The organism is Actinomadura rifamycini DSM 43936, assembly GCF_000425065.1.
GTDB lineage: Bacteria > Actinomycetota > Actinomycetes > Streptosporangiales > Streptosporangiaceae > Spirillospora > Spirillospora rifamycini.
Genome location: NZ_AULB01000023.1, coordinates 1 through 112,094 on the forward strand (window position 1 = coordinate 1; position 112,094 = coordinate 112,094).

The window sequence follows — 112,094 nt, forward strand, 5'->3', positions numbered from 1 at the left end:
CCGGCGGCGGCGCCGGTGACGAGGGCGTTCGACCCGCCGGCGGCGCCGAGCTGGAGGTTCACGCCGGACCAGGAGGTGGGTTGCGGGGTGCCGCGCTCGAACGCGCCGGACGTGGCGGTGTCGGTGCCGTCCGGGTCGACGGTCCAACCGCGGTCGGCTTCGAGGTCGTCGGCGAAGACGGCGCCGCCGGGCCCGCCCCCGCCGACCGTGAGCGTGAACGCGGCGGTGCGCTCGATCGACGCGCCCTGCCCGAGGACGGTGATGCGGTACGTCCCGTCCGGGGTGTTCGCGGGGATCGACACGGTCATGGTGGACGACTGCCCGGACGTCACCGCGGCCGGTGCGAACGTCGCGGTCGGGCCGGCGGGGGCGCTCGTCGCCGACAGCGCGACCCGCTGGGCGCTCCCGCCGGTGGTGGCGGTGGTGACGGTCGCGGTGACGGTGCCGCCGGGCTCGCCGCCGGCGCTGCCGGGGGCGACCGCCAGCGAGAAGTCGTTCTGCTGCGTGCCGCAGGACGCCTCACCGGACTGCTGCGGCACGTTCACCGCGCTCCACGCCGCCTTCACCGCGTTGCACTCGGTGGCGGAGCCGGGGAAGAGCTCCAGGGCGGCGTTGACGGTCTCGACCCGCGCGCGGGCGTGCGTCCACGAGAAGGTCTTGCGGTTGAGGCCGCCCATGAAGATCTGGCCGGCCTTCTCGATGCCGATCCCGGTGACGGACGAGCCGTTGCACGTCGGGCTGTTCGGTCCGTCCGAGGGGTTCGAGCCTTCGGCCAGCAGGTAGAACCAGTGGTTCTGCGGGCCCGCCGCCGCGTGCACCTCGGTGTTCGGGATGGACGACGAGTAGCAGTTCGGGTGCCCCTTGGCCTGCGGGTCGTACATGTTCCGGATGGGGCCGGACCCGACGAGGTCGACTTCCTCGCCGACGAGGTAGTCGGGCGGGTCGTAGGTCGCGGACTCGGCGGCGTAGTGCTCGGTCAGCGCGCCGAAGATGTCGCCCGCCGACTCGTTCATGCCGCCCTTCTCGTTGCCGCCGCCGCCGGAGCCGCCGGGCGTCTCCTGGAAGATCGCGTGCCCGAACTCGTGGGCGACGACGTCGAACGGGGTGGCCTGCCGGCTGCCGGACTGGTTGCGGCCGAAGTTGGTGTAGGAGCCGTTCCAGTAGGCGTTGGCCTGGTTGAGGCCGACCCGGATCGGGAATCCGCCGCCGGAGCCGTTGATGCCGTCGCGCCCGAGCCAGGAGCCGAGCATGTCCCATTCCTTCTGGACGGCGTACATGGCGTCGACGCACGCGGTCTCGAGGTCGGTGCCGCTCCCGTTGCCCCAGGCGCTGTCGGTGCCGGTGTAGGTGCCGCCGTTCTGCCCGCCGCACCGGATGCCGGGCCGCTGCGGGTCGGTCATCTGCTGCGCGGCGGTGGAGACGTCGACGGTGCCGTGGTAGTGGCTGCGGTCGTCGGCGGCGGCGCGGACGTCGTCCCACGAGCCCGCGACCTTCCCGGTGCGGGCGTCCACCAGCACGTGGAGCCGGGTGGGCGCGCCGCCGTCGTTGCCGGTGACGACGGTCTCGTAGACGAGCCGTCCCGTGCCGTCGGCGAGGACCAGCAGGCGCGGTTCGGACGTCTGCGCGGCGTCGTCCACGCGCGCCCGCGAGACGGCCGCGGCCCGCTCGGCGGGGACGTCCGGTTTCGTGGCGAGGTCGAGGCTCCGCTCCTGCCCGACGGACGTGCTGAGCACGCCGCCGGACCGGTTCGTGGTGACGACGAAGTCGCCGCCCAGGACGGGCAGGCCCTTGTAGACCCGCTCGTACGCGACGTGCTGCAGGCCGTTCTGCCCGGTCGTGATGCCGCGCCGGACGACGCGCTCGTCCGGCGACGTGCGGAACTCCGCGGGTTTCGCGGCGACGAGGCGGTCGGCGGACGCGGCGGCGAGCGCGCGGGGGTCGGGCTGCGGCGCCGCCGGCGCGGTGCGCGCGGCACCGGCGGCGGGGGCGGACATCGCCACGGCGAGGCCGGCGGCGAGCGCCGCCGCCCCGATCGCGGTCTGGTGTCTCACGGGTGCTCCTTCCAGGGGCCGTCGAGGAGTCGCCCGGTCCTTGTGGGACGGGCGGCGCCGCGGCGGCGAGGGGGATGGGGGTCTCATCCGGATGAGCTGTCCGAAGTGCACTCCGAAAGATGAAAGGTGTCAATGAATCCACATGTTGTTGGATTTCAATGTGTATCGAGTTCGACCATGAATGTCTGGAAAGCCGCTGGTCGATCGGCGCCGCGGAAGTGGCGGCGGGAAACCCCGTGCGTTCCGACCGTGCCGCGCGATAGAACGGTGAAGGCCGAATCCATCCCCGACCGAATGTGCGGCGCGAACCACGACGAAGGCGGTGCGGATGCGCGCGACCCTGCGCAGGGTGGCCCGGGACGTCCGGTGGCTGCGGCGGCTCGACGCGTACGCGATCTCGGCGCTCGCCCTGGTGCTGGCGGTGCTGACCGTGATCGGCGACGTCGTCTCCGACGACGTGCGGTGGGCGGTGGCGCTCGCCGCGCTGGCGGCGCTCGTCTACCGCGGCACGCTGCCCGACCCGTCCGAGAGCGCCGCCGACACGATGCTCGGCGACCGCGGCTCCCTGAGCGACCTGGACGTCGCGGGGCGGCTGCGGCGGGCCCGCACGGTGTGGCTGTACGCGCCGTCCGGCGTCAACTTCCTCACCCCCGAGCGCTGCGAGGCGCTCCGCACCGGGGTGCTCGCCCGCCGGGACGGACGGGTCCGCATCGTCGTGCTCGACCCCGAGCGGGCGGAGGCCGTCGCGATGGCCACCTGGCAGCTCGACGACTCGCGGTTCTTCCCGCTCCAGTACATGGGGCCGTCGCTGCGCGCCGTCCTCGACCGGCTGCGCGCCATGCGCGGCTGGAACGTCGCGGGCGCCTTCCGGTACCGGCTGCTGGCCTACAACCCCGGGTTCAGCCTGCTGATCATCGACCCGGAGGCCGGCGACGGCCTCGTCATCGCCGAGCTGCACGGCTTCGGCGGCGAGTCGACGGCGACCCGCATGCACGTCCGCATCACCCGCGACGAGTCCGAACGCTGGTTCACGTTCTGGGTCGACCAGTTCCGGTCCGTGTGGCGGGCGGCCCGCACCGAGACGCCCGAGGACGGCGCCCCCGGCGGCGGCGCGGAGCGCGCGGACGGCGCCGCCGGCGGCGGCTCCAGGGACGCGGACGGGCCGGGGGAAGCGGCCGGGGTCGGGGGCCCGGCCTCATGACCGGACGGGCCGGCAGGGGCCGAACGGGGCGGGGTCAGCCGCGGGAGGAGATGCGGCGTTCGAGGTCGTCGGCGGCGCCGCTCTGGTACGGGAGCAGGCCCGGATCGCTCACCCGGCGCGTCTCGCGCAGCAGCTCCAGGGCCTCCTCCGCGCGCGCCCGCAGCAGCTCGGTCTCGCCGCCGCGCAGGTACGTCCGCGCGTTGCGCGGGTTGGCCTCGATGGCGGCGCGCAGCTCATCGGCCGCCTCGTCGGTGCGGCCGAGCTGCGCCAGCGCCAGCGCCCGCGCGGACCGCAGGTCCTCCAGGCGGGCCGGATCGGGCCCGAGCGCGATGACCCGCTCCAGGTCGCTCATCGCCTCGCGCGGCTGCCGCAGCTCCGCCAGCAGCTCCCCGCGCGCCGCGAGCGCCGACACGTTGCCCGGGTCGTGCTGCAGGATCCGCTCGTAGGCGGTGCGGGCGTCGGAGAGGCGGCCGAGATGCCACAGCGCCCGGGCGTACCCCTCCAGCGAGTCGAGGTCGGACGGCTGCCGCCGCACCGCCTGCTCGTACTCGATGAACGCGTCCTCCACCCGGCCCCGGGCCAGCAGCACGTCGCCGAGGCCGGTCAGCACCCGGGCGACCGCCGCGCCGTCCCGCAGCGCCTCGTACACCCCGATCGCCGCGCCGAAGTGCGTCCGCGCCTCGTCCACGTCCCCGCGCAGCCCGGCGACCTGCCCGAGCAGGTACCGGCCCTCCGCCTCGGTGCGCCGGTCGGCGCTGCGCGCCGCGGCCTCGATCGTCTGCCGCGCCCAGTTCGCGGCGTCGCCGGTCGCGCCGACGACCAGCGCCCGGTGCGCGGCGCGCAGCCGCAGCCGCGCGTCCGGTTCCCGCTCCGCCGCGTCGGCGGGCTCGTCCGCCGCCCGCTCCGCCTGCCGGATCGCCGCGATCAGCCGGTCGTGCTGCAGCTCGTACCAGCGGGCGTTCAGCCGGTGCTCGGCGCGCAGCAGGTGCCGGGACGCCAGCGCCCGGACGACCTCGTTGCGCAGGCCCGCGGTCTCCCCGGCGCCCTCGCACACCATCCCCCGGGTGCCCATGTCGGTGATGAGGTTCCGCTCGATCCACCAGCGCAGCCCGTTCTCCGGCATGCCGTGCTCGGCGGCGACCTCCGCGACCGTCCGGGTGTAGAAGCGGGCGAGGGACCGGTCGGGGTCGCCGTGCGCGCGGACGTCCTCCGCGGTGATCGTCCGGACGGACTCGGGCAGCGCCGCCCACAGCGTCGAGCAGACGATCTGGAGCTGCACGGGCTCGACGAGCTCGTCCAGGGCCGCGGCGCCGTCGTGCCCGTCCGCGCCGGACCGGTCCGGCCCGTCGGGTCCGTCGGGGCCGCCGCCGGGGCCGGGGCGCCGCGCGGCGCGCAGGTCGTTCACGAGGTACTCGGCGGCGCCGGGCGCGAACGTCCGGGACGTCCGCCGCAGCGGCCCCGTGACGGCCTTCAGCGCCGCGTCGGCGGTGAGGGCGCGGACGGCGAGGCGGCGCCGCGGCGGCGGCGACAGCCGGCGCTCGAACGGCAGCAGCGCGGCGACCGCGTCCTCCCGGATGGAGACCAGCAGCCGCAGCTCGACCTGGTCGGCGAGCGCGGCGGACAGGTCGTCGACGAAGTGGTCGCGGTGCCGCCACAGCTGCGGCGGCGCCATGAACAGCTCCTCGAACTGGTCGATGGCGACGAGGAACGGCAGCGGGTCGTCGAACTGGTCGACGCGGCCCGCGCGGTCGCGGAAGAAGTCGCGGACCGTGAGGTCCCGCAGCGCCTCGGGGCTCGCGCTCGGGTTCCAGGACGACAGCAGCGTGAACGTGAACGGGTTCCCGCCGGCGGACGGCTCGGCGAACGGGGCGGGGAACACCCGCCCGACGGGCAGCCGGTCGACCTCGTCGCCGAGCCCGCCGAGCACCCCGGCGTTCAGCAGCGACGATTTCCCGACGCCGGACGGACCGAAAAGGATCGTCATCCGGTTCGCGAGCCACAGCGAGCGCAGATCGCGGATCTCGCGGTCGCGGCCGAAGAACAGCGGGCCGTCGGACTGGCCGAAGGCGCGGAGCCCCGGATAGGGCCCTTCGCCGGGGGGAAGGCGGTCGGCGGCGGGAGAAGTCACGGTGTACCTCCGGCCCGCCGATTGAGCTCGCGGAAAAAGTCTCTCGCGCTTCCCCAATATACGGACACCTTGAGGTCGGCGAAATAGCGGTCGAGATACTCCTCCGCGCTGCGCCGCTGGTCGTCGGTGGCGCCGTCGGGAAGGGGCAGCATCTGCACGCTGATGTGGGAGCGCCGGTGCGTGGTGGGCAGGCCCTTCACGAGCCCCTGCAGCAGCACCTGGAACGTCCAGTCGCGGAGGCTGTAGCCGACGAACAGCAGCGGCCGCCGCGCCAGCGCCTCCTGGACGGCCGGGGGGACGAGGCTGACCCGCGCGGAGGTGTCCTCCTCCTTGTTGCGGTCCTCGATGAGGGCCACGAGGAACTGGATGTAGTCGTCCTCGGTCAGGACGAGCGACTCGGGGTGGCCGTCGTGGCCGTGCAGGTGGTAGACGACCGGCTCGTCGGCCGGGGACCCGCCGGGCGGCGGGACGAAGGCGTCCGGGTCGTAGGGCGCCCCGTCGTACCAGGGGCACAGGACGCGGCGCGGGTCGCGGCCGGCGGCGCGGAGCGACCGCGTCAGCAGGTCGTCGTAGTTCGTGGTCAGGTAGAGGGGGAGCGGGAAGCGGGCCAGCGCGACGTGCGGGTCGTCGGGGTCGTTCGGGGCGGTGATGCCGGTGAAGTGCCGCCGCAGGAACTCGCCCTTGACGTAGGTGAGGTCGTCCTCGAGGACGGCGACGTACCGCATGACGCGCGCCAGGTCGAAGCGGTCCTCGAAGGGGTAGTCGTACTCGTCGGCCCACCGGCCGGCCAGCGCGCCGGCCATCTCGAGGGTGCCGTGGCAGGCGCCGGCGCCGAGGAACGGGGCGACCTGGCCGGCCCTGAGCTGCCGGATGAGCCGATCCCAGTCTCTGTCTTCCAAACGTGTCTCCGCTGGTCGGCCGTGGGGGACGGACGAGCCCGGCGGGGGCCCGCCCGGCCGCGGGACGTCCGGGTGGGGGGCGTCCGGCTGGATCGTTCTGCGCATCATGACAGAGCCTTCCGGGGCGTCCTAGTCGATGACCGCGTTGAACCCGGCGGCCGCGTCGTCCGGCGACGCGGCCTCGGCGGCGATCCGGTTCAGGCAGTCGTGCAGCACCGAGCCGGGCCGCGCGTCGAGCCGGTCGAGGGGGAGCCGGCTGAGGTCGGGCAGCCCGTGCAGCACGCCCCCGGCTTCGTGGTCGTCCGTCGTCGTCACTCGTCGTCACTTCCTCGTTCGCTCCGGCGCCGTCCGGCACGTCCCGTCGTCGTCGGGAGGGGGGAGGTCGGTCGGGTCCGCGGGCCCGGGCGGCGCGTCGGCGGGCGCGGCGGGGACGGCGTCCGGGGCGGCGGCCCGGCCGCGGCCCCGGCGGACGCGGGCCCGCAGCGCCGCCAGCGCGTCCGCCGCCCCGGGTTCGTCGCGTTCCCGCTGGCTGCGGTACAGGGTGTGGTCGCCGACGACCACGTACGCCAGCGACATGGCGAGGACGATGGGCAGCGCGAGCTCGGGGGTGCGGGTGCTCTCCAGCACCAGCACCGCGCAGCCGAACGGCGCGTGCACGATCGCGCCCAGGCAGACCGCCATGCCGACGACCACGAACGGGGCGGGCCCGCCGGTGGACGCGCCGAGGGACTCGGCGACGCGCCAGACCGCGGCGCCCGCCGCGCCGCCGATCACCAGGCCGGGGCCGAACACCCCGCCGGAGCCGCCGGTGCCGATGGACAGCGACGTCGCGGCGATCTTTAGCAGGGGCAGCAGCAGGACCAGCCAGAACGACATGCCGAGCAGCGCGCCGCCGTCCAGTTCGCGCTGGACGACGCCGTAGCCGGGGCCGAGCACGGCGGGCACGGCGAGCCCGAGGAGGCCGACGGCGAGGCCGCCGGCGGCGGGCGGCAGCCAGGCGGGCACCGCGCGGCGCCGCGCGCCGTCGGCGGGCGCGGTGAGGCGCCGGGTGACGGCGCCGACGCCGTGCAGGGAGTACGCGTAGCCGCGGCCGAGCGCGCCGCAGAGGACGCCGAGCACCGCGAACGCGACGACGTCGCGGGCGGCGAACCCGGTGGCGGGCGACACGTCGCCGAACATCGGCCCGTAGCCGAGGAAGATCCCGAAGACGCCGAACGCGACGAACGACGCGGGCAGCGCCGGCGGCAGCGCCCGCCACCCGAACCCGCGCAGGAACAGCAGTTCGGCGGCCAGCAGCGCCCCGGCGAGCGGGGCCTGGAAGATGGCGCCGACGCCGGCGCCGAGCCCGGTCATGACGAGGATGCGGGCCTGCACGCCGGTCAGGCCCGCGCGGCGCGACAGGATCGAGCCGAGCGCGCCGCCGATCTGCGCGATCGGGCCCTCCGTCCCGCCGGAGCCGCCGGAGCCGAGGGTGAGCCCCGCGGTGATCGTCTTGATGGCGGGGACCCGGCCGCGCATCCCGTTCGGGTCGAGGTGCGCGGCGTCGATCGCGGCGTCGGTGCCGTGCCCGGCGGTCTCGGGGGCGGTGCGGGCGACGATGAGGCTGGCGAGCAGCGCGCCGCCGCAGGTGATGAGCGGCAGCGCCCACGGGCGGTCGATCCCGGTCCAGCCGTGGACGTCGCCCTCGGTGACGGTGGTGGCGGGCTCGAAGCCGGCGAGGCCGCCGAGCAGCCCGTGCGTCAGCAGCCGGAGCAGCGCGACGAAGACCGCGGCCGCCAGCCCGGCCGCGCACCCGGTGGCCACCGCGAGGACGAGCCAGCGCAGCGCGGCGCGGGCGCGGCGGGCGCGCCGGCCGCGCGGGTCGGACGTCCGGGCGGGCGGCGGGGGCGCCGCGGGAGCCCCCGGCTCCGGCGTGGCGGGTTCGGTCAACGTTCCTCCGCACGGACGGGCGACGGAGCGCGGACGCTCGCGCCGTCGTTCGGCGGCCCGGGTCGGGAGCGGCGGAAACCCGCGGGCGAGCCCCCGGCCGTACGGTCCGCCGACCGGACCGCCCCCGCGGCGGGGCCGACTCCGTTTCCGTCGATGTCGAGTTGTGTCGCTCGTGCTGTCGTCGTCGACGTGGTCGAAGCCAAAATAACCGTCCTGTCCGGACCGGTGCCATATCTCTGGCGGACACCGGCCACTGCCTTGCGGAGCCGCGGTTTCATGACGAAAATGACAGGATCGCGGTAGGGGGCACGGCAATTACGGACATGCCATTAGTGCCCGTTATGCTCCCCGCCGTTCGCCGATCATGATCCGATCATAGTCGGGCGCGGAGATCATTGGCGCGGCACGGTCGATGGAACGTTCCTTCGCCCGATTCGTTCCCCTAATGTCGCTCACCGGACAGAAGCTCGGTGTCACCGGACACAGAAAATTTACGCAGCGGAAGATAGGCTGGACAAGAAAAGCAATGCTCACCGCCCTTTCGTTTCCGTCTCCCCGGAGGCCACATGTCTGCGACAGGCGGGCAGCCTGAGATCTGGGGATCCGTCCCCATGCGCAACCCCCACTTCACGGGGCGCGAGAGCACGCTCGACCGGCTGCACCGGGAGTTGTCCGGCTCCCCGGACGGGACGTTCGTCCTGCAGGCCCTCCAGGGGCTGGGCGGCATCGGCAAGACCCAGCTCGCCACCGAGTACGCCCACCGCTTCGCACCCGACTACGACGTCGTGTGGTGGGTGCCCGCCGAGAGCGAGCTCGTCGCCCGCGCGTCGCTGGCCGCGCTCGCCGAGGAGCTGGGCGTCGGCGGCGCCGACAGCGCCGTCGCGGTCCGCAACGTCCTCGACAGCCTGCGGCTCGGCCGCCCGTACCCGCGCTGGCTGCTGATCTACGACAACGCCGTCGGCCCGGACGAGATCGCCGACTTCCTGCCGTCCGGCGGCGGGCACGTCCTCATCACCTCCCGCAGCACCCAGTGGCGGCACGGGGCCCGCAACCTCGACGTCGACGTGTTCGACCGCGCCGAGAGCACCGCGTTCCTCACCCAGCGGGTCGCCGGGCTGGACGCGGGCGACGCCGACCAGATCGCCGAGGCGCTCGGCGACCTCCCGCTCGCCCTCGAACAGGCCGCCGCGTTCCAGGCGGAGACCGGCATCTCCGCCGAGACCCTGCTGCGCGAGCTGCGCGAGCGGGCGCGGGAGCTGTTCGACGTCTTCAACGAGAACCCGCCCGTCGGCTACCCGCTCACCCTCGCGACCGTCTGGGCGACGTCCGTCGTGCGGCTGCGCCGGCAGAGCCCGGACGCCATGGCGCTGCTCGACCGGCTGGCCCTGTTCGGCCCCGAGCCGATCCCGCTCGACACGTTCGCCGAGGCCCGGCACGTCCTCGGCGGCGACTTCGGCGCGATCCTCACCGACACGCTCCGCCTCCAGCGCGCGCTGCGCCACCTCGGCCGGTACTCGCTGGCCCGCGTCGACACCGTCCGCAACACCATCCAGGTGCACCGCCTCATCCAGGCCGTCACCCGCGCGGAACTCGGGGGCGAGGCGTGCGACGCGGCCCGGCTCGACGTGCACGTCCTGCTCAGCGCCCGCGCGCCGGTCGACGTCGACGACCCCGACAACTGGTCCCTCTACGAGGGGCTGCTCGGGCACGTCCTGGAGTCCCGGGTCGTCGAGTGCGCGCAGCCGGAGGTCCGCCGGTTCTGCGTGCGCTTCGCCCGGTACCTGTACGTCCGCGGCGACTACGAGGGCTCCCGCGCGTTCGCCGAGAGCGCCATCGGGCACTGGACGCGCCACCCGGCGCCCGGCGCGGGGCCCGACACCGACGAGCACGTCCTGTCGATGCGCATGGTCCTCGGCGTGGACCTGCGGCTGCTCGGCGAGCTGCGGGCCGCCTACGAGCTGGACGAGGCGACCCTCGCGCGGATGACCGAGGTGTTCGGGCCCGAGCACGAGGAGACGCTCCGGCTGATGAACAGCTACGCGGGCGACCTGCGGTCCCTCGGCCGGTTCGGGGAGGCCACCGAGTACGACGAGCGGTCGCTGGAGCTGCACCGCCGCGTGTTCGGCGGCGACGACCCGTGGACCCTGATGGCGGAGAACAACCTCGCCATCGACCACCGGCTGTCCGGCCGGTACGACCGCGCCCTCGAACTCGACGAGGACACGCTGGAGCGCCGGCTCCGCGTGTACGGCCGCCCGACCAACCACTGGGTGCTGTTCACCCGCAACCAGATCAGCCGCGACCTGCGCGAGCTCGGCGAGTACGAGCGGTCGGTGCGGCGGCAGCGGGAGGTCGTGGCCGACTACGAGCAGGCGCTCGGCCCCGAGCACCCGAACCTGCTGCGCGCCCGCAAGAACCTGTCGGTGTCGCTGCGCAAGTCGGGCCGGTTCGCCGAGGCCCGCGAGCTGGCCGAGCAGGTGAGCGAGCACTACGAGCGGCGGTTCAGCCCCACCCACCTCGACACGCTCGCCGCCCGCTGCAACCTCGTCAACGACCTGCGCGTGACGGGCGAGCTGGAGGAGGCCCGCACGCTGGGCGAGGAGACCCGCAAGCGGTTCGCGGAGACGCTCGGCGCCGACCACCCGTTCACGCACGGCTGCGCGGTCAACCTCGCGGTCGTCCTGCGCCGGCTGGGCCGGCACACCGAGGCCGCCGAGCTGAACGAGCGGGCGTGGCGGACGCTGGCGGACGCGATCGGCGCCGAGAACGACTACACGCTCGCGGCGCTGGCGAACCTCGCGAGCGACCGCGCCGCCGCGGGCGACTTCGCGGGCGCCGCCGAGCTGGGCGGCCGGGCCCTCGCGGGGTTCCTCGCCGCGTTCGGGCCCGACCACCCGCTGACGCTCCAGTGCGCGGTCAACCTGGCCGCCGACACCGCCGCCGCCGGCCGGACCGGGGACGGCGACGCGGCGTCGCGGGCGCCGGTCCTGGACGGCGACCCGGTGCGGCGGCTCGCGGAGCGCCTCGGCGCCGACCACCCGGTCGCGCAGGCCGCCGCCCGCGGCGACCGCCTCGACTTCGACTTCGAACCCCCGCCCGTCTGACCCCCGCCCGTCCGACCGGGGCGCGGCGGGCCGGGGCGGGGGCCGGGGCGCGGGTCAGGGGGCGATGCGCCGGGCGAGCCAGGCGAGGGCCATCGGGTAGCGGTAGTCGATGCCGCCGTGCGCGGCGTCGAACAGCTCGAAGCGGACGGCGTCGTCGGCGACGCCCGCGTCCCGCAGCGCCGCCCGGAAAGCCTCGGCGCCGACGTCGAGGTACCACTCGTCGCGGGTGCCGCCGTCGATCCAGATGGCGCGCTGCGCGCGCAGCGCGTCCGCGTGGGCGGGGGCCATCCGCACCGGGTCCCAGGCGAGCCACCGCTCCCACACGTCCTGCCGGATCACGCCGGTGACCGGGTCGAACGGCAGCTCGGGGGTGCCGTCCTCGCGGGCGGAGTAGCAGACCGCCATGCCGAGGACGTTGAGCAGCGCCATGTCCTCGGGCTCGGTGAACGCGACCCGGGAGTTGAAGGCGTCCCACCAGCGCATGATGTCGCCGCCGTACTTGCGCAGGTGCCGGACGCACTTGGGGAACTCGGTGAGGTAGCAGTATTCGAACAGCGCGTCGCCCGCGTGGGTGGCGAGGGCGCCGAACAGGTCGGGCCGCAGCATCGGGGTGACCATCGCGCCGTAGCCGCCGCTCGACTTGCCGCTGATGGCGCGGTGCCCGGGCGCGTCGAGCGTCCGGTAGCGCGCGTCGACCCACGGGACGATCTCGTCGCAGATGTACGAGTGGTAGCGGCCGGTGCCGGGGGAGTCGATGAACTGGCTGCCGCCGTGCGCCGTCCAGGCGTCCACGAAGACGACGATGGCGGGCGGGGCCTCGCCGCCCGCGAACACCGCGTCGGCCGCCTCGGGGAACGTCCGCCGGTACGGGGTGCGGTTCCGCCAGATCCCGACGTGCCCGGTGAACCCGGTGATCACGTAGACGGACGGGTAGCGGCGTTCGGGCTCGTCGTCGTACCCGGGCGGGAGGTACACCAGGACGGGGCGTTCGTGCGGGTCCTTCAGCGGGTTGCCGCGCAGCAGCTCGCTGCTGACGACGTGCTCTTCCAGGCGTCCGGCGAGTTCCGCCGACCACGGCAGCATGCGCACTCCCTCGTGCAGACTGATGATCGTTCCCGAGGGTACGCGCCGGATGTCACAGATCACGGGGCCGCATCGTCCTACTTCGGACGATCACCCGCGGACCAGGGGGAGGACCTGATGACCGACACGGCGAACGGCAGTGCGAACGGCGAGGCGAAAAACAGGGCGGCGCGGCTGCGCGACCTGCACCGGCCGGGCGACCCGCTCGTCCTGCCGAACGTGTGGGACGCCGCGAGCGCGCGCGTCGTCCAGGAGGCGGGGTTCCCGGCGCTCGCCACGGCCAGCGCGGCGGTCGCCGCGATGCTCGGCCACCCGGACGGGGAGGGCGGGCCGGTGGACGAGATGCTCGCGGCGGCCGCACGGGTGGTGCGGGTCGCGGAGGTGCCGGTGACGGTGGACGCCGAGGCCGGGTACGGGCTGCCGCCCGCGGAGCTGGTGGAGCGGCTGCTGGCGATGGGCGCGGCGGGCTGCAACCTGGAGGACAGCCGCGGCGGGGCGCTGACGGACCCGGACGAGCAGGCCGCGTACCTCGCCGCGGTGCGGGACGCGGCCGGGGACGCGCTCGTCGTCAACGCGCGGGTCGACACGTTCATCCGGCAGGCGCCGGACCCGCTGGACGGCGCCCTGGACCGCGGCCGCCGCTACCTGGCGGCGGGCGCGGACTGCGTCTACCCGATCATGGCGCCGGCGGACGCGGTGCGGGCGCTGGCCGAGGGGCTGCCGGGGCCGGTCAACGTGAACCAGTTCCCGGGGACGGCGCTGCGCGAGCTGGCCGAGGCGGGCGCCGCCCGCGTCTCGTACGGGCCGTTCCCGCACCACCACGCGATGGAGGCGCTGAAAGGGTTCGCCGAGCGGCTCCGCGCGGGCGAGGACCCGGCCTAGGGGCGGCGGGGACGGCGGGGGCGGCCGGGACGCCCGCGGCGCGCGGGCGTCCCGGGGCTTGCAAGTGACCACTTACTGAGGCACAGTGGTACGCGCAACGCACTTTCGTTTCCCCCCGGGAAGTGAGGCCCCCCGAATGACCGTGACGCCGGAGCAGGCGCCGCCCAAGGTCGTCACCGACGCCATCAGCGGCCTGGCCCTCGCCGCCGCGGCCGCGAACGTCGTCATGCAGCTCGCCCGCCTCCCCGTGGGACACGGTGTCGCCAACAGCACGGTCGAGAGCGGCCGGATCGACAAGCACCCGATCAAGCGCGCCCGCACCACCCTCAGCTACATCTCCGTGGCCATGCTCGGCTCCGAGAAGGAGCGGGCCGCGATGCGCGACGAGGTCAACCGCTCCCACCGGCACGTCAACGCCCGGGAGCCCGTCAAGTACAACGCCTTCGACCGGGATCTCCAGCTCTGGGTCGCCGCGTGCCTCTACATGGGCACCGAGGACATCTACCGGATCCTCTACGGGGAGCCGACCGGCGAGCAGCGCGAGATCCTCTACCGGTACGGCGCCCGCTTCGGCACCACCCTGCAGATGACCGAGGACATGTGGCCCGCCGACCGCGAGGCGTTCCAGAAGTACTGGGACGCCTCGGTGGCCGAGATCGAGATGGACGACCTCACCCGCGGCTACCTGCGCGACCTCGCGGAACTGAAGTTCCTGCCCGCGCCGTTCCCGCAGCTGCTCGGCGCCTTCAACCGCTTCCAGACGGTCGGGTTCCTGCCGCAGCCGTTCCGCGACGAGCTCGGCTACCGCTGGACGGCCCGCGACCAGGCCCGCTTCGACCGCCTCATGCGCGTCCTCGGCCGGATCAACCGCGCCCTGCCGCGCCCCGCCCGCGAGTTCCCGTTCAACGTCTACCTGTGGGACGTGCGCCGCCGCATCCGGCGCGGCCTCGCGATCGTCTGACGCTCCCGCCCCGAGCCGAGGACCCGCGGCGTCCGGCATCCGCGCCCGCCGGACGCCGCGGGTCCTCTTCTTCACGCGCGCGTCAGCGCAGGGACGCGAAGAACGCGCGGACGTCGTCGACGAGCGCGTCCGGCTCCTCCATCGCGAGGAAGTGCCCGCCCTTCCCCAGCTCGGTCCAGCGGACGACGCGGTGGTCGCGCTCCGCCCACGGCCGGACCGTCACGTCGTGGGCCGAGACGAGCACGCCGGTCGGCACCGTCCCCCGCTCGGGCGCCCAGCCGCCGGACGCCCCGTCGCCCCCGCCGTCCGCACCGCCCCAGCCGCCCGCGTCCCCGTCCCCGTCCCCGTTCGAACCGGCGCCCCAGTCGCCGTCCGCGCCGCCGTCCGTCCACGCGTTGGCGGTCATCTCCTCGTAGTACACCTGCGCCGCCGACGCCGCCGTGCCCGTCAGCCAGTACAGCGACACGGTGGTCAGGACGCGGTCGAGGCCGAGCACGTCCTCGGGGAGCTTGTCCTCGGGCTCGGTCAGCTCCTTGAACTTCTCCACGATCCACGCGAGCTGCCCGGACGGCGAGTCGTGCAGGCCGTACGCGACCGTCTGCGGGCGCTTCGCGTTGCACCGCAGGTAGCCGTCGTTGAAGTCCTGCATCCGCCGCCACCGGTCGCGCTCGGCGTCCGACAGCCCGTCCATCTCGCCCTCGACCCCCGCCGGGAACGTGATCATCGCGTTGACGTGGACGCCGACCACCCGGTCGGGCGCCGCCTTGCCCAGCTCCGGCGCGACCCACGAGCCGGTGTCGTAGCCGTGGACGCCGTACCGTCCGTACCCGAGCCGGTCCATCAGCTCCGCGAGCACCGCGGCCATCCGCGCGGCGCCCATGCCGGGCCCGGCCAGCGGCGTCGAGAACCCGAAGCCCGGCAGCGACGGGATCACCAGGTGGAACGCGGCGGACGGGTCGCCGCCGTGCGCCCGCGGGTCCGACAGCGGCCCGATGACGTCGAGGAAGTCGGTGAACGCGCCCGGCCAGCCGTGCAGGAGCAGCAGCGGGACGGCGTCCGGCTCGGGCGACCGGACGTGCAGGAAGTGCACCTTCTGGCCGTCCACGACGGTCTCGAAGTTCGGCAGCGCGTTGAGCGCCGCCTCGTGGGCGCGCCAGTCGTAGCGGGTCCGCCAGTGCTCGGCCAGCTCCCGCAGGTACCCGGCGGGGACGCCGCGGCTCCAGCCGACGCCGGGCAGCTCGTCCGGCCAGCGGGTGCGCGCGAGCCGGTCGGCGAGGTCGTCCAGTGCCGCCCCGTCGATGTCGATGGCGAAGGGGCGGATCTCGTGTTCGGTCGTCATGCGGAGCACGCTAGGAACGGGTTAGGTCGGGAACGGTCCTAACCGTCCGGCAGACTCGGTGGCGTGCCGACGACCTCCTCCGCGCGGCTGCTGAGACTGCTGTCGCTGCTCCAGACCCACCGCGACCGGTCGGGCGCCGAACTCGCCGGGCGCCTGGGCGTGACGCCCCGCACCGTCCGCCGGGACGTCGACCGGCTGCGGGACCTCGGCTACCCGGTGCACGCGGCGCGCGGCACCGCCGGGTACCGGCTCGGCGCGGGCTCGTCCCTGCCGCCGCTGCTGCTCGACGACGACGAGGCCGTCGCCGTCGCCGTCGGGCTCCGCACGGCCGGCACGGTCGCCGGGATCGAGGAGACGGCGCTGCGGGCGCTCGCCAAGCTCGAACGGGTGCTGCCCGCGCGGCTGCGGTACCGGGTCGGCGCGCTGAACGCGGCGACCGTCCGGACCGGCGCCGCGCCCGGCCCCGCCGTCGACCCCGGCGCCCTCGTCGCGATCGCCGACGCCTGCCGCCGCCACGAGAGCCTCCGCATCGACTACCGCAGCCCGCGCGGCGGCGAGACCCGCCGGACCGTCGAGCCGCACCGCCTCGTCAGCTTCGGCCGCCACTGGTACCTCGTCGCGTGGGATCCGGGGCGCGACGGCTGGCGCACGTTCCGCGTCGACCGGCTCACCCCGCGCACCCCGCCGGGGCCCCGGTTCGTCCCGCGGCCCCCGCCGGACGGCGACGCCGCCGCGTACCTGGAGCGCACGCTGTCGTCCCGGGCCTGGCCGGTGCGGGCGACGGTCGTCCTGCACGTCCCGGCGGACGACGCCGCCGAGCGCGTCTGGCCCGGCATGGGCACCGTCGAACCCGTCGACGACCGCAGCTGCCGCCTGCACGTCGGCGCCGACACCCCCGCCGACCTCGTGTGGATGATCACCTCGGTGGGCGTCGGCTTCACCCTCGCCGACGGCCCGCCGGAGCTCGCCGACGCCCTGCGCGTCCAGGCCCGCCGCTGCCTGGACGCGCTCGGCTGACCGTCAGGACTTGCGGACGTCCGGGTCGGGCCGGTCCGCGGTGTACTCCTCCTCGGGGAACGCCTTCTTGGTGATGCCGCCCTCGGTGTCGTCCCCGTTGCCGGACGGGCGGAGCGCCAGCTCGAAGTCGCCCTGGTGCTCCCGGACGCCCGTGACGACCGCGTCCTCCAGCACCTCGACGCCCTTGCGCTGGCGCCGCATCATCGGGTCGTTCCGCAGGTCCTTCGCGAGGGCGGCGCACAGGACGATCAGCACGATCGTGAACGGCAGCGACCCGATGAACGTGATGTTCTGGATGCCGTTCAGCGCCTCGTCACCGCCGATCACCAGCATGATCGCCGCGACGGCGCCGGTCACCGCGCCCCAGAAGATCACGATCCAGCGGGCGGGGTGCACCGAGCCCCGCTGCGACAGCGTCCCCATGACGATGGACGACACGTCCGCGCCGGAGACGAAGAAGATCGCCACCAGGATCATCACCACGACGGCGGTGATGCCGGACCACGGCAGGTCGCCCAGCACGTTGAACGTGATCGCCTCCGGCGAGCCGTCGCCGTACGGGTCGTTGCCGTTCTGCTGGTCGCGGATCGCGGCCCCGCCGAACACGGAGAACCAGAGGAGGCTGACCACGCTCGGGACGACGATGACCCCGGCGACGAACTGCCGGATCGTCCGGCCGCGGCTGATGCGGGCCAGGAACATCCCGACGAACGGCGCCCACGAGATCCACCACGCCCAGTAGAAGATCGTCCAGTTGGAGAGGAAGTCCTCCATGTCGTCCCCGCCGGTGGCGCCCGACCGCGACGCCATCTGCCCGAAGTCCTGGATGTACACGCCGACGGACGTGGGGATCATCTGGAGCATGAAGACGGTCGGGCCGACGACGAAGATGAACAGCGCCAGGACGATGGCCAGCACCATGTTGATGTTGGACAGCCACTGGACGCCCCGGGCGACGCCCGACACCGCCGACAGGATGAAGCAGATCGTCAGCACGACGATGATGAGCACGAGCACGGACGTGCCGAGCGTCTCGATCCAGCCCGCCTCCTGCATGCCGGTGCGGATCTGCAGCGCGCCGATGCCCAGCGAGGCCGCGGAGCCGAACAGCGTCGCGAACAGCGCGAGGATGTCGATGATCTTGCCCGCCGGCCCCTCGCCGCGCCCCCTCGGGAACAGCGGCGCGAACGCCGAGCTGATCAGCTGCCTGCGCCCCCGCCGGTAGTGGCCGTACCCGATCGCGAGCCCCAGCACCGCGTAGATCGACCACGGGTGCAGCGTCCAGTGGAACAGGGTGGTCGCCATGGACGTCTCGACCGCCGCCTCGCTCTGCGGCGGGTCGGTGCGCGGCGGCGGGTTGACGAAGTGCTCCAGCGGCTCGGCCATGCCGAAGAACATCAGGCCGATCCCCATGCCCGCGCTGAACATCATCGCGATCCAGGAGACGGTGCGGAACTCCGGTTCGTCGCCCTCCTTGCCGAGCGGGATCCGGCCGTACTTGCTGACCGCGAGCCAGAGGGAGAACACCACGAACCCGGTGGCCGCGAGCACGAACATCCAGCCGACGTTCGTCAGCAGCCAGTCGAGCGTGCTCTGCGCGACCGAGCTGAGGTTGTCGGTCCAGAACGACCCCCAGACGATCAGCGCGAGGGCCAGCACCGCACTGATCCCGTAGACGATCCAGTCGGTGCGCGGGCGCCCCCTGGAGCCCGGCGGCGCGCCGTGGCCCGGCTCTCGGTCGGTCCCGTGATCGGTGATCCCCATGACCCAGGCTTTTCCCGAGAATCTACGTTCTCACTTGAACGCGTTGGTAAAACGTTCCCGGCCGCCGGGTCAGCCCGTTCCGGCCGCGCCGCTGCGCCGCTCCAGCAGCACCACGTCGCGCCACCGCCCGTGGTGCCGTCCGATCCGCTCTCGCACCCCCACGGTGCGGAAACCCACGCCGCGGTGCAGCCGCAGGCTCGCGGCGTTCTCGGGGAAGACGCCCGCCTGGAGCGTCCAGATCCCGGCCCGCTCGGCCGCGCCGACGAACGCGTCCAGCAGCACTGTGCCGACGCCGCGCCCGGCCGCGTCCGGCGCCACGTACAGGCTGTGCTCGACGACCCCCGCGTACACCGGCCGCGCGGACACCCGCGAGCCCGCCGCCCAGCCGAGCACCGCGCCGTCCGCGGCGTCCACGGCGACGAGCCGGGGCTCCTCCAGCTTCGCCGCGTCGAACTCCGCCCACGAGGGCGCCGCCACCTCGAAGCTCGCCTGCCCGGTGTCGAGCCCCGCCTGGTAGATCTCCAGCACCCGGGCGGCGTCCGCCCGCCGCATCTCCCGAACCGCGACCCGTCCCGCCTCCATGCGGCACGTATACCGCACCGCCGCCCCGGGCGGGACCGGCAGGATGGGGGGCGTGGTCGAGGTCGCGGTGCTGATCGGGTTGCAGGCGTCCGGGAAGACGACGTTCTACCGGGCGCGGCTCGCGGCGACGCACGTCCACGTGAGCAAGGACCTGTTTCCCAGGGCGCGGCGGAAGCAGGCGCGGCAGATGCGGCTCGTCGCGGCGGCGCTGGAGGCCGGGCGGGACGTCGCCGTCGACAACACGAACCCGTCGCCGGACGAGTGGGCGCCGCTGATCGGGGCCGCGCGCCGGTTCGGGGCGCGGGCCGTCGGCTACTGGTTCCCGCCGGACGTCGCCCTGTCGATGCGCCGCAACGCGCTGCGCCCGCCGGAAATCCGAGTGCCGGACGTCGGCGTCTATGCGACGCTCAAGCGGCTGCGCCGCCCGGGGCCCGGGGACGGGTTCGACGAGCTGTGGACGGTGCGGCCGGACGGGCGCGGGGTCGAGAAGCTGGTGTCGCTGTCGGCGGGCATCGCGTCGGCCGCGTTCACGCAGGCCGCCGGGGAGTACGCCGTGTTCGACTCCCGCGTCTGGACGGGGACGGGCCCGGACGACGTCGTCGACTACCTCTCGTGGCGGCAGGCGGACGCGGCGCGGTGCGCGCTCAACGGCTGGTCCTACTGGACGCTGCGGAAGGAGGGGCGCAGCCCGCGGCAGGCGTCGCGGGAGCTGTTCCGCGCGTCGGTGTCCGACAAGAACGAGCTGCTGTTCGCCCGCGGGATCAACTTCAACGACGTCCCCGCCTGGCAGCGCCGCGGGGTCGGGCTGTGGTGGGAGACGTTCGAGAAGGCCGGGCGCGACCCGGTCGCGGACGTCGCGGTCACGGCGACGCGGCGGCGGGTGCGCGTCGAGCGCGAACTGCCGATGCGGGACGAGTACCGCGCGTTCGTCCGGGACCTGCTGTCGCGGTGACGCGGGCCTGGCGGGACCGGCGCGGGTGCTCCAGGATGATCGACCATGGTGTTCGTTCGGCGTGACGTCCGGCTCTCCGCACTCCCCGACGGGCTGCCGGACGAGGTCGCGGGGCCCGTCCTGGACGCGGTGGAGGCGCTCGCGATCGGCGGCGACGGCCTCCACGCGGGCGGCGGCGTGGTCGCGGCGGCCCGGCTCGTCCAGGGGAGGCACCTCGCCGCCGGGTCCCGGTACGCGGTCGAGCTCCCGGACGGCGGCGCCGCGGAGATCACCGTCCGCTCGTGGGACCGGGCGCGGCGGATCCGGCTGGACGGGACGTTCGCGTGGGACGGGCACGAGGTGACGGCGGCCCTGGACGTCGGCCTGACCGCCCGCCGGATCCGGACGGTGCGGCTCACCGGCGGGTACCGGGCGACGCGGGGGCGGTTGCGCTCCCTGCGCCGCGCGGACTGGACGGGCGAGGCGCGGCTCGGGGACGGGACGGCGGCGCCGGAGCTCGCGCTCCGCGTCGCGCACCGGTTCGGCGCCGCGACCGCGCGGGTCGAGCCGAAGGGGGCGCGGCGCGGGGAGTGGCGCGTCCGGGTCGCCGCGGGCGGGCGCGGCCGGGGCGTCCTGCGCCCGTTCGCCGCGCTGGGCCTGCTCGTCGCCCGGCGGCGGATCCGCGCGGGGTTCGCCGAGGCCGTCGACGGGTTCGCGGACCGGTGGAACGCGGCCGTCCCGGGGCTCGCGCAACGCAACCTGGACGCGCCCGTCACGCTGCGGCACACGGTGACCGCGCGGGCGGTGCCCCGGGAGTGGGCCGGGGAGTTCGTCGCGGGCCTGCGCGCGGCGGTGGAGGGGCTCGACTTCCGGCGCGGCCGCCTGGTGCGCGGCGGCGGCACGACGGACGACGTCCGGCTCGACGGGAAGCACCTCGCGCGCGGCGCCCGCTACCGGCTGGCCGCCGTCCACCGGCACCCGGCCGAGGCGACCGTGGCCGCGTGGGACGACGACCGGGTCCGCGTCGAGTTCCGGACGGACGACGGCGCGACGACCGGCGCGTTCGAGGTCCGGACGGCCGGCCGTCCCGGCGCGGTGCACGCGGAGTGGCGCGGCGGGCGGCCGGGCCCGTGGGCGGCGCTCGACACGGCCACCGGCCGGATCGACGCGGACCTGGACGGCTGGTGGACGTCCGGCGCGCCGATCGTCCGCACGAGCGTCCACGTGCTCGGGACGGAGACTTTGGCGGTGGCGTGCGCCCCGGCCGGGGACGGGTGGGCGGTGACCTTCACGGAGACGCAGGAGCCGCGGGAGTGGGCGCGCCCGCTGGTCTCCGTCGTCGCCGCGCTCGCCCCGGCGGAGGACGCGTTCCGCGACCTGGCCGAGGGCGCCGCCGAACGCTGGAACGACGCCCTCGCCCGGGCGGGCGACGACCCGCGCGCGGCCGCGGCCGCGCTCGTGGACGCCGTCCTGGCGGGCGGCCTACTTGAGGACCTCCGCCTCGCGCGACCCGCCGGGGTGGACGACCAGGAGGTGCCGCCGGGCGGGGAGCGGCCATGAGTCGGGCTCGCCGCGTAGAGGACACCTACGACATGTCGTTCAGGGGGGCGGAGTGGCGCTCGGCATCGAGTTCGCGAACGTGGTCGGGCGGGTCGCGGAATGCGACCGCGCCGTTCCCGGCGGGCTGGACGGGTTCGCGGAGGCCCGGCACAACTACACCGAGGACGCGCACCTGTTCCGCGTCGGGTTCATGAGCACCGGGGAGGCTCGCGCCCTCGCCGCCGGGCTGCCCGGCGGCGCCGCCGCCGTCGTGGCGTCCGACGGCCCGCTGCCCGGCTGGCTGCGGCGCGGCGAGGTCGGCGGGTCGCGGGCGGTCTGGCTCGCCGGGCACGCGCCGGGGCCCGTCGTCCCGCCCCTGCAGGGCGTCCTCCTGCAAGGGCCGCCGGGCCTGCGGGACGCGCTCGCCCGGGACGGCGCCGCGACCGTCCGGCGGCGGGCGTCCGGCGGTGACGGGGAGTACGAGGTCGTCCGGGGCGGCGGGCTCGTGGACCTCGACGTCATCGGCGTCCCGGGCGGCGCGTGCGTCTACCGGGCGGCGCGGCGGCGGGAGCGGAACCGCCGCTGCGGGCCCGACATCGCGCTGCTGCGGTGGCTCGACGCGGCCCTGCGGGACGCGGGCGCCCGCGGGTGAGGACGGGGCGGCGGCTTACGAGGCCAGCCGCGCGCCCGGGCCGGGGCCCGAGCCCGCGAGTCCGGCGTCGCCGTCGGAGCGGTTGATCTCCGCCCACACCGCGTCGAGGGAGAGGCCGAGGACGGCGGCGACGGCGGCGATGGTCGGGAAGGCGGGGGTGGCCACGCGGCCGGACTCGATCTTCCGGAGGGTCTCCGGCGAGACGCCCGCGTCCAGCGCGGTGCGGAGCATCGACCTCTCCCCCCGGGCGCGCCGCAGGAGGGCGCCGAGGCGCTGCCCGCGTTCGATCTCTTCGGAAGTGAGCGGCAACCTGACCATGCCGCCGATTCTAGTACCGGGATAGTATGGCCGGGATAGTTATTGGCAAAGCCGAGGAAGGCGCCGGATGATCGAGATCCTGACCCCCACCGAACTGCCGCGCGCGCGGGCCGCGGGCGCGCTCGTCGCCGACATCCTGCAGGCGATGCGGAGCCGCAGCGAGGTCGGCACGAACCTCCTGGACATCGACCGGTGGACCCGGGAAATGATCGTCGAGGCCGGGGCGGAGTCCTGCTACGTCGACTACGAGCCGTCCTTCGGGCGCGGGCCGTTCGGCCACTACATCTGCACGTCGGTGAACGACGCCGTGCTGCACGGGAAGCCGCACGACTACGAGCTCGCCGACGGCGACCTGCTGTCGCTCGACCTGGCGGTGTCCCTGGACGGCGTCGTCGCGGACTCCGCCGTCAGCTTCATCGTGGGCGGCGCGCGGTCCGCGGAGAGCACCGCGATGATCGGCGCGACGGAACGCGCGCTGAGCGCGGGGATCGCCGCGGCCGGGCCGGGCGCCCGCATCGGCGACATCTCCCACGCCATCGGCTCGGTCCTCGCCGAGGCGGGCTACCCGATCTGCACCGAGTTCGGCGGGCACGGCGTCGGCTCGACCATGCACCAGGACCCGCACGTCCCGAACCAGGGGCGGCCCGGCCGCGGCTACAAGCTGCGCCCCGGCCTGCTGCTGGCCCTGGAGCCGTGGATCATGGCGGACACCGCCGAGCTCGTCACCGACGCCGACGGCTGGACGCTGCGGAGCGCGACGGGCTGCCGGACGGCGCACAGCGAGCACACGATCGCCATCACCGAGGACGGCGCCGAGATCCTCACCGTGCCGACGCGGCGCTGACGGCGGTCAGCCCGCGGGGGCCGCGTACAGGGCGGCGATGGAGCGTTCGACGCCGGCGCGCGCCGCGTCCGGGGCGGTGATGCCGATCAGGACGTAGTACGCGAGGCCCTCGGCGTGCGCGACCAGGCCGACGGCGGCGGCGTCGGGGTCGGTCCCGGCGGGCAGGGCGGCCGGGTCGCGGCGCAGCAGGTCGGCGACCCGCCCGTGGAACCGGGCGTACTCGTCGCGCATCCGGGCGGCGATGGCCTCGTCGGCGAGGGCCAGCGCGGTGAACGACTGGCGGACGCGCAGGTGCGCGCGGGTCTCGGCGTCGTGGGCGATCAGTTCGGTGAGGACGACCGTGAGGACGTCCCGGGGCGCGGCGTCGGCGAGTTCCCGGCCGACCTTCGCGCGGATGCGGGCGGCGCTCAGCGCGTTGCCGCGGTCGAACGCCGCCTCGATCAGCCGCTGCTTGGCGGGGAAGTAGTGCTGGACGCGTCCGGGCGAGACGCCCGCGCGCGCCGCGACCTCGGTCAGCGAGACCGCCGCCAGGCCCCGCTCGGCGACGATCGCGAGGACCGCGTCCGCGATCTCGTTCCGCCGCTCCTCGTGCCGGGCCCCGGGCCCGCGCGTCCGCCGCTCCATGCACTCTTTCCAATGTGACCGCATCGGATTGACCGCTCCCAGTGTAGCCGCCTAGCCTGCGAGGCAAAGCGATGCGATCACATCGATCCGGGGGTGCCGATGGCGCGGACCGTCCTCGCGCTCGCGTGCGCGGCGCAGTTCATGGTGGTCCTGGACGTCTCGGTGGTGAACGTCGCGCTGCCCGCCGTGCAGGACGACCTCGGCTTCACCGACGCCGGCCTGCCGTGGGTCGCGGGCGCCTACACCCTCGCGTTCGCCGGGTTCCTCCTGCTCGGCGGGCGGCTCGCCGACCTCGCGGGAGCCGGGCGGGTCCTCCTGCTCGGCCTCCTGCTGTTCTGCCTGCCCAGCCTCGTCGGCGGCCTCGCCGCGACGCCCGGCCTGCTGGTCGCCGCCCGCGCCGCGCAGGGGATCGGCGCCGCCGTGCTCGCCCCCGCCACCCTGACGGCCATCACCACGACGATCCCCGAGGGGCCCCGCCGGACCCGCGCCCTCGCCGTCTGGACGGCCGTCGGCCTGGTCGGCGGGGCGTCGGGCAACCTCGTCGGCGGGCTGCTCACCGAGGCGCTGTCGTGGCGGTGGATCCTGCTGGTCAACGTGCCGGTCGGGCTCGCCGCCGCCGTCCTGGCCCGGCGCGTCCCGGACGGGCGCCGCGCCCGCGCCCGCCGCCTCGACGTCCCGGGCGCGGCCGTCGCGACGGCCGGGCTGACGCTCCTCGCGTTCGGCATCATGCAAGCCGAGACCCGGGGCTGGACGGACGCCCGCACGGCCGGGGCGCTCGCCGCCGCGGCCGTCCTGCTGGCGGTGCTCGCCCGCGTCGAGGCGCGCGCCGCCGACCCGCTCGTCCCGCCGCGCCTGCTCCGGTCCCGCGCGATCGGGCTCGGCAACGTCCTGATGCTGCTCGCCGGGGCCTGCTTCGCGGTGCCGATGTGGTACTTCCTCACCCTCTACATGCAGGACGTCCTCGGCTTCTCCGCGCTGGAGACCGGGCTCGGCTTCCTCCCGCACACCCTGCTGACGATGCTCGTGGGGCTGCGCGTGACGCCGCGGCTGATGCGGCGCCTGGACGACCGGGTGCTCGTCGCCGCCGGTGCCGCGGCCGCCGCCGCGGGCTTCCTCTGGCAGGCCGCCGCGGCGGGCGGCGACCCCTCGTACGTCCGCGGCGTGCTCGGCCCGGCCGTCCTCGTCTCCGTCGGCGGCGGGCTGCTGAACACGCCGCTGACCGCGACGGTCACGGCGGGCGCCGCCGGGGGCGACGCGGGTGCCGCGTCCGGGCTGATGAACACCGCCAAGCAGGTCGGCGGCGCGGTCGGCCTCGCCGCGCTCGCCGCCGCGACCACCACGTACGGCGCGGCGTTCCTGGCCATGGCCGCGATGCTCGCGGTCGTCGCGGTCGCGTCGCTCGCCCTCCCCGCCCGCCGCGACACCCCGGCCGCCCCGGCGCCCGCCACCGTCCACCGCGAGACCCGGCGGTGAAGGAAGGACCGGGAGGCCGGAGTGCGACGCATCCTTCCGGGCCGTCGTCGGCGGGGACGTCGATACGTAGCGAGGTGCCGCACACGGCATCACGCATTGATCGGCGCCGGGGTGCTTCCGGGGCCGGAAACGCGGACGGGCCCCGGGTGGGTACCCGGGGCCCGTCGCGAGGTCGTGCGTCAGCCGATGGTGATGTTCTCGGCCTGCAGGCCCTTCTGGCCCTGGGTGACGTCGAAGGTCACCTTCTGGCCCTCCTGCAGCTCGCGGAAGCCCTGCGCCGCGATGTTGCTGTAGTGCGCGAACACGTCGGCGCCGCCGTCGTCCTGCGCGATGAAGCCGAAGCCCTTTTCGGCGTTGAACCACTTCACGGTACCGGTAGCCATGATCGTCTCCTTCATGGTTCTCTCCCGGCCCGCACCTTGCGGGCTCGGGTCGCCGCGTCGAACCCATCCGGAGAATCCAGATCAACAAAAAATGCGCCCGAGGTGGAAACCCTCAGGCGCATGCAAGAGTCTATGGGAACCGCAACTTTGAGTCAGCCTACCACACGCCTCCCGAGTGGTGGGTCAACACGCGTGTCACCCGGCGCGGCGGCGGAGATCCGCGGAGCCGACGCCGCCGCGAGGCCGCCGTGCGCGGCGCCCTACGTATCCTGGCGGGCAGTATGTACGAATTGTTCGCTGAGACCGTGGTCAGCCCCGGGCTCGGCGACCGTGCCTTCGCCCGCGACGCCTCCACCGCGTTCTTTCTGGCCGCGACCTGCCCCTCGCCACCGAAAGCCGTCGGGTCGCCGCGTGCGGCCCGCCCGGCCGCCCCCTCCGAGGAGACGCCATGACCACCACCGACCCGTTCACCCCGGACGTCGTCGCCGCCATCGCCCGCCACATGAACGACGACCACGCCGCCGACTCGGTGCTGATCGTCCGGACGCTCGGCGGCGAGCCCGACGCCGAGTCCGCCGCGATGACCGGGCTGGACGCCGACGGCGCCGACTTCGCCGTCCGGGCGGGCGGGCGCGACGTCGCCGTCCGGATCCCGTGGAGCCGCCGCCTCACCGAGCGCGCCGAGGTCCGCGCGGAGGTCGTCCGGATGTACCAGGAGGCGCGCCGCACCGCCGAGCCGTTCTCGGTCCGGCTGCGCACCGCGACCCGCGCCGACCACGGCGACACCGAGAGCACCCCCTACATGACGGCGCTCCTCGACGGCCGCCTCACCCCCGACCAGTACGGCGCCCTCATCGGGCAGCTCCACTTCGTCTACGACGTCCTGGAGCGGGCCGCCGACCACCTGCGGGACGACCCGGTCGCGGCGCGGTTCGACCTCGCTGGGCTCCGCCGCCTCCCCGGGCTCGAAGCCGACCTCGTCCACTTCCACGGCCCGGACTGGGCGTCCCGGATCGAGCCCGGCGACGCCACCGCCGCCTACTGCGCGCGGCTCCGCGAGGTCTGCTTCGACTGGCCGGGCGGTTTCGTCGCGCACCACTACACCCGCTACCTCGGCGACCTGTCCGGCGGCCAGGCCATCGGCGCCCGCGTCGCCCGCGCCTACGGCCTCGACCGCGACGGCGTCCGGTTCTACCACTTCGACGAGAAGCCGAAGGTGCTGAAGGAGCGCTACCGCGCCCTCCTGGACGCCGCGCCGTGGAGCCCCGCCGAGCAGGACCGCGTCATCGGCGAGGTCCGCACCGCGTACCGGCTGAACGCCGACCTGGCCGCCGCGCTCGACGCGACCCTGGGGTGACCGGGACCGGGCGCCCGCTTCGGGCGCCCGGTCCTCCGCCCGTCCCCCGTTCAGGCGTGCACCGCGACCGCGGGCGCGTCCTCGGGGGCGTCCTCCCGGCGGGGGCGCGGCGCGTTCATCAGCAGGCCGACGGCCAGCGCCCCGGCCAGCATGATCCCGGCGGCCCACGCGCCCGCCACCTGGAAGCCCTCGACCACGGCCTGCCCGGCGGCGGCCGGGCCGTGCTCGGCCAGGTGGTCGGCGGTCGCGCCGGTCGCGATGGTGTTGAGCAGCGCCGTGCCGATCGACGCGCCGATCTGCTGCGCGGTGTTGACCCCGGCCGACGCCACGCCGGTGTCGTCCGGGTGCACGCCGCGGGTGGCGTAGTTGAGGGCCGTCGGCAGGATCATCCCCGCCCCGAAGCCGAACAGCAGCAGCGACACCAGCACCCCGCCCGCGTAGCCGCCGCCGACCTCCAGCCTGAGCATCCACAGCATGCCGCAGGAGCCGATGAGCATGCCCGGCACGACCAGCGCCCGCGGCGGGACCCGCGGCAGCAGCCGGGTGGTCAGCCCGCCGGCCGACACCAGCACCGCCGTCACCATCGGCAGGAACGCGACGCCCGTCCGGACCGGCGAGTACCCCATGACGCCCTGCATGTAGTAGGTCAGGAACAGGAACGCCGCGAACATCCCGACCACGCTCAGGCCGACGGCCAGGTAGGCGGCGCCCCGCGTGCGGTCGGCGACGAGGCGCGGCGGCAGCAGCGGGTGCGGGACCCGACGCTCCACCAGTGCGAACACCGCCAGCAGCAGCGCCCCGCCCGCCAGCAGGCCGGTGACCGTCGGCGAACCCCATCCGCTGGACTCGGCGCGCCCCGCCGCGTACACGATCGCGACGAGCCCGCCGGTGACCAGCAGGACGCCCGGCACGTCGAACCGGGCCCCGCCCGCGCGCCGCGACTCCGCCAGGACCCCGATCCCGCCGACCGCCGCGACCAGCGCGAGCGGGACGTTGATGTACATGCACCAGCGCCAGTCCAGGTACTGGGTCAGCGCCCCGCCGGCCAGCAGCCCCACCGCGCCGCCCGCCGCGGAGATCGCGCCCCAGATGCCGAACGCCTTGGCGCGCTCGTCCGGCCGGGTGAACGTCACCGTCAGCAGCGACAGCGCGGACGGCCCGAGCAGCGCCCCGAACGTCCCTTGCAGGACGCGCGCGACCAGCAGCGTCTCGAACCCGGACGCCGCGCCGCCCAGCATCGACGCGCCCGCGAACCCGACCAGCGCGACCAGGAAGGTCCGCCGCCGGCCGACGTGGTCGGCGATCCGGCCGCCGAGCAGCAGCAGCCCGCCGAACGCGAGGGTGTACCCGGTGACGATCCACTGCCGGTCCCCGTCGGAGACCTCCAGGTCCCGCTGGATGGACGGCAGCGCGATGTTCACGACCGTGGCGTCCAGCACGATCATGAGTTGGGCCAGCCCGATGCAGAACAGCGCGGCCCAGCGGCGCGTGTCGCCCGCCGGTGCCTGCGCCTTCGTGGTTGCCATGACCTCGTCCTCGCTCGTGGTCCCGTGCGCCGCCCCCCGCCGGCGGCGCTCCGACGCACACGAGACGCCGCCGCCCCGCACCCTGTGACGAACCCCCTCTGTGACCTGCGCCACCCCGCCGCCGGGACCGGACGCGCGGGCGGGCGGGTCAGCCGGCGCGGCGGATCCGGGCGAGCGCCAGCCCGCCGAGGGCCGTCGCCGCCAGGCCGACCAGCAGCGCCACGTAGGCGCCGCCGAGGCCGTTGCCGGTGCCGACGCCGCCGTCGGCGGTCGCGGCGACCACCGCGCCGGCGGCCATGCAGGACGGTCCCGCGACGAGCGCCGCGAGGGCGCCGCGCCGCGGGTTCCCGGTTCCGGGGCGGCGGACCGCGCGAGCGAGGGCGAGCCCGCCGAGCACCGCGCCGGCGAGCCCGACGAGCCCCGCGACGCTGGACGCGAGCCGCCCGGCGGACAGGGTGTAGGCGTCGGCGGCGGCGGGCTGCGCCAGGACGCGCGCGAGCGGCGACGCGGTGAGAACGGTCAGGAGCGACATGGCTGCTTCCTCTCCCTCGAATGGACGTGTGCCGATCGTCCCCGCCGGGACGTGCGCCCGTCGTCCGGCGAGCGCGGACAATCCGGGCTGCCGTCCGTGCCGCATCCGGCTACCGCGCAGGGCGCGGAAGCCGCGCGGGTACCGCGGGCGCGGTAGCCGGACGATCGTCCCGGCGCAGGAGTCGCCCGCGCGGGGCGGCCGGTTAGTGTTCGCGCATGAGCGGGAGGCGGATCGGGGTCACCGACGGGGCGATCGCCGCGGGCACGGCCGCGATCCTGCTGGTGACCGGACTGGCGGAGCGGCCCGGCACGGGCCTCGACGCGCTCGGCGGCGCGCTGCTGGTCGCCGCCGGCGCGCTGCTCGCGGCGCGGCGGCGCCACCCGGTGCCGGTGCTGGCCCTCACCGGGCTGTGCTCGGCGGGGTACCAGGCGGCCGGTTTCGACGTGCCCGCCGTCGCGTTCCTCGTCGCGGTGTACGCGGCCGTCCGGGCCGGGCACCGCGCCGCCACGGCGGCGGCGAGCCTCGCGATGATGGCGGCGCTCCCCCTCGCGGCCCTGGCCTCCGGCCCGCCCGACGCGGCGGAGGTGCTCGCGCGGGCGCGCGGCGCGCTGGAGCTGGCCTGGCTGATCGCCGCGGCGGCCGCGGGGGAGGCGCTGCGGCAGGCCGAGCGGCGCGCCGACGAGGCGGAACGCACCCGCGAGGAGGTCGCGCGGCACCGCGCCGCCGACGAGCGGCTGCACATCGCCCGCGAGCTGCACGACTCGCTCACCCACCAGATCTCGATCGTCAAGGTGCAGGCCGAGGTCGCCGTGCATGTGGCCCGCAAGCGCGGCGAGCACGTGCCGGAGGCCCTGCTGGCGATCCAGGAGGCCGCCCGCGAGGCCACCCGGGAGCTGCGCGCGACGCTGGAGGCGCTGCGCGACGACGACACCGCCCCGCCGCGCGGGCTCGACCACGTCCCCGACCTGGTGGAGCGGGCCCGCGCCATCGGCCTGGACGCGACGCTGACGATCGAGGGGCGGCGCCGCGACGTGCCCGCCGCGGTGGAGCGCACCGTCTACCGGATCGTCCAGGAGTCGCTCACCAACGTCGCCCGGCACGCGGGCGCCGCCGCGGCGTCCGTCCGGATCGACTGCCGCCCGGACGGCCTCGCGGTGCGCGTCGCCGACGACGGCACCGCGGCGCCGGGCACGGTCGCGGCGCCCGGCATCGGGCTGCTGGGCATGCGGGAGCGGGTCGCCGCCCTCGGCGGTCGGCTGAGCGCGGGACCGCGGGGCGAGGGAGGATTCGTCGTGCACGCCGAACTGCCGGTGGACCCGTCGTGATCCGCGTCCTGCTGGTCGACGACCAGCCGCTGATCCGCAGCGGGTTCCGCGCGCTCCTCGACCTGGAGGACGACATCGCCGTGGTGGCCGAGGGCGGCGACGGCGCCGAGGGGCTCGCGCTGGCCCGGGAGCACCGGCCGGACGTCGCGCTCGTCGACGTCCGGATGCCGGTCGTCGACGGCATCGAGGCGACCCGGCGCATCGCCGCGGACCCGTCCCTCGCGGGGGTGCACGTCGTCATCCTGACCAACTACGGCATGGACGAGTACGTCTTCGACGCGCTGCGCGCCGGGGCCGCCGGGTTCCTCGTCAAGGACATCGTGCCGGAGGACCTGCTGCACGCCGTGCGGGTCGCCGCGCGCGGCGACGCGCTGCTCGCCCCGTCGATCACCCGCAAGCTCATCGACCGGTACGTCGCCCACCCGCTCGACGGCGGCACCGGCGCGGGCCTGGACGGGCTGACGGCGCGCGAGCGCGAGGCCGTCGCCCTGGTCGCGCGCGGCCTGTCGAACGACCAGATCGCCGAACGCATGGTGATCAGTCCGATGACCGCCAAGACGCACGTCAACCGGGCCATGAGCAAGCTGCACGCGCGCGACCGCGCGCAGCTCGTCATCCTCGCCTACGAGTCGGGACTGGTGACCCCGCGCGACCGCTGACGCCCGTCCGGCCGGCGCATTCGGGAAAAGGGGCGGGGCGGGGCGGTCGAGCAATTTACGGTTCGGCGACGAGCGAGCGAATGCACGGTTAAGGCCGGGCAGAATTCCGGCGACGCGACCGCGAAATGCAGGCGAATATCGGATGACGTTCGGACGGTTCGCAGAAGTAAGCGCCGAGGACGTTCCCGTTCGTGCGCGGCGAAGCCCGAGGGTAGCGCGGTCGGCGGGCGTCCAGCGCGCAGGTGGCGGGCGGACGAGCGCCGGGGCGCGCGGCCGCGCAGGCGATCGAAATGGCTCGGTCGCGAATTTTTCATGTGTCCGTACAGGCTCGGCCGTAAATGGGCAACAATGCTTTAAGGTGCGTGCTGCGCGCTCGGCGCTTTAGTTACAATCCGACCGTTAAGCGAGACTTTCCAGGTCCGCGCCGCCGCCGCGTGCTCTTTTCCGAGGGCCCCGCACGGCCGCCGCAATGAGGAGCTGCCCATGCCCGAGGAATCCGGGGAACCCGTTCCCGCGGCGCGACCGGTGATCGGCGACGCGGAGATCGACGCCGTGGTCCGGGTGCTGCGCGGCGGACGGGTCGTCCAGGGGCCGGAGGTCGCCGCGTTCGAGGAGGAGTTCTCCGCGCTGGTGGCCGGACGCCACTGCGTCGCGGTCAACTCGGGGACGTCGGCGCTGCACCTGGCGCTGCTGGCGCTGGGCATCGGGCCCGGCGACGAGGTGATCGTGCCGTCGTTCACGTTCGCGGCGACGGCGAACGCGGTGCGGCTGGCCGGCGCGGAGCCGGTGTTCGCCGACATCGAGCCGGGCTCGTTCTGCCTCGATCCGGACGCCGCCGCGGCGATGATCACGCACCGCACCGCGGCGGTCATGCCCGTGCACCTGTACGGGCATCCGGCGGCAATGGACCGGTTCGCGGCGCTCGCCGGGCGGCACGGCCTGGCGCTGGTCGAGGACGCGGCGCAGGCGCACGCGGCGAGCCTGGACGGCGTCCCGGCCGGGGCGCTCGGCACGGCGGGCTGCTTCAGCTTCTACCCGACGAAGAACATGCACACCCTGGAGGGCGGCATGGTCACGACGGCGGACGCCGGGACGGCGCGGACGCTGCGGCTGCTGCGCAACCAGGGCATGGCGGAGCGGTACGCCAACGAGATCGTCGGGGCGAACCTGCGGCTGACGGACGTCGCGGCGGCCGTCGGACGGGTGCAGCTCGGGCGGCTCGCGGAGTGGACCGAGCGGCGCCGGGCGAACGCGGCCTTCCTCGACGCGAAGCTCACCGGGGCGGTGCCGCCGCCGGTCGCCGCGGGGGCGCGGCACGTCTACCACCAGTACACGGTGCGGGTGCCGGAGGGGCGCGAGGCGATGCGCCGGCATCTGGACGGCCGCCGCATCGGCCACGCCGTCTACTACCCGACGCCCGTCCACCGGCTGCCGCCGTTCCTGCGGGACGGCGTCCCGGATCCCCGCTGGGACCTGCCGGAGACCGACCGGGCGGCGGCCGAGGCGCTGTCGCTGCCGGTGCACCCGGCCCTCACCGGGGCGGAGCTGGCGCGCGTGGCCGACGCCGTGAACGAGGGGGCCGCGGCGTGAGGGCGCTGCGGGCGGGCCTCGTGGGGTTCGGCGTGATGGGCCGCAACCACGCGCGGGTGCTGGGCTCGACGGACGGCGTCGAGCTCGCCGGGGTCGTCGACCCGCGCGGCGGGGCCGCGCCGAGCGGGGTGCCGCTGCTGGACTCGCTGGACGGGCTGCTGGCGCTCGGCGTCGACTACGCGGTGGTCGCGTGCCCGACGGCGCTGCACGAGGAGGTCGGGCTGCGGCTCGCGGAGGCGGGGGTCGCGGCGCTGATCGAGAAGCCGCTGGCCGACTCGGTGGAGGCGGCGGGACGGCTGGTGGCGGCGTTCGAGTCGCGGGGGCTGGTCGCGGGCGTCGGGCACATCGAGCGGTACAACCCGGCGCTGCAGAGCATGCGGGCGCGGCTGGAGGCGGGCGAGCTGGGCGAGGTGTTCCAGGTGGTGACGCGCCGCCAGGGACCGTTCCCGCACCGGATCTCCGACGTCGGCGTCGTGAAGGACCTCGCGACCCACGACATCGACCTGACCGCGTGGGTGACCGGCCAGGACTACGTGTCGGTGTCCGCGCACACGGTGGCGCGCAGCGGCCGCCCGCACGAGGACATGGTGGCCGCCGTGGGGCGCCTCGCGGACGGCTCGATGGTGAACCACCTCGTGAACTGGCTGAGCCCGCTGAAGGAGCGGACGGCGGTGGTGACGGGGGAGCGCGGCTGCTTCGTCGCCGACACGCTCACCGCCGACCTGACGTTCCACGCGAACGGCGAGGTCAGCAACGAGTGGGAGGCGCTGCGCAACTTCCGCGGCGTCTCGCAGGGCGACATGGTCCGCTACGCGATCCCGAAGCCGGAGCCGCTGCGGGTCGAGCACGAGCGGTTCCGGGACGCCGTCCGCGCCGGCGGCGGGACGGGCGGGATCGTCACGCTGCGGCAGGCGCTGCGGACGGTGGAGGTGTCGGCGGCGGTGCTGGAGTCGGCGGAGACGGGCGAGACGGTCGCGCTGAAGGCGCCGTCGGAGGTGCTGGGTGTCGGCTGAGACGGGACGCGGGACGGGACGCGGGACGGGAAGCGGGACGGGAAGGCGGAGCATGCGGATCTGCGTGGTCGCGCTCGGCAAGATCGGGCTCCCGCTGGCGGTGCAGTTCGCCCGCCGGGGCCACCGGGTGGTCGGCGCGGACGTGGACGCGCGGGTGGTGGCCGACGTGAACGCCGGCCGGGAGCCGTTCCCCGGCGAGGCCGGCCTGGGCCGGTACCTCGCCGAGACGGTCGGGGACGGGCGGCTGACCGCGACGACGGACACCGCGGCGGCGGTCGCCGGGTCCGAGGCGGTCGTGGTGGTGGTGCCGCTGTTCGTCGGCGCGGACGGCGCGCCCGACTTCGGCTGGATGGACGACGCGACGCGCGCCGTCGCGCGGGGGCTGCGCCCGGGGACGCTCGTCAGCTACGAGACGACGCTGCCCGTCGGGACGACGCGGACCCGGTGGGCGCCGATGCTCGCCGAGGGGTCGGGCCTGGCGGCGGGCACGGACTTCCACCTGGTGTTCAGCCCCGAGCGGGTGCTGACCGGCCGGGTGTTCGCGGACCTGCGGCGCTACCCGAAGCTCGTCGGCGGCATCGACGACGCGTCCGCCCGGCGCGGCGCGGAGTTCTACGAGCGGGTGCTGGAGTTCGACGAGCGGCCCGACCTCGACCGCCCGAACGGCGTGTGGGACCTGGGGTCGGCGGAGGCCGCCGAGCTGGCGAAGCTGGCGGAGACCACGTACCGGGACGTCAACATCGGGCTCGCGAACCAGTTCGCCCGGTACGCGGGCGAGATCGGCGTGGACGTCATGAAGGTGATCGACGCCTGCAACACGCAGCCCTACAGCCACATCCACCGGCCGGGCATCGCGGTCGGCGGGCACTGCATCCCGGTCTATCCGCGCATGTACCTGTGGAACGACCCGGACGCGACGGTCGTCCGGGCGGCCCGGAACGCCAACGCCGCGATGCCCGGGTACGCGGCGGGGCTGCTCGCCGGCGCGTACGGCGACCTGACGGGCGCGCCGGTGCTGGTGCTCGGCGCGGCGTACCGCGGCGGCGTCAAGGAGACCGCGTTCTCCGGCGTCTTCCCGACGGTCGAGGCGCTGCGCGCCCGCGGAGCCGTCCCGTACGTCTCCGACCCGATGTACACGGCGGACGAGCTGGACGCGCTGGGCCTGCCGCCGCACCGGGGCGAGCCCGTGACGGCCGCGATCGTCCAGGCCGACCACGCCGAGTACCGCACGCTCGGCTCGTCCGACTTCCCCGGGGTGAAGGTGCTGGTGGACGGCCGCCGCGTGACCGACGCGGCCCGCTGGGCGGGCGTGGCCCGCGTCGTCATCGGCGCCCCGGCCGCGGGGACCGACCGCGGGACGCCGCCCTAGGCGGCCCGCCCGTGCCGGGCACCGCCGGACCACTGGAGAACGGACCACTGGAGAACCGAATGCAACCCGAAGACCGGACGGCTCCCGCCGCGCCGCGCGGCCGCGTCGTCATGCTCGTCGACAACGACGTCGCGCGCGACTCCCGGGTGCAGAAGGCGGCGACGTCCGCCGCCGACGCGGGGTGGGACGTGCACCTCCTCGGCTGCACCGGCGGCCCGCCGCGGAGCTGGGAGCTGGGCGGCGCGCACGTGCGCCTCGTGCAGCTCCGGCACATGCTGGTGCCGGGGAAGCGGCCCGGCGTGCTGCGGGCGACGCTGCGCCGCCCGCTCGCCTACGGGCACCCGACCGCGGCCGACTACCGGCGCCGGCTCGTCCAGTCCCGGCGGGCCGACCTGGCGGCGAGCCGGCTGGAGCCGGGGGCGGGGCCGCCGCGGAAGGGCTGGCTGCTGGCGCGGCGGGCCGCGGCGAAGGCGCAGGCCCGGTGGGTCGCGGTGCGGGCCCGGCAGACCGACGCGCTCGCGGCGGCCCGCAAGAACCGCGACTCGCCGCTGGAGCGGCTGGCGATCCGGTACTGGCAGGCGCTGCTCGGCGACCGGGCCTGGCGCGTCCTCGACCGCAACCTGTGGGACTGGGACAGCGCGTACAAGAACGTCATCGACGAGCTCGACCCGGACATCATCCACGCGAACGACTTCCGGATGCTCGGCGTCGGGGCGCGGGCGGCGCGGCGGGCCCGCGCGCGGGGGCGGGCGACGAAGCTGGTCTGGGACGCGCACGAGTTCCTGCCCGGCATCCGGCCGTGGGGCACCGGGCCGCGCTGGCTCGCCGCGATGTGCGCGCACGAGCGCGAGTACGCGGGCGACGCCGACGCGGTGCTGACGGTGTCGGAGGCCCTCGCGGACCGGCTCGTCGAGGGGCACGGCCTGCGCGAGCGGCCGACCGTCGTGCTGAACGCCCCGGTCACCGAGGCGGCGCGGGCGGGCGGCGATCCGGTCCCGGACATGCGGGAGCTGTGCGGCGTCGGCCCGGACGTCCCGATCGCCGTCTACAGCGGCAGCGCGTCCGTGCAGCGCGGCCTCGGCATCATGATCGAGACGCTGCCGCGGCTGCCGGGCCTGCACGTCGCGCTGGTCGTCGCGACCGCGCGGTCCGAGTACGTCCGGGGGCTCGCCGCGCGCGCCGCCGCGCTCGGCGTGGACGACCGGGTGCACGTCCTGCCGTACGTGCCGTTCGACCAGGTCGTCCCGTTCCTGGCGGCGGCCGACTTCGGCGTCGTCCCGATCCACCACTGGCCGAACCACGAGATCGCGCTGATCACGAAGTTCTTCGAGTACTCGCACGCGCGGCTGCCGATCGTCGTCAGCGACGTCCGGGCGATGGGCGACATGGTGAAGAACACCGGGCAGGGCGAGGTGTTCCGCGCCGAGGACCCGGACGACTACGTGCGGGCCGTCGAGGCGGTGCTCGGCGACCCGGGGCGGTACCGGGCCGTGTACGACGAGCGTCCCGACCTGCTCCGCGACTGGACGTGGGAGGCGCAGGCCGGGGTCCTCGACGGCGTCTACACCCGCCTGGCGCCCCGCCCCGCCCGGACGGCTCCGCCGGGCGGGGCGGGCGAGGCGCCCGGCGCGCCGCTGATCGGCGCCCGGGACCGGGCGTGACGGCGCCCGGCGACCGCGACGTCGCGGTGGTCACCCCCTGGTACCCGAACCCCCAGCAGGAGTGGGCCGGGGCGTTCGTCGAGGCGATGGTCGGCGCGACCGCGCCGGGCTGCGGCGACGTCACCGTCTACCACACCGAGGCGTGGCTGATGCGGCAGCCGCCGGAGGAGGTCGAGGCGGCCCGCGCGGCGCACCGGCGCCTGCTGCCGCTCGCGCTGCACCCGCAGCCCGCCGCGGCGGGCGCCCGGCTGCTGCGCGTCCCCGTCCCGACGGTGCCCGGATACACGTTCGCGGACCTCGCCCGCGAGCACGCCGCGTGGCTGCGGGAGGCGCTCGGCGGCGCGCCGATCCCGGCGCCGGTCGTGCACGCGCACGTCGGGCTGCGCGGCGGCTGGACCGCGCTGGAGAACGCCCGCCCGGACGCGCGCGTGTTCGTCACCGAGCACGCGTCCTTCCTCGGCAAGGTGCTGGAGCAGCCCGACTCGCGGGAGCTGTACGAGCAGGTCCTCGACCGCTGCGACGGGTTCTTCGTCGTGACGGACGTGCTGCGGGACCTGCTCGCCGCCGCGTTCCCGGCGCTCGCCGGGAAGATCCGGCCGATCGCGAACCCGGTCTCGTTCGCGGCGCCGCGGCGCCGTCCCGTCACCGCGCTGCGCCGCTGGCTGTACGTCGGCACGCTCGTCGAGCGCAAGGGCGTCGGCCCGCTGCTGGAGGCGTTCGCCGCGTGCCGCGCCGAGGACCCCGGGCTGACGCTGACCGTGGCCGGGACGGGCGCGCTGGCGGGGCCCCTCGCGGAGCGCGCCGCCGAACTCGGCGTCGCCGGCGCGGTGTCGTTCCTCGGCGCCGTCGCCCCGGACCGGGCGGCGCGGCTGATGCGCGAGCACGACCTGCTCGTGCACGCGGCCCGCTACGAGACGTTCGGCGTGACGGTCGTCGAGGCGGTCGCGGCGGGCCTGCCGGTGCTCGTCACCCGCTGCGGCGGCCCCGAGCGGACGCTCGCGGGCGTGGCGGACGCGGCCGGGGAGATGATCGACGTCACCGACGACCCGGCGGTGATCGCCGCGGGCTACCGCCGGCTCCGCGACCGCTTCCCGGACGGGCTCGACCTGCCGCGGGCCCGGGCCGTCCTGGACGGCCGCTTCGGGTACCGCACCGTCGCGGAGGCGCACCACCGGCACTGGTTTCCCGGCGCGGAGGACGCGGACGGGGACGCGGAGGAGAGGGAGGTAGCGTGAACGTCCTGTTCGTCGCGCTCGGCGCGACCCGACGGCCCGCCGTCGTCCGGGAGTCGGCGCGGGTCGTCGCGGACGGCGGCGAGGCCGCGGTGCTCGTCGGCGCCGCGTCCGCGTGGGCGCGGGAGCCGCTGCCGGACGGCGTCGACGCCGTCGAGCTGCCCGCGCTCGAACGCCGCTACCGCCCCGCCGCGGTGCGGATCCCGCTGTACCGGCTGCCGCGGCTGCTGGTCCGCGCGTGCCTGCCCGGCCCGCTGCGCGGGCTCGGGAACCGGATCGACGCCGCGTACCGGCGGCGCGTCGCCCGCCCGGTCGACCGGCTGCTGGCCCGCGCCTACCGCCGCGACCCGGCCGCGGTCCGGCGCCGGGTGTTCGAGCGCGAGGTGCTGCGCCGCCGCGCGGTCGACCTCGTCGTCGTCGGCGACCCGCAGTCGCTGGTGACGGCGTCCGAACTGGCGGACGTCATCGCGGGCGCGGGCGCGCGGCTGGCCTACTCCATCGCCCCCGACCGGCCGCGGGCCGGGTACGCCGGAGGATGACCCCCGCATGACCGAACGCCGCCCCCGGCTGCTCTACCTCGCGTTCTACTTCCCCCCGTCCCGCGCCAGCGGCGTGTACCGGCCCCGCGCGACCGCGAACCGGCTGACCGAGCTGGGCTGGGACGTCACGGTGTTCGCGGCGCCCCTGCCGTTCCTGTACGACACGATCGGCTCGGTCGACGACGGGCTGCTGGCCACGATCGACCCGCGCGTCACGATCGTCCGCCCGGACCTGAACCGGTTCGTGTGGCAGACGGACGTGCGCGAGTACAGCCGGTTCCGGGGGGCGTTCCCGCACCTCGCGCAGTCGGTGTACGCGTGGGGGCAGGACCACGTGTTCCCCGAGCGGTACGCGTCGTGGGCGCGCGACAGCGTCCGGAGGGCGCTGCGGCTGCACCTGCGCCGCCGGTTCGACGTCGTCCTCGCGACCGGGAACCCGTTCGCGTCGTTCGGCGCCGCGTGGGCGTTCGGGAAGGCGACCCGGACGCCGTACGTCGTCGACTACCGCGACTCCTGGACGCTCGACCAGTTCACGGAGGAGCCGCGGTTCGGCGACGGCCATCCCGCGTGGCGGTGGGAGCGCCGGATCCTGCGGTCGGCGGCGAACTCGCTGTACGTCAACGACGCGCAGCGCGCGTGGCACGCCGAGCGCTACCCGGAGGCCGCCGGCCGGATGATGACCGTCCTGAACGGGTGGGACGCCGACACGCTCCCGGCGGCGGAGCCGCCGCCCGCCGCGCGGACCGCGCCGGGCGGGCACGCGCCCCGGTTCGCGTTCGTCGGCACGGTGACGAGCGAGCAGCCGATCGAGGCGCTGGCCGAGGGGTTCGCGCGGGCCCGCGAGCACGCCGGGATGGAACGGGCGACCCTCGACCTGTACGGGTACTTCGGGTTCTTCAAGGAGTCCGACGCCGCGCTCCGCCGCCGCTTCGGCGGCGAGCCCGGCGGCGAGGACCTCGCCCCGGGCGTCCGCTACCGCGGCCCCGTCCCGAAGACGGCGCTCGCGGGCGTCTACCGGGACTCCGACGTCCTCGTGTTCCTGAACGGCGGCGGACGGTACGTCACCTCGGGGAAGATCTTCGAGTACATGGCGGCGGGACGGCCGATCGTGTCGGTGCACGCGCCCGGCTCGGCCGCCGGGGAACTGCTGCGGGACTACCCGCTGTGGTTCGACCCCGGCGGGCTCGACCCGGCGGCCGTCGCCGCGTCGATGGCGGCGGCGGCGAAGGCGGCGGCCGGCCTGGACGCCCGGCAGGTCGCCGAGGCCCGCGCCTACGCGGACCGCTTCGAACGGACCGTGGCCCTCGAACCGCTCGTGCGGCGGCTCGGCGAGCTGGCCCGGAGAGGGGAGGCGCCGGCGTGACCGGAACGCCACGGGTGATCGTCCTGGCGATGGACCCGAACCTGACCATGGACCCGCTGCCGGGCGCGGACCCGCGCGTCCAGTACCGGCGCGTCATCGGGCTCGCCGGCCACTTCGCCGAGGAGGGCGCCGAGGTCCACGTGGTGACCGCCGAACCGGACGGCTGGGACGCCCTGGACGGCCGGGCGCGCCTGCACCGGCTGGACGGCGCCGAGGCGCGGCACCCGCTGCCGCGGCTGGAGCACGCGCTGGTGGTCCGGGTGCCGCGGCTCCTCGCGCGTCCGGTGCGGCGGCTCGGCCGCCCCGGCGCCCGCATGGACCGCGCGCGCAGCACGGCCTCCACCGCCGTCCACCGGCGCGCGTTCCTGCCGTTCTACCGGCACGCCCGGCCGCTCGTGCTGGCCCGCGCCGCGCGCCGCGGGTTCCTCCGCGAGGCCGCGGCGGCACCGGTCGCCCGCGTCATCGTGATGGACCGGACGTCCGTGCCGCTCGCCCGCCGGCTCGCCCGCCTGCACCCGGACGCCGTCGTCACGACCCGGCAGGACCGGAACCTGCACGCCAAGCCGTGACCCGCGTCAGCGCTTCTTCTCGGTCAGCGCGCCGGACGCCTCCACGTAGACCTCGCCCGTGCTCGGGCACTCCCACGCGCCCGGCTCGTCCGGCCGCTCCGCCAGCCGGACCCCGGCCCGCCCCACCCAGCCGATCCGGCGCGCCGGGACGCCCGCGACGAGCGCGAAGTCGGGGACGTCGCGGGTGACCACCGCGCCCGCCGCGACCATCGCCCACCGCCCGACCCGCACCGGCGCGACGCACACGCTGCGCGCGCCGAGCGACGCGCCCGCGGCGACGTGCACCCCGACGGCCTCCCAGTCCGCGGCGCGCTTCAGCCGGCCGTCCGGGTCCACCGCGCGCGGCGCCCGGTCGTTGGTGAGGACGACCGCGGGCCCGACGAACACGCCGTCCTCCAGCACGGCCGGCTCGTAGACGAGCGCGTGGTTCTGCAGCTTCACGCTGTCGCCGATCCGCACCCCCGCCCCGACGTACGCGCCGCGCCCCACGATGCAGCCCGCGCCGAGCCGGGCGCCCTCGCGGATCTGCGCGAGGTCCCACACGGTCGTCCCGTCCCCGATCTCGGCGGACGGGTCGACCTGGGCGCTCGGCAGGATGCGATGGTTCATGCGGCCAACCTAGGTCCGCGGCCTGAACGGGGCGTGTCCGGTGGATGGCGGTCCGTCGGTCAGGGCCAGGCGGAGTGGAGGCCGGTGCGGAAGAGGGTCGCCATCGGCTCCTCGCCGAGGGCGGCGGCGATGGACTTCTCGCAGTCGCGGCGGGCCTGCGCGAGCCGGGGCGCGGTGCAGCGGGCGCGGCCGCCGTCGGGCGCCCACAGCCGGGTGCTGACGCCGAGCAGGACGGCGGCGCGCTCGTGGGCTCCGTCGAGCTGGTCGGCGATCGCGATGACCTCCAGGTTGAGGGCCATGTTGGACGCGTCGTGGAGCAGCTTGAAGCTCTCGAAGGCGTGCCCGGCGCGGGTCGCGGCGGTGCCGTGGTCGCCGCTGAACAGGGCGACGAGCGCGTCGATGTAGTGGCCGTAGCCGCGGAACCGGTGCTCGCCGCGGCGCTCCCCGTCGCGCCGCAGGTCCTCGGCGACCGCGGACGCGGACGGGTAGTCGTCCAGGAGGACGTGCGCGAACGCGAGGGCGGCGCGCGCCGTCATCCAGGTCGCCTCCTGGAGGGGGTCGTCCCACGGTTCGGCGGCGAGGCGGCGCAGCCGCTCCACGCCCTCGGCCGGACGGCCGCTCATCGCCCGGTCGGCGGCCTCGATGCAGTCGGCGGCGCGGACGGCGGTGGGGTCGGGCGCGGCGGCGCGGCACTCGGCGACGCACCGGTCGACGCCGGCCGTGTCGCCCTGGAAGTTCATGACCGAGCCGAGGGCCCACGCGGCGCGGACCCGCAGCGGGCCGGGCGCGGTGTCGGCGTGCGCGAGGGCCCGGGCGAGGATGTCGCGGCCCGCGTGCTCGAAGGCGCACGACACCCAGACGAACCAGAGGGCGCCGGCGAACTCGAGCGCGAGCGGCCCCGGGTCGGCCAGGCACGTCTCGAGCGCCTTGCGGACCTCCGCGAACTCGCCCGAGAGCCGCCGGTGCCAGTCGACCTGCCCGGCGCGCGTCCACTCCGGGTACGCCTCGCGGGCCATGGCGAGGTAGCGGTCGCGGTGCCGCCGCTGCGTGTCCCGCTCCTCGCCGAGCGCGCCCAGCCACGACGCGCCGTACTCGCGCAGCGCCGCGGGCAGCCGGTGGCGCCCGTCCGCCCGCCGGATCATGACGGACTTCTCGACGAGCCCGTCGAGGGCGTCCGCGACGTCGGTGAGGGGGCCGCCCGCGCAGACGTCCTCGGCGGCCTCCGGCGTGAACGCCCCGGCGAACACGGCCGCGCGCGCCCACAGCAGCCGTTCGGCGGGCGTGCACAGCTCGTGGCTCCAGCCGATGGCCGTCCACAGGCCGCCGTGCGGGGCGAGGACGGGGGACCGGCCGGGCGCGGCGTCGTCCGGCGGGAGGCCGGGGTCCGCGGCGAGGTCCGCGGCGGACCGCCGGGCGAGCTGGGCCGCCGCGCGTTCGAGGGCGAGCGGCAGCCCGCCGAGGCGGCGGCACAGGGCGGTGACGGCGGCCGCGTTTCCGGGGGTGACGGCGAAGCCCGGGTCGTGCTCGCGGGCCCGTTCGGCGAGCAGCGCGGCGGACGGGCAGCGGGCCACGTCGGCGGCGTCCGCGCCGTCCGGCGGCACGGGGAGCGCCGCCAGGTCGACGACCTCCTCGCCGGGGAGGTGCAGCCGCCGCCGGCTGGTGGCGAGGACGCGGGTGCCGGGGGACGCGGCGATGATCACGGCGGCGAGCGCGGCGCAGCCCTCGACGAGGTGCTCGCAGGTGTCCAGGACGACGAGGCAGCGGCGCCCGGCGAGGTGCTCGCTGATCAGGCGGGTCTCGGGGCGGGCGGACCGGTCGCGGGCGGTCCGGTCGCGGGCGGTCCGGTCGCGGCCGCGCAGTGCGAGCGCGACGGCCCGCGGGACGTGCGCGGGGTCGACGACCTGGGCCAGCGGGACGACCCAGACGCCGTCGGGGAACCGGTCGGCGGCGTCGGCGGCGGCCCGCAGGGCGGCGTGGGACTTGCCGACGCCGGCGGTGCCGGTCACGGTGACGAGCCGGTGGAGGCGGAGCGACCGGTCGATCTCGGCGAGGTCGACGGCGCGGCCGACGAGGCTCGGGAGGTCCGGGGGAAGGTTCCCGGGGCGGCGGTCGGGCGCGATGTCCATGATCCCCCTGTGGCTGCGGAACGTGCCGGAAAGGACACAGATCGTATGGAGTGCGGCCGAGAGTGACGGGCCGATTCCGTAAAGTCATCGAACCGTAACCGTCCGGCGGGTGTGCGCGGGACCGGAACGTCGATTCCGGCATAGGGCCTTACCTGGGATGAACCGGGAGAGGGGAATAAGTTAGCCTGCCCTAACTCGCACGCGCGCGACGTGCGCGTGGACCGTTCCGTTCGAGCGTCGGGAGTGCGCACGTGGCCCCTCAAGCGACCGGCGACGTCCTGCTCGGCGTCCGCGGCCTCACGGTGGGCCACCAGGGCCGCGCCGTGCTCTCCGGCGTCGACCTGACGCTCCGGGCCGGCGCCGTCACCGTGCTCGTCGGCCCCAACGGCTGCGGCAAGTCGACGCTGCTGCGCACCGTCGCCGGACTCCAGGACGCCATCGCGGGGACGGTCGAGGTCGGCGCGGGCGCGGAGCGCGCCCCGCTGCGGTCGCTGTCGCGCCGCGACCTGTCGCGGCGGCTCGCGTTCCTCCCGCAGACGCCGCTGGTGCCCGCGGGCGTGACCGTCCGCGAGCTGGTCCGGCACGGCCGGTACGCGCACCGCGGCGCGTTCGCCCGGCACACCGCCGACGACGTCGCCGCGATCGAGTGGGCGCTCGGCGTCGGCGACGCGGCGCCGCTCGCGGACCGCCGCCTGGACGAGCTGTCGGGCGGCGAGCGGCAGCGCGCGTGGCTCGCGACCGTCCTCGCGCAGCGCGCCGGGATCCTGCTGCTCGACGAGCCCACGACGTACCTCGACCTCAAGCACCAGTTCGAGGTGCTGGACGTGGTGCGGCGGCTCGCCCGCGAGCACGGCATCGCGTGCGGCGTCGTCCTGCACGACCTGATGCAGGCCGCCGCGTACGCCGACGAGGTCGTGGTCGTCGCGGACGGCGGCGTCGCCGCGGCGGGGCCGCCCGCCGGCGTCCTGACGCCCGAGACGATCGCGCACGCGTTCGGCATCGAGGTCGACGTCGTCCGCGACCCGGCGAGCGGGCACCTCGCCTGCTTCCCCAAGCGGACCGAGCCGACCGAGCGGGCCGCCCCCTGAGCCTTCCCCCGGTAACGACCCTTTCACCTTGAGGAACCCCTGATGAAACGACTTCTGCGCGCCCTCGCGGGCGGCGCCGCCGCGACGGCGCTCGTCCTCGCCGCCGCCGGGTGCGGCGGCTCGGCCGGCGACACCGCGGGCGGCGACGCCCCCGGCGGCGCGGGCGCGATCACCGTCCAGACCGCGCGCGGCCCGGTGGCGCTGGACGCGCCCGCCACCCGCGTCGTGTCGCTGGAGTGGACGTACACCGAGAACCTCCTCGCGCTCGGCATCAACCCGATCGGCAACGCCGACCCCGCCGGATACGCCAAATGGGTCAGCGCGCCCGAGGCGAAGCTGCCCGAGGGCGTCGCCGACGTCGGCACCCGGCAGGAGCCGAGCCTGGAGAAGATCCGCGCGCTGAAGCCGGACCTGATCGTCTCCGACGAGAGCCGCATCGCCGCGAACCACGACCAGCTCGCCGACATCGCGCCCGTCCTCGCGTTCGACCCGCTCGCCGACCCGGCCCTCGGCACGATGAAGAAGAACTTCACCGAGCTGGCGAAGGCCGTCGGCAAGGAAGGCGAGGCCCCGGCCGTCCTCAAGAAGATCGACACCGCGGCGGCCGACCTCGAGTCGCGGCTGGAGAAGGCCGACAAGGCGGGCCTGGAGTACGCGGTCGCGCAGGCGTTCACCGCCAACGACGCCCCCCAGATCCGGATGCACACCGACCAGGCGCTCGTCGCGCAGGTGCTGAACCTCGCCGGGATGAAGAACACCTGGACCGGCAAGCCCGACGACTGGGGCATGACGACCGTCGGCGTCGAGGGCATCACGAGCGTCCCCGACGACGCGACGTTCCTGTACGTCGCGGCCGACGACGACAACCCGTTCAAGGAGCAGCTCGCCGACAACCCCGTCTGGACGGGCGCCGCGTTCGTCGAGGACGACCGCGCCCTCGCCCTCGACCCGGGCACCTGGTTCTACGGCGGCGTCCTGTCGAGCGTCCACATCCTCACCATGACCGGCAAGGCGCTCGGGGTCTGATGACCGTCCCGACCGGCGGGGCCGGGCTTCCGCCGCGGGCGCGCCCGACCGCCCTCGCGGCGGGCGGCGCGCTCGCGGCGGCGCTGTGCGCGGTGGCCGTCCTGCACCTGACCCTCGGCGCGTCCGGCGTCGGCCTCGGCGACCTGGCCGCGTTCGCGGCCGGCGGCGCCGACGCCGACGCGGAGGCCGTCCTGCTGGGCAGCCGCCTGCCGCGCACCCTCGCCGGTCTCGCCTCCGGCGTCGCCCTCGGCGTCGCCGGGGCCCTCATCCAGGGCTCCACCCGCAACCCGCTCGGCGCCCCCGACACCCTCGGCGTCAACGCGGGCGCCTACCTCGCCGTCGCCCTCGCCGCCTACCTCGGCCTGGAGACCGGCACCCTGCTGTCCGGCGGCGCCGCGTTCCTCGGCGGCCTCGCCGCCGCCGCGACCGTCTACCTGCTCACCGCGCGCGGCGTCCTCACCCCCGGGCGGCTGCTGCTCGCGGGCGCCTGCGTCACCCTCGGCGGCATGGCCGGCGCCGAGTTCCTGCAGCTCGTCGACGAGCCCGCCACCCGCGGCGTCTTCCTGTGGGGCAACGGGACGCTGCTGCAGTCCGGGCTGGACCGCCCGCTGACGATCGGCGCCGTCGTCCTCGCCGCCGCGCTGCTCGCCCCCGCCCTCGCCCGCCCGCTGGACGTCCTCGCGCTCGGCGACGACACCGCCGCGTCCCTCGGCGTCCGGGTGGCCCGCACCCGCGTGCTCGCCTGGCTGCTCGCCGTCCTGCTCGCGGCCGCCGCCGTCACCCTCACCGGCCCGATCGGCTACGTCGGCCTGATGGCCCCGGTCGCCGTCCGCCGCCTCGGCGTCCGCCGCCACCTCGCGCTGCTCCCGCTCGCCGGGCTCGGCGGCGCGCTGCTCGTCCTCGCCGGGGACGCCGCCGCCCGCGTCGCCCTCCCGCCGTCCGCCGGGTTCGGCGAACTGCCCGTCGGGGTCGTGACCGCGCTGATCGGCGGGCCCGTGTTCGTCCTGCTCGCCCGCCGCACCCAGACCGGGGACGCCGACGCGGGCGCGGCCGTCGCGGTCACCGCGCCGCCGGGCGGCCCCCGCTACGCGGCCGTCCTCGCGGGCGGGCTGCTCGCCCTCGCCGCCGCGGCGCTGGTCGGCCTGCGGATCGGCGACGTGGACGTCTCGTGGGGCCAGGTCGCCGCGTCCCTCACCGGCTCCGGCACCGACGAGACCGACGCCGTCGTGTTCTACCGGCTGCCCCGCATCCTGGTCGCCGCGCTGGCCGGGGCCGTCCTCGCGGTCGCGGGCGCGGCCGTCCAGTCGGTGGTGCGCAACCCGCTCGCCGAACCCGGGTTCCTCGGCGTCACCGCGGGCTCGTCCGCGGGCGCCGTCGCGCTGATCACCGTGCTGCCGGGCGCGCCCGCCGCGCTGATCCCGGTGTTCGCGGCGGCCGGCGGCGTCCTCGCGCTCGCCGTCGTCGTCGCGCTCGCCCGCGACCGGCACGGCCTCGACCCGACCCGCGTCGTCCTCGTCGGCCTCGGCGCCGCCGTCACGCTGAGCGCGGTGACGAACCTGATGGTCGTCGCCGAGCAGATGAACGTGTCGGCGGCGCTCACGTGGATGGCGGGCAGCACCTACGCCCGGGACGCGTCGACGCTCGGCTGGCTCGCCGTGCCCGCGCTCGCGGCCGTCCTGTTCGCGCTGTCGGCCCGTCCGGTGGACATGCTCGCGCTCGGCGACGACCTACCGCGCGCGCTCGGGCTGAACCTCGGCCGGGCCCGGCTGCTGGCGCTGCTCGCGGGCGCGGTGCTGGCGTCGGGCGCCGCGGCCGCCGTCGGGAACGTCGGGTTCGTCGCGCTCGTCGCGCCGCACCTGGCCCGCCGCCTCGCGGGCGGCGCCACCGCCCGCCTCGTCCCGGTCGCCGCGGTCCTCGGCGCCGTCCTCGTCGTCGCCGCCGACGCGCTCGGCCGCACCCTGCTCGCCCCGGTCGAGATCCCGGTCGGCATCATGACCGCCGTCCTCGGCACCCCGTACCTGATCTGGCTGATGCGCCGCACCGCCCCCTGACCGGCGGCCGGAACGGAGCGCAGCGGAGTGGAGGCCGCCGGGCAGGGGGCCGCTCTTGCCGGGGGGTGTGGGGGGTCGCCCCCCACAATGACGCGCCTGACCGGCGGCGCTCTTGCCGGGGATTTTGCTCCTTCGCGGATGTCATCACCGGCCGCGGGGGCATGTCCCGACCGACGCGAGGAGGGACGATGGCCGACACCGTGGTCGTGGTGGGGGCGGGGATCGCCGGGCTGGCCTGCGCCGTCCGGCTCCGCGAGAACGGGGTGCCGGTGCGGGTGCTGGAGGCGTCGGACGGCGTCGGCGGACGCATGCGCACCGACGTCGTCGAGGGGTTCCGGCTCGACCGGGGCTTCCAGGTGTTCAACACCGCGTACCCCGAGGTGCGGCGCCTGCTCGACCTGCGGTCGCTGCACCTGCGGCCGTTCGCGTCCGGGGTGGTCGTCTACGACGCGGGACGGCGGGAGCGGGTCATGCTCCCGTGGCGGCACCCCTCGTACACGCTCGGCACCCTCTTCGCGGGCATCGGGTCGCCGCGCGACAAGGCCGCGCTGGTGGCGATGACGGCCCGCGACATGGCCGCACCGCCGTCCCGGATCCGCACCGGCGCCGAGCGCACGACGCTGGACGAGCTGCGCCGCCGGGGCATCTCGGACACGATGATCGACCGGCTGCTGCGCCCGTTCCTGGCCGCCGTCCTCCTCGAACGCGACCTGGAGACCTCCAGCCGCTACTTCCACATGCTCTGGCGGTCGTTCGCGAGCGGCACCATCGGCGTGCCCGCGCTCGGCATGGGGCGGGTCCCGGCGCTGCTCGCCGACCGGCTGCCCGAGGGGACGGTCGAACTGGAGAGGCCCGTCCGGGAGATCACCGACGACGGCGTCCGGACGGCGTCCGGCGAGACGATCGCGGCGCGCGCGGTCGTGGTCGCGGCGGACCCGACGGCGGCCGCGGCGCTCGTCCCCGGCGTCGAGGCGCCCGCGATGCGGCCCGTCACGACCTTCTACCACACGGCCACGTCGTCGCCGATGCGCGAACCGGTGCAGATCATCGACGCGCAGGGGGTCGTCGCGGACACGATCGTCCTCACCGACGCCGCCCCCGAGTACTCGCCGGACGGGCGCGCGCTCATCTCCACGTCCGTCCTCGGGGTGCACGGCGACGCGGACGAGCCGCGGGTGCGGGACCGCCTCGCGGAGATCTACGGGCACACCAACGGGTGGCGGCACCTCGCGACGTACGCGGTGCCGGAGGCGCTGCCCGCGATGCCGCCGCCCCTGCGGTTCCGGCAGCCGGTGCGGCTCGGCCCCGGGCGGTACGTGTGCGGCGACCACCGCGACACCGGCTCCATCCAGGGCGCCCTGGTCTCCGGGCGGCGCGCCGCGCAGGCCGTCCTGGACGACCTGCGCGCCCTCGACGCCCGCCGCCGGATCGCCGCGGTGCCGGAGTCACAGCCGTGACGCGGCGGGCATCGCCTGCCCGCGCGGCTCGAACGCCCGGATCATCCCGTCCTGGGTGAAGGACGCGAGGAGCCGCCCGTCCCCGGTGACGATCTGGCCGCGCACGTGGCTCATGCCCGCGCCCGCGTACACGCTCTCGTGGTGGTACCGGACCCAGCCGTCCCACCGGACGGGCTCGTGGAAGTGCACGGCGATGCCCATGACCGCCGTCGACACCGTGTCGTGCGCCTGCGCCGTCCCGATGCCGGGGTGCGCCCGCATGGTCGCCGAGATGGCGAGGTGGCCGGTGAAGTGCGCGAGCAGCGCGCGCCGCAGATCGTCCCGCTCGGGGACGGCCTCGTAGCGCACCCACGCGTCGATGACCGGGGGGCCGACCTCGCCGGGGTCGCCGTAGTCCCGGACGTCCTCGATGCGGATCTCGCGGCCCCGCATCGGCATGTCGACGGGGTGCGCCGCGCCGGGGCCCGCGGGCGCCGGGCCCGTCCACGCGTCGTGCCGGACGACGTCGGGTCCCGGGCGGTCGAGGAGGACGGTGCAGGTCGCGCACGTCCGGCCGCCCTGCCCGACCGCGATCGTCGCGCTCGCGAACGAGCGGCCCTCCCGGACGGGCGCGACCGCGAACTCCAGCGGCTGCGCGGGGTCGGCGACCGCGACGAACAGCGCGTGCGCCGAACGCACGGTCCGTCCGGGGAACGTCTTCGACGCGGCGACGACGCACTGGGCGAGGAGCTGGCTGCCGTCGGCGACCCGGCGGCCGCCGCCGTCGCTGCCCCCGGTGAACGCGGACCGCCCGGCGCCGGCCGGGGCCACGTCGAACACGTCGAGCATCCGGGCGAGGGACGAACCGGTCACGGCCGCACCCCCGTGAAGACGCCCGCGCCGAGCGTCACGCCGACGGCGTCGAGGTCGAACGCGACGTGCCCGGCGAGCCGCGCGACCTGCGGGAACGGCTCCGGGTAGGCCCACGCGATCCCGGGGCCGCCGCCGCCGGACGCCCGCCAGTGCACGGCCTGCCCTTGAACGGGCAGACGGTGCGGCGGCCGGTCGGCTCCAGCCGCGCGAAGTCGACGGCCTCCTCGGGGAAGTAGACCGCGAGCCCGTGGTCCTGCTCGTCCACGAACAGGCACGCGCGGCTGCGGGCGAGGAGCGTCCCGCCCAGCCGCGCCGTCACGAGGTTCGTGCGGGCGAGCAGTTCGACGCGGTAGTCCGGGCGTTCGTGGTACATCGACCGTGCGGCTGCCAAGGCTGCGACCTCCCTCGGGCGGACGCCTCCATCCTCGCAGCGGGCACCCCCGAATGGAAGGGGCATTCTCTAATTCGAGATTACCGTTGCCGAGGTTGCGCGCCGCGGACCGGGTAGGCCGGTGACATGGGCGAACGCAAGGGGGAACCCTCGATCGGGGGCGAGGTCGAGTGGAGCAGCCACGGGTCCACGGCCGAGGGAAAGGTCGAGAAGAAGGTCACCGACCGGCGGAAGGAGGCCGGACGCACGGTCGCCGCGTCACCCGACGAACCCCAGTACGTCGTGCGCAGCGAGAAGAGCGGCAAGAAGGCCGTCCACAAGCCGTCCGCGCTGAAGCGGAAGAAGAAGTGAGCGGCGACGGCGCGGGCGTCGAGGCCGAGTTCGGCGAGGTCGTCAACATGACCCCGAAGGAGCTCGAACGCTGGCTCGACTCCGACGAGTCCCGCTCCGTCGGGCAGAAGGACGGCGGCGGCGAGTCGACCGGCCACGCGTCGGGCCGCAGGATCATCGAGCTGCTCCGCGCCAAGTCGTCCGACCTGACCGACGACGACCGGGCGCACATGAACAAGGTCGTGGGCTACGTCCACCGCCACCTCGCGCAGCGCCCGTCCGGCGACATCGAGCACACCAAGTGGCGCTACTCGCTGATGAACTGGGGCCACGACCCCCTCAAGTAGCGAACGCGCCCGCGGACGCCGCGAGGACGGCCGTCCGCGCCGCCTGGCCGGGCAGGTCGGGATCGGGCGGCGTGCCGAGCAGGACCAGGTGGTGGTAGAGCGGCGCGGTCGCCGCGATGAGCAGCCGCCGCGCGTCCACGCCCGGCGCCAGCTCGCCCCGCGCCACGGCCCGCTCCACGACGACCTCGCAGCGGGCGTACCGGTCCTCCCACAGCCGCCGCTGGGCTTCGGCGGCCTGCTCGGAGCGGAACGACGCCGCGATCAGCGCCGCCATGACCGGCGGCCGCGCGGCCATGCCGTCCTGGATCTCGCGGTTCAGCCCCGTCAGGTCGCCCTCCAGCGAACCGGTGTCCGGGGGCCGCCAGTCGTCGTCGCCCGCCGCGTCCAGCACGTCCGCCAGCAGGCCCCCGACGTCCTTCCAGCGCCGGTACACCGTCGCGCGGTGCACGCCCGCCCGCGCGGCGACGCCGTCCATGGTGAGCCCGTCGAAGCCGTGCTCGCCCAGCTCCGCCCGCACGGCGTCGAGCACCTGCGCGCGCACGCGCGCGGTCCGGCCGCCGGGGCGCCGGGCCCGTCGATCTTCCGGTTGCACCGGGGTGGTCGTCATGGCACCATCTTAAAGTAACAGTTGTCGCATTAGTGGAGTCGCCGATGCTCATCCGGAGCGTTCACCCGGTCCCGCGGTCCCCGGCCGCCCGCCCCTCGAATGCTTCGGAGTGCCCGCATGCCCACGCAGATCACCGCGCTCGCCGCGTCCAAGTCCTACAACGGCCGGGTCGTCCTCGACTCGGTGACGTGCTCGCTCACCGCGGGCGAGCGCACCGGGATCGTCGGTGAGAACGGTTCCGGCAAGACCACCCTCCTCCGCCTGCTCGCGGGCCGCGAGCACCCCGACGCGGGCGAGGTCGTCGTCCAGGCGGACGGCGGCGTCGGCTACCTCCCGCAGGACGAGCGGCTCCCGCCGGACGCGACCGTCCAGCAGGTCATCGACCGCGCCCTGAGCGACCTCCGCGCCATCGAGGAGCGGATGCGCCGCCTCGAGAAGGCGATGGCCGGCGGCGACGAGACCGCCATGGCCGAGTACGGCGAGCTGCTGACCGTGTTCGAGCTGCGCGGCGGCTACGACGCCGACGCCCGCGTCGAACGCGCCATGCACGGCCTCGGCCTCGGCCTCGTCGACCGCGCCCGCACCGTCGGCGGCCTGTCCGGCGGCGAGCAGGTCCGGCTCCGGCTCGCGGCCGTCCTCGCCGCCGCGCCCGAGGTGCTCCTGCTGGACGAGCCGACCAACCACCTCGACGCCGCCGCCGTGGCCTGGCTGGAGGACCACCTGCGCACCCGCGCGGGCACCACCGTCGCCGTCTCCCACGACCGCGCGTTCCTCGAACGCGTCGCCACGACCCTGCTGGAGGTCGACGCCGACCGGCGCACCGTCGTCCGGTACGGCAACGGCTACGCGGGGTACCTCGCCGAGAAGAAGGCGGCCCGCGAACGCTGGGTCCAGGCCCACGACCGGTGGCGGGCCGACGTGGAGCACCACCGCGAGTCCGCCGCGACCACCGCCCGCCGGGTGGCGCCCGGCCGCGCGATGAAGGACGGCAACAAGATGGCCTACGACCGGGCGGCCGGACGGGTGCAGCAGTCGCTCGCGAGCCGGGTGCGGAACGCGGAGGAGCGGCTGAAGCGGCTCCTCGCCGACCCGGTCCCGCCGCCGCCCGAACCGCTCCGCTTCACCCCGGTGCTCCGCGCCCGCCGCCTGGAAGGGAACGTCCTCGACGCCGCCGGCGTCGCCGTCGCGGACCGCCTGCGCCCCACCGACCTCGCCGTCCCCGCGGGCTCGCGGCTGCTGGTCACCGGGCCGAACGGCGCGGGCAAGAGCACCCTCCTGCGCGTCCTCGCGGGCGACGCCGCCCCCGACCGCGGCACCGTCGCCCGCCGCGGCCGCGTCGGGTACCTCCCGCAGGAGCCCCGGCCGGGCGCGCCCGGCGAGACGCTCCTCGCCGCCTTCGCCCGCGGCCGGACCGGCGACCCCGCCGAGCACGCCGACCGCCTCCAGGCCCTCGGCCTGTTCGACCCCGCCCAGTTCACGACACCCGTCGGCCGCCTCTCCACCGGCCAGCGCCAGCGGCTCGCCCTCGCGCGGCTGCTCACCGAACCCTGGGACGCCCTCCTGCTGGACGAGCCCACGAACCACCTGTCGCCCGCCCTCGTCGAGGACCTCGAAACGGCCCTCGCCGGGTACGGCGGCGCCCTCGTCGTCGTCAGCCACGACCGCCGCCTGCGCCGCCGCTGGCAGGGCGCCCACCTCGCCCTCTGACCCCGAAGGAACCCCGATGCCCGCTCCCGCCGACCCGACCGTCCTGCACCCGATGCCCGGCCAGCCCCGGCTCGTCCAGCTGAAACCCCTCGTCACCTCACCGCTCATCGAGGTGGGGGAGTACTCGTACTACGACGACCCGGACGATCCGACGGCCTTCGAGACCCGCAACGTCCTGTACCACTACGGCCCCGAGAAGCTGGTCATCGGGAAGTTCTGCGCACTCGGCGAAGGCGTCCGGTTCATCATGAACGGCGCGAACCACCGCATGGACGGCCCGTCCACCTTCCCCTTCCCGATCATGGGCGGGGCGTGGGCGGAGCACTTCGACCTCATCACGGACCTGCCCGGCCGCGGCGACACCGTCCTCGGCCACGACGTGTGGCTCGGCTACCGCACGACGGTGATGCCCGGCGTCCGCATCGGCCACGGCGCCGTCGTCGCGTCGGGCTCCGTCGTCGTCGACGACGTCCCCGACTACGGCATCGTCGGCGGCAACCCGGCCCGCCTCATCCGCCGCCGCCACGGCGACGCCGACGTCGAGCGCCTCCTCGCCGTCGCGTGGTGGGACTGGCCCGTCGAGCACATCACCGCCCACGTCCGCACCATCATGTCCGGCACCGTCGACGAACTGGAGCAAGCCGCCCCCTGAACGGCGTCAGCCGCGCCGCCCCGCCTTTACCGAGACTCGACCATGCCGGGTTCCAATGCCGGTAGCCCGGCGCGCGGACGGGTTGTGAGGATCGAAGCGCGAGCCGACTCCGGCATCCTCGACAGGGGGCACTCTGTGACATCGCAGCTCAATCCGTACATCAGCTTCGACGGCGACGCCCGGGAGGCGATGGAGTTCTACCGGTCCGTCTTCGGCGGCGAACTGGTGATGCACACCTTCGGCGAGTTCGGCGACCCGGACGCGCCCGGGGCCGACAAGATCATGCACGCCTTGCTGCGCTCCGAGCGCGGCTACGCGATCATGGGCGCCGACAGCCCGCCCGGCATGCCGTACAACCCCGGCGACAACATCACGATCAGTCTGAGCGGCGACGACGCCGACACGCTGCGCGGCTACTGGGCGAAGCTCTCCGAGAGCGGCACCGTGGTCGTCCCGCTGGAGATGCAGATGTGGGGCGACGAGTACGGCCAGTGCACCGACCGCTTCGGCATCGGCTGGATGGTCAACATCAGCGGCTCGGCCGCCTGACGGCGGCTACGCGCGCCGCACGGGCGTCCCGGCGTCGAGCGACTCCAGGTACCCGGCGACCTTCGGCGACCTGCGGCTCTCCGCCGGGACGGCGTCGGCGACCTTGCGGGCGAGGCTGTTCACCAGGGCGGTCCGGTGCTCGACCGGCTGGGCCTCGTAGACCGCCTGCGCGAGCCGGACCCCTTCGGTGACGTCCCCCGCACGGACATGCCCGGACGCATTCAGCAGCGAGAGCTGGGAGCGCGTGCGCGGATCGTCGGCGGGCAGGATCGCCAGCGCCTTGTCGACCGACTTGTCCACCAGCTCGCGATCACCCGCGTAAGCGTGCACCCAAGCCGCGGTGTAGTGCACGCGGTCCTCGGCCCAGTCGTTGACGGAACTCGGGTCCGCGGTCGAGGTGTTGGTTCTCTGAGTGATCTCCTCGCAGGACCGCAGAGCCGCCGCTGCTTCGGCGTCGCGCCCCTGCAACGCATATACCTGCGCGCGGACCGAGTGGAGGCCCGCCAGGCCGGGGCAGGGAGTGCCCGAGGACCGAGAGATCGCCTCGTCCGCCTTGCGCAGGAGCACTCCGGCGGGACGGTCTTCATATATTTCGCGGATGAGGCGGTTCTGGGTCACCCAAATGCTGAGGTGGATGTCGCCGGAGGCATCGGCCGCGTGTTGCGCGGTGGTCCACCACCGGCGTGCCAGACGAGGCTCGCCCAAATTGCACAGGGTCTTCGCCATGAGAAGGGACAAGGCGCTCGTCACTCGGCTCCAATCTTTCGAAAGCCGATCATCGGTGCGCCGCGCGGTGATCTGCTGAACGGCCACAAGATCGACCGCGAGGTCACGCATGAGTTGCTGAGGGGGAAGGAGAGTGTAGCTGTATCCGTACTCGGCGACCGTCTCTTCCCATTCGTCCAGTTGGCTGTCCTCACTGCGGCCCAGTGCGCGATCGACGCCGCCGTGAATGTGCTGGAGGGCTTCCATCGCCGGGGTCGTGGTGATGCCGAGGGCCGCCAGGGCCTGCAGAAGTCGACGTCGTTCCATGTCGTCGTCCTCCTCGTTCGGGACGCCGGGGTGTGGACTCGCCCGCTCCACGCTACGCCGCTCGCGGGTGCATGTCCGTGCCGCGGGCGCGAGGGCGGCCGCGGCACCCGCCGCGCCACCCCGCGCGGCCGGTTCAGGGGGTGGCGAGTGCGCCGAGGGTGGACCGCAGCCATCCGCGGCGGGCGCGGGCCGGGCGGCGCCTCGTTCCAGGACGTCCAGTACCAGAGGCGCCCCGAGTCCGGTGCGCGCCGCCGGTGCGGCCGGACGACCCGGCCGGACGGCCCGGTCGGCACCGTCTGACCGTCGGGGTTACTCGGCGGTGTGGTCGAGGATGGCGGCGGCGAGGGTCTCGTGGGTCTCGGGCGGCAGGGTGTGGCCGAGGCCGGACGGGGTGAGCAGGCGGGCGCCCGGGACGCGTTCGGCGATCGCGGCGCCGTGGCCCGGCTTGACCGGTTCGTGGGTGCCCTCGATGACGAGCGTGGGGGCCTTCACCCGGTGCAGGGCGTCCACCGGCTCGAAGGCGGGGTCGGCCGCGGCGGCGAGCCGGTGGTTGGCGGCGGCGGACAGGTCGCGGGCGCGGTCGTGGACGCGTTCCTGGAGGCGGCGGGCGGCGTCCTCGTCGAAGGGGAGGCCGGTGCCGTGCAGGACGCGCTGCTCGGCGATCATCGCGTCGATGCGGGCGCGGCGGTCGGCCGGGGGCGGCGCGGTCATGAGGGCGCGGAAGTGGTCGACGAACTCGGGCGTCGGCTCGGGCAGGCTCCCCGGCGGCTGCGGCTGCCCGGTGAGGGCCCGCAGCAGCACCTCGCCCTCGCCGCCGCCGAGCGGGGAGGACGCGATGACGGTCAGCGACCGCACCCGCTCCGGCCGTTCGACCGCGATGAGCTGGGCGAGGATGCCGCCCGCCGAGTGGCCGACCAGGTGCGCGCTCGCCAGGCCGTGGGCGTCCATCACGCGGTAGACGTCGTCCTTGATGTCGGCCCACGTGTAGGGGTTCGCGGCGAAGTCGACGGTGTCGGACATGCCGGTGTCGCGGTGGTCGTAGCGGACGACGCGGCGGCCGCCCGCGGTGAGCAGGCCGACGAACTCGTCCGGCCACAGGACGCCCTGCGACATCGAACCCATGATCAGCAGGATCGGCGCGTCCGTGTCGGCGCCGAACTCTTCGCTCCAGATGTTCACGTTTGGCATGCCTCAGAGCTTGCCGTGCGCGGCGGCGGGCGCCTTCTGTAGAACTACCAGTCGCGCCAGTTCGGTACGGGAGCCGATGCCCAGCTTCGGATAGATCTTGTACAGGTGGTACTCGACGGTGCGGGGGCTGAGGAACAGCCGGGCGGCGATCTCCTTGCTCGACAGCCCGTCGGCGACCAGGCCCGCGATGCGCAGCTCCTGCGGCGTCAGCGCGTCGAGGACGGCCGGGGGCGGGGCGTGCCCGCTCTCGCCCGCCGCGCGGAGCTCGTCCTGCGCGCGGCGGGCCCACGGCCGGGCGCCCGCCCGCTCGAAGGTCTCCCACGCCGCCCGCAGGTGCGCGCGGGCCTCGGCCGGACGGTGCGCGCGGCGGAGGCGCTCGCCGAGCAGCAGGGCCGTCCGGGCCGCCTCGAACGGGTTCGTGTGCAGGCGGAGCGCCTCGGCGAACGCGTCGTCGGACGCGTCCACCAGGCCCCGGCAGCGGGCGAGGAGGGCGCCGGACTCGGGCGTCGCGGCGTGCTCGGTCCAGCGCTCGTAGGCGGCGAAGGCCGCGCGTGCGGCGGCTACGTCGCCCGCGCCCGCGGCGGCCTCGATCCGGTCGGGCGCCGACCGCCACAGGACGGTCGGGTGCCCGGCGCCCGGCCCGGCGGCGGCGAGCGCGGTGAACCGGTCGTGGGCGGCGGCGTGGCGGCCGAGGCACAGGTCGAGCATCGCGCGCGCGTACGCGGCCACCCCGGCGTGCAGCCCGACCCGGTGCGGGATCGCGATGGCGAGGGCGTCGCGGGCGTGCCGCTCGCAGGTCTCCTCCTCGCCGCGCAGCGCCGCCACCACCGCGAGGTTCGCCAGGTGGGCGGCCACCGTGTTGGTGTATCCGGCTTCGCGGGCCAGCGCGAGGGCCTCCTCGGACACGGCGCGGCTGCGGGCGGGACGTCCGGCGATGCGCTCGGCCGTCGCGGCGAACTCCAGCACGACCGGCAGTTGCCCGGTCATGCCCGACACCCGGGCGACCCGCTCCGCCCTGGCGGCCAGGTCGGCGGCCAGGTCCCATTCGCGCAGGGCGCTGGCGGCGGCGGTCGCCCACAGGTACGCGGACGCGTCGTCGAGGCCGTCCGCGCGGGCCAGGGCCCGGCGCAGGAGGCCGGGACCGTCGGGGTCGCCGTCGAGCGTGCGGCCGATCCCGACGACCGCGTCCCGCAGGAAACCGGCGGGGTGCGCGGCGGCGCGCCGGGCGAGGCGGACGATCGCGGCGGTGTCGCCGACGTACGAGGCGGCCTCCACGGCGTCGGCGAGCGTGTCGAGGTCGTCGCCCGCGGACAGGATCCGCACGGCCTCGGCGGCGTTGCCCGAGGTCAGTTCGAACCGGCCGCGGAGCCGGGCGAGCCGCGGGGCGAGCGCGTCCCCGGCCTCCTCGCGCGCCTCGGCCAGCAGCGACTCCGCCCGCCCCGGACGGCCGCCGAGCCACGCGGCGACGGCGGCGTCCTTCAGCCGGACGGCGCGGGCGTGCGGCTCGGGGGTCAGTTCGGCGGCCCGGGCGAGGGCGGTGGCGGCGGTGCCGTAGCCGCCGCGCTCGCGGGCGCGGTCGGCGGCGGCCGTCAGCGCGGCGGCGACCCGTTCGTCCCGGCCGAGGGCGGCCCCGGCCAGGTGCCAGGCGCGGCGGTCGCCGCCGGTCAGCTCCGCCAGGACGGCGTGCACCCGGCGGACCTCCGCGCCGCCCGCCGCCTCGTGCACCGCGGACCGGACGAGCGGGTGCCGGAAGCGCACCCGCGTCCCCGCGACGTCGGCCAGTCCGGCGGCTTCGAGTTCGGCGAGCGCGGCCCGGCCGTCCGCGTCGAGCAGCCGGTCGGCGGCGGCCAGGACGTGGTCGAGTTCGGCTTCCACGGCGGCGGTCAGGGCGACGAGCCGGGCGGGCGGGGAGAGCGCGGCGACCCGGTCGCCGAAGAGCCGGGCGCCGCCGGGCGGCGGGTCGGGCAGCGGGTCGCGCCCGGCGCGCTGCGCGGGCGTCAGCAGGTCCGCGATCTCGCGGAGCGCGAGGGGGTTCGCGCGGGTCAGCGCGACGAGCTCGCGGGCGACGCCGGGGGCGAGCCCGCCGTGCCGGGACGCGAGCAGTTCGGCCGCCGCGGGCTCCGGCAGGCCGCGCACGTCCACCGTCCGGGGCACCCCGGCGACCGGGGCGTCGCCGCGCACGGCGAACAGCATCGCGATGCGTTCCGTCGCCAGCCTGCGGGCGGCGAACAGCAGCGCGTCGGCGGAGGCCCGGTCGACCCACTGGAGGTCGTCGACGGCGCAGAGCAGCCCGTCCGGCGCGGCGGCCTCGGCCAGCAGCGAGAACACTCCGGCGCCGACGAGGAAGCGGTCGCCGGCGCCGCCCGCGGCGAGCCCGAGGGCCGCGCGCACCGCGTCGCGCTGGGGGCCGGGCAGCGCGTCGAGCCCGTCGGCCACGGGCAGCAGCAGCCGGTGCAGCGCCGCGAACGCGAGGTCGGACTCGGGTTCGACGCCGGTGGTCCGCAGCACCCGCATCGCGCCGCCGCGCGCGGCGGCGGCGTCGAGCAGCGCGGTCTTGCCCGCGCCCGCCTCGCCGCGCAGCAGCACCGCGCCGCCGGACCCGTCGCGCGCCCGCGCGACCACCTCGTCGAGTTCGCCGATCTCCGCCGACCTGCCGTACAGCACGGACGTCACTGTAAGGAGGCGTCCGCGCGGCCCGGCCGCCGGGTCGGGTCGCGACGTCGGGACGGGCCCCGGCCGGCCCCCGCCCGACCTCGTGCTGACGTATCGCCAATAGTTATTGTCAATAAGCGGCCACTTATTGGCGGGGCGTCAGTAAGTCGCTAAGGTGGCGCCTGCTCCCAGAAGCGGCGGGACGAGCTGAGGAGGTGACGGCCTATGGTCACGGCACGGGTCACGGCGAGTCTCACGACCCGGCTCAGGGCGGGGATCACCGCGCGGATCCGGGGATTCCTCGGCGAGGTCGGGGAACTGTTCGTCATCGCGCTGGAGGGCCTGCGCCGCACGTGGGACGTGCGGACCTGGGGCTGGGAGTTCGCGGAGCAGTCGTGGTTCCTCGCCCGCGTCACCAGCGTGCCGGTCATGCTGGTGTCGCTGCCGCTCGGCGCGACGGTCGCGCTCCAGGTCGGGCAGCTCGCGTCCCAGCTCGGCGCGCAGTCGTCCACCGGCGGCGCGGTGATCGTCGGACTGGTCCGGGAGGTCGCCCCGATCGCCGCCGCGCTGATCATCGCGGGCGCGGGCGGCTCGGCGATGACCGCCGACATGGGCGCCCGCAAGATCCGCGACGAGCTGTCGGCGATGGAGTCGATGGCCGTCAACCCCGTGCACCGGCTCGTCACCCCCCGGCTGTGGGCGTCGAGCCTGGTGTCGATGCTGCTGGCCTCCCTGGTGATCGTCTCGGGGGCGGCGGGGGGCTTCGTGTTCAACGTGCTCCTCCAGGACGTCACGCCCGGCGCGTACTTCGCCGGCGCCGTGTCGCTCCTGCAGACCTCCGACCTGCTCGTCACGCTGCTGAAGTCGTGGCTGTTCGGCCTCATCGCAGCGGCCGTCGCCTGCTACATGGGAATGAACTGCGCGGGCAGCCCCGTCGGGGTCGGACGCGCCGTCAACCGGGCGATCGTGGTCGCCTTCATGCTCGTGTTCGCCCTCAACTACGTGATCTCGACGGTGTACTTCGTCGCGTTCCCGCCCACCCACTGATGGCCGCGCCGCTCCTGTCCCCCCGGACCGCCGACCGGATCACGTCGGCGGGGTCCGCCGCGCTGCGGCGCGGCGGGGACCTCGCGCAGTGGCCGGTGTTCATCTACCGGGTGCTGCTGTACTCGGTCCGCGACCTGATCCTGCGCCGCAAGTACGCCAAGACGGTCGCCCGGCACGTCAGCGACATCGTGGTCGGCGCCGGCGCCACCGTCGTCGGCGGCGGCATGATCTTCGTGATCTTCACGATGGCGTTCTTCGTCGGCACCGAGGTCGGCCTCCAGGGCTACACCGGCCTGGAGTCGATCGGCGCGGAGTCGTTCATGGGGCTTGTCGGGTCGTTCGCGAACGTCCGCGAGATCACCCCGGTGATCGCCGCGACGGCGCTCGCGGCGCAGTGCGGGTCGGCGTTCACCGCCGAGCTCGGCGCCATGCGGATCTCCGAGGAGATCGACGCGCTCGAGGTGATGGGCATCGGCTCGTTCGCCTACCTCGTCTGCACCCGCGTGGTCGCCGCGCTGATCGCGCTCGTCCCGCTCTACCTCATCGCCCTGTTCGCGAGCTTCTTCTCCACCCGGTGGATCAGCACCGAGTTCTTCGACCTCGCGCCGGGCGTCTACGACTACTACTTCACGCTGTACCTGCCGACGATCGACCTCGTCTACAGCGCGATCAAGGTCGGGGTGTTCGCCTTCGCGGTGATCACGATCCACTGCTACTACGGCTACTACGCCAGCGGCGGCCCGGCGGGCGTGGGCCGGGCGTCCGGCCGCGCGATCCGGCTGTCGATCATCACGATCGTCACGCTGAACCTGCTGCTCTCCTACGTCTTCTGGGGCAACGGAGCGACCGTGAGGTTGACCGGATGAACCATGACATTCCCCTCCGGCGGGCGCTGCTCATCTCGCTGCTGACCGTCCTGCTGACCGCGCTCGGCGTGTACCTGCTGGTGACCCGCCCGTTCCAGGCCGAGGGCACCCGGCTGACCGCCGTGTTCGGCACGGCCGGGCAGGGCCTCGGCGACGGCGCGCCCGTCAAGATCCGCGGCGTGACGGTCGGGACGGTCGAGCGGATGGAGCTCACCGGCGCCGGACGCGCACGGCTCACCCTGCGGCTGGACCCGGGCGTCCGGGTGCCGGCGTCCGCGGCGGCGTCGATCGAGCCCGCGTCCGCGTTCGGGCCGAAGTTCGTCGAGCTGACCCCCGGCCCCGGCGAGCGCGGCGGCCCGTTCCTGGCGTCCGGCGCGACGATCGAGCGGACGTCCGACCCGCAGGACCTGTCGAACCTGCTCGCCCAGGCCGACGCCACCCTCAGCGCCGTCGACCCCACCGAGGTCGCCACGATCGTCCACACCCTCGCGCGGGGACTGAACGGGCAGGGCGCGCGGCTCGGCGACACGATCGACCACGCGGCCGTCCTGACGGACGTCGCGCACCGCCGCCGCGCCGAGGCCCGCCGGTTCCTCACCGACGCCGCCGGGCTCACCGGGACGCTCGCCGCGTCCGGCACCGGCGACGACCTCGTCGCCGTCAACGGCGACGCCAACACGCTCATCGAGCAGACCGCCGCGGGCGGCACCGGCCGGCTCGGGGAGTTCGCCGACGAGATCTCCGACCTGTCCGGGGTCGTCGCGCACGGGTTCGGCAAGCGCGGCGGGCAGCTCGGCGAGGCGTTCCGCTCCGGGGAGCGCGCCGCCGCCGTCGTGTACGCCCAGCTCGGCCTGGCCGGCGACGCCGTCCGCACCGGCAACCGGCTCCTCCCGCTCTACGGGGAGCTGGTGTCGCTGGCCGGCCCCGAGGGCAAGAACTACATCCGCACCCGGGGGCTCCTGCCGACCGACCCGTGCCGGCTGATCGTCGGGGTCTGCCCGGCGCAGGGAGGCCACTGACATGGCGGTGCGACTCTCCCGCGCCCGCATCGGGCTGCTCGTCCGGCTCGTCGCGTTCGTGGCGGTGACCGGCCTGCTCACCGCGTTCATCGGCGCGCAGATCGCCCGGCTGAGCTTCACCGACGGCTGGACGGTGACCGCCACCTTCGACGACGCCAGCGGCCTCGCCGCCGGCGACGAGGTGAAGATCGCGGGCGCCCCGGTGGGCCGGGTCGACGAACTGAAGATCGTCGACGGCCGCGCCCGGGTCCGGATGCACGTGAACGAGACGGTGACCGTCCCGTCCGACAGCGAGGCCGCGATCCGCTGGCGCGACGCGATGGGCAGCCGCGTCGTCTACCTCATCCCCGGGACGAGCCCCGAGCCGATGCGGCCCGGCGCGCACATCACCCGCACCCGGTCCGTCGTCGACGCGGGCGCCCTCATCGACCAGCTCGCGCCGCTCACCGAGAGCATCGACCCGACGCAGGTCAACACCGTCCTGGTGTCGCTGGCGCAGGCCCTCAACGGCAACGCCGAGGAGATCGACCGGCTGATCGTGAACGTCGACCGGCTGTCGTCCACGATCGCCGCGCGCCGCGCCACGCTCAAGCAGATGCTGGACGACTACGCCGCCATCAGCGAGATCATCGCTCGCCGCGACAAGCAGATCGGGCAGGCCGTCGACGGGCTCGTCGACCTCAGCGGGGCGTTCGCCGACAACCGGCGCCTCGTGGACGAGGCCCTCGTCGAGCTCGCCGCGATGGCGCGGACGTCCGACCGGGTCCTCACCGGCAACAGCGCCGAACTGTCCGCCGTGGTGGCCCGGCTGGCGCAGCTCACCGGCGGCGTCCGGCGCAACGTCGGGACCCTCGCGCAGGTGATGGAGTCGGCGTCGCCCAAGCTGCGGCACATCTTCGCGGCCACCGACAACGGCACCTACATGGAGGCCGCCATCCCCTGCCTCAGCCTCGCCGCGCCGCCCTGCCCGTACCCGACGCGGCTGCCGGGCGCCCGCGAGCCCGGGACGGCCGGGGCGTCCGGGACGTCCGGGACGTCCGGGGGCACGCAGCCGGCGGCGACGACCGGACGGGTCCGCATCGACTCGGCGGGGGCGCTGCGCACCCTGCTGGTGGGAGGCGCCTGATGCCGCTCGGATCGCTCCGCGACCGCAACCGGATCACCGTCGGGCTCGTGTCGTCCGGCACCCTGCTCGCGCTCGTCGTCGCCGTCTACCTGATCGGCACCGAGGGCCTGCTCCTCAACCGCTACACCGTCACCGGGGTGTTCGCCGAGACCGGCGGGCTGAAGGCCGGCGACGAGGTGCGGGTCGCCGGGATCCGCGCGGGCGAGGTCACCGCCGTCGAACCGGACTGGGGCAAGGGCCGCGTCCTCGTCACCTGGGAGGTCGACGCCGAGGTCGACCTCGGGCCCGCGACCCGCGCGGACGTCGAGGTCGCCAGCGTCCTCGGCGGCCGCTACCTGCGGCTGTCCGGCCCGGTCACCACCCCCCACCTGGCCGACCTGCCGGACGGCCGGCGCCGCGTCCCCCTCGAACGCACCGGCACGCCCGCCACCATCAACGACGTCCTGAACCGCTCGACCGAGACGATCACCCGGCTCGACACCGAGTCCATCGACCGGATCCTCGGCGAGCTGAACGGGGTGTCCGCGGACGACCGGGGCCGGCTCAGCCGCACCCTCACCAACCTCGCCGACCTCGCCCGGACCGTCAACGAGTCCGAACCGCAGATCGAGAAGCTGCTGACCAACGGCGACCGCGTCCTCGACCTCGCCCGCACCAAGGAGAAGCAGCTCTCCGCCCTCCTCAGCAACGTGCGGCTCATGCTGGACGAACTGGAACGCCGCAAGACCGAGCTGTCGGCGTTCCTCGGCAGCGGCGGGCGGACGGTCGCGACGCTCACGCGGCTCATCGACAAGCAGCAGAAGCAGCTCGAGACCGTCATGGCCGACCTCCAGCGCACCCTCGGCACCCTGCGGCCCACCACCGGCGACTTCAACGAACTGCTCGCCTGGGCCGGGCCCACCCTCAGCGGGCTGTCCGCCACCGGCGGCCGCGGCCCCTGGCTGGACGTCCTCGCCAGCGGCATCGGCCCGCTCTCCCCGAAGGACCTCGCCGAACTGGCGAAATCGGCGCCCGAAGGAACCGGAGGACGGCGATGAGACGACTCGCCGCGGCCGCCGCCGCGCTCGCCCTGACCGCCGCCACCGGCGGCTGCACCCTCGCCCCCGACGACGGCACCTACCGCCTCACCGTCTACTTCGCCAAGACGACCTCCCTCTACGAGCAGTCCCGCGTCCGCATCATGGGCGCCGACGCCGGCAGCGTCGTCGGCATCCGCACCGAGGAGAACCGGGTCCGCGTCGACCTGGAGGTCGACGCGTCGGTCCCCGTCCGCCGCGACACCCGCGCCGCCATCGCGTCCGCGAACGCGCTCGGCGAACGCTTCGTCGTCCTGCACCCGCCCTGGCAGCCCGGCGCGCCCAAGGCGCCGTCCGGCATGGTGATCCCGCAGGAGCGCACGAAGCTGCCCGTCGAGATCGACGACGCGCTCGCCGCGTTCGCCCGGCTCAACAAGTCCATCGACCCGAAGCAGCTCGGCGACGCCGTCGGCCGCGGCGCCGACGACCTGCGCGGCCGCGGCGGCGACGTCAACGACGCCCTGCGCGGCACCGCCGACCTCACCGAGAACCTCGCCGCGCAGGACGAGCGCATCGTCTCCCTCGCCGACGGCCTGCGCACCCTCGCCACCGAACTCAACGCCCGCGACAAGCGCCTCGGCGAACTCATCGACTCGTTCTCCTCCGTCTCCCGGTCGCTCACCGAGGAGCGCGCCCGGCTCACCGCGTTCATCCAGGGCCTCGCCGCCGCGATCCGCGAGAGCCGCGTCATCGTCACCGCCTACAAGGAGACGCTGCCCGGCACCGTCTCCGACCTGTCGAACATCGTGCTGACCCTCAAGTCGAACGCGGGCTCCCTCAACCAGGCGATCGACGCCCTCGGCACGTTCGCCGACGTCGCCGTCGACGCCTGGGACCGGCAGAACCACGTCGCGACGATCCGCGTCGTCGTCCACGGCACCCTCCGCGCGTGGCTCCAGCCCCTGTTCGACGCGATGGGCTGGGGCACGGTCCCCTGCCTCGAAGGGCAGCCCGCCCTCGCGAACTGCACGGAGGGGCCGCGATGATCACACGGGCCGCACTGGCGCTCGTCCTGCTCCTCACCGCCTGCGGATGCACCCTGCAGACCATCGGCGCGCCGCAGGGCGACATGCGCCTCACCGCCGAGTTCGACGACGTGCAGAGCCTCGTCGTCGGGCACAGCGTCCAGATCTCCGACATCCGCGTCGGCACCGTCGTCGGCGTCGAACTCGCCGGCCGCCGGGCCGAGGTCACGATGTCGCTCAAGGACGACGTCCGGGTGCCCGTCGGGACCACCGCGGCGATCGCGAAGACGTCCCTGCTCGGCGAGAACTACGTGCGCCTGCAGCCGCCCCCGGGCGCGAGCGCCGGACCGTTCCTCGCGTCCGGCGCGTCCATCGGGCGGACGTCCGTCCAGCCGGACCTGGAGCAGATCAGCGCCCGCCTCGGCCCGCTCCTCGCCGCCCTCGGCGGCCAGGAGATCTCGACCATCAACCGCGAGACCGCGACCGCCCTCGGCGGCAAGGGGCAGCGCCTCAACACGCTCATCAAGAAGGCCGCCGGCGTGTCCGACTCCTACGCCGCCGCCAGCGCCGAACTCGGCCGCGCCATGGACGACCTCGCGAAACTCGGGCACTCGCTCCGCGCCGGCGGCGAGGACATCGACGACCTGCCCGGCAACATCCGGCTCGCCACCGAACGCCTCCAGAACGACCGGGCGCAGGTGAAGCGGGCCGTTCAGGAACTGACGAAGCTCGGGACGTCGTTCAACGCGAACGTCCAGAGCGAGCACGCCCAGCGCCTCGCGACCCTGCTCCGGCGCGCCGACGACCTCCTCGCCGCCGCCGTCCGGGGCGGCGAGGACCTCAAGGCCCTCGCGAACGCCGTCCTGGCGTTCCTCGACGGCCCGTCCGTGTCGCACAGCGGGCAGGCGCTCCTCTTCCTGTGGATCAAGGGCTTCCTGCCGCACCCCGGAACCGCCGCGAAGACGCAGGCGCGGCAGCCGTGGCACCTGATGGGACCCCGCCCGTGAAACAGCCCCGCATCGTCGTCAACCTGGTGTTCTTCGCCGTCCTCGGCGTCGTCCTCGCCGTCTGGGCGCTCCGCAGCATCATCAGCATCGACGCCCTCGAACGCCCGTACCACGTCACCGTCGAGTTCGCGACGTCCCCCGGCCTCCGCGCCGACCAGGAGGTCACGCACCTCGGCGTCCACGTCGGCACCGTCGGCGCCGTCGAACTCCGCGACGGCCACGTCGACGTCCGCCTCGACCTCGACCGCGGGGCGGACGTCCCCGCGGGCGCCGGCGCGCGCGTCCTGCGCAAGTCCGCGATCGGCGAACCGTACATCGAGCTCACGCCCCCGGCCCGTCCCGCCGGCCGGGACCTGCGGGACGGCGACCGGATCCCGGTGGCCCGCACCGAGTCGACCGTCGACTACCAGCAGCTCTTCCACGGGCTCGGCGAGACGCTCAAGGCCGTCGACCCCCGCGACGCGCAGACGCTCGTCCACGAGGCCGCCGCCGGCCTGGAGGGCCGCGGCGGCTCCATCAACGCGATCATCGGCGACACCCACCAGCTCACCGAGACCCTCGCCGCCGACGCCGGCACCCTCGACGCCCTCGCGGTCGAACTCACCCGCCTCACCTCGACCCTCGCGAGCCGCCGCGGCGCGATCGCCTCGGGCGTCAACGACCTCGCGACCGTCACCGCCACGCTCCGGCAGAACCGCGCGCACCTGGAGACCGCCCTCGACGAGGGCCCCGGCGCCCTCGCCCAGGTCAACGAGCTGCTGCGCAGGTCGCGCCCCGGCCTCGGCTGCCTGCTGACCGCCGCCGCCACCCCGTCCGAACCCCTCCTCACCGCGCAGAACTCCGCGAAGATCCGGCACGTCGTCGAGATGGTCCCGACCCTGAAGGCCCTGGTCACCGACATCACCGCCCGCGACGCCACCGGCCCGTACCTCCGCGTGGCCCCGGTCATCACCGTCGCCGGCCACGAGGCCCCCACCGAGTACGCCGACCCGCGGCCCAAGCCCCGGGCGCCCGACCTCACCCTGTGCGCCCCGCCCGCCGCCCAGTCCGGCGACTCCGGCGACGCCGGCGAACGCGACGGCTCCGCGCGCACCGCGCCCGGCGCCCGCTCCACGCCCGGCGCCGACCCCGCGATGTCGGCGCGCCCCGTGCACGCGCGGGACGAGCCGTCCTCGGACGGCGGCGGATTCCCGCTGTGGCCGCCGCTGGCCGCCGCGCTCGTCCTGGCCGCCGTCGCCGCCCGCACCCTGCGGGCCGTGCGGATCCGCAAGCAGAAATGACCGAGAGGGAGGCACCGATGTCGGACGACGTCGAGCCCGCCGAGGCGGACCGCGACCCCGCTGCGAACGACCCCGCGGAAACCCCCGCGACCGCCGAGACCACCAAACCCGCGAAGCCCGACGCCGCCCCGAACGCGGACGCCTCCGACACGGTCACGACGGGCGGAGAGCCCAGGGCCGGGGACGCCAAGGATTCGGACGCCAAGGATTCGGACGCCAAGGACTCGGAGTCGGAGTCGGAGGGCCTGGGCGAGGTCGGCAAGGCGGGCGGTGGTGCTGCTGCCAAGGGCGGGCGGAAGTGGGGCGTCCGGGGGGCGTGGGGGCGTGCGGGGGTCGGGCTCCTGCTGGTCGCGGCGGTCGCGACGGCGGGGCTCCAGTGGTACCGGGCGGACCGGGCCGCGCAGGAGGAGGCGGCGCGGCAGGCGGTGGAGCGGCAGGCCGGGGAGTTCGGGCAGGCGCTGCTCAGCTACGACCACGAGCACTTGCAGGACGCCCGGAACCGGGTGCTCTCGCTCGCGTCGGAGGACTTCGCGAAGACGTACGACGTGGCGTTCACCGGCGGGCTGGAGGGCGTGATCACGAAGCTCAAGGCGGACGCGTCGGCGACCGTGCGGGCCGTGTACCTGGGGGACGTCGACGAGTCCACGGCGCGCGCGATCGTGGTGATGGACTCGGAGGTGCGCAGTTCGGCGGGCACCCGGCGGGTGCTGGGCTCGCACCTGGACATGCGGCTGGTCCGCAAGGACGGGACGTGGCGGGTCACCGAGGTGACGTCGATCGGGGCCGCGCAGGAGACGATGACGGACCCGGACGGGCGGCAGCAGGGCGGCGAGGCCGTCGTGCCGACGCCGGGGGCGTCGCCGGCCGGGTGATCACGCGGCGGGGCGGCGGCGCCGTCCGTCCTCGCGCCCATAGGCCCCGGCGGGCGCCCGCCGGGGCCGTGGCGAAGGGGGACCCTGCGGTCCCGGGGATCAGGACTGGGCGAAGGTGTACGAGGCGGTGATCGTGGCGGACGACGGGCACAGCCAGCCGCTCGTCCGCTGGACGGTCTGCTCGGTGAACGCCGCGGTGACCGGGAAGGTCTCGCCGCCGGAGTAGGAGCCGGTGATGTCGCCGCCGAAGGTGCAGCCGATGGCGCTCATCTGGAAGCCGTCGAAGGACGCGACGCCGCCGCTGAGGCTGCCGCTCCAGGGCAGGCCGACGGGGGTGACGGTGACGCCGCAGCCGCTCACGGAGGCGCCGGTGACGGTGAGCGTGCCGTCCGCCGCGACGCTGCCGGTGAGGGTCGAGTCGGTGCACGTGGCGGGGATGCCCGCGTCGATCACCATGTCACCGTCGAGGGTGGCGGTGAAGCTGCCGGCCGGCCAGGCCAGCGCGGGGGTGGCGGTCATGGCGACGGTCAGGGCGGCCGCGGCGGTCGTGGAGAGGAACGCGGCCTTCTTGCTGATGCGGGACAAGGGGGGTCCTCATTTCGGGGATGTGGGCGTCGCGCCTGCACCCGAGGGGTGGGGTGGGAGTCCGCGGTCCGGCCTCGCCCGCCCGTGGCCGGCGGATCGGGGAAGGTGCGAACCGGGGACGGCCGGCCGGAGGACGCCGTCGCCGTCGACGCCGATCTTCCGACCGTCTTACTAGAACGCGTTCTATTGACACCATAGGCAAGGGTCGTTGAGCGGTCAACGCCCGAAAGGTGACTACATCCCCGACTTCTTTTGGCAGCTATGTCAGTGTCACTGGTTGGGGCTGCCGTGAAAGATGTGGCGTCCATTGCGGAAATGGTCGGTGTGACGACTCCGCTTATCCGCCGATCGCCGTCATTGCCGCAAATGGCACGGTGCGACCTTTCGCAAGAACATGTTTCAGGTAGGTCGCCCCCGGGACGACGACGGCCCCGGGACGGTCGTCCCGGGGCCGAGCGGATGTCGGTGCGCGGCTCGTCAGGTCTTGACCGCCTCGGACGGCTCCTGCTGCGGTCCCGACTTGAAGTAGGCGCGAGTCTCCCGCCAGACGAGCGGGCTCAGGATGAGCAGGCCCACGAGGTTCGGCAGCGCCATCAGGCCGTTCATCAGGTCGGAGAAGTTCCACACCACGGTGATCGTGGACACCGAGCCCACGTAGACCATCGCGATGAAGACCAGCCGGTAGGGCAGCACGGCCTTCCGGCCGAACAGGTACTCCATGCAGCGCTCGCCGTAGTACGACCAGCCGAGGATGGTGGACGAGGCGAAGAACAGCACGCCGAGCGTGACGATGACGCTGCCCCAGTCGCCCGGCAGGCCCTCGTCGAAGGCGCGGGCGGTGAACGTGGCCGCGTCGGCCTCGCCGCCGGTCTTCCAGGAGTCCGTCACGATGATCGTCAGTGCGGTGAAGCTGACGACGACGAGGGTGTCGATGAAGGTCTGGGTCATCGACACGAGCGCCTGCCGCACCGGGTGCGTCGTCTTGGCGGCCGCCGCGGCGATGCCGCCGGTGCCCAGCCCGGACTCGTTGGAGAAGATGCCGCGCGCGACACCGTACTGGATGGCGGCGGCGACGCCCGCGCCGACGAACCCGCCGGTGGCGGCGGTGCCCGAGAAGGCGTCGGTGATGATGAGGCCGAGCGCGCCCGGCAGCTCGCCGAGGTTGAACGCGAGGACGCCCAGCGCGCCCACGACGTACAGGACGATCATGATCGGCACGAACGCGGCGGTGATCCGGCCGATGCTCTTGATGCCGCCGACGATCACCACGGCGGCCAGGCCGGTGAGCAGCAGCCCGGTGACCCAGGTGTGCACGCCCCACTCGGCCTCGACGTTGCTGGAGACCGTGTTGGCCTGGACCATGTTGCCGATGCCGAACGCGGCGATGGCGCCCGCGATGGCGAAGAACCCGCCCAGGAACCAGCCGAGGCGGCCCTGGATGCCCTCGCGGAGGTAGTGCATCGGGCCGCCGCTCTGCTCCCCGGCGGCGTCCTTGCGCCGGAACCGCACCCCGAGGAACGCCTCGCTGTACTTGGTCGCCATCCCGACGAGGCCGGTGCACCACATCCAGAAGACCGCGCCCGGCCCGCCCAGCGCGATCGCGGTCGCGACACCGGCGATGTTGCCGACGCCGACGGTGGCCGCCAGCGCCGTGGTCAGCGCCTGGTAGTGCGCGATGTCGCCCTCGGTGTCCTCGCCGTCGCTGCGTTTGAAGAACGCCAGCCAGAAGGCGAGCTTGAAGTGCCGGAACTGCAGACCGCGCAGCAAGATCGTGAGATAGAGACCGGTCAGCAGCAGCAGGGGGATGAGCAACCACGGGCCCCAGACGAAGCTGCTGACATCGGCCAGGAAGGTCTCCAACGACTCCATTGCACCACCGCGCTCTATGAGACTGACGTTAACGTTGGGAACGTATCCCGCCATAGCGGCTTTGTGAAGATTAGCCGTGTGACGTCGTGAAACGCCGGATCGCGTACCAGGCGGCGCCCGCGGCGAGGACGGCCGCGCCGGCCGCGACGGACGCGCGCGGCAGCGCGAACGCCAGCGCGAGGCAGCCCGCGAGGCCCAGCAGCGGGACGGCGCGCGGCGGCCGGCCCTCGTCCGGTGCGAGCGTCCACGCCGAGGCGTTCGCGACCGCGTAGTACGCCAGCACCCCGAACGACGAGAACCCGATGACGTCGCGGAGGTCGGCGGTCGCGGCGGCCGCCGCGACGACGGCGCCGACCGCGAGCTCGGCCCGGTGCGGGACGCCGAAGCGGGGGTGGACGGCGGCGAGCGCGTGCGGCAGGTGGCGGTCGCGGGCCATCGCCAGCACGGTCCGCGAGACGCCGAGGACGAGCGCGAGCAGCGCGCCCAGCGCGGCGGCGGCGGCGCCCGCCCGGACGACCGGCGCCAGGCCGGGGGCCCCGGCGGCGTCGGCGGCCGCCGCCAGCGGCGCGGCCGTCCGCGCGAGGCCGTCGCCGTCGAGCACGGCCAGGGCCGCCGCCGCGACCGCCGCGTACACGGCGAGGACGATCCCGAGCGCGATCGGGACCGCGCGCGGGATGGTGCGGGCCGGGTCGCGGACCTCCTCGCCGAGGGTGGCGATGCGCGCGTACCCGGCGAACGCGAAGAACAGCAGCCCGGCCGCCTGGAGCACCCCGCCCGGGGCGGCGCCCGCGCCGGGGGCGAGCCGGGCGGCGTCCGCCGCGCCGGAGGCGAGGACGGCCGCGACCACGGCGGCCAGCACGGCCAGGACCACGGCGACGATCACGCGGGTGAGCAGCGCGGACTTGCGCACCCCCGCGTAGTTCACCGCCGTCAGCGCGACCACGGCGGCGACGGCCGCCGCGTGGGCGTGCTCCGGCCAGACGTAGCCGCCGGCGGTGAGGGCCATCGCCGCGCACGACGCGGTCTTGCCGACCACGAAGGCCCAGCCGGCGAGGTGGCCCCAGAAGTCGCCGAGCCGTTCGCGGCCGTAGACGTAGGCGCCGCCGGACGCCGGGTACCGTGCGGCCAGCCGCGCCGACGACGTCGCGTTGCAGTAGGCGACGGCCCCGGCCAGCGCGAGCCCGAGCAGCAGCCCGGACCCCGCGGCGCGGGCCGCCGGGGCGAGCGCCGCGAAGATCCCCGCGCCGATCATCGCGCCGAGCCCGACGACGACGGCGTCGAACGTCCCGAGCCCGCGCCGCAGCTCGTCCGGTGCTCCGCTCACGTCGTGGACCCTCCCCGGCGAACGTCCCGCACGGCCGGACGCCGCAACCTACCAACCCGCGGTGAACCGGCGGTGCGCGGACGTTAGGGGAGCGGGGCCGGGGAGTAACGCGCGGGTGCCCGGCCCGGGCGGACGACGAGTTCGGTGCCGGGCTCGCCGTCGCGGAGCGTGTCCACGATCGCGGCGGCGACCTCGTCGGCGGTGAGCATCGGGACGCCCGCGGCCCGGAAGCGGTCGCGCGCGCCCGCGGTGAGCGGGGTGTCGACGAGGCCGGGGCAGACGGCGGAGAGCCTGATCCCCTCCCGCGCCAGCGGGCCGGACAGGGCGCGCACCAGGCCGATGACCGCGTGCTTGGTCATCGTGTAGATCGGGTCCTGCTCGACGCCGTGCAGCGCGGCGAGCGACGCGGTGACCACGATCGAGCCGCCGCCGCGGCGCCGCAGCGCCGGCAGCGCGGCCCGCAGCCCGTAGGTGACCGAGTGCTGGTTCACGCCGACGACGGCGCGGTACCGGTCGAGGTCGAGCGCGGCCGGGTCCTTGTCGGGCGAGTTCGTCCCGGCGTTGAGGACGACCAGCGCCAGGCCGTCGCCCGCCTCGGCGGCGGCCCGCACCGACAGGTCGGGGTCGGTCAGGTCGCCCACCAGGGCGGTGCCGCCGATGGGCGCGGCGACGTCCGTCACCTGCGGGTCGCGGTCGACGAGCACGCAGCGGACGCCGGACGACGCGAGCCGCCGGGCCGTCGCCGCCCCGATGCCGCCCGCCGCCCCGGTGATGATCGCGGTTTCGCTCATGCCGCGCAGCGTACCTACTTACCTGTAGGTAGGTATAGGGGGCGATGTGCGGGCATGGGCCGATACGGTCGTTCCGTGGAGACCGCATGACGAGGAGCAGGCGCGAGGAGATCGTGGCCGCCGCGCTCGGGATGTTCGCCGCGCGCGGCTACCGCGGGACGTCCCTCGACGCGATCGCGGCCGAGGTCGGCCTGACCCGGCAGGGCGTCCTGCACTACTTCCCGAGCAAGAAGCGGCTGCTGGTCGAGATCCTGCGGCGCCGCGAGGAGCTCAACCGCGAGCACCTGCTCGCCGAGCACGCCGGCGCGGACTGGCCCGGCCAGATGGCCGAGGTCGTCGCGCACGACCACGCGCACCCCGGGCTGGCGCGGGTCTACAGCGTCCTCATGGCCGAGAGCGTCACCGACGGGCATCCGGCGCAGGAGTACTTCCGCGACCACTACGCGACGGTGCGCGAGCGGATGGTGCGGAGCTTCACCGAGCGGTGGGGCGAGCGGCTGCCGAGCGGGCTCACCCCGCGCGCGGCCGCGACGGCGCTGCTGGCGCTCCTGGACGGCATGCAGCAGCAGTGGCTCCTCGACCGCGGCCAGGACGACCACCCGGAGATCATCGAGGACGTCCTCACCGTCCTGTTCGGCCTCCGCGACGGCTGACCGCACCCGCCGGGCCGGGCCGCGCGCCGGACGTCCAGGCATGTCAGACGGGTGGAGACCGCCGTTTTCCTCCTTATTGATTCCTACTCTTGACTCGTTCAAGAAACTGGGACAGTCTTTCCGACGTGGCGACGGCCTTGGACTTCCAGCGGATGCTGCGCGGGGCCGCTCTGCGCGTGACCCGTCCCCGGACGGCCGTGCTGAGCGCGGTGCAGGCGCACCCGCACGCGGACACGGACACGCTCATCGGCGCCGTGCGCAGCCGCCTCCCCAAGGTCTCCCACCAGGCCGTGTACGACTCGTTGCACACGCTGACCGCCGCGGGGCTCGTCCGGCGCATCCAGCCGTCCGGGTCCGTGGCGCGCTACGAGTTGCGGGTCGGGGACAACCACCACCACCTCGTGTGCCGGGCCTGCGGCGCGATCGCCGACGTCGACTGCGCCGTCGGCGAGGCGCCGTGCCTGACCGCCTCGGACGATCGCGGCTACGCGGTCCACGAGGTCGAGGTCGTCTACTGGGGGCTGTGTCCCGACTGCTCCACCGCCGAGAGTTCCTGATCGCCACCCCGCCTCAGCACCGGAAGGAATGACATGGCCGACAACGTTCACGACACCGGCACGACGAGCGAGGGCGGCTGCCCCGTCGCGCACGACCGCGCCCCGCACCCGACGCAGGGCGGCGGCAACCGCGGCTGGTGGCCGGACCGGCTCAACCTGAAGATGCTCGCCAAGAACCCCGCCGTGGCGAACCCGCTGGGCGAGGACTTCAACTACGCCGAGGCGTTCAACAGCCTCGACCTGCCCGCGGTGAAGGAGGACATCGCGCGCGTCCTCACCGACTCGCAGGACTGGTGGCCGGCCGACTTCGGGCACTACGGCCCGCTGATCATCCGGATGGCGTGGCACAGCGCCGGCACCTACCGGGTCAGCGACGGCCGCGGCGGCGCCGGCGCGGGCCAGCAGCGGTTCGCGCCGCTGAACAGCTGGCCGGACAACGCGAGCCTGGACAAGGCCCGCCGCGTCCTGTGGCCGGTCAAGCAGAAGTACGGCCGCAAGATCTCCTGGGCCGACCTGATGATCCTGGCCGGCAACGTCGCCCTCGAGACGATGGGCCTGAAGACGTACGGCTTCGGCGGCGGCCGCGAGGACGCCTGGGAGGCCGAGGAGGACGTCTTCTGGGGCCCCGAGACCGCCTGGCTGGACGACGAGCGCTACAGCGGCGACCGCGACCTGGAGAAGCCCCTCGCCGCGGTGCAGATGGGCCTCATCTACGTCAACCCCGAGGGCCCGAACGGCAACCCCGACCCGGTGGCCGCGGCCCGCGACATCCGCGAGACCTTCGGCCGCATGGGGATGAACGACGAGGAGACCGTCGCGCTGATCGCGGGCGGCCACACCTTCGGCAAGACGCACGGCGCGGCCCCCGGCGACGAGCACATCGGCCCCGAGCCGGAGAGCGCCCCGCTGGAGGACATGGGCCTCGGCTGGAAGAGCACCCACGGCTCCGGCAAGGGCCGCGACTCCCACACCAGCGGCCTCGAAGTCACCTGGACGCCCACCCCGACCACGTGGGACAACACCTTCTGGGACGTCCTCTTCGGCTACGAGTGGGAGCTGACGAAGAGCCCGGCGGGCGCGCACCAGTGGCGGCCGAAGGACGGCGCGGGCGCCGACACCGTGCCCGACCCCGAGGACGGCACGCTGAACCGCCAGCCGATGATGCTGACGACCGACCTGTCGCTGCGCTTCGACCCGATCTACGAGCCGATCTCGCGCCGCTTCAAGGACGACCCGGACGCGTTCGCGGACGCCTTCGCCCGCGCCTGGTTCAAGCTGACGCACCGCGACATGGGGCCGGTCGTCCGCTACCTCGGCCCCGAGGTCCCGACCGAGGAGCTCGTCTGGCAGGACCCGGTCCCGGCGGTGGACCACGAGCTCGTCGGCCCCGAGGACGTCGCCGCCCTCAAGGCGCGGCTGCTCGACTCGGGCCTGTCGGTGTCCCAGCTGGCCGCCACCGCGTGGGCGGCGGCCGCGTCGTTCCGCGGCACCGACAAGCGGGGCGGCGCCAACGGCGCCCGCATCCGGCTGGAGCCGCAGCGGAACTGGGAGGTCAACGACCCCGACCGGCTCGCGACGGCGCTGCGCACCCTGGAGCAGGTTCAGGAGGCGTTCAACGCCGAGCAGACGGGCGGCAAGCGGATCTCGCTGGCCGACCTCATCGTGCTCGGCGGGTGCGCGGCCGTCGAGAAGGCCGCGAAGGACGCCGGCCACGACATCGAGGTGCCGTTCACCCCGGGCCGCACCGACGCGTCGCAGGAGCAGACCGACGTGGAGTCGTTCGAGGTGATGGAGCCCATGCACGACGGGTTCCGCAACTTCCTGAAGAAGGGGCACCAGCTCCCGGGCGAGTTCCTGCTGGTCGACCGGGCGAACCTGCTCACCCTGAGCGCGCCCGAGATGACCGTCCTCGTCGGCGGCCTGCGCGTCCTCGGCGTGAACCACGGGCAGTCGTCCCTGGGCGTCCTCACCGACACCCCCGGGACGCTGACCAACGACTTCTTCGTGAACCTGCTCGACATGGGCACGGTGTGGAAGCCGGTGGACGAGAACTCCGAGACCTTCGAGGGCCGCGACGCCTCCGGGAACGTCCGGTGGACGGGCAGCCGCGCCGACCTCGTGTTCGGCGCGAACGCCGAGCTCCGCGCGGTCGCGGAGGTCTACGCGAGCGACGACGCGAAGGAGAAGTTCGTCGCCGACTTCGTCGCCGCGTGGGACAAGGTCATGAACCTCGACCGGTACGACCTCGCCGCGCTCGCCTGACCGACCGTTCCGGGCCGGCCCGCACGGGCCGGCCCGGCCGCCGGGCGCCCGGCGCCGCCGTCAGGCGGCCCGGCACCGGGGGCACAGGCCCCAGAACGTCACGTCCGCCTCGTCGACCAGGTACCCGGAGTCGTCGACCGGGTCGAGGCACGGCGGGTGCCCGACCGCGCAGTCGACGTCCTTGACGGCGCCGCACTGCCGGCACACGAGGTGGTGGTGGTTGTCGCCGACGCGCCCCTCGAACCGCGCCGGGCTCCCGGCGGGCTCGATGCGGCGCACGAGACCGGCCGCGGTGAGCGCGTGCAGCGCCTCGTACACCGCCTGGAGGCTGATGTGGCCCACGCGGTCGCGGATCCCGGACGCGATCGCCTCGACGCCGAGGTGGTCGCCGGCCCGGACGGTCTCGAGCAGCGCGACGCGCGCGGCCGTCACCCGCAGGCCGGCACCGCGCAGCTCCTGGGCGGCGTTCGGGGGCTGGGATGCGGTCATGGCGTCAACCTAACTTCATAAATGCGAACGGTTCAAGACAACGAATGATGCGGCCGGGGCGCGGTCAGCAGTTAAAATACCCGGCCGCGCCGACCGGCCGGGCACCCCCCTCCGCCCCCGCGGCCCGCGTCCCCGCACGAAGAGAGCCGGACCGCCCCCGTGGGGCGGTCCGGCCTCCGCGTCCCGGACGTGTCCGGAGTCACCCGGCGCGGACGCGCTCCCGGGGGTGCGGCTTCCGCGCCTCGTACCGCTTCGGCAGCCGCAGCCCGCGCCCGTCCATCACCGCGCGGAGCAGGTCGGGCCGGTCGGTGATGAGGCCGTCCACGCCGTCGTCCATCAGCGCGTTCATCGTGGCCGGGTCGTTGACCGTCCAGGGCACCACCTTCAGCCCCAGCCGGTGCGCCCGCCGCACCATGTCCCGGGTGACGTAGGGCCGGTAGCCGGGGTCGGTGACCTTCCCGTTCTGCGGGAAGCCGTGCACCGGCGAGAACGCGGACGCCCCGAACGACCGGACGGCCGCCAGCGGGTCGCCGCCGAAGTCGTCGATGTCGATGCCGCCCAGCCACGGCGACCGCCCGGGCCGCCCGGTCTGCAGGAAGTCGCGGTTGGTGAGCGCCACCAGCTCCAGCCGCGGCTCCACCTCCCGCATCCGCATCAGCGCGCCCCAGTCGAAGCTCTGGATCGTCACCTGCCGCAGCATCCGCGCCTTGCGCACCTCGTGCGCCGTGATCCGGACGAACTGCTCGCGCGGCGCCGTCTCGTGCGGCGCCCCGGCCTCGACCTTCGTCTCGACGTTGAGCTTCACGCCGTAGGCCCGGTACCGGTGCACGAGGTCGAACACCTCGCCGAGCAGCGGCATCCGCGCCCCCGGCACGGGCCGCTGCCCCGGATGCTCCGGCAGGGTCAGCGACCCGCAGTCCAGGGTCCGCACCTGCCGCAGCGTCAGGTCCTTGACGTACTTCCCGACGTACGGATACTCGGGGTCGCCGGGGAACGCGGGCCGGGTGTCCCGGCACTTCTTCGCGCTGACCTGCCGGTCGTGGGTGACGACCGCGCGCCGGTCCGCGGTGATCTGCACGTCCAGCTCCAGCGTGCTCACGCCGAGCTCCAGCGCGTTCGCGAACGCCGCCGTCGTGCTCTCCGCCACGAGCCCGAGCCCGCCCCGGTGCGCCTGCAGGTCGAACCGCGTCCCGCGCCGTTCCCCGGCCTCCGCCGGCACCGCGACCCCGACCGCCGGCACGGCCGCCGCGCACACCGCGGCGCACACCGCCGCGGCCCTCCGCCACATCCTCATGAACGCTCTTCCTTCCGCCGCGGCGCCGCGCCGGGGCGGCCCCACCCTCGCCGCCGGCCGCAGCGCCCGCCCGTGCACGGGGTGACCCCCGCATGATCACCACCTGAACAACGGATCGCGGGCCCGGGCCCGCGCGTTCCGGGCCCGCTACCGGCACAATGTGCGGGGTGTCCTCCTTGTGCCACGGAGCCGTCGACCAGGACAGACCGGGGTAAGAGGGTGCATGGATTCCACTCGTCGTGACCGGGGGCGTGAACGTGAACTCTCAGACGGAAGAGGCTTCGGCCGTGCCCGGAAGGCTCGTGAACCTCCGATCGCGGCTGCCCAAGGCGCCGGACCGGCCGCCGGCGTCGGTCTTCGTCCTCGGCACCCTGTTCTCGGGGTCGACGCTGATCGGCCGCGACATGACGACCCGGATCAAGAAGGCCCACTACGTGGGCGAGCTGAACAACTTCACCCAGGTCCCCGGGTTCAGCCACAAGGACGCCGGGATGGTCTGCGGCCCGTGCTCCCTGCTCGGCCGGGAGTGCCGACACTTCACCGACGCGCTCCGCGAGCGCGTGTCGTACGACGACATCCTCGGCATGCACGGGGAGCTCGCGCGGTCGCTGGGCGCCGCGGCGATCCTCGACGGGAGCAAGTACGTCGCCTGGCTCCGCCGGGCCGTCGAGCAGAAGCAGGCCGACCCGGCGAACCGGACCCCGCTCAGCGTCATCCTGACCGCGCGCAACCCGATCGCCTTCGCGATCAGCCACCGCAACCGGACGGGCGAGCCGCTGTGGCAGGGCGCGAACATCTGGCGGAACACCTACGTCGACGCGCTCCGGACGGTGAACACGCACGGGCTCCCGCACATGGTGGTGCGCTACGAGGGCTACATGGCGCGCCCGGAACGGCACCTCGACCGGCTGGCCGCCTTCCTGCACCTGCCGCTGCGGGACAAGGCGGACACCGGCCGCATCCACGACGCCGGCGGCAACTGGAGCTCCTTCGTGCCCTACGTCGGCAAGGAGCAGCTCGAGGAGCACATCGGACGGCTCGACGGGCCCGCGCGCGCCGAGGCGGAGCTGTTCGTGGAGAAGGCGCGCCCCTACTGGAACAACGAGAAGCCCAAGGCGGACACCCGCTGGCACCGCAGCCTCACCGCCGGTGAGGCCAACGCGATCATCGGCACTCCCGGGCTGGCCGACATCGCAGGCATCGTCGGCTACAACGTCGCCGACCTGGTCCACCGGGCCGTCCGGCCGAACCGGCCGCCCGCGGGCCGCGGCGCGGGCCGCGGCGCGGGGCTGGAGCCCGGCGCGGGGGCGGAGCCGGCCGCGCGGTGAACGGGTGGGGCGGCTCACTCCGGTAGGACGGTGATCTGCGGGACGCCCGTGCGGGGATGCGCGGTGACCTCGGCGTCGACGCGGTACACGGCGGCGAGCAGGTCCGCGGTGAGCACCTCGGCGGGCGTCCCGGCGGCGACCGTGCGGCCGCCGTCCAGCACGTGCACGCGGTCGCAGTACGCCGCCGCGAGGTTCAGGTCGTGCAGCGCGATGACGGCCGTGACGCCGAGGCGGCGGACGAGCCGGAGCGCGTCGATCTGGTGCCGCAGGTCGAGGTGGTTGGTCGGCTCGTCCAGCACCAGGGTGCCGGTGCGCTGGGCGAGCGCGCGGGCGATGAGGACGCGCTGCTTCTCGCCGCCCGACAGCCGGTCGAACGGCGCGTCCGCCAGGTCCGCGGCCTCCAGCTCGGCCAGCGCCCCGAAGATGATCGCGCGGTCGGCGTCGTCGTCGCCCTGGAACGCGCGCTTGTGCGGGGTGCGGCCCATCGCGACGACGTCGTACGCGGTCAGCTCGAAGTCCCCCGGGGCCTCCTGCAGGACGGCGGCGAGCCGCCGCGCGAGGAGCCGCCCGGGCATCCGGCGCACGTCGCCGCCGTCCAGCAGGACGCGCCCGGACGCCGGGCGCAGCGCCCGGTAGAACGTGCGCAGCAGCGTCGACTTGCCCGCCCCGTTCGGCCCGACGAGCCCGATGACCTGGGACGGCGCCGCGACCAGCGACACGCGGTCGACGAGCGTCCGGCCGCCGAGCACGACCGACACCGCCTCCGCCTCGAGCGTCCCGGGTCCGGTCCGCGGGGTCACCGGGCCGCCTTCCGCCGCATCAGGTACAGGAACACCGGGCCGCCGACCAGGGCGGTGAGGATGCCCACGGGGATCTCCTCCGGGCTGATCAGGGTCCGCGCGGCGAGGTCCGCGGCGGTCAGGAAGGACGCGCCGAGCAGCGCGACGACCGGGAGCGCGCGGCGGTGGTCGGCGCCGACCAGCAGCCGCACGGCGTGCGGCATGATCAGCCCGACGAACCCGATGGCGCCGCTCACCGCGACGATCGTCCCGGTCATCAGCGCGACCAGCACGAACAGCGCGGCGCGGAAGCGGTGCACGTCCATCCCGAGCGCCGTCGCGGCCTCCTCCCCGGCCAGCAGCAGGTTCAGCGGGCGGGACAGCCCGAGCAGGACCGCGGTCCCGGCCAGGACCGCCGCCGCCGGGATCCACAGCACCGCCCAGGTGGTGCCGCCGAGGCCGCCGAGCATCCAGCGCAGCGCCGACTCCGCGCCGTGCGGGTCGTCCGAGGTGATGACCAGGTAGCTCGCGACCGCCGACAGCACCTCCGCCGTCGCGACGCCCGCGAGGACGAGCCGCACCGTCGTCATCCGGCCGCCCGAGCGGGCGAGCGCGTACACCAGGACGAGCGCGAGGAGGGCGCCGCCGAACGCGGCCAGCGGCAGCGAGAACATCCCGAACCACGACACGTGGAACACCACGACCAGCACCGCCCCGACCGACGCGCCGGACGACACCCCGAGCAGCATCGGATCGGCGAGCGGGTTCCGGACGATCGCCTGCAGCGCCATGCCGCACACCGACAGGCCCGCGCCGACGACCCCGCACAGCAGGACGCGCGGGAGGCGCACGTCGAGCACGATCGTCTCGCGGGCGGGCGTCCAGTCCGCGGCCGGTGCGAGGTGCAGCCGGTGCAGCAGGATGCCCCACACCTGGTCGGGCGGGATGCCGACGGACCCGACGGCGATCGCGGCCGTCGCGGTCCCGAGCAGCAGCGCCCCGAGCAGGACCAGGACGAGCGGGTACGGGGCGCGCACGCGGGGGAGCGCGACCCGCCCCGCGGTCGCGGTCACGCGAAGCGGTCCGGGTGCAGCTGGCGGGCGAGCGCCTCCACCGCGCCCGCCGCCCGCACGCCGGTGACCGTCGACGACAGCGGCAGCACCGCGAACCGCTCGTCGCGGATCGCGGGCACGTCCCGCAGCGCCGGGTGCTCCAGCAGGAACTTCTTCTTGTCCTCGACGGGCCGGTCGCCGTAGTCGTAGATGAGGACGACCTCGGGCGCGCGTTCGGCGAACTGCTCGAACGAGACGTCCCCGTACGCGTCGTCGAGGTCGGCGAACAGGTTTTTGCCGCCCGCGAGCCGGATGATTTCGCTGCCGATCCCGGCGCCGCCCGAGGTGAACACGGTCCGGTCGCCGCTGTCGTACACGGCGACCGTCAGCGGGTCGGCGCCCGCGAGGGCGGCGGCGGTCCGCTCCAGGACGGCGCGCATGGACGCGATCCGCTCCTCGGCGCGCGCGGACACCCCGAAGATCTTCGCGACGGTGCGGACCTCCTCCTCGACCGTCGCCATCGTCACCGGGCCGCCGGGGCACTCCTCGATGTTGAGGTGCGTGTCGATGCCGGCCTCGCGGAGGGCCGCGCGGCTCCGCCCGTCCTGCTCGGCGAACGCGCTGGCCCAGCCGCCGTACACGAAGTCGGGTTCGGCGGCCAGCAGCACCTCGAACGACGGGTACTCGTCGGCCAGCACCTCGATCCCGCCGTAGGCCCGCTCGAACTCCGGCGGGACGGCGTCGTCCGGGAACGCGGTCCCGACCATCGACCGTTCGAGGCCGAGCGCGAGCATCACCTCGGTCGCGTGCTGGTTCAGCGACACCGCGCGGCGCGGGGGCCGCTCGTAGGTGGTCGTGACGCCGCAGTTCTCGACCGTCACCGGGAAGCCGGGCGGCGCGGCGCCGTCCCGTCCGTCCGCGGCGCGGCCGGACGCGCCGCAGCCCGACAGCAGGAGCACGAGTGCGAGGGCGGACCCGAGCGCCGAGCGCGCCCGCCGTCCGCCGCGGTCCCGGACCACCGGGAGTCCAACGGCCATGCCAGCCTCTCCTCTCTGGGGAGATCCGCCCCAGTTACCGTGAGGAGGCGACCGCGTGAGTCTCCTGGCTCTCGGGTCGTCGCTCGCCCCGGCCTTCCCGCCCCGAAAGGGGCGGTGGCGTGTTCGGGGTCCGCTCGCCGATCACAGTGGCGGGACCGCGCCGGATTCGCACCGGACTTCCTCGTTCCGCCGTCGCCTACGCGGGCCATTGTGGCACAGCGGGCATCCCGCGCCTCTGCGGCACACAAGACGAATGACGCGACCCGCGCGGCGCGTTCCGGGGGCCGGCCGATGAGTTCCGGGCCCCCGCCCGGTCGACCCCTTCGACCGTCACGAAAGGAAGAAGCGTGGCAAAGCTCCTGTACTCGGCGACGATGTCGCTCGACGGCTTCATCGCGGCACCGGGCGGGGACATGTCCTGGCTGACCGAGCACCTGGCCGCCCCCGACCCGGCGGCCGAGGGGCTCGTCGACCGGATCGGCGCCATCCTCGCCGGGAACGGCACCTACGGCGGCGGCGACCCGAACGAGGGCACCGACAAGGAGGGGGCGTTCGGCGGGCGGTACGACGGGCCGATGGTCGTCCTGACGCACCGGCCCCCGGCGGAGCCCGTCCCGGGGGTCGTCTTCGCCGGCGACCTGCGCACCGCCGTCGCCGAGGCCCGCGCCGCCGCCGGCGACCGCTACGTCAACGTCCTCGGCGCGAACGTCGCCCGGCAGTGCGTCGAGGCCGGAATCCTCGACGAGGTGCTCGTCTTCATCGCCCCCGTCCTCCTCGGGGACGGCGTGCGCCTGTTCGACAGCCCCGGCGGCACGCGCGTCCGGCTGGAACCCCTCGAGGACGAGTCCGCGCACTGGTACCGCGTCGTGTACCCGTGACGCCTCAGACGGCCGACTTCCGGTGGAGGTCGAGGATGTCGGTGCCGTTCAGCCGCCACACCTCCATCAGGCCGGAGAAGCCCTCCTCCTCGTCGCGGACGAACAGGAACTCGGCGTCGGTCATCGGCACCACCGTCACGAACCGGAGCGCGGCCTCACCGGCGGCGTTGCGGAAGTAGGCGAACTCCTTCGGCAGGAGCGGGTGCAGGAAGTGGGCGAAGGCGGAGATCCGGGTGTCGGGGATCAGCGGCTCCGCGTTGCGGTACCCGCCCCCGTAGCCGTGCCCCCGGCCGCTCTTCACCGCGTTCGAGGCGGCGACGTGCGCCAGGTAGCCCGCCTCCGACTCCTGTCCCGGACGCGCCGAGCAGACGATCTCCTCGGGCAGTTCGAACTCCAGGTCCTGGAACCGGACCCCGGTGGTCGCGGCCGACACCATCTCGAACTCGGGGTGCCGGTGGTAGCCGATCGCGAACCCGCGGTTGAAGCCGAGGACGTCCGGCGGCTCGGCGTGCGTCACGGGGCCGAGGTACCGCTCGGCGTGCTCGAACAGACCTTCGTAGGGAGACGTCATACGAAAAACCTAGGGGTCGTTCGCGTTCCTTCATGCGCCTTTCCGTGGAAAAGGGCGACGCCCGCGCCGCCCATGGGGACGCCGCCCAGCGCGTGCCAGGTCGAAGGGTCCTGCGCGTCGCGGTCGATCATCACGCCGCCGCCGACCCGGGCGAACTCGTCCATCCGCGCGCGGATGAGGGCCTGCACTTCGGCGTCGCGATCCGGCGTTGAGGAACACCGCGTCGGCGGTGATCCGCAGGTGCTCCCGGACGGCGCCGCCGCCGGTCGATGCCGGGTGCGGGGCGGGCGAGATGTCGTTCACCGGCGCGCCTACCGCAGGGCGCTTCCGTCCAGCAGGTCGAGGGTGGAGCGGTGGTCGGTCTCGCGGGCCTCGCCGGCGCCGCCGCGCCGCGGTCCCATGCGGCGTCGCCTTCCTTCGGGGGTCAGAGGATGGCCAGGCCGAGGGCGTGGTCGAGCTGCCAGGCGGTCGACGCCAGGACGCCCGTGCACAGGCCCGCGCCGGTGAGGACGACGGGGCCGGTGACGGTGTTCTTGGCGGGGGCGGAGCGGAGCAGCGCCTGGACGCGCTGGACGACGCCGGAGTCGGTGAACGCGGAGAGCGGCGGCGGGGACGCGTCGCCGGACGGGCGGGCGAGGGCGACCCGCGCGATGGTGCGGGCGACGAGCTCGCGGTCGCCGACGGCCTCGGCGGCGTCCTCGTCCGCCCAGCGCTCCAGGTGGAAGCGGAGCCGCCCGTTGAGCCGCCGCAGGAACGGCAGGGTGCCCGCGGCGAGCGCGCCGGCGGCGAGGTAGTGGTGGTGGCGGTGCCGCAGGTGGGACGCCTCGTGGTGCAGCACCGCGCGCAGTTCGGCCGGGTCGAGGAGCGCCAGCAGCCCGCGGGAGACCAGGACGCCGCGGCCGGGGACGGCCAGCGCCAGCGGCACGTCGGAGTCGGCGATCGAGCGGGCGCCGCGCGCGGCGCGGCGGACCTCGGCGGCCCAGCGGGACGCGAGCCGGGCGGCGGCGAGGACGCACAGGCAGGTGAGCGCGCAGGCGGGGGCGCCGAGGGCGGCGTGCACCGGGCGGTCGTCGCCGAACAGCGCCCACTCGGGCAGCCGGTCGGCGGCGTGCGGGAACAGGGTGGCCGCGTAGTTGAGGCTGATGAACAGCAGCGTCCCGATGACGGTCGTCACGGCCATGCCCGCGACCGTGGCGAGCAGCCGCGCCGTCCAGGACGGGTGGAGCGGCAGCGGGACGGCGCTCAGCGCGGCGCCGAGCGCGAGCACCAGCGTGGCGGGCAGGAGCGTCAGCCAGATCACGCGGATTCTCCGGGGGAGCGGCGGGGGTCGGCGAGGACGGCGCGCAGGGCGCGCTCCTCGTCGGCGGTGAGGTCCTGCACGAACCGGCTGAGGACGCTGGACGGGTCGCTGGCGAGGCGCAGGTGGTCGCGCATCCGGTCGGCGACGAGCCGGGACTCGTCGACCGCCAGCCGGTACCGGTAGTGGCGGCCCTGCCGCGCACGGGTGACGAGGTGCTTGGCGTGCAGCCGGAACAGGATGGTGTTGATCGTGGTGTAGGCGGGGTCGCCGGGGATGCGGTCGCGCAGTTCGGCCGTGCTGACCGGGCCGTCCGCGGCGGCGAGCGCGGCCAGCACCTCGGCCTCCAGATGTCCCAGCGCGCGTCGCGCCACCGGCCGCACCTCCCTCGTCCCGCGGGCGCTGCGCCCGTTCCGGAAGCTTAATCGTGCCCGTTGCCCGCGGGGATTCACGAGACTGGAAACTACACGTGTAATAACGTTGTCCCGGGAGACGCCGGCGGCGGAGCCGGCGTCGCGCGGCGCGAAGGAAGGCGTTGTGGGGTTCAAGAAGATGCTGGGCGCGTTCGGGGTGGGCGGCCCGAAGGTCGACACCGTGCTCACCGAACCGCGCCGCCGTCCCGGCGAGACCCTGGCGGGCGAGGTGCGCATCACCGCCGCCGACTACGCCGTGGACGTCCAGCGGGTGTCGCTGGGCCTGGTCGCGCGGGTCGAGGTCGAGCACGGGGACGGCGAGTCGGCGGGCGCCCTGGAGTTCGGCCGCGCGGACGCGGCGGGGGCGTTCCGGCTGGAGGCCGGGGAGGACCGCGTCCTCCCGTTCGAGCTGGCGCTGCCGTGGGAGGCGCCGATCACCGAGGTGCACGGGCATCCGCTGCACGGCATGGCGCTGGGGGTGCGCACCGAGCTGGCGCTGGCGAAGGCCGTCGACAAGGGCGACCTGGACCCGGTCGCGGTGGTCCCGCTGCCGTCGCAGGAGCGCGTGCTGGACGCCTTCGACCGGCTCGGCTTCGGGTTCAAGGGCGCCGACCTCGAGTACGGCCGCCTCCACGGCGTGGACCAGGAGCTGCCGTTCTACCAGGAGATCGAGTTCTCCGCGCCGCCCGCGTACGCGGGCCGGATCGGCGAGGTGGAGCTGACGTTCGTCGCCGACCCGGTCGGCATGGCGGTGGTGCTGGAGGCCGACCGGCGCGGCGGCCTGTTCGGCTCGTCCGACCAGGTCTTCCGGCTGCGCGTCGGCCACGAGGAGGCGGTGTCCCTCGACTGGACGGCCGAGCTGGCCCGCTGGCTGGACGACCTGGCCGGCGGGCCGTCCGGCCACCGCGCCGGGTACGCGGACCACCACGGCCACGGCGGGGACAAGGGGCACGGGCACGGCGGCGGTCCGGGCTGGGCGGGCGTCGCGGCCGGGGCGGCGGTGGGCGTCGCCGCCGGGGTCGCCGGCGGCATGATCGCCGGCGAGGTGCTGGAGGAGGTCTTCGAGGACGACGAGGGCGACGAGGAGGACTGAGCGCCCGCGCCGGGACCCCATCGGCTACACGTGTAGTTTGTCTGGGTCGGCGTAGGCGGGTGAACGGGAAGTCATGGGCGATTACTGGGTGAACATCGCGCTGGTCGCGGTCCTCGTGCTGCTGAACGCGGTGTTCGCCGGGAGCGAGATCGCGCTGATCTCCCTGCGCGAGGGCCAGCTCCGGCAGCTCGACCGCCGCGGCGGCGCCGCCGCGCGCACCCTGGTGCGGCTGGCCCGCGACCCCAACCGGTTCCTCGCCACCATCCAGGTCGGCATCACGCTGGCGGGCTTCCTGGCCTCGGCCGCCGCGGCGGTGTCGCTGGCCGAGCCGCTCGTGGCGCCGCTGGGGTTCCTCGGCGGCGCGGCCGAACCGGTCGCGATCGCCCTGGTCACGGTGGTGCTGTCGTTCGTCACCCTGGTCTTCGGGGAGCTGGCGCCCAAGCGGCTCGCGATGCAGTTCGCCGAGCGCTGGGCGATGCTCGTCGCCCGCCCGCTGGACGTCCTGTCGCTGGTCTCCCGCCCGGCCATCTGGGCCCTCGGGGCGTCCACCGACCTGGTGGTGCGGACGCTCGGCGGCGACCCGCGCGCCGACAAGGAGCAGCTCAGCCCGGAGGAGCTGCGGGACCTGGTGGCGGGGCACCGCGGGCTCACCGCCGAGCAGCGGCAGATCATCTCCGGCGCGCTGGAGATCCACGAGCGGACGCTCCGCGAGGTGCTGCGCCCGCGCCGCGAGGTGTTCACCCTGCCGGACGACCAGCCGACCGGGCGGGCGCGCACCGCGCTGGCCGAGTCGGGGCACTCGCGGGCCCCGGTCATCGCGGCGGGGGAGCTGGACGACGTCGTCGGCATCGCGAACCTGCGCGACCTGACGACCGGCGACCCGGCGGCCCCCGTCGCGGCGCTGGCCCGCCCGGCGGTCGTCTTCCCCGACTCGGTGCGGGTGTCGGAGGCGCTGCGCCGGTTCAAGGCCGAGCACCAGCAGCTCGCGCTCGTCGTGGACGAGCACGGCGGCGTCGAGGGCATCGTCACCCTGGAGGACCTGCTGGAGGAGATCGTCGGGGAGATCTACGACGAGACCGACCGCGACGTGCTGGCCGTGCGGACCGAGCCCGACGGGGCGCTGCTGCTCCCGGGCACGTTCCCGATCCACGACCTCCCCGACCTCGGCGTGGAGGTGGCCGACCCGCCCGCCGGGGACTACACCACCGTCGCCGGGCTCGTCCTCGCGAAGCTGCGCCGCGTCCCCGAACGGCCCGGGGACCGCGTCGGCGTCTCCGGCTGGACGATCGAGGTCACCGACGTCGACCGGCACGCGATCACGGGCGTGCGGATGCGTCCCGTCCGGAAGTCCGCCGGACGGCGCGACGCCGCCGACACGGCCGACCCGGCGGACCGGGGCGACCGGTAGGGCGTGCGGCAGGCGGCGTCACCAGTTCTTGTACCGGACGTCGCCCAGGCCGCAGAACGTGCAGGCCCCGCTCAGGAAGTCCTCCGTGCGGCGGAACTCCTCGTCCGCCAGATGCCACCGCAGCCACGCCGTGATGATGTGCTGCCCGTTGCGCGTGGCGAGGATGTGGTCGGTGTCGTCCAGGATGTTGAACCAGACCGGGACGTCCGTGTTCGCGTAGTCCCGCTCGATGTTGCCGGTGGCGAAGTCGCTGTCGCCGCCGATGTAGAGCGCGGGCTTCCGCAGGTTGTCCGGGCCGTTCCCGTCGAAGGACCCGCCGGCCACGTGGACCGTCGTCGCCGGCCGCGGGTCGTCCGCCGCGTCGAACGTCCCGATCGACCCGCGCGAATGCCCGCCGAACGCGATCTCCGACGTGTCGAGGTCCTGGTAGAGCGGGCTGAGCGGGCTCGAGTTCTGCCGCTCCAGCCAGTCGAGGGCCTCGACCATGTAGGCGCCGCTGCTGGACGACACCTCGCTGTAGACGACGAACCCGTGCGAGGCCCACTGGCGCAGCATGTCCGCGTAGTCGGACGGGTCGGACCCCGCGCCCGGACCCCACACGAGGACCGGGTGGTCCACGCCGTCCGCGCCCGCGTTCGCCGGGTACACGAGCCACCCGTCGTTCCCGGGGCCCGCGGACTCGTCGACCGCCACCGCGTACGGGCCGGGCGCGGTCACGTCGTCCACCGGGGGCAGCGAGCCCGCCGGGGGCTCCGCGCCGCCGTCCCCGGCCTCGACGCGCACGTCGTCCACGGTGAGCGTGGCGGTGCCCGCGGCGCCGATGGCGGCGGCGCCGTACGTGCGCAGGCGCCCGCTGGTGCGCGACATGGGGTGATCCCTTCTGGCCGGGAACCGGACGCCGCCAAGTCAAACCGCGATCCCGCCGCCGGGAATCGGGGAAATCGCCGGTGCGCGCCCCGGCCGTTCAGCGGTGGGCGGAAGGGATGGGTCCGGCGCCGCCGCCGACTTACGATGTGCGCATGGCCGAGAGCATCCGACCGGACGAGACGCCGCACGAGCGGACCGCGACGCGACCGGCGGCGGAGCCGCTGTGGCGCGCCGCGCTCGGCTCGTGCCTGCGGAGCCTGCGCCTGGAGCGCGGAGAGATCCTGGTGGAGACCGCGCGCCGCGCCGGGGTCTCGCCGCAGTACCTCTCCGAGATCGAGCGCGGTGTCAAGGAGCCGTCGAGCGAGATGATCGCCGCGGTCGCCGGCGCCCTGGACACCACCCTCGCCGACCTGACCCTCGCCGTCGCGACGAGCCTGCTGGCCGTCCCGGCCGGCACCGCCCTCCCGGGAGCGGCGCGGGCCGGATCCGCCCCGGCGGGCCCGACCTGCAGCGCCGCCTACGCGCTGGCCGCCTGACCGGCCCGCGCGGTCCCTACACCGGGAGGGGCCTGCGCTCCTCGAGCACGTGGTCGAGGAGGCCGTAGCCCAGCGCGGCCTCCGCGGTGAACACGCGGTCGCGGTCGGTGTCGGCCCGCAGCGTCGCGGTGTCCTGGCCGGTGTGCCGGGACAGGATGCGCTCGATCTCCGCGCGCACCCGCACCACCTCGTCCGCCTGGAGGATGAGGTCCGGGATCGCCCCGCGCCCCTGCCCCATCGGCTGGTGCAGGACGACCCGGGTGTGCGGCAGCGCGGCGCGCTTGCCGGGGGCGCCCGCGGCGAGGAGCACGGCGCCGACGGCGACCGCCTGCCCCACGCACGTCGTCGCCACCTGCGGGCGGATGTAGCGGAGCGTGTCGTACACGGCGAGCATCGCGCTCGGGTCGCCGCCCTCGCAGTTGATGTAGAGCTGGATGTCGCTTTCGGGGCTGTCGGCCTCCAGGTACAGCAGCTGCGCGACGAGCGCGTTCGCGACGCCCGCGTCGATGGCGGTGCCGAGATAGATGATCCGCTCCGTCAGCAGGTGCGAGTAGACGTCCATGATGCGCTCGCCGCGGGAGTCCCGCGCGATGACGTTCGGGATCGTGTAGGTGCTCATCGGGCGCCTCCTTCCGGGCGGAGCCCGGCGGGCCGGCGGCCGGCCGGCGCGATCTCCTCGAAGTCGCCGACGACGGCGTCGACGAACCCGTACGCCAGCGCCTCCCGCGCCGTGTACCAGCGGTCGTGCAGCGAGTCCTCGAAGACCCGCTCGATGGGCTGGCCGGTGTCCTCGGCGATGAGCCCGAGGACCGTGTCGCGGGTGTGGCGCAGGTCGCCGGCCTGCAACTCGATGTCGACGGCGGCGCCGGCGATCCCGGCGGAGCCCTGGTGCATCAGCACGCGGGCGTGCGGCATCGCGCGGCGCTTGCCGCGGGTTCCGGACGACAGCAGGAACTGGCCCGCGCTGTAGGCGATGCCGAGCACCAGCGTGGACACGTCGCACGGGACGAGCCGCATCACGTCGCGGATCGCGAGCATCGACGGCACCGACCCGCCGGGGGAGTGGATCCACAGCGCGATGTCGGACTTCGCGTCCTCCCGCGCCAGCGTGATCAGCTGGGTGGCCAGCAGCGTGCCGTTGTCGTCGTCCAGGGGGCCGTCGAGGACGAGGACGCGCTGCCCGTAGAGCTCGTTGCGGACGCGTTCGTTGAACAACGGGATTTTCTGTTCCTCGCTCATGCCCTTCACTGTGCGGCGGCGCGGGCACCGCGCCCACCCCGATCCGCCCACGGCGGATCTGCTCTCAGCAGCGCGGCCGCGGCTCCGCTCCACTCGGTCTCATTTCCGTCCCATTTCGACAGACCCCTTCCCTTTCGCCGACAATGCCGGTCGGGTGCCGGCGTCTCGCCGCCGGGACGTCCATGACCTGCGCGTTCTTTCCGGCCACCGATCCTTCACGCGCGGGAAACCGTTCTGCCTTGTCCCGGACCCCGCAGTTACCGATCCGGGCTTGAGTGATCACCATGGGCGCTGTTAGCTTCACCCGGTGGACGACAAGCGTGCACAGGCGGCGATCGCGGATTTCGCGAGGGCTCTGCGCGAGTTGCGCAACTCGGTCGGCAATCCGCCTTTCCGGGAGATGTCGGGCCGGTCAGGGGCCATCTCCCATACGACGTTGCACGAAGCCACGAAGGGGAACAAACTCCCGAGCTGGGGCACCACCGCCGAGTTCGTCAAGGCGTGCGGCGGCGACCCGGCCGAGTACCGCGACCGCTGGGAGACCGCGAACCGGACGGTCCGGTCCGCGCCCGCGAAGGGCGCCGCGGCCTCCGCGGACGCCCCGGCCGCCGAAGCCGTCCGGGACGCGGACACCGCCCGAGAGGCGGACGTCCCGCACGACGCCCAAGCGGTGCGGGACGCGGACGCCGTGCGGGGCGCGGACGCCGTGCGGGACGCGGACGCGCCGCGAACGCCCCCGCCGCCGCCCGGCGAGACCGCGGGCGGGGCGGGCGACGGCGTGCGGGCCGTCCCGGTGGCCGGGCGGCGGGGACGCCTCCGGCCGAGCCGCGCCGCCGCCGCGGCGCTCGCCACCGCGGCCGTCGGGATGGGCACGGTGGCGCTCGTCGTGGTCGTCGTCAACCGCGGTTCCGCCGCGGACGGGAACGGTCCGGGGGCGTCCGGCGCCCGGCCGGCGAAGGCCGCGCCGTCCCCGACCGACTGCCCGGTGCGCACCACCAACCCGCCGCCGGCCCCGCCCCTGCGCACGGGGGACGCGGCCACGTTCATCACGGACGTCACGCTGCCCGACTGCACGCGCGTCGGCGCCCGCAGGACCGTGGCGAAGGTGTGGCGGATCAAGAACAGCGGGAGCGTGCCGTGGGAGGGGTATTCGCTGCGCCGCCTCGACCTGCCGCAGCGCGCCGACCAATGCCAGACCATCTCCGACGTGCCGATCGACGACACGGGGCCCGGTGAAATGGTCGACATCCGGGTCGACATCACGACCCCCAAGAAGCCGGGTTTATGTTACGTGCGCTTCAAGATGGTGGACTCCGCCGGAAAAGTGGTGTTTCCCGGGAGTCGGCCGGTCAACTTCCAGGTCATCGTCCAGGGGCCCCGGTTCCCCGTCGTGGACGACACGACGGGGAACCGGGGCCCGTGATCGGCGGATCAGGGAATCGGGGGATCAGGAAAGAACGATCCCGCTGTAGTAGGCCTTGAGGATCCTGGAGTGGCTCCAGCCCGCGTTGGCCTTGTCACGGGAGCCGTACTGCGACATCCAGTCGCCGGTGACCCAGGCGCCGCAGGCCGTCGTCGTGGAGCAGTAGTGCGCCTGGAGGATCTTCCCGCTCCGGGTCATCCGGGTGTTCCACGTCGCGTCCACCGCGGCGCTCGTCGACGCCTTCGCCGAGCCCGGCTTGTACACCTGGCTGGACGTGCTGTCGTAGACGTCGAAGCACTGGCCGCTCGGCGTCTTGCGCGTCGAGTGCAGCGCCCAGTACCAGCCGAAGTGCTTGACCGCCATCGCCCCGGCCCGCAGGGACTCCGTCGGCCAGCTCGTGATCCACTCGTTGGGCAGGACGTTCTTGACGTACGTCTTGAAGTCGACCCGGTCCACCCGGTTCAGCGACACCCGGTACACCAGGATCGTCGTGGGCAGTTTGGTGTGCGTCCCGTCGGTCTTGCATCCGGTCGGCGGGGTCGAGCCCAGGAACGCGTGCGAGGCGTTCTGGTTCTTGAGGGTGGCGTTCAGGTTGCCCTTGGTTCCGGGCTTGAAGTCCTGGTAGGCGCCGCCGTAGTTGCTGTTGTAGTAGACCCGGACCGTCTTGCCGCTGCGGTTCCAGGCGGACGCGGCCTCGTTCTTGATGCACTGGCCCTTGCCGTTGCCCGTGCCCTTGAAGTCGTAGCAGGAGGGCTGCTCGGTGCCGTAGTCGGCGAGCGAGCCGGTGAAGTCCGACACCGATCCCGCGTTGTTGCTGTTGAAGTAGTAGCAGAACTCGCCGCTCTCGCAGACGCCGTTGCGGGCCGCCGCCGACGCGGTGGTCGCCGGGACGAGGACCGCCCCGCCGAGCAGCACCGCGGCGGCCGCCGCGACGAGCCTCGGGACGAGCCGTCCGGTTCGTGTCGACACAGTCGTCATCCTCTTCCGCCGGGCCGCGTTATCGGACGTTGTAGCCCTGCGAGCGCCAGAACGAGTTCGGGTTCGGGTTGTCGAGGACCGGGTCGCCGACGCTCTTCGCCGCGTGCGTCTGCCGTCCCGGACGCATCTCGACGTGCGTGTGGGCGCCCGAGCTGGACGACACCCCGCGCCACGCCTCGTCCGCGATGACCTGGCCGCGGCTGATCGAGTCGCCCACGCTCACCCCGGACCGCGGCGCCGTGTGCAGGTAGATCACCGTTTTGTTGAGCGAGGAGTTGTAGACGGAGACGGTGGAGAGCCCGCCGCTGCCGTTGGCCCCGCGCGCGACGTAGATGACCTTGCCGCTCGTCAGGGCGTATACGTTCGAGCCGATGCCGCGGGCGAAGTCGATGCCCTCGTGCCGGCCGGGCGTGCTCTCGTAGCCGTCGAAGGCGGCGGTGATCCGGCCGCCGCTCGCCTTGTACAGCGCGTACGACATGTTCGTCCGCGCCGACGGCGAGAACTCGTGCGAGGCGTTGTTGTTCTTGAGGGTGGCGTTCAGGTTGCCCTTGGCGCCCGCCTTGAAGTCCTGGTAGGCGCCCCCGTAGTTGCTGTTGTAGTAGACCCGGACGGTCTTGGTGCTGCGGTTCCACACCGAGGCGGCCTCGTTCTTGATGCACAGGCCCTTGCCGTTGCCGGCGCCCTTGAAGTCGTAGCAGGAGGGCTGCTCGGTGCCGTAGTTGGCGAGCGAGCCGGTGAAGTCCGACACCGACCCCGCGTTGTTGCTGTTGTAGTAGTAACAGAACTCGCCGCTCTCGCACACGCCGTTGCGGGCGGCCGCCGAGGCGGGCGCCGCGAGGGCGGACGCCGCGCCGCCGAGCGCGATCGCGGCGGTGGACAGGGTGAGGATCCTGGTGAACGTGCTCATGCTGGTCTCCTTCTGTTCGCGGAACTGCGACTGCGGAACGGGTGGGCGGGGTCAGCGGCGGCGGTACTCCTCCCAGGTGCGGATGGTCACCTTCGGGCCGTCGTCGGGGCCGCGGGCGGCGAGCCCGTCCAGGCCGAGGTAGTAGTCGCCCACCTGGTGCTGGGCCTGGCTGGAGAGGTCGGTGTCGCTGATGGCGGCGGCGTGGATGTGCCACGGCCAGTCGCCCTGCCGCGGGCTGCGCACCCAGGCCGCGAAGCCGACCCGGCGCAGCGCGCGGGCGGCCGCGGTGCGGTCGGCGGGCGTCATCCCCGCGACCGAGAGGTCGACGACGCCGCCGCCGTCGTGCGTGCCCGCGGACGTGGGGTCGCCGCCGGGGTTGTAGGAGCCCTGCTCGATGACGAACGCGCGGCCGAACAGCCGCTCCGCCTCGGCGAGCATGCTCCGCGTCCGCGTGTTGAGGACGACGCCGCCGTCGGACACCCGGTCGCCCGGCGTGAGGGTGCGGGTGACCCGGAAGCGGTCGGTGCCGAGCTTGGTGAGCGACGTCTTCCCCGGCAGGCCGTTGGCGTCGAGGCCGGTGTAGCCGAGCGACTTCTGGTACTTCGCGTACGCGGCGATCGTCGTGGTGCCGAAGTACCCGTCGACCCAGCGCGGGTCGAGCAGGTCCCGGTCTTGCAGCGCCTGCTCGACGAGCAGCACGCTCGCCTCGGCGCCGGGCGTCCGGGTGTCGTCGGCCCTGCGCGGGTCGATCTGGGCCGCCTTGACGGTGGCCTCCATGTCGACGCTCGGCAGGGCGGCGGCCCGCGCGGCGGGCGTCCCGTGCGTCGCGAGCGGAAGGGCGAGCAGCCCGGCCGCGGCGAGCGCGGCGGCGGCGATGGCGGACGGTGTGAAGGGCAGCTTCATCGGTTCCCCTGGATGCGGGAGCTGGGGGCGAAGCCCATGGCGGAACCACCGTCACCGACCGCTCGCCGATCCACAAGAAGATCGTTGTTGTCAGCTTGTCCGCATTGCCCTTCCGTACAGCCGCGCGCGCCGTCTGACAGCGGAAACCCCTGTCAGGGCGGGGATCGACGCCGCGGCGCGGACGCTGTCAGAGGTCGCGCAGGCCGCGGTCGGCGAAGTCGATCAGCCATTCGAAGCTCTCGTCGACGTCGGCGCTCCACTGGAAGCCGCCTCCCGACTGGAGCGTGGCGAAGCCGTGGAAGAGGCTGCGGAGCAGCCGCAGGGCGTGGTCCACGTCGGCCTCCCGGACCTCGTAGCCGCGCAGGACCGCCATGAACGCGCCGAGCAGCTTCGCGCCCGCGGCGGCCAGCGGGTCGTCCGGGCCGGACGGCTCCACGCCGATCGTCGCCGCGTACCGGCCGGGGTGCTCGACGACGAACGCGCGGAACGCGCGCGCGGCGGCGGCGAGGGCGTCGCGGCCCGCGTAGCCCCGGACCGCGTCGCCGACGGCGTCGGCCGCCTCGGTCAGCGCCAGCGCCGCGATGCGCCGGTTGAGGTCCTCCTGGCCGTCCACGTGCTTGTACAGGGACGGCGTCCGCACGCCGACCCGCGCGGCGACCAGGCTCATCGTCAGGCCGCCGAAGCCGACCTCGTCGGCGAGGGCCGCGCCCGCCGCGACGACGGCCGCCGCGTCCAGCCCGGCCCTAGGCACGGGCGTCCGCCTCGCGGAGGAAGTCGAGCACCAGCGCGGCCGTCTGGTCGGGGAACTGGTCGTGGGGGTAGTGCCCGGCGCCCTCGATCATCTCGAGCCGGCCGAGGCCGGACGGGAGGGCCGCCACGATCGCCTCTCCTTCGGCGCGCGGGTCCGCCCAGTCGGGGTCGAGGGTGCCCATCACCACGAGGACCGGGCCGCGGACGCCGCCGAGGTGCTCGCCCGCGTCGGTCGGGGCGCTGCGTCCCATGCGCTGCATGGCCTTCATCCGGCCCGGCTCGCGCATCAGGGCGTCGATGCGGCGGATCCGCTCGTCCCAGTCGTCCGGCTTGGTGCCCGGGTAGGCGACGTCGAGGTAGGAGCGCCACAGCGGCAGGCTGCCGAGGGCGCCGGCGCCGAGCAGCCGCAGCATGCCGCGCCGGAACCGCTTGACCCGCAGGTCGCCGGGCCGGACGGACTGCTTGCGGGTGAACGGCGCCAGCTCGACGACGGCGGTCATCAGCTCGGGCTCCAGCGCGGCGGCGATGGTGGCGGCGCCGCCGGAGACCGAGTGGCCGACGAGGACGGCCGGGCCGCCCAGGTGGCGGATCAGGGCGAGCAGGTCGCCGGCGATGGCGGTGCGGCTCCAGTCGGACCAGTCGACGCTGGACTCGCCGCAGCCGCGCAGGTCGACCGCGGCGACCCGGTGGCCGGCCGCCACCAGGGCCGGGATCATCGCGCGGTACGCGGCGCGGCTGTCGCCCATGCCGTGGGCGAGGACGATCAGCGGGCCGGAACCCGTCACGTCGTAGGCGATCGTGCCGCCGCCGACGGCGAGGTACTCGGTCATGGCGCCTCCTTGGCTAAGAGCGTTAGCTAAAAGCTAATGTCATTCGCCAACGGTGTCAACATCCGGCGGGTCATGTTCGGCGGGTCATGTTCGGCGGGGATGCGGGAAGGGGTCCACGCGGTGATCGCCGCGGGGACCCGGCGGCGGACGGACGGGCGCGGCGGCGCCCGGAAGGGGGACATGCTCATGGCGGACCGTGCGCCGAGCGGCGGTTGAGCGTCCGGCCATGGCGCGCGGATCCGGCGACTACACGGGGCGGACGCAGTGCGGCGGCGCCGCCCGCACCCCGCTGCGCGACTTCCTGCGCACGGAGACCGGGAGCGCGGCCGTCCTGGTCGCGGCGGCCGCCGCCGCGCTCGTGTGGGCCAACGCGGCGCCCGCGGCGTACGAGGCGTTCTGGGGGACGCACCTGTCCGTCCGGCTCGGCGCGTACGGGATCTCGCTCGACCTGACCGAATGGGTCAACAGCGGGCTCATGACCCTGTTCTTCTTCGTGGTCGGGCTGGAGGCCCGCCGCGAGTTCGACCTGGGGGAGCTGCGCGAGCGCAGAAGGCTGACCCTGCCGCTCGCCGCCGGGCTCACCAGCATGGCCGTGCCGATCGCCCTCTACCTCGCGATCAACGCGGGGCACGGCACGGAGGGCGGGTGGGGCGTGGCGATGTCCACCGACACCGCGTTCGCCCTCGGCCTGCTGGCCGTCGTCGGCCGCCGCCTGCCGCCGGGCCTGCGGGTGTTCATCCTCACGATGAGCGTCGTCGACGACTTCCTGGCCCTCGGCGTCATCGCCGTCGCCTACGGCGACCGCCTCTCCGTGCCCGCGCTCGCCGCCGCCGCCGTCACGTTCGCCGTCATCCTGGGCGTGCGGCGCCTCGGCGTGCGGCGGGGCACGGTCTACGCGCCGCTGGGCGTGGTCATGTGGGCGGCGCTCCTCGAGTCGGGCATCGACCCGATCGTGACCGGGCTGGTCATGGGGCTGCTCACCTACGCCTACCCGGCGCAGCGCGCCGACCTGGAGCGGGCCAGCGGGCTGTTCCGGCTGTTCCGCGAGCAGCCCACCCCCGAACTCGAACGGGACGTGCGCGCCCGCATCGCGTCGGCGATCTCCCCGAACGACCGCCTCCAGCGCCTGTACCACCCGTGGACGAGCTACGTGATCGTCCCGGTGTTCGCGCTGGCCAACGCCGGGATCCACGTCGGCGGCGGCGAGCTCGCGCGGGCCTTCACGTCGCCGGTGACCCTCGGCGTCCTCATCGGGTACGCCGTCGGCAAGCCGCTCGGCGTCGTCGCCGCGGCCGCGCTGACCACCGCCGCGTCCCGCGGGCGGGTCCGGATCCCGGTCGGCTGGGGGGCGCTGACCGCCGGCGGCACGCTGTCCGCGGCAGGGTTCACGGTCTCCCTCCTCATCGCGACGCACGCCTTCGAGGGCGAGGTGCTGGACGACGCGAAGATCGGCGTCCTGAGCACCCTCGCGGCCGCGTTCCTGACGTCCCGGCTCGTCACCGCCGTCCTCGCCGCCCTGCCGCCCGGGCTGCGGCTCCGGGCGCTGCTGGGGCGGGCGGAGGCGATCGTCGACCTGGCCGTGCCCGTCGACCCCGACCGCGACCACGTGCGCGGGCCGCGGCACGCCCCGGTGACGATCGTCGAGTACGGCGACTACGAGTGCCCGTACTGCGGCCGCGCCGAACCGGTCGTCCGCGGGCTCCTCGCGGACTTCGGGGACGAGGTCCGGTACGTCTGGCGGCACCTGCCGCTGACCGACGTCCACCTCCACGCCCAGCTCGCCGCCGAGGCCGCGGAGGCCGCCGCGCGCCAGGGCCGCTTCTGGGAGATGCACGACGCGCTGCTCGCCGACCAGGGCGACCTGCAAGCCGACGACCTGCGCGGGCACGCGACCCGCGTCGGCCTGGACCTCGCGCGTTTCGCCCGGGACATGGACGCCCGCGCCGGGGCCGCGCACGTCGCCGCGGACATCGAGTCGGCCGACCTCAGCACCGTCGCGGGCACGCCCACCTTCTTCGTCAACGGGCGGCGGCACCACGGCGCCTACGACATCGCGAGCCTGTCCGCCGCGATCCGCGCCGCCCGCGAGCGCGCCGCCCTTGCGGACTGACGGGCAAAGATCGGGAAGAACATCCCGCGGGTGGGTGTTGGTAAGTCCTTGGAAGGCACTTGACCAGGGAAAAGATCGCTTTTGATTTGGTTTGCTTTCCCGGGGATGGTTGGTACCTTCGACCTGAACCACGCGGCACTTCGAGTGCCGCGGTCGGCCGTGCCAGGGATGCGGCCGTCGTCGCGGAGCGGATCACGCACGCGACGCGCGCCAGGAACGCGCGCCCTCCGGGAGCGGTCGCTCACCGGAGCCCGAGAGCAGTCGCTCAGCGAAATCCGACAATCCAGCGCCGCATCGCGGCGCGCAGGCCGAGTCCGCACGAGGCCCTGAGGGCCGAGCGGAGCCGGGGACCCGAGTACCAGGGGTGAATCGGCGCGTCCCGAGCGCGCCGTAGGGCTCTTCCATGCCCGAATCCGTCAGCTAACCCGGTAGGCGCCATGGGAGACAAGGAGATTCCCTGCATGACCGGTCGTTTCGATCGACTTAGCGAGTCCGTGAAGCGCTTCAACCCGCAGGCCGCCGTGAAGCGGCTGAGCCCGGAGGAGCGGGCCGTCGGCGTCGCCGTCGGCGCGGTGCTGGCCGGGACCGTCGGGCTGACGGCCCTCCACCCCCTCGGCGGGGCCGACGCGGCCACCGAGGCGCACGGCGCGGCCGGCGGCGGTGCCGTCGCGGCGGCGCAGAACTCCGGGAAGACGGAGGCGTCGGGCGCGATGACCGCGGCCGAGGCGAAGGCCGAGGGCTGGAAGGTCCCGCCGCGCGCCGTCGCGGCGTCCGAGGTGATCGACCTGGCCCAGGAGCAGGTCGGCATCGAGGAGGAGGGGCCCGGCGACATGACCAAGTTCCACGACTGGTACGTCTCGACGCCGCACGCCGAGGCGACCGCGGCCCGCGACGGCGGCTTCTCGGTCGACGCCTACAAGGGCGCCCAGTGGTGCGACATGTTCGTGTCCTGGCTCGGCTCGCAGACCGGCGTCAAGAACATGGGCTGGGACGCCTACACCGTCCAGCACGCGAGCTGGTTCAAGGACCAGGACCGCTGGGGCCAGGAGGCCAAGCCCGGCGCGGTCGTCTTCTACGACTGGGGCGCGGGTTCGGGCGGCTCCATCGGCGCCATCGACCACGTCGGCATCGTCGAGAAGGACAACGGCGACGGCACCATCGACACCATCGAGGGCAACGTCGACAACTCCGTCCAGGAGAAGACCCGCGACAAGGGCCAGGTCGTCGGCTACGGCTACCCCGACTACGCCTGATCCCCTTACGCGCCTGATCCAACACGCGCCCGATCCAACGCGCGCCCGATCCAACGCGCGTCCCGAAGGCGCCCGGCATCCCCGCCGGGCGCCTTCGGCGTCTCCGGACGGGCGCCCGGGCGCCGGGCCGCCGGACCGCCCGCGGGTACGCTGGCGGGCATGCCGACCCTGCACGAGGAGGTCCTCGCCAAGCTCGGACCGCTGATCGTCTCGGGGGCGCTGGAGCCGGGGGCGAAGGTCAACCTGGAGTGGGTGCAGCAGGAGTTCGGCGTCTCCCGGACGGTCGCCCGGGAGGCCGTGCAGGTGCTCGCGTCGATGCGGCTCGTAGCCAGCCGCCGCCGGACCGGCGTCACGGTACTGCCGGCGGACGAGTGGGACTCCTACGACCGCGCCGTGATCAGGTGGCGGCTCGGCGGGCCGGACCGGGACGTCCACCTGCACCAGCTCTCGGAGCTGCGCACCGCGATCGAGCCGCCCGCCGCCGCGCTGGCCGCCCGGCACGCGGACGTCCGGCAGCGCGGCCGGATCACCGAGCTGGGGGCGGCGCTGGAGACGGCGGGCGCGGCCGGCGACCTGGCCGCGTTCCTCGAGCACGACATCGCCTACCACCGGCTGCTGCTGGAGGCGTCGGGGAACGTGATGTTCGCCGGTCTCGCGCACGTCGTGGAGGAAGTGCTGCGCGGCCGCACGCTGCACCGGCTGATGCCGCCGCGGCCCAAGCCGGAGGCGCTCCGCCTCCACCTGGTGGTGGCCGAGGCCGTCGCGGGCCGCGAGTCCGAGGTCGCGCGGGCCGCGATGACGGCGATCTGCGTCGAGGTCGCCGACGAGATGGGCCGGCTGGGCGGGAACGGCGCCCGCTCCTGACCGGGCGCCGTCCTGACCGGCGCCGGCCCCGCCGACCCTAGACGACCAGCCAGAGGACCGAGGCGATCGCGAACACCGACAGGCCGAGCGTCGTCTCCAGGACGGTCCAGGTCTTGAGCGTGGTCTTCTCGTCCATCCCGAACAGGCGGCTGACCAGCCAGAAGCCCGAGTCGTTCACGTGCGACAGGACGGTGGCGCCCGCCGCGATGGCGGCCACGAGCAGGACCAGCTTGACGTCGCCGAGATCGGCGTCGGCGACCGCGCCCGCGATCAGCCCGCCGGTCGTGGTCAGCGCGACGGTCGCCGAGCCCTGCGCGACGCGCAGCAGCGCCGCGATGACGAACGCCTGCAGGATCAGCGAGATGCCGAGGTCGGACAGGCTCTCGCTCAGCGCGTCGCCGATGCCGCTGAGCTCCAGCACCCCGCCGAACATGCCGCCCGCGCCGGTGATCAGGATGATGGCGCACACCGGCCCGAGCGCCTGGTCGACGATCCCGCTGACGGTGGCCATCGACGCGTTGGGGCGGCCGAGCAGCAGGATCGCGGCGAGCACCGTGGTCAGCAGGGCCACCGGGGTGATGCCGAGCAGGCTGAGATAGCCGACCCACGCCTGGTCCCCGTCGAGGACGTCGGTGTCGACCAGCGTCGTGAGCACCGTGTTGAAGGAGATCAGCACCAGCGGGATGAGCAGCAGGGCGAGGACCGTGCCGAAGGACGGCGCCCGCCACCCGGCCCCCTCGGCCTTGTCGCCGTCCCGCACCTCGCCGAAGATGACGTCCGGCAACGGTACGTGCACCCTGGCGCCGAGGAAGCGGGACACCAGCATCACGCCGACGTACCACGCGGTCACCGCGATGGGGATGCCGATGAGCAGCGTGAGCCCGACGTTGGCGCCGATCAGGTTCGCCGCCGCGACGGGACCCGGATGGGGCGGGACGACCGCGTGCATCGCGGCGAACGCGCCCGCCGCGGGCAGCGCGTAGTACAGCACGGACCCGCCGAAGCGCCGCGCCACGGTGAGGATGATCGGGACGAAGACGACGAGCCCGGCGTCGAAGAAGATCGGGAACCCGAACAGCAGCGACGCGACGCCCAGCGCGAGCGGGGCGCGCTTCTCGCCGAACCGGCCGATGAGCGTGTCGGCGAGCGTCTGCGCGCCGCCGGTGACCTCCAGCAGCCGGCCGAGCATGACGCCGAACGCCACCAGCAGGGCGACGCCGCCGATCGTGTCGGCGAACCCGAACATCAGCACGTCCGGGATGTCGCCGGGCTCGAATCCGACGGCGACGGCCGTCAGCACGCTCACCAGCACCAGGGCCACGAAGGCGTGCAGCTTCACCTTCATGATCAGGAAGAGCAGCACCGCCACGGCGCCCGCCGCGATCAGCAGCAGCGTGACGGTGCCGTACTGCGGCTCGATCGCTTCCACGGCGCCTCCGTCCGTCCGGCCCGTCGGTCATCGGGTGCGTACGCTCACGATGCCGCAAAGGTATGACCTTTACAAGGCTCTGGTCCGCCCCGCGTTCGGGCCGGGCTACCGGCCCTTTTACCCACGAAAGCGCGAGGGATCGCCGCGTTCAGCCCGCTTCCGGGGCGAGGGTCCGGGCGACGGACCGGCGGGCCGCGAGGCGGGCGGGGACGGCGGTGAGCGCCGCCGTCACGGGCAGGGCGGCGAGCGCGGCGGCGAGCAGCAGCCACGCGGGCGGCCACACCGTGTTCCCCGCGCTGAACGGCAGGCACAGGGCGAGGCCCAGGGGGATGCCCGCGAGGGCGCCGGGCAGCGTCGGCAGCAGTTGCGCGGCGGACAGCCCGGCGGTGACCTGCGCGGGGGTGGCGCCGAAGGCGCGCGCGACGGCCATCGTCGGCCGGGCGTCCTGCGCCGTCGTCCAGGTGACCGCGACGGTGTTGACGGCGGCGAGGACGATCAGCGCGAGGGTGACGGCCAGGATGACGTGGCGCTCCTGGGCGTCCCGCAGCGCGGTCGCCATCGCCGAGCCCGGGTAGCCCTTCGTCGGCTGGGCGTAGATCACCAGCAGGCCGATGACCGTGGTCATCGTGCAGGCGGTGTTGCAGGCGTGCAGGAAGGCGCGGCCGGGGCGGCGGGCGACCAGCCGCAGCCCGAGCAGCAGCGGGGTCGGCAGCAGCGCCGACACCCGCGTCAGGCGGGCCCGGTGCGCGGGCGGCCGGGGGCCGTCGGCGAGGGCGGCGGCGGTGCCGGCGCGCAGCGCCCGCACGGTCGGGCCGAGCGTGGTCAGCACGGCCACCGCCAGGGCGAGGACGGTCGTGACCGCCGCGGTGTCCGCGGACGGCCCGACGGCGGTGGTGATCAGGCTGCCGCTGGGGTTCACCACGGCGCGCCCGGCCAGCCGCGCGGCGAGCAGGCCGAGGACGTTCGCGACGAGCGCCAGGGCGAGGTACTCGGCGAACAGGACGGCGGCGACGAGGCCGGGCGTGCCGCCGACCGCCTTGAGCAGCCCGACCCGGCGGGTCTGCCGCACGGCGCGTCCCGCGGCGAGCGTGGCGACGCCGCCGACGGCGAGGAAGGCGAGCAGCCAGCTCCCGACGGCCAGGATCGGCTTGCTGCCCCGCAGGATGACCTCGTCCTGCTCGGCGATCATCTGCCAGGGCGTGAAGTTCACCCAGGTGTCCGCGAACGCCGGGGCGAGCGCGGGGTCGTCCCGGGTCAGCTCCGCGGCCGCGCCGGGATCCTTCAGCTTCAGGTAGGTGAAGGAGGTGACCGGGACGTCGCCGGACGACGCCAGCGCGCGGGTGTCCGGTTCGGCCAGCCAGACCAGGCCGCCGCCGTCGCTCGGGCCGCCGTTCGGGCCGATCCCCGGTGCCCACGGGTAGACCGAGCGGGCCGCGGTCACCGCGATGCCGACGACGGGCAGCGTGCGCCCGGCGACCGTGACGTCGTCGCCGACGCGGACGTCCAGCGCGGCGGCGAAACCGCGTTCGAGCACGGCCCCGCCGGGCCGTACCCAGCCGCCCGAGGTCACCAGCGGGCGGTCGACCGGGCCCGGCGCCCCCGCGACGGCCTGCACCACCGCCGCGCCCGTGGCGCCGCCCGCCGTGAGCGACGTGTGGTACTGGCGGTGCGGGCCGCTGTGCGCGACGACCCCGGGCGCGTCCGCCAGGGACTCCAGCGCCCGGACGGTCTCCGGGTCGGTGCCGGGCGAGTACGCGGCGACGTCCGGTCCGGCCGTGGCGGCCCGGGTGTGCTCGTAGAGCCGCTCGGTCGCGCCCTGCATCGACATGCCGAGGCTCAGCATCGCGGTGGCGGCGGTGATCGAGACGACCAGGACGGCGGCCTGGGCGGGGTGCCGGCGCACGTCGGCCAGGACGAGGCGGAAGACGAGCAGGAAGCGGCCCACGGCGTTCGATCTCCTATGCCTAACGGTTAGCTAATTGATAGCGGTCCGCCGAGACGAGTGTCAAAGCCGGAGGCCCACCAGGCGCACGCCGGGCGCAGCCGCCGCACCGGCCCGACCGCCTCGGCCCCGGCGGCGGGACGTGAGCACCGCCACGCATGGAACGCCCGGTATCGGGGACATTGTCGCCCGTACGGCGTGGAGGGAGACGAACGTGGCACTGCTGGACGGCCTGCGGCGAAGGATGGCGAAACGGTCCGGGGCGGGGCCCCGCGCGGAGCGCAGGGTGCCGACCTTCCGGGAGATGGACGCGCGGATGCGGACCGAGCGCGCGGAGGCCCGGCTCATGGCGACCGAAGCCAGGATCCACCACGAGGCGGAGCTGTTCCGCCGCGGCGGGCGGCGCCGCACCGGCTGACGGCCGGCCGCGGACGGCCCCGACCGTCCACCCGTACCGGCCGACGACGGACCCCCGGAGAGGACAGTCCCATGGGCATGCTCGACAAGCTCAAGAACCGGACCCAGCGCGCCAAGGGCCGCGCGAAGGAGAACGCGGGACGCGGGTCGCGCGACCCCTACTTGGAGGCGGAGGGCCGCAAGGACCGCACCGCGGGCGGCGCCAAGCAGGTCGCCGAGAAGGCGAAGGACGCGGTCCGCGAGGTCGGCCGCACCACCCGCCGCTGACCGCGCCCGCGCACACCGACGCCCCCGCCGCGCGGCGGGGGCGTCGGCGCGCCGGTCAGCGGGCGACCGGGGAGCGTTCCGTGCGCCACGCCGCCAGCAGCTCGCGGAGGCGCTCCTCGTAGCGGGCGATGTTCGCCGTCTTGACGTCCTCGTAGCCGCGGACCATGTCGGGCAGCTCCGCGATCTCGGCGGCGAGGTCGCGCCGCTCCGGGGACGCGCCGTCGCGGAGGCCCGCGACCAGCTCGTTGACGACGGCCACGTAGCCGGTGACGAGGCGGCGCTCCGCGCGGCGCTGCGCGGCGGCGCCGAACGGGTCGAGCGGGGTGCCGCGCAGCCGCCGCATCGCGCGCAGCGCGCGGAACGCCGGGCGCGCCGACCGGCCGAGCGCGATCTTCCGGTCCAGCCCCACCGCCCGCAGCAGCGGCGGGTGCAGCATGTACCGGACCTCGGCGCCCGCGCCGAACCGCTCCTCGACCTGCCGGGCCAGCTCCGGGTCGAGGTGCAGGCGCGCCACCTCGTACTCGTCCTTGTAGGCCATCAGCTTGTACAGGTTCCGCGCGACGGCGACCGCGAGCCGCTGCCCGTCCGCGCCGGAGGCCCGCTCGGCGGCGGCGACGCGCAGCACGGCGGCCAGGTACCGCTCGGCGAGCGCGAGGTCCTGGTAGGCGGCGAGGTCCGGCACCCGGATCCGCAGGACGCGGGCCAGCTCGCCGTCCGCCCCGGACGCGTCGACCAGGCGCTCGGCGGCGGGCGCGGTGCGGTCCAGCGGGCGCCGCACCGGCGCGGGGGACGGCGCCGCGGGCGCGTCCGCCCAGCCCGGTTCGAGGACGAGCCGCCGCCCCGCGCGGAACGCCTGCACGTTCGCGTCCACCTGGACGCCGTTGAGCGCGAGCGCCCGCTCGATCGCGTCCGCCGACAGCGGCAGCAGTCCCGCCTGGTAGGCGGCGCCGACCACGACGAAGTTCGCGGTGGTCGTCGCGCCGAACCAGCGCTCGGCGAGCGCGAGCGCGTCGAACGCGACCAGGCGGCCGGCGTCCGTGCGGTCCGCGATCCGCCGGACGAGCGCGGCGCTCGGCGGCAGCGCCGCCGACGTGTCGGTGATCATCCGGCCGGTCGGGACCTCGCTGGTCGACACGACCGCGGCGGTGCGGTCCGGCGCGCAGCGGCGCAGGTTCGCGTCGGACGTCCCGGCCAGCGCGTCGAACACCAGGTAGGCGTCCGCGCCGCCCGCGCCGACCATGCCGGGGCGGTCGCGCCCGCCGTCCCCGATCCGCAGGTGCGACACGACCGCGCCGGCCTTCTGGCTGAGCCCGGTCTGGTCGAGCGCGCGGGCGTGCCGCCCGTCGAGCAGCGCGGCCGTCGCGAGGACCTGGTTGACGGTCACGACGCCGGTCCCGCCGATGCCGACCAGCAGGACGTCCGCCGCCGCAGGGCGCGACTCCGGCTCGGCGAGCGCCCCGATCTCCGGCAGCCGGGGCCGCGCGGCCTTCGCCTCGCCCGGGACGACCGCCAGGAACGACGGGCAGTCCCCGTCGACGCACGAGTAGTCCTTGTTGCAGGACGTCTGGTCGATCTGCGTCTTGCGCCCGAACTCGGTCTCGACGGGCGCGACGCTCAGGCAGTTCGACTTCACGCCGCAGTCGCCGCAGCCCTCGCAGACCGACTCGTTGATCAGCACGCGGGTCCGCGGGTCGGGCACGAGGCCCCGCTTGCGCTTGCGCCGCGTCTCCGCCGCGCACGCCTGGTCGTACAGCAGCACGGTCACGCCGGGCGTCGCGCGCAGCTCGCGCTGGACGGCGTCCAGGTCGTCGCGGTGCCGGACGCGGACGCCCGGCGCCCAGTCCGTCCCGCGCGGGTACCGGGACGGGTCGTCCGCCACCACGACGATCTTCGCGACGCCCTCGGCGTGCAGCATCCGGGTGATCGCCGCCGGGTCGGCGCCGCCGTCGGCGTCCTGCCCGCCGGTCATCGCCACGGCCGCGTTGTAGAGGATCTTGTAGGTGATGTTCGTGCCCGCCGCGACCGCCTGCCGGATCGCGAGGCCGCCCGAGTGGAAGAACGTCCCGTCGCCGAGGTTCTGGAACAGGTGCTCGGTGTCGCTGAACGGCGCCGCGCCGACCCACATCGCGCCCTCGCCGCCCATCTGCGTCGTCCCGATGCTGCGGTCGGTGAACACCGTCATCACGTGGCAGCCGATGCCGCTCGCGGCGATCGACCCGTCCGGGACGACCGTCGACCGGTTGTGCGGGCAGCCCGAGCAGAAGTACGGCGTCCGCGCGGCCCCGAGCAGGGTGATCGCGGGCTTGCCGGGCCGCAGCACGGGGTCGCGCAGGTCGACGTGCTCCGCGCCGATCCGGTCGGCGAGGTACCGGGCCAGCGCCTTGACGATCCGGTCCGCGTCGAGCCCGCCGTCGACCGGGACGAGCGTCCCGTCCGGCCCGGACCCGGGGACGCGCGGCGCCGACTCGCCGTACGCGGACGGCCCGCGCTTGCCGTACACGGCGGGGCGGTCCGCCGCGTCGTACAGGACGTCCCGGATCTGCGTCTCGATGAACGCCCGCTTCTCCTCCACCACGACGATCTCGCGGAGCCCCCGCGCGAACTCCCGCACCCGGTCGGCGTCCAGCGGGTGGACCAGGGCGAGCCGCAGCAGCCGGACGCCGCGCCGCTCCAGCGCCGCGTCGTCCAGCCCGAGCCGGTCGAGGGCCTCCCGCAGCTCCAGGTAGGTGCGTCCGGCGGCCACCAGCCCGATCGCCGCGTCGCCGGTCGCGCCCTCGATCCGGTCGAGGCCGTTCGCCGCGGCGTACGCGGTCGCGGCCCGCAGCCGCCCCTCCAGCACCTCCGGCTCCAGGGCGACGGTGTCCTTCAGGTCGACGCCGGGCCGCCGCGTCGGCCGCCACGGGCGCCCCCGCCACGCGAACTCGGGCAGCACCGGGTCGGGCAGCGGCGCGACGTCCACCACCTCGTGCGAGTCGGCGACGTCCGTGACGACCTTGAACCCCGTCCAGGCGCCGCTGAACCGCGACATCTCGAACCCGTGCCGGCCGAGCCGCAGCACGTCCCCGACCGACGCCGGGACGAGCACCGGCATGAACGCCTCGGCGAGCGCGCCCTCCGTCGCCGACGGCAGCGTGGACGACTTGCACGACGGGTCGTCGCCCACCACCGCGAGCACCCCGCCGCGCGCGGACGTCCCGAGCCAGTTCGCGTGCTTGAAGGCGTCCAGCGACCGGTCCACGCCCGGCGCCTTGCCGTACCAGAGGCCGAAGACGCCCTCGTAGCGCGGGCCGGGCAGGTGCTCGGCGAGCTGCGAGCCGTAGACGGCCGTCGCCGCCAGCTCCTCGTTCACGCCGGGCACGAACCGGATGCCGTCCGCCTCCAGCAGCGCCGCGTCCCGCACGAGCTGCTGGTCGAGCCCGCCGAGCGGCGAGCCGCGGTACCCGGAGACGAACCCCGCGGTCGTCCAGCCGCGCCGGGCGTCCGCGCGGCGCTGGTCGAGCAGCAGCCGGACGAGCGCGTGGACCCCGCCGATCGCGATCCGGCCCCGGTCGAGTTCCAGCCGGTCGCGGAGCGGGGAAGCGATGGTGTTCATGCCTGCATTAGCGCTCTGCGGTGAGCGTATTGCAATATGGCCGGACGATAGTTGAGCAGATTGCTCAAACATGGGCCGGACGAACCGTGGAGGCTGAGCGCTGTGACCCGTACCACCCTGCTCGACCTGCAGATCCTGCGGCGGCTCGTCGAGCAGCCGCGGATCGGGGTCACCGAGCTGGCCGCGAAGCTCGGCATCGCCCGCAACACCGCGCACGCCCGCGTCGAGCGCCTCGAACGGGAGGGCGTCATCGGGCACCGCGGCCGGGAGGTCGACCTCGGCGCGCTCGGCTTCGAGCTGACCGCGTTCGTCACCCTGGAGGTCGCGCAGGGGCGGCTGCGCGAGGCGGCGGCGGGGCTGGCGGCGATCCCGCGCGTCCTGGAGGTCCTCGGCATCACCGGCCAGGGCGACCTGCTGGTGCGCGCGGTCGCCCCGAACGGCAAGCAGCTCCACGAGGTGATCGACGCGATCCTCGCCTGCCCGGGCGTCCGGCGCAGCACCACCTCGATCGTCCTCACCGACCAGGTCCCGTTCCGCGTCGGCCCCCTGCTGGAGGACGAGGAGAAGCGGGCCCGCGCCGCGGACCGGAAGCCGCGCGCGTAGCGGCCGCCGCGCCGACCGGTCCCGGACGGGCGGCGCGGGGAATTTCCCAGTAAACACTGGCATCTTTTTGGCGGGCGCCGCATGATGGCCGCATGAGAGCACTCCCCGTCCGGCTCGCCGTCGCCGCCGCCGCAGTCGTCGCCCTGACCCCCGCCGCCGCCGTCCACGCGGAGCCCGCACCGGCCGCGCTGCGCGACGTCCCGCTTCCGTTCCTGTGGCCCCGGGCGGGGGTGACCGGCGTCGCCGCCGTCTCCGACACCGAGGCGTGGATCTCCGGCCGGCAGGGGCGGACGGGCGACGGCACCGGCAATCCGGTGGTGCGCCGCCGCGCGGGCGCGCAGTGGAAGGAGTACCCGCTCGAAGGCTGGTCCGGGAGCGGCGCCGTCTGGCAGGTCGTCGCGCACGGCGGCGAGGTCTGGGCCTGGGGCGTCCAGGACGACGAGGACCTCTACCTCGCGCGGTTCGACGGCACCGCGTTCCGGCCGGTCGCCCCGCCACCCGGCGTCGCCTACGCCCACGGCACCCGCATGTGGGCGGGACCGGCCGGGGTGTGGATCCAGGTCGACGTGTCCGGCGGCCCGGACGGCGGGCAGCTCGTCCCCGCGCTGTTCCGCCGCGTCGGCGGCGCCTGGGCGGCCGACCCCGTCGCCCGCCCCCTGCAGGACGGGCTGGCGGACGTCCAGGCCCGCGGCGCCACCGAGGCGTGGGGCGGCGGCTGCCGCTACGACGCCGCCGCCGGACGGCCCGAACCGGTCGTCCTGCGCTGGGACGGCGCCGCCTGGACCGCGCTGCCCCCGCTCCCCACCGACCGGTGCGTTGAGAGCGTCGCGCCCGCCGCCGGCGGCACGGTGTGGGCGCTCACCTGGGACGCCCTGTACCGCTGGGACGGCGCGGCGTGGACCGCGGCCCCCGCCGCCGACGCCTTCGACGGTTACGGCGAGAAGGTGCGGCTGGACGGCGACGGCAACCCCCTCGTGGTCCTCTCTCGCGCGAGCATCTACGGCCCCGCGCCGCTCCTGCGCTACGCGGACGGCACCTGGCAGACGTTCACCACCCCGGTCGAGACGTGGGTGGACGACGTCTCCGTCGCGCCGAGCGGACGGATCTGGGCGACGGGAAGCACGGTCATCAACTCGCCGCTGGTGCTCACCGCGCCATGAGAGGCGCCCCGCCCGCCGCGCGAAAGTACCTAAGCACGTCAGATTCCCCGCACGCCCCGCCTCCCTAGCGTGGTCATCACCAAGAGAGAGCACGCCCCAGGGAGAAGCACATGAGCGACATCACCGAGCTGGTCGAGCGCTACCTCGCCGCGTGGAACGAGACCGACGCCGCCGCGCGGCGCGCGATCCTGGCGGAGGTCTTCGCCGACGACGCCGTCTACACCGACCCGCTGGCGTCCGTCGAGGGCCCGGACGGGCTCGACGCCACCATCGCGGCCGTCCAGGCGCAGTTCGGCGGGCTGATCTTCAGCCTCGGCGGCGCGGTGGACGCCCACCACGACATCGCCCGGTTCACCTGGCACCTGGGCCCCGCGGGCGGCGAGCCCGTCGTCATCGGCTTCGACGTCGCGGTGCTCGGCGCCGACGGGCGGATCCGCCAGGTGCTCGGCTTCCTCGACCGGGTCCCGGCCGGAGCCTGACCGCCCCCGGGGCGGGCCGCGCCGCGGCCCGCCCCGCCCCGCCGCCCGCACCATCCGCCCGCACCATCCGAGGAGGAACCGTGACCGCCTACGTCATCGCCCACCTGCAGGACGCCCCTCCGCACCCGGACGTCGCCGACTACATCGAGCGCCTGCCCGGAACGTTCGCGCCGTACGGCGGCCGCTACCTCGTGCACATGACCGCCCACCGGGTGCTGGAGGGCGGCTGGCCCGGAGCCGTCGTGATGATCGGCTTCCCCGGGGCCGCCGAAGCGCGGGCCTGGTGGGACTCGCCCGCGTACCGGGCGATCGCGCCGCTGCGCTCGCGGCACATCGAGGGCGACATCGTCCTGGTCGAGGGCGTCCCCGACGGCTACGACCCGGCCCCCGCCGCGCGGGCCATGCGGGACGCGCTCGCCGCCGGATAGCCCGCGGGCCGCCGCCCGTCCCGCCGGGACTCCTCAGGCGTCGTAGTTGAAACCGAACGCGCGCACACCGGTCTCGGTGCGGGGCCGGTGGCTCGTCCCCGGACCGAACGCGACATAGGTGCCCGGCCCGTGGACCAGGTCCCCCTCGATGAGTTCGCCGCGCACGACGAAGTACGCCTCGCCGTAGGTCTCGTGCACGTCGAGCCCCGGCCATTCCGCGCCCGGGTCCAGGTCGATCACCCACGTCCGGACGCCCGGCATGCCCGGGAGCGTCCGGGCGCGGACGCCGGGCCCGAGCTCGACCGCCGGGACCTCGTCGACGTCCACGGGAAGCACCTGTCCGGGAAGCACCTGCGGGGGGAGCGCCTGCTCGGGAGCCGTCACCGGGGCAGCCTCTCACAGCCCGAGCCGGTCGGCGACGTCCCTCAGCTCGCCCCGGGAGGCGACGCCGAGCTTGGGATACGCCTTGTAGAGGTGGTAGCCGACCGTCCGGTGGCTGAGGAACAGCCGCGCCGCGATGTCGCGGTTGGACAGGCCCCGCGCGGCGAGCCGCGCGATCTGGAGCTCCTGCGGGGTGAGGCCGGCCGCCGCCCCGCCGGCCCGCGCGCCCCGGTCCGGGACGCCGGTCGCGGTGAGCTCGCCGCGGGCGCGGTCGGCCCACGGGCGCATGCCGAGCCGGTCGAAGACGTCCAGCGCGTCCTGCAGCCGCCCGCGCGCCTCGGCCTTGCGCCGGGCCCGGCGCAGCCACTCGCCGTACAGCAGCGCGGTCCGGGCGTACTCCAGCGCGCGGTCGTCCCGGTCGTGCAGCCGCAGGGCCCCGGTGTAGCACTCCTCGGCCCGGTCGTCGGCGGCCAGCAGCCCGCGGCAGCGCAGCACCAGCGCGTCCGCCCACGGCAGCCGGACCGCCCCGGCCCACCGCTCGAAGCGCTCCAGCGGCTCCGCGGCGCGCTCCGGCGCCCCCACCCGGACGGCCGACTCCACCAGGTCGGGGATGGAGCGGGTCGCGCAGATGTGGTGGCGCATCGGCTCGCGGGCCAGCCGCTCGAAGCGGGCGAGCGCCGCCTCGGCGCGGCCGA

The 112,094-nt window shown here is 74.9% G+C and carries 104 protein-coding genes, 2 pseudogenes and 2 riboswitches (1 of these 108 running past the window's edge); of the genes and pseudogenes, 58 read left to right on the forward strand and 48 right to left on the reverse strand.

The genetic code is table 11. From position 1 onward, the window contains the following. On the reverse strand, positions 1–2,051 hold a 2,051-nt coding region (locus H505_RS0121865; protein WP_026403686.1), incomplete at its 3' end, for a M4 family metallopeptidase. 328 nt (positions 2,052–2,379) lie between these two features. Between H505_RS0121865 and H505_RS0121870 the strand changes: the two genes are divergently transcribed. After that, positions 2,380–3,252, forward strand: a complete 873-nt coding sequence (locus tag H505_RS0121870) for a hypothetical protein (protein ID WP_026403687.1) — start codon at positions 2,380–2,382, stop codon at positions 3,250–3,252. Between the two features lie 34 nt (positions 3,253–3,286). Here H505_RS0121870 and H505_RS0121875 read toward each other — a convergent pair whose 3' ends face one another. From H505_RS0121875 to H505_RS43585, 4 genes are all read right to left on the reverse strand, one after another. Next, positions 3,287–5,380, reverse strand: coding sequence for a tetratricopeptide repeat protein (locus H505_RS0121875; protein WP_026403688.1), 2,094 nt, complete (start codon positions 5,378–5,380; stop codon positions 3,287–3,289). Continuing rightward, entirely contained in the window at positions 5,377–6,279 is a 903-nt protein-coding gene (locus H505_RS0121880) for an SIR2 family NAD-dependent protein deacylase (protein ID WP_026403689.1), read from the reverse strand. The genes H505_RS0121875 and H505_RS0121880 overlap by 4 nt, the downstream gene beginning before the upstream one ends. Before the next feature lie 129 nt (positions 6,280–6,408). Next, positions 6,409–6,594: an FxSxx-COOH cyclophane-containing RiPP peptide gene (gene fxsA / locus H505_RS0121885; protein WP_026403690.1), complete on the reverse strand. Its 186-nt coding sequence runs from the start codon at positions 6,592–6,594 to the stop codon at positions 6,409–6,411. Between the two features lie 6 nt (positions 6,595–6,600). Beyond that, positions 6,601–8,208 (reverse strand): chloride channel protein, encoded by a 1,608-nt coding sequence (locus H505_RS43585; protein WP_051301015.1) that lies wholly within the window; start codon positions 8,206–8,208, stop codon positions 6,601–6,603. 611 nt (positions 8,209–8,819) lie between these two features. Here H505_RS43585 and fxsT point away from each other — a divergent pair. Then, positions 8,820–11,312: an FxSxx-COOH system tetratricopeptide repeat protein gene (fxsT, locus tag H505_RS0121895; protein ID WP_051301016.1), complete on the forward strand. Its 2,493-nt coding sequence runs from the start codon at positions 8,820–8,822 to the stop codon at positions 11,310–11,312. A gap of 54 nt (positions 11,313–11,366) precedes the next feature. On the opposite strand, the gene H505_RS0121900 is transcribed toward fxsT, so the two are convergent. Beyond that, positions 11,367–12,395, reverse strand: coding sequence for an alpha/beta hydrolase (locus tag H505_RS0121900; RefSeq protein ID WP_026403692.1), 1,029 nt, complete (start codon positions 12,393–12,395; stop codon positions 11,367–11,369). A 117-nt stretch (positions 12,396–12,512) separates the two neighbouring features. Between H505_RS0121900 and H505_RS43590 the strand changes: the two genes are divergently transcribed. Both H505_RS43590 and H505_RS0121910 read left to right on the forward strand, forming a co-directional pair. After that, positions 12,513–13,277 (forward strand): isocitrate lyase/PEP mutase family protein, encoded by a 765-nt coding sequence (locus H505_RS43590; protein WP_051301017.1) that lies wholly within the window; start codon positions 12,513–12,515, stop codon positions 13,275–13,277. Positions 13,278–13,413: 136 nt separating this feature from the next. Further along, the gene (locus tag H505_RS0121910; RefSeq protein WP_026403693.1) at positions 13,414–14,238 is read left to right on the forward strand and encodes an oxygenase MpaB family protein; all 825 of its coding nucleotides are present in this window, start codon (positions 13,414–13,416) and stop codon (positions 14,236–14,238) included. Positions 14,239–14,320: 82 nt separating this feature from the next. Here H505_RS0121910 and H505_RS0121915 read toward each other — a convergent pair whose 3' ends face one another. Further along, entirely contained in the window at positions 14,321–15,577 is a 1,257-nt protein-coding gene (locus tag H505_RS0121915) for an epoxide hydrolase family protein (RefSeq protein ID WP_026403694.1), read from the reverse strand. A 63-nt stretch (positions 15,578–15,640) separates the two neighbouring features. Here H505_RS0121915 and H505_RS0121920 point away from each other — a divergent pair, with 63 nt between their 5' ends. Beyond that, complete coding sequence (locus H505_RS0121920; RefSeq protein ID WP_026403695.1) at positions 15,641–16,594, forward strand: helix-turn-helix transcriptional regulator; 954 nt, start codon at positions 15,641–15,643, stop codon at positions 16,592–16,594. Between the two features lie 3 nt (positions 16,595–16,597). On the opposite strand, the gene H505_RS43595 is transcribed toward H505_RS0121920, so the two are convergent. Together H505_RS43595 and H505_RS0121930 are read right to left on the reverse strand one after the other, a co-directional pair. Next, complete coding sequence (locus H505_RS43595) at positions 16,598–18,358, reverse strand: BCCT family transporter (RefSeq protein ID WP_051301018.1); 1,761 nt, start codon at positions 18,356–18,358, stop codon at positions 16,598–16,600. Positions 18,359–18,427: 69 nt separating this feature from the next. Continuing rightward, on the reverse strand, positions 18,428–18,940 hold the full coding sequence (locus H505_RS0121930) for a GNAT family N-acetyltransferase (protein ID WP_026403696.1): 513 nt from the start codon (positions 18,938–18,940) through the stop codon (positions 18,428–18,430). Between the two features lie 52 nt (positions 18,941–18,992). Here H505_RS0121930 and H505_RS49145 point away from each other — a divergent pair, with 52 nt between their 5' ends. Genes H505_RS49145 through H505_RS0121950 form a run of 3 tightly spaced genes read left to right on the forward strand, consistent with a single transcriptional unit; the run spans position 18,993 to position 22,062 of the window. Then, on the forward strand, positions 18,993–19,892 hold the full coding sequence (locus H505_RS49145) for an AAA family ATPase (protein ID WP_051301019.1): 900 nt from the start codon (positions 18,993–18,995) through the stop codon (positions 19,890–19,892). Between the two features lie 45 nt (positions 19,893–19,937). Next, positions 19,938–21,431, forward strand: a complete 1,494-nt coding sequence (locus tag H505_RS47930; protein ID WP_026403697.1) for a hypothetical protein — start codon at positions 19,938–19,940, stop codon at positions 21,429–21,431. Between the two features lie 52 nt (positions 21,432–21,483). Continuing rightward, positions 21,484–22,062, forward strand: coding sequence for a hypothetical protein (locus H505_RS0121950; RefSeq protein ID WP_026403698.1), 579 nt, complete (start codon positions 21,484–21,486; stop codon positions 22,060–22,062). A gap of 15 nt (positions 22,063–22,077) precedes the next feature. On the opposite strand, the gene H505_RS0121955 is transcribed toward H505_RS0121950, so the two are convergent. Next, positions 22,078–22,380: a helix-turn-helix transcriptional regulator gene (locus H505_RS0121955; protein WP_026403699.1), complete on the reverse strand. Its 303-nt coding sequence runs from the start codon at positions 22,378–22,380 to the stop codon at positions 22,078–22,080. A 67-nt stretch (positions 22,381–22,447) separates the two neighbouring features. Here H505_RS0121955 and map point away from each other — a divergent pair, with 67 nt between their 5' ends. Beyond that, positions 22,448–23,224: a type I methionyl aminopeptidase gene (gene map, locus H505_RS0121960; protein ID WP_026403700.1), complete on the forward strand. Its 777-nt coding sequence runs from the start codon at positions 22,448–22,450 to the stop codon at positions 23,222–23,224. A gap of 6 nt (positions 23,225–23,230) precedes the next feature. On the opposite strand, the gene H505_RS0121965 is transcribed toward map, so the two are convergent. Beyond that, entirely contained in the window at positions 23,231–23,848 is a 618-nt protein-coding gene (locus H505_RS0121965; protein WP_026403701.1) for a TetR/AcrR family transcriptional regulator, read from the reverse strand. 99 nt (positions 23,849–23,947) lie between these two features. Here H505_RS0121965 and H505_RS43615 point away from each other — a divergent pair, with 99 nt between their 5' ends. Beyond that, positions 23,948–25,321 carry an MFS transporter gene (locus tag H505_RS43615; RefSeq protein ID WP_034519231.1) on the forward strand — a complete coding sequence of 458 codons (1,374 nt, stop codon included), beginning with the start codon at positions 23,948–23,950 and terminating at the stop codon, positions 25,319–25,321. 179 nt (positions 25,322–25,500) lie between these two features. Here the strand turns inward: H505_RS43615 and H505_RS0121975 are convergent, their stop codons facing one another. Continuing rightward, positions 25,501–25,704 (reverse strand): cold-shock protein, encoded by a 204-nt coding sequence (locus H505_RS0121975; protein WP_026403702.1) that lies wholly within the window; start codon positions 25,702–25,704, stop codon positions 25,501–25,503. 448 nt (positions 25,705–26,152) lie between these two features. Between H505_RS0121975 and H505_RS51840 the strand changes: the two are divergent. Together H505_RS51840 and H505_RS0121985 are read left to right on the forward strand one after the other, a co-directional pair. Continuing rightward, positions 26,153–26,425 (forward strand): annotated as a pseudogene (locus H505_RS51840) (DUF2470 domain-containing protein); the annotation flags it as partial. Next, positions 26,411–27,061 carry a biliverdin-producing heme oxygenase gene (locus tag H505_RS0121985; protein ID WP_026403704.1) on the forward strand — a complete coding sequence of 217 codons (651 nt, stop codon included), beginning with the start codon at positions 26,411–26,413 and terminating at the stop codon, positions 27,059–27,061. The pseudogene H505_RS51840 and the gene H505_RS0121985, both read left to right, overlap by 15 nt. 50 nt (positions 27,062–27,111) lie before the next feature. Here H505_RS0121985 and H505_RS0121990 read toward each other — a convergent pair whose 3' ends face one another. Further along, positions 27,112–28,587 carry an MFS transporter gene (locus H505_RS0121990; protein WP_026403705.1) on the reverse strand — a complete coding sequence of 492 codons (1,476 nt, stop codon included), beginning with the start codon at positions 28,585–28,587 and terminating at the stop codon, positions 27,112–27,114. 148 nt (positions 28,588–28,735) lie between these two features. Next, on the reverse strand, positions 28,736–29,119 hold the full coding sequence (locus tag H505_RS0121995; RefSeq protein ID WP_026403706.1) for a DUF6223 family protein: 384 nt from the start codon (positions 29,117–29,119) through the stop codon (positions 28,736–28,738). Between the two features lie 215 nt (positions 29,120–29,334). Here H505_RS0121995 and H505_RS0122000 point away from each other — a divergent pair, with 215 nt between their 5' ends. From H505_RS0122000 to H505_RS0122045, 10 genes are all read left to right on the forward strand, one after another. Further along, on the forward strand, positions 29,335–30,444 hold the full coding sequence (locus H505_RS0122000) for a sensor histidine kinase (RefSeq protein ID WP_026403707.1): 1,110 nt from the start codon (positions 29,335–29,337) through the stop codon (positions 30,442–30,444). Beyond that, entirely contained in the window at positions 30,441–31,103 is a 663-nt protein-coding gene (locus H505_RS0122005; protein WP_026403708.1) for a response regulator, read from the forward strand. Before H505_RS0122000 ends, H505_RS0122005 begins: the two co-directional genes overlap by 4 nt. 483 nt (positions 31,104–31,586) lie before the next feature. Next, a complete protein-coding gene (locus H505_RS0122010; RefSeq protein ID WP_026403709.1) occupies positions 31,587–32,693 on the forward strand; it encodes a DegT/DnrJ/EryC1/StrS family aminotransferase in 1,107 nt (368 codons plus the stop codon). After that, positions 32,690–33,706, forward strand: a complete 1,017-nt coding sequence (locus H505_RS0122015; protein WP_026403710.1) for a Gfo/Idh/MocA family protein — start codon at positions 32,690–32,692, stop codon at positions 33,704–33,706. The genes H505_RS0122010 and H505_RS0122015 overlap by 4 nt, the downstream gene beginning before the upstream one ends. Positions 33,707–33,758: 52 nt before the next feature. After that, positions 33,759–35,075, forward strand: a complete 1,317-nt coding sequence (locus H505_RS43620) for a nucleotide sugar dehydrogenase (RefSeq protein WP_051301020.1) — start codon at positions 33,759–33,761, stop codon at positions 35,073–35,075. A 59-nt stretch (positions 35,076–35,134) separates the two neighbouring features. After that, positions 35,135–36,736, forward strand: coding sequence for a glycosyltransferase family 4 protein (locus H505_RS43625; protein WP_211238529.1), 1,602 nt, complete (start codon positions 35,135–35,137; stop codon positions 36,734–36,736). Then, positions 36,733–37,971 carry a glycosyltransferase gene (locus H505_RS43630; protein ID WP_211238530.1) on the forward strand — a complete coding sequence of 413 codons (1,239 nt, stop codon included), beginning with the start codon at positions 36,733–36,735 and terminating at the stop codon, positions 37,969–37,971. The genes H505_RS43625 and H505_RS43630 overlap by 4 nt, the downstream gene beginning before the upstream one ends. Then, positions 37,968–38,507 carry a hypothetical protein gene (locus H505_RS43635; protein WP_051301021.1) on the forward strand — a complete coding sequence of 180 codons (540 nt, stop codon included), beginning with the start codon at positions 37,968–37,970 and terminating at the stop codon, positions 38,505–38,507. The genes H505_RS43630 and H505_RS43635 overlap by 4 nt, the downstream gene beginning before the upstream one ends. A gap of 7 nt (positions 38,508–38,514) precedes the next feature. Then, positions 38,515–39,870 carry a glycosyltransferase gene (locus H505_RS0122040; protein WP_026403711.1) on the forward strand — a complete coding sequence of 452 codons (1,356 nt, stop codon included), beginning with the start codon at positions 38,515–38,517 and terminating at the stop codon, positions 39,868–39,870. Next, complete coding sequence (locus tag H505_RS0122045) at positions 39,867–40,439, forward strand: hypothetical protein (protein ID WP_157433085.1); 573 nt, start codon at positions 39,867–39,869, stop codon at positions 40,437–40,439. Before H505_RS0122040 ends, H505_RS0122045 begins: the two co-directional genes overlap by 4 nt. A 6-nt stretch (positions 40,440–40,445) precedes the next feature. Here H505_RS0122045 and H505_RS0122050 read toward each other — a convergent pair whose 3' ends face one another. Beyond that, complete coding sequence (locus tag H505_RS0122050; protein WP_026403713.1) at positions 40,446–41,048, reverse strand: acyltransferase; 603 nt, start codon at positions 41,046–41,048, stop codon at positions 40,446–40,448. 59 nt (positions 41,049–41,107) lie between these two features. Then, positions 41,108–43,174 carry an ATP-binding protein gene (locus tag H505_RS43640; RefSeq protein ID WP_051301022.1) on the reverse strand — a complete coding sequence of 689 codons (2,067 nt, stop codon included), beginning with the start codon at positions 43,172–43,174 and terminating at the stop codon, positions 41,108–41,110. Positions 43,175–43,425: 251 nt separating this feature from the next. Between H505_RS43640 and H505_RS43645 the strand changes: the two genes are divergently transcribed. The 4 genes from H505_RS43645 (at position 43,426) to H505_RS0122075 (ending at position 48,796) form a co-directional block, all read left to right on the forward strand. Continuing rightward, the gene (locus tag H505_RS43645; protein ID WP_051301023.1) at positions 43,426–44,262 is read left to right on the forward strand and encodes an ABC transporter ATP-binding protein; all 837 of its coding nucleotides are present in this window, start codon (positions 43,426–43,428) and stop codon (positions 44,260–44,262) included. Between the two features lie 42 nt (positions 44,263–44,304). Next, entirely contained in the window at positions 44,305–45,288 is a 984-nt protein-coding gene (locus tag H505_RS0122065; RefSeq protein WP_026403714.1) for an ABC transporter substrate-binding protein, read from the forward strand. After that, positions 45,288–47,339, forward strand: a complete 2,052-nt coding sequence (locus tag H505_RS0122070) for an iron ABC transporter permease (RefSeq protein ID WP_026403715.1) — start codon at positions 45,288–45,290, stop codon at positions 47,337–47,339. The genes H505_RS0122065 and H505_RS0122070 overlap by 1 nt, the downstream gene beginning before the upstream one ends. A gap of 188 nt (positions 47,340–47,527) precedes the next feature. Further along, positions 47,528–48,796, forward strand: coding sequence for an NAD(P)/FAD-dependent oxidoreductase (locus tag H505_RS0122075; protein ID WP_026403716.1), 1,269 nt, complete (start codon positions 47,528–47,530; stop codon positions 48,794–48,796). On the opposite strand, the gene H505_RS0122080 is transcribed toward H505_RS0122075, so the two are convergent. Next, positions 48,785–49,648, reverse strand: a complete 864-nt coding sequence (locus H505_RS0122080; protein ID WP_026403717.1) for an acyl-CoA thioesterase — start codon at positions 49,646–49,648, stop codon at positions 48,785–48,787. The genes H505_RS0122075 and H505_RS0122080 overlap by 12 nt on opposite strands. Continuing rightward, positions 49,645–50,105 (reverse strand): annotated as a pseudogene (locus tag H505_RS51845) (DUF427 domain-containing protein). Before H505_RS51845 ends, H505_RS0122080 begins: the two are co-directional and overlap by 4 nt. 60 nt (positions 50,106–50,165) lie before the next feature. On the opposite strand from H505_RS51845, the gene H505_RS0122090 reads away from it, so the two are divergent. Both H505_RS0122090 and H505_RS0122095 read left to right on the forward strand, forming a co-directional pair. Next, positions 50,166–50,390: a hypervirulence associated TUDOR domain-containing protein gene (locus tag H505_RS0122090; RefSeq protein WP_026403718.1), complete on the forward strand. Its 225-nt coding sequence runs from the start codon at positions 50,166–50,168 to the stop codon at positions 50,388–50,390. Then, positions 50,387–50,716, forward strand: a complete 330-nt coding sequence (locus H505_RS0122095; protein ID WP_026403719.1) for a DUF3140 domain-containing protein — start codon at positions 50,387–50,389, stop codon at positions 50,714–50,716. Before H505_RS0122090 ends, H505_RS0122095 begins: the two co-directional genes overlap by 4 nt. On the opposite strand, the gene H505_RS0122100 is transcribed toward H505_RS0122095, so the two are convergent. Continuing rightward, a complete protein-coding gene (locus tag H505_RS0122100; RefSeq protein WP_051301024.1) occupies positions 50,709–51,323 on the reverse strand; it encodes a TetR/AcrR family transcriptional regulator in 615 nt (204 codons plus the stop codon). The two genes, H505_RS0122095 and H505_RS0122100, sit on opposite strands and share 8 nt — an antisense overlap. 117 nt (positions 51,324–51,440) lie before the next feature. On the opposite strand from H505_RS0122100, the gene abc-f reads away from it, so the two are divergent. The 3 genes from abc-f (at position 51,441) to H505_RS0122115 (ending at position 54,231) form a co-directional block, all read left to right on the forward strand. After that, positions 51,441–53,030 (forward strand): ribosomal protection-like ABC-F family protein, encoded by a 1,590-nt coding sequence (gene abc-f / locus H505_RS0122105; RefSeq protein ID WP_026403721.1) that lies wholly within the window; start codon positions 51,441–51,443, stop codon positions 53,028–53,030. 16 nt (positions 53,031–53,046) lie between these two features. Further along, a complete protein-coding gene (locus H505_RS0122110; RefSeq protein WP_026403722.1) occupies positions 53,047–53,682 on the forward strand; it encodes a CatB-related O-acetyltransferase in 636 nt (211 codons plus the stop codon). 135 nt (positions 53,683–53,817) lie between these two features. After that, positions 53,818–54,231 carry a VOC family protein gene (locus H505_RS0122115; RefSeq protein ID WP_026403723.1) on the forward strand — a complete coding sequence of 138 codons (414 nt, stop codon included), beginning with the start codon at positions 53,818–53,820 and terminating at the stop codon, positions 54,229–54,231. A 6-nt stretch (positions 54,232–54,237) separates the two neighbouring features. Here the strand turns inward: H505_RS0122115 and H505_RS0122120 are convergent, their stop codons facing one another. The 3 genes from H505_RS0122120 to H505_RS0122130 all read right to left on the reverse strand — a co-directional run bounded on the left by H505_RS0122120 (position 54,238) and on the right by H505_RS0122130 (position 59,115). Then, positions 54,238–55,263: a hypothetical protein gene (locus H505_RS0122120; RefSeq protein ID WP_157433086.1), complete on the reverse strand. Its 1,026-nt coding sequence runs from the start codon at positions 55,261–55,263 to the stop codon at positions 54,238–54,240. A 309-nt stretch (positions 55,264–55,572) separates the two neighbouring features. After that, positions 55,573–56,451, reverse strand: a complete 879-nt coding sequence (locus H505_RS0122125; RefSeq protein WP_026403725.1) for an alpha/beta fold hydrolase — start codon at positions 56,449–56,451, stop codon at positions 55,573–55,575. A 3-nt stretch (positions 56,452–56,454) separates the two neighbouring features. After that, on the reverse strand, positions 56,455–59,115 hold the full coding sequence (locus tag H505_RS0122130) for a helix-turn-helix transcriptional regulator (protein ID WP_026403726.1): 2,661 nt from the start codon (positions 59,113–59,115) through the stop codon (positions 56,455–56,457). 213 nt (positions 59,116–59,328) lie between these two features. Between H505_RS0122130 and H505_RS0122135 the strand changes: the two genes are divergently transcribed. The 9 genes from H505_RS0122135 to H505_RS0122175 are packed head-to-tail and all read left to right on the forward strand — an operon-like array spanning position 59,329 to position 68,361. Then, a complete protein-coding gene (locus H505_RS0122135) occupies positions 59,329–60,150 on the forward strand; it encodes an MlaE family ABC transporter permease (RefSeq protein ID WP_051301025.1) in 822 nt (273 codons plus the stop codon). After that, positions 60,150–61,016 (forward strand): ABC transporter permease, encoded by an 867-nt coding sequence (locus H505_RS0122140; protein WP_051301026.1) that lies wholly within the window; start codon positions 60,150–60,152, stop codon positions 61,014–61,016. Before H505_RS0122135 ends, H505_RS0122140 begins: the two co-directional genes overlap by 1 nt. Further along, positions 61,013–62,035 carry an MlaD family protein gene (locus tag H505_RS0122145; RefSeq protein ID WP_051301027.1) on the forward strand — a complete coding sequence of 341 codons (1,023 nt, stop codon included), beginning with the start codon at positions 61,013–61,015 and terminating at the stop codon, positions 62,033–62,035. Before H505_RS0122140 ends, H505_RS0122145 begins: the two co-directional genes overlap by 4 nt. 1 nt (position 62,036) lies before the next feature. Next, positions 62,037–63,161 (forward strand): MCE family protein, encoded by a 1,125-nt coding sequence (locus H505_RS43650; protein WP_051301028.1) that lies wholly within the window; start codon positions 62,037–62,039, stop codon positions 63,159–63,161. Then, entirely contained in the window at positions 63,161–64,198 is a 1,038-nt protein-coding gene (locus H505_RS0122155; RefSeq protein WP_026403730.1) for an MlaD family protein, read from the forward strand. Before H505_RS43650 ends, H505_RS0122155 begins: the two co-directional genes overlap by 1 nt. Then, entirely contained in the window at positions 64,195–65,223 is a 1,029-nt protein-coding gene (locus H505_RS0122160) for an MCE family protein (protein ID WP_034519235.1), read from the forward strand. Before H505_RS0122155 ends, H505_RS0122160 begins: the two co-directional genes overlap by 4 nt. Further along, positions 65,220–66,209 carry an MCE family protein gene (locus H505_RS0122165; protein ID WP_026403732.1) on the forward strand — a complete coding sequence of 330 codons (990 nt, stop codon included), beginning with the start codon at positions 65,220–65,222 and terminating at the stop codon, positions 66,207–66,209. The genes H505_RS0122160 and H505_RS0122165 overlap by 4 nt, the downstream gene beginning before the upstream one ends. Then, complete coding sequence (locus H505_RS43655; RefSeq protein ID WP_051301029.1) at positions 66,206–67,489, forward strand: MCE family protein; 1,284 nt, start codon at positions 66,206–66,208, stop codon at positions 67,487–67,489. Before H505_RS0122165 ends, H505_RS43655 begins: the two co-directional genes overlap by 4 nt. Before the next feature lie 17 nt (positions 67,490–67,506). Then, positions 67,507–68,361 (forward strand): hypothetical protein, encoded by an 855-nt coding sequence (locus H505_RS0122175; protein ID WP_026403733.1) that lies wholly within the window; start codon positions 67,507–67,509, stop codon positions 68,359–68,361. Positions 68,362–68,460: 99 nt separating this feature from the next. Here the strand turns inward: H505_RS0122175 and H505_RS0122180 are convergent, their stop codons facing one another. From H505_RS0122180 to H505_RS0122195, 4 genes are all read right to left on the reverse strand, one after another. After that, positions 68,461–68,946, reverse strand: a complete 486-nt coding sequence (locus tag H505_RS0122180) for a hypothetical protein (protein WP_026403734.1) — start codon at positions 68,944–68,946, stop codon at positions 68,461–68,463. 477 nt (positions 68,947–69,423) lie between these two features. Next, positions 69,424–70,815: an alanine/glycine:cation symporter family protein gene (locus H505_RS43660; RefSeq protein WP_034519237.1), complete on the reverse strand. Its 1,392-nt coding sequence runs from the start codon at positions 70,813–70,815 to the stop codon at positions 69,424–69,426. 70 nt (positions 70,816–70,885) lie between these two features. Beyond that, on the reverse strand, positions 70,886–72,139 hold the full coding sequence (locus H505_RS0122190) for an APC family permease (protein WP_026403735.1): 1,254 nt from the start codon (positions 72,137–72,139) through the stop codon (positions 70,886–70,888). An 83-nt stretch (positions 72,140–72,222) separates the two neighbouring features. Continuing rightward, on the reverse strand, positions 72,223–72,930 hold the full coding sequence (locus H505_RS0122195; RefSeq protein ID WP_026403736.1) for an SDR family oxidoreductase: 708 nt from the start codon (positions 72,928–72,930) through the stop codon (positions 72,223–72,225). An 86-nt stretch (positions 72,931–73,016) separates the two neighbouring features. Between H505_RS0122195 and H505_RS0122200 the strand changes: the two genes are divergently transcribed. The 3 genes from H505_RS0122200 to katG all read left to right on the forward strand — a co-directional run bounded on the left by H505_RS0122200 (position 73,017) and on the right by katG (position 76,402). Next, entirely contained in the window at positions 73,017–73,583 is a 567-nt protein-coding gene (locus tag H505_RS0122200) for a TetR/AcrR family transcriptional regulator (RefSeq protein WP_026403737.1), read from the forward strand. A gap of 152 nt (positions 73,584–73,735) precedes the next feature. Beyond that, complete coding sequence (locus H505_RS0122205) at positions 73,736–74,140, forward strand: Fur family transcriptional regulator (protein WP_199747777.1); 405 nt, start codon at positions 73,736–73,738, stop codon at positions 74,138–74,140. A gap of 33 nt (positions 74,141–74,173) precedes the next feature. Further along, positions 74,174–76,402, forward strand: a complete 2,229-nt coding sequence (gene katG / locus H505_RS0122210) for a catalase/peroxidase HPI (RefSeq protein ID WP_026403739.1) — start codon at positions 74,174–74,176, stop codon at positions 76,400–76,402. Positions 76,403–76,462: 60 nt separating this feature from the next. Here the strand turns inward: katG and H505_RS0122215 are convergent, their stop codons facing one another. Both H505_RS0122215 and H505_RS0122220 read right to left on the reverse strand, forming a co-directional pair. Then, the gene (locus H505_RS0122215; RefSeq protein WP_026403740.1) at positions 76,463–76,891 is read right to left on the reverse strand and encodes a Fur family transcriptional regulator; all 429 of its coding nucleotides are present in this window, start codon (positions 76,889–76,891) and stop codon (positions 76,463–76,465) included. A gap of 199 nt (positions 76,892–77,090) precedes the next feature. Then, positions 77,091–78,185, reverse strand: a complete 1,095-nt coding sequence (locus H505_RS0122220) for a glycerophosphodiester phosphodiesterase family protein (protein ID WP_051301030.1) — start codon at positions 78,183–78,185, stop codon at positions 77,091–77,093. Positions 78,186–78,487: 302 nt separating this feature from the next. On the opposite strand from H505_RS0122220, the gene H505_RS0122225 reads away from it, so the two are divergent. Beyond that, a complete protein-coding gene (locus H505_RS0122225; protein ID WP_026403742.1) occupies positions 78,488–79,513 on the forward strand; it encodes a sulfotransferase family protein in 1,026 nt (341 codons plus the stop codon). A gap of 14 nt (positions 79,514–79,527) precedes the next feature. Here H505_RS0122225 and H505_RS0122230 read toward each other — a convergent pair whose 3' ends face one another. From H505_RS0122230 to H505_RS0122240, 3 genes are read right to left on the reverse strand one after another with little or no spacing between them, the layout of a single operon-like run. Next, positions 79,528–80,313 (reverse strand): ABC transporter ATP-binding protein, encoded by a 786-nt coding sequence (locus H505_RS0122230; RefSeq protein ID WP_051301031.1) that lies wholly within the window; start codon positions 80,311–80,313, stop codon positions 79,528–79,530. Next, positions 80,310–81,365 (reverse strand): FecCD family ABC transporter permease, encoded by a 1,056-nt coding sequence (locus H505_RS0122235; protein WP_026403744.1) that lies wholly within the window; start codon positions 81,363–81,365, stop codon positions 80,310–80,312. Before H505_RS0122235 ends, H505_RS0122230 begins: the two co-directional genes overlap by 4 nt. Continuing rightward, positions 81,362–82,381 carry an ABC transporter substrate-binding protein gene (locus H505_RS0122240; protein WP_084550639.1) on the reverse strand — a complete coding sequence of 340 codons (1,020 nt, stop codon included), beginning with the start codon at positions 82,379–82,381 and terminating at the stop codon, positions 81,362–81,364. Before H505_RS0122240 ends, H505_RS0122235 begins: the two co-directional genes overlap by 4 nt. 37 nt (positions 82,382–82,418) lie before the next feature. After that, positions 82,419–82,600: riboswitch (cobalamin riboswitch) on the reverse strand. Between the two features lie 128 nt (positions 82,601–82,728). Between H505_RS0122240 and H505_RS0122245 the strand changes: the two genes are divergently transcribed. Then, positions 82,729–83,259: a dihydrofolate reductase family protein gene (locus H505_RS0122245; protein WP_026403746.1), complete on the forward strand. Its 531-nt coding sequence runs from the start codon at positions 82,729–82,731 to the stop codon at positions 83,257–83,259. A 4-nt stretch (positions 83,260–83,263) separates the two neighbouring features. Here H505_RS0122245 and H505_RS0122250 read toward each other — a convergent pair whose 3' ends face one another. From H505_RS0122250 to H505_RS51095, 4 genes are all read right to left on the reverse strand, one after another. Continuing rightward, positions 83,264–83,830, reverse strand: a complete 567-nt coding sequence (locus H505_RS0122250; RefSeq protein WP_026403747.1) for a suppressor of fused domain protein — start codon at positions 83,828–83,830, stop codon at positions 83,264–83,266. Then, entirely contained in the window at positions 83,827–83,994 is a 168-nt protein-coding gene (locus H505_RS51090; RefSeq protein WP_211238531.1) for a hypothetical protein, read from the reverse strand. The genes H505_RS0122250 and H505_RS51090 overlap by 4 nt, the downstream gene beginning before the upstream one ends. Positions 83,995–84,254: 260 nt before the next feature. Next, positions 84,255–85,130 (reverse strand): M48 family metalloprotease, encoded by an 876-nt coding sequence (locus H505_RS0122265; RefSeq protein ID WP_026403749.1) that lies wholly within the window; start codon positions 85,128–85,130, stop codon positions 84,255–84,257. Next, positions 85,127–85,501, reverse strand: a complete 375-nt coding sequence (locus tag H505_RS51095) for a BlaI/MecI/CopY family transcriptional regulator (protein WP_026403750.1) — start codon at positions 85,499–85,501, stop codon at positions 85,127–85,129. Before H505_RS51095 ends, H505_RS0122265 begins: the two co-directional genes overlap by 4 nt. Positions 85,502–85,664: 163 nt before the next feature. Between H505_RS51095 and H505_RS0122275 the strand changes: the two genes are divergently transcribed. Then, positions 85,665–86,633: a sporulation protein gene (locus H505_RS0122275; protein ID WP_026403751.1), complete on the forward strand. Its 969-nt coding sequence runs from the start codon at positions 85,665–85,667 to the stop codon at positions 86,631–86,633. A gap of 73 nt (positions 86,634–86,706) precedes the next feature. Then, positions 86,707–88,041 carry a hemolysin family protein gene (locus H505_RS0122280; protein WP_026403752.1) on the forward strand — a complete coding sequence of 445 codons (1,335 nt, stop codon included), beginning with the start codon at positions 86,707–86,709 and terminating at the stop codon, positions 88,039–88,041. 18 nt (positions 88,042–88,059) lie between these two features. On the opposite strand, the gene H505_RS47935 is transcribed toward H505_RS0122280, so the two are convergent. After that, a complete protein-coding gene (locus H505_RS47935; protein WP_051301032.1) occupies positions 88,060–88,908 on the reverse strand; it encodes a poly(ethylene terephthalate) hydrolase family protein in 849 nt (282 codons plus the stop codon). 152 nt (positions 88,909–89,060) lie between these two features. Here H505_RS47935 and H505_RS0122290 point away from each other — a divergent pair, with 152 nt between their 5' ends. Continuing rightward, positions 89,061–89,444 (forward strand): helix-turn-helix domain-containing protein, encoded by a 384-nt coding sequence (locus H505_RS0122290; RefSeq protein ID WP_026403753.1) that lies wholly within the window; start codon positions 89,061–89,063, stop codon positions 89,442–89,444. Positions 89,445–89,460: 16 nt separating this feature from the next. On the opposite strand, the gene H505_RS0122295 is transcribed toward H505_RS0122290, so the two are convergent. Both H505_RS0122295 and H505_RS0122300 read right to left on the reverse strand, forming a co-directional pair. Beyond that, on the reverse strand, positions 89,461–90,063 hold the full coding sequence (locus H505_RS0122295; RefSeq protein ID WP_026403754.1) for a ClpP family protease: 603 nt from the start codon (positions 90,061–90,063) through the stop codon (positions 89,461–89,463). Further along, positions 90,060–90,683 carry a ClpP family protease gene (locus H505_RS0122300; protein WP_026403755.1) on the reverse strand — a complete coding sequence of 208 codons (624 nt, stop codon included), beginning with the start codon at positions 90,681–90,683 and terminating at the stop codon, positions 90,060–90,062. Before H505_RS0122300 ends, H505_RS0122295 begins: the two co-directional genes overlap by 4 nt. Positions 90,684–91,119: 436 nt before the next feature. Between H505_RS0122300 and H505_RS47940 the strand changes: the two genes are divergently transcribed. After that, a complete protein-coding gene (locus H505_RS47940; protein ID WP_051301033.1) occupies positions 91,120–92,106 on the forward strand; it encodes an NBR1-Ig-like domain-containing protein in 987 nt (328 codons plus the stop codon). A 24-nt stretch (positions 92,107–92,130) separates the two neighbouring features. On the opposite strand, the gene H505_RS49155 is transcribed toward H505_RS47940, so the two are convergent. From H505_RS49155 to H505_RS0122330, 5 genes are all read right to left on the reverse strand, one after another. Continuing rightward, positions 92,131–93,075 carry a peptidase inhibitor family I36 protein gene (locus H505_RS49155; RefSeq protein ID WP_211238532.1) on the reverse strand — a complete coding sequence of 315 codons (945 nt, stop codon included), beginning with the start codon at positions 93,073–93,075 and terminating at the stop codon, positions 92,131–92,133. Positions 93,076–93,103: 28 nt separating this feature from the next. Next, positions 93,104–93,991 (reverse strand): peptidase inhibitor family I36 protein, encoded by an 888-nt coding sequence (locus tag H505_RS0122315; protein WP_034519241.1) that lies wholly within the window; start codon positions 93,989–93,991, stop codon positions 93,104–93,106. A 51-nt stretch (positions 93,992–94,042) separates the two neighbouring features. Continuing rightward, entirely contained in the window at positions 94,043–94,894 is an 852-nt protein-coding gene (locus H505_RS0122320) for a hypothetical protein (protein WP_026403757.1), read from the reverse strand. Positions 94,895–95,081: 187 nt separating this feature from the next. Beyond that, on the reverse strand, positions 95,082–95,645 hold the full coding sequence (locus H505_RS0122325; protein ID WP_026403758.1) for a TetR/AcrR family transcriptional regulator: 564 nt from the start codon (positions 95,643–95,645) through the stop codon (positions 95,082–95,084). Further along, positions 95,638–96,474: an alpha/beta fold hydrolase gene (locus H505_RS0122330; protein WP_026403759.1), complete on the reverse strand. Its 837-nt coding sequence runs from the start codon at positions 96,472–96,474 to the stop codon at positions 95,638–95,640. The genes H505_RS0122325 and H505_RS0122330 overlap by 8 nt, the downstream gene beginning before the upstream one ends. A 226-nt stretch (positions 96,475–96,700) precedes the next feature. Between H505_RS0122330 and H505_RS0122340 the strand changes: the two genes are divergently transcribed. From H505_RS0122340 to H505_RS43680, 3 genes are all read left to right on the forward strand, one after another. Next, entirely contained in the window at positions 96,701–98,584 is a 1,884-nt protein-coding gene (locus H505_RS0122340) for a Na+/H+ antiporter NhaA (RefSeq protein ID WP_026403760.1), read from the forward strand. A gap of 321 nt (positions 98,585–98,905) precedes the next feature. Next, a riboswitch (cyclic di-AMP (ydaO/yuaA leader) is annotated at positions 98,906–99,033 on the forward strand. A 12-nt stretch (positions 99,034–99,045) separates the two neighbouring features. Beyond that, a complete protein-coding gene (locus H505_RS0122345) occupies positions 99,046–99,837 on the forward strand; it encodes a CHAP domain-containing protein (protein ID WP_084550645.1) in 792 nt (263 codons plus the stop codon). 159 nt (positions 99,838–99,996) lie between these two features. Continuing rightward, positions 99,997–100,701: a FadR/GntR family transcriptional regulator gene (locus H505_RS43680; RefSeq protein WP_034519243.1), complete on the forward strand. Its 705-nt coding sequence runs from the start codon at positions 99,997–99,999 to the stop codon at positions 100,699–100,701. A 37-nt stretch (positions 100,702–100,738) separates the two neighbouring features. On the opposite strand, the gene H505_RS0122355 is transcribed toward H505_RS43680, so the two are convergent. Next, positions 100,739–102,130: a GntP family permease gene (locus tag H505_RS0122355; RefSeq protein WP_026403762.1), complete on the reverse strand. Its 1,392-nt coding sequence runs from the start codon at positions 102,128–102,130 to the stop codon at positions 100,739–100,741. 148 nt (positions 102,131–102,278) lie between these two features. Then, positions 102,279–104,075, reverse strand: a complete 1,797-nt coding sequence (locus tag H505_RS0122360) for an ABC transporter permease (protein ID WP_026403763.1) — start codon at positions 104,073–104,075, stop codon at positions 102,279–102,281. 211 nt (positions 104,076–104,286) lie between these two features. Here H505_RS0122360 and H505_RS50000 point away from each other — a divergent pair, with 211 nt between their 5' ends. Beyond that, the gene (locus H505_RS50000; RefSeq protein WP_157433087.1) at positions 104,287–104,490 is read left to right on the forward strand and encodes a hypothetical protein; all 204 of its coding nucleotides are present in this window, start codon (positions 104,287–104,289) and stop codon (positions 104,488–104,490) included. Between the two features lie 71 nt (positions 104,491–104,561). Next, positions 104,562–104,756, forward strand: coding sequence for a CsbD family protein (locus H505_RS0122370; RefSeq protein ID WP_026403764.1), 195 nt, complete (start codon positions 104,562–104,564; stop codon positions 104,754–104,756). A gap of 55 nt (positions 104,757–104,811) precedes the next feature. Here H505_RS0122370 and H505_RS0122375 read toward each other — a convergent pair whose 3' ends face one another. After that, on the reverse strand, positions 104,812–108,420 hold the full coding sequence (locus H505_RS0122375) for an indolepyruvate ferredoxin oxidoreductase family protein (protein ID WP_281173479.1): 3,609 nt from the start codon (positions 108,418–108,420) through the stop codon (positions 104,812–104,814). A 30-nt stretch (positions 108,421–108,450) separates the two neighbouring features. Here H505_RS0122375 and H505_RS0122380 point away from each other — a divergent pair, with 30 nt between their 5' ends. The 4 genes from H505_RS0122380 to H505_RS0122395 all read left to right on the forward strand — a co-directional run bounded on the left by H505_RS0122380 (position 108,451) and on the right by H505_RS0122395 (position 111,018). Beyond that, positions 108,451–108,951 (forward strand): Lrp/AsnC family transcriptional regulator, encoded by a 501-nt coding sequence (locus H505_RS0122380; protein ID WP_034519246.1) that lies wholly within the window; start codon positions 108,451–108,453, stop codon positions 108,949–108,951. 92 nt (positions 108,952–109,043) lie between these two features. Then, entirely contained in the window at positions 109,044–110,111 is a 1,068-nt protein-coding gene (locus H505_RS0122385) for a hypothetical protein (RefSeq protein WP_026403767.1), read from the forward strand. A 110-nt stretch (positions 110,112–110,221) separates the two neighbouring features. Continuing rightward, positions 110,222–110,590 (forward strand): nuclear transport factor 2 family protein, encoded by a 369-nt coding sequence (locus H505_RS0122390; protein ID WP_026403768.1) that lies wholly within the window; start codon positions 110,222–110,224, stop codon positions 110,588–110,590. An 80-nt stretch (positions 110,591–110,670) separates the two neighbouring features. Continuing rightward, positions 110,671–111,018: a DUF1330 domain-containing protein gene (locus H505_RS0122395; protein WP_026403769.1), complete on the forward strand. Its 348-nt coding sequence runs from the start codon at positions 110,671–110,673 to the stop codon at positions 111,016–111,018. A 33-nt stretch (positions 111,019–111,051) separates the two neighbouring features. Here the strand turns inward: H505_RS0122395 and H505_RS0122400 are convergent, their stop codons facing one another. Both H505_RS0122400 and H505_RS0122405 read right to left on the reverse strand, forming a co-directional pair. Beyond that, the gene (locus H505_RS0122400) at positions 111,052–111,402 is read right to left on the reverse strand and encodes a cupin domain-containing protein (protein WP_233617572.1); all 351 of its coding nucleotides are present in this window, start codon (positions 111,400–111,402) and stop codon (positions 111,052–111,054) included. A 12-nt stretch (positions 111,403–111,414) separates the two neighbouring features. After that, a protein-coding gene (locus H505_RS0122405; protein ID WP_026403771.1) for a helix-turn-helix transcriptional regulator crosses the window boundary here: on the reverse strand, positions 111,415–112,094 show its 3' portion. The gene runs 2,068 nt beyond the window's last position; 680 of the gene's 2,748 nt are visible here — the last part of the coding sequence; the start codon falls outside the window, past its right edge; the stop codon is at positions 111,415–111,417.

Excerpts from the sequence above, each read along its gene's own strand:
- H505_RS0122315 (WP_034519241.1), bottom strand. The coding sequence starts at position 93,991 with ATGAGCACGTTCACCAGGATCCTCACCCTGTCCACCGCCGCGATCGCG.
- H505_RS0121995 (WP_026403706.1), bottom strand. The coding sequence starts at position 29,119 with ATGTCGCTCCTGACCGTTCTCACCGCGTCGCCGCTCGCGCGCGTCCTG.
- H505_RS0122205 (WP_199747777.1), top strand. The coding sequence starts at position 73,736 with ATGCTGCGCGGGGCCGCTCTGCGCGTGACCCGTCCCCGGACGGCCGTG.
- H505_RS0121870 (WP_026403687.1), top strand. The coding sequence starts at position 2,380 with ATGCGCGCGACCCTGCGCAGGGTGGCCCGGGACGTCCGGTGGCTGCGG.
- H505_RS0122070 (WP_026403715.1), top strand. The coding sequence starts at position 45,288 with ATGACCGTCCCGACCGGCGGGGCCGGGCTTCCGCCGCGGGCGCGCCCG.
- H505_RS0121915 (WP_026403694.1), bottom strand. The coding sequence starts at position 15,577 with ATGACGACCGAACACGAGATCCGCCCCTTCGCCATCGACATCGACGGG.
- H505_RS0122160 (WP_034519235.1), top strand. The coding sequence starts at position 64,195 with ATGAGACGACTCGCCGCGGCCGCCGCCGCGCTCGCCCTGACCGCCGCC.
- H505_RS0122135 (WP_051301025.1), top strand. The coding sequence starts at position 59,329 with ATGGTCACGGCACGGGTCACGGCGAGTCTCACGACCCGGCTCAGGGCG.
- H505_RS43660 (WP_034519237.1), bottom strand. The coding sequence starts at position 70,815 with ATGGAGTCGTTGGAGACCTTCCTGGCCGATGTCAGCAGCTTCGTCTGG.
- H505_RS0122110 (WP_026403722.1), top strand. The coding sequence starts at position 53,047 with ATGCCCGCTCCCGCCGACCCGACCGTCCTGCACCCGATGCCCGGCCAG.
- H505_RS47930 (WP_026403697.1), top strand. The coding sequence starts at position 19,938 with ATGGTGTTCGTTCGGCGTGACGTCCGGCTCTCCGCACTCCCCGACGGG.
- H505_RS0121965 (WP_026403701.1), bottom strand. The coding sequence starts at position 23,848 with ATGGAGCGGCGGACGCGCGGGCCCGGGGCCCGGCACGAGGAGCGGCGG.
- H505_RS0122125 (WP_026403725.1), bottom strand. The coding sequence starts at position 56,451 with ATGCCAAACGTGAACATCTGGAGCGAAGAGTTCGGCGCCGACACGGAC.
- H505_RS43650 (WP_051301028.1), top strand. The coding sequence starts at position 62,037 with ATGGCGGTGCGACTCTCCCGCGCCCGCATCGGGCTGCTCGTCCGGCTC.
- H505_RS0122065 (WP_026403714.1), top strand. The coding sequence starts at position 44,305 with ATGAAACGACTTCTGCGCGCCCTCGCGGGCGGCGCCGCCGCGACGGCG.
- H505_RS0121910 (WP_026403693.1), top strand. The coding sequence starts at position 13,414 with ATGACCGTGACGCCGGAGCAGGCGCCGCCCAAGGTCGTCACCGACGCC.
- H505_RS0122220 (WP_051301030.1), bottom strand. The coding sequence starts at position 78,185 with ATGAGGATGTGGCGGAGGGCCGCGGCGGTGTGCGCCGCGGTGTGCGCG.
- H505_RS43615 (WP_034519231.1), top strand. The coding sequence starts at position 23,948 with ATGGCGCGGACCGTCCTCGCGCTCGCGTGCGCGGCGCAGTTCATGGTG.
- H505_RS0122320 (WP_026403757.1), bottom strand. The coding sequence starts at position 94,894 with ATGAAGCTGCCCTTCACACCGTCCGCCATCGCCGCCGCCGCGCTCGCC.
- fxsT (WP_051301016.1), top strand. The coding sequence starts at position 8,820 with ATGCGCAACCCCCACTTCACGGGGCGCGAGAGCACGCTCGACCGGCTG.
- H505_RS0122010 (WP_026403709.1), top strand. The coding sequence starts at position 31,587 with ATGCCCGAGGAATCCGGGGAACCCGTTCCCGCGGCGCGACCGGTGATC.
- H505_RS43595 (WP_051301018.1), bottom strand. The coding sequence starts at position 18,358 with ATGGGGATCACCGATCACGGGACCGACCGAGAGCCGGGCCACGGCGCG.
- H505_RS0121955 (WP_026403699.1), bottom strand. The coding sequence starts at position 22,380 with ATGGTCAGGTTGCCGCTCACTTCCGAAGAGATCGAACGCGGGCAGCGC.
- H505_RS0122250 (WP_026403747.1), bottom strand. The coding sequence starts at position 83,830 with ATGACGTCTCCCTACGAAGGTCTGTTCGAGCACGCCGAGCGGTACCTC.
- H505_RS0121985 (WP_026403704.1), top strand. The coding sequence starts at position 26,411 with ATGTACCAGGAGGCGCGCCGCACCGCCGAGCCGTTCTCGGTCCGGCTG.
- H505_RS0122040 (WP_026403711.1), top strand. The coding sequence starts at position 38,515 with ATGACCGAACGCCGCCCCCGGCTGCTCTACCTCGCGTTCTACTTCCCC.
- H505_RS0122100 (WP_051301024.1), bottom strand. The coding sequence starts at position 51,323 with ATGACGACCACCCCGGTGCAACCGGAAGATCGACGGGCCCGGCGCCCC.
- H505_RS43590 (WP_051301017.1), top strand. The coding sequence starts at position 12,513 with ATGACCGACACGGCGAACGGCAGTGCGAACGGCGAGGCGAAAAACAGG.
- H505_RS0121930 (WP_026403696.1), bottom strand. The coding sequence starts at position 18,940 with ATGGAGGCGGGACGGGTCGCGGTTCGGGAGATGCGGCGGGCGGACGCC.
- H505_RS51090 (WP_211238531.1), bottom strand. The coding sequence starts at position 83,994 with ATGGACGAGTTCGCCCGGGTCGGCGGCGGCGTGATGATCGACCGCGAC.
- H505_RS43640 (WP_051301022.1), bottom strand. The coding sequence starts at position 43,174 with ATGGACATCGCGCCCGACCGCCGCCCCGGGAACCTTCCCCCGGACCTC.
- H505_RS0122200 (WP_026403737.1), top strand. The coding sequence starts at position 73,017 with ATGACGAGGAGCAGGCGCGAGGAGATCGTGGCCGCCGCGCTCGGGATG.
- H505_RS43620 (WP_051301020.1), top strand. The coding sequence starts at position 33,759 with ATGCGGATCTGCGTGGTCGCGCTCGGCAAGATCGGGCTCCCGCTGGCG.
- H505_RS0121990 (WP_026403705.1), bottom strand. The coding sequence starts at position 28,587 with ATGGCAACCACGAAGGCGCAGGCACCGGCGGGCGACACGCGCCGCTGG.
- H505_RS0122050 (WP_026403713.1), bottom strand. The coding sequence starts at position 41,048 with ATGAACCATCGCATCCTGCCGAGCGCCCAGGTCGACCCGTCCGCCGAG.
- H505_RS43625 (WP_211238529.1), top strand. The coding sequence starts at position 35,135 with ATGCAACCCGAAGACCGGACGGCTCCCGCCGCGCCGCGCGGCCGCGTC.
- H505_RS0122340 (WP_026403760.1), top strand. The coding sequence starts at position 96,701 with ATGGCGCGCGGATCCGGCGACTACACGGGGCGGACGCAGTGCGGCGGC.
- H505_RS0122175 (WP_026403733.1), top strand. The coding sequence starts at position 67,507 with ATGTCGGACGACGTCGAGCCCGCCGAGGCGGACCGCGACCCCGCTGCG.
- H505_RS0122385 (WP_026403767.1), top strand. The coding sequence starts at position 109,044 with ATGAGAGCACTCCCCGTCCGGCTCGCCGTCGCCGCCGCCGCAGTCGTC.
- H505_RS0122240 (WP_084550639.1), bottom strand. The coding sequence starts at position 82,381 with ATGGCCGTTGGACTCCCGGTGGTCCGGGACCGCGGCGGACGGCGGGCG.
- H505_RS0122145 (WP_051301027.1), top strand. The coding sequence starts at position 61,013 with ATGAACCATGACATTCCCCTCCGGCGGGCGCTGCTCATCTCGCTGCTG.
- H505_RS0122090 (WP_026403718.1), top strand. The coding sequence starts at position 50,166 with ATGGGCGAACGCAAGGGGGAACCCTCGATCGGGGGCGAGGTCGAGTGG.
- map (WP_026403700.1), top strand. The coding sequence starts at position 22,448 with ATGATCGAGATCCTGACCCCCACCGAACTGCCGCGCGCGCGGGCCGCG.
- H505_RS0122155 (WP_026403730.1), top strand. The coding sequence starts at position 63,161 with ATGCCGCTCGGATCGCTCCGCGACCGCAACCGGATCACCGTCGGGCTC.
- H505_RS0122390 (WP_026403768.1), top strand. The coding sequence starts at position 110,222 with ATGAGCGACATCACCGAGCTGGTCGAGCGCTACCTCGCCGCGTGGAAC.
- H505_RS0122290 (WP_026403753.1), top strand. The coding sequence starts at position 89,061 with ATGGCCGAGAGCATCCGACCGGACGAGACGCCGCACGAGCGGACCGCG.
- H505_RS0122165 (WP_026403732.1), top strand. The coding sequence starts at position 65,220 with ATGATCACACGGGCCGCACTGGCGCTCGTCCTGCTCCTCACCGCCTGC.
- H505_RS0122075 (WP_026403716.1), top strand. The coding sequence starts at position 47,528 with ATGGCCGACACCGTGGTCGTGGTGGGGGCGGGGATCGCCGGGCTGGCC.
- H505_RS43680 (WP_034519243.1), top strand. The coding sequence starts at position 99,997 with ATGCCGACCCTGCACGAGGAGGTCCTCGCCAAGCTCGGACCGCTGATC.
- abc-f (WP_026403721.1), top strand. The coding sequence starts at position 51,441 with ATGCCCACGCAGATCACCGCGCTCGCCGCGTCCAAGTCCTACAACGGC.
- H505_RS0122000 (WP_026403707.1), top strand. The coding sequence starts at position 29,335 with ATGAGCGGGAGGCGGATCGGGGTCACCGACGGGGCGATCGCCGCGGGC.
- H505_RS0122295 (WP_026403754.1), bottom strand. The coding sequence starts at position 90,063 with ATGAGCACCTACACGATCCCGAACGTCATCGCGCGGGACTCCCGCGGC.
- H505_RS0121900 (WP_026403692.1), bottom strand. The coding sequence starts at position 12,395 with ATGCTGCCGTGGTCGGCGGAACTCGCCGGACGCCTGGAAGAGCACGTC.
- H505_RS0122280 (WP_026403752.1), top strand. The coding sequence starts at position 86,707 with ATGGGCGATTACTGGGTGAACATCGCGCTGGTCGCGGTCCTCGTGCTG.
- H505_RS0122375 (WP_281173479.1), bottom strand. The coding sequence starts at position 108,420 with ATGTTTGAGCAATCTGCTCAACTATCGTCCGGCCATATTGCAATACGC.
- H505_RS0122215 (WP_026403740.1), bottom strand. The coding sequence starts at position 76,891 with ATGACCGCATCCCAGCCCCCGAACGCCGCCCAGGAGCTGCGCGGTGCC.
- H505_RS0122300 (WP_026403755.1), bottom strand. The coding sequence starts at position 90,683 with ATGAGCGAGGAACAGAAAATCCCGTTGTTCAACGAACGCGTCCGCAAC.
- H505_RS0121975 (WP_026403702.1), bottom strand. The coding sequence starts at position 25,704 with ATGGCTACCGGTACCGTGAAGTGGTTCAACGCCGAAAAGGGCTTCGGC.
- H505_RS0122345 (WP_084550645.1), top strand. The coding sequence starts at position 99,046 with ATGACCGGTCGTTTCGATCGACTTAGCGAGTCCGTGAAGCGCTTCAAC.
- H505_RS0122120 (WP_157433086.1), bottom strand. The coding sequence starts at position 55,263 with ATGGAACGACGTCGACTTCTGCAGGCCCTGGCGGCCCTCGGCATCACC.
- H505_RS0122330 (WP_026403759.1), bottom strand. The coding sequence starts at position 96,474 with ATGACCGAGTACCTCGCCGTCGGCGGCGGCACGATCGCCTACGACGTG.
- H505_RS0122370 (WP_026403764.1), top strand. The coding sequence starts at position 104,562 with ATGGGCATGCTCGACAAGCTCAAGAACCGGACCCAGCGCGCCAAGGGC.
- H505_RS0122195 (WP_026403736.1), bottom strand. The coding sequence starts at position 72,930 with ATGAGCGAAACCGCGATCATCACCGGGGCGGCGGGCGGCATCGGGGCG.
- katG (WP_026403739.1), top strand. The coding sequence starts at position 74,174 with ATGGCCGACAACGTTCACGACACCGGCACGACGAGCGAGGGCGGCTGC.
- H505_RS0122140 (WP_051301026.1), top strand. The coding sequence starts at position 60,150 with ATGGCCGCGCCGCTCCTGTCCCCCCGGACCGCCGACCGGATCACGTCG.
- H505_RS47935 (WP_051301032.1), bottom strand. The coding sequence starts at position 88,908 with ATGTCGCGCACCAGCGGGCGCCTGCGCACGTACGGCGCCGCCGCCATC.